We start from the raw sequence: 115343 nt of genomic DNA, 5'->3' as shown, positions 1-115343 counted from the left end.
ATGTACGCCCCATAGACGTATATACTTATCGATAAAATTGTTAAAAGTAAACTGCCTTATTAAATTGTAAAAAACCACGATTGCTGAAATGGCACATAATAGTTTTATAATTGTGTTTTTAAATGAAGAAATACCATATTGGTAGTGCCCTACTAACAAAACGAATATTACAAGCGAAACTGAAATTCCAATTTTACTCATTAGTAACTTACTTAAAAAATCGTATTTAGCTATAATAACTCCTAAAAAATAAAATACGTAAAACAACATAAAATTCCTCATAAAACTTATAACATCAAGTTTCCAAATTGCTAAAAGAGCTAAAGCTATAATTAGTAAAAAGATTAAATCATATACAATATTTTTTTTAGTGTTAAAACGGTACGAAAGAAACAACCATAAAGAATAAAGTATTGTTATAAAAAATAAATAGTATAGGAACCAAAATCCTCCGCCATTAATTAATTCTTTAAATTTTTCTACAAAGTCAAATACTAGTGTATCAGAGAAAAAAAAGGGGTCAACAATTAATGGCCATGCGAAAAATGGTAAGAGAATAGTTCTACACTTCTTTAACACAAAAGCTCCATAATTATCAAATATTTTTGGTTTTATCACTTTGCTTGCCACATAACCACACAGAAACATAAATAAAGGCATTCTAAAGGTAGATCCATAAATCAATATTTCAGAGCTCTGACCATTTATAACATTACCCGTAATTACGTGACCCATAACTACTAATAATATGTTAATACCTCTTAATCTATCTATATATTCAATTCGCTTTTTGATAGTTTTAGACATTGCTATTTTATTGATTAAACTATTTTAATTCAATGCATATTAACATGTTCACTCTTTTTTTTGAAATGAAAAAATCCTAATAATGATTGCCCACCTGTTTTTTCTGGTTTAAACGTTAATAAATAAAACAGCCATACTATTAAACTAAGACTTAGCATTTCACCACCCTCTTCAATAATTGTTAATATTTTAGATATAAAGACATAATCACTTGTAATAGTATGAATTAAATCTAAAAAAACGCCAAAAAACAAAAAGACACCTAAAAACTTAAATATTGATAATAATAATTTTTTATTATTAGCTGATGTAAATTTAAACTGTGTTATAAAGACTATGGAAAATATAATTAAAGTGATAAGTAAATATATTATTTGACCAAATACGGGGTATACTTTTCTTTTAAAAGTCATTTTTAAATTAATCCATTCGACAAAATATCTGCCCACTATTTGGTGGAGTTGTGTCACATCATCGATTAATAAAAACAAAAACAAGAGTATAAATGTAAAATATAACTGGTTTTTTTTTACTGATAAAAGATATAAAGCAAAACATATTATGCCTAAATATTTTAAATATTGAAAAAACTCTGGAGCATTTGGTGATATAGCATCTAGCCTCAAAATATCATAATTTAAGCTATAGTAAGTTATAAAAACCGAATGTAATAGAATGAAAATCAAGTCTAAAACAAAAAGGATTTTTAAAAACATATATGCACTCGCTTATTATGAGGATATTTAATTTATGAAAATCTAATACGCTTTTTCTTCTCCTTTAAAAATATTATAAACAGTTAAGTATATGATAAACATATCTAAACGTAATGACCATTTCTCCATATAAAAAATATCAAATCGTACTCTATTCACAATATCTGACATTTTTAAAATTTCTCCTCTATATCCTTTTACTTGAGCCAAACCTGTTATTCCCGGCTTCAAGAAATGCCTAACAAGGTATTTATCAACATATTCTTGATATTGCTCTGTGTGCAATTGCATGTGCGGACGAGGTCCAACAACGCTCATATCCCCCTTTAACACATTGAAAAACTGTGGCAACTCATCTATGCTAGTTTTTCTTAAAATTTTTCCTAAACGCGTAACCCGCATATCATTTTTACTAGCCATTTTAGTATCACTTTCCTTACTTTCTGTCATAGATCTAAACTTATAACATAAAAAAGAATTTTTATTTACTCCATTTCGTTTTTGTTTAAAAAATAAAGGTCCTTTAGAGTCTAGTTTCTGTAAAATATAAACCAATGGAGTAAGCCATGATAGGATAAATAAAATAACAAAACTCGAAAATACGATATCAAAACTACGCTTAACCAGATTAGCATATTCCAATTCTAATTGAGAGGCTCTCAAATTCAACACAGGAACAGCTCCATAAAGTTCTATAGACATTGCTCTGGAAAAGAACTCTTTATTGTCTGGGATAATCCTGATGCGCTTAAAGCTATTATCTGCTATCGACATTAAACTTTTTATTTCATTTTTTGAAAGTCTGGAAGCAATGCAAAACACTTCTTGTATATCATTTTCAAAAATATATTCAAAACAATTTTCTATAGCGCCTAGGTAAGTTGGACTTTTAGACTTTTTATTATCAAAGAAACCTACATATTCATAATTATGCTCACTGCTATCAAAAATCTGTCTTACTTTTTTTAAGTTTTTATCCCACCCAACAACTACAACCTTTGATTTTTTAAAAGCCTTAGATCTATACTGAGTTCTTGCCCATCTAAATACTAAACGAAAAAGGACAAATTGTACACATAAAAAAGCATACACACCCGTTAAGTAAAATGAACTATATGCCTTTTGTCCAAAAAATATAAATGAGGTAAAAAATACTAATCCGAATAAAACAAATAAACGCAGAAAGTTTGCTGTTCTTATTCTAAAATTATTACGTCTTGAATTAGAGTAAAATTTTATTGAATGCGTAATAATCAACCACACCAGATTGTAGTAAATTACACCAAAAACAGTTTCACAATATGTTACTGGTGTTAAAAAAAATAAGGTTGTATTTATCGCAACTAAATGAAATATCAACGAAAGAGGAACACCAAAATAAGACTTTTTCATTTTTACAATTTTAAGATAGCTTAATCAACCAAATTATCATTAGCTAAGCATGATGATTTTGGTAGAGATTAAATAGATAATGCTTCAAAATTTAAGTCTAAAAGACTTATTAATTATGCAGGAGATTTTATTTTTTGCACTAAACTTAATTTTGCTATTAACCAATAGTTTTGATTTTTTTGTAACAGAATAAATTTCTGACGAAGATGTATGGACCCAATATTAATTAGAATACCAACTATACAATTTATTTATCCCTTCTTCTAACTCTATTTTATGTTTCCAACCCAAATTATGTAGCTTTGTTGGGTCTGTTAGCTTTTTCATTGTACCATCTGGTTTTTCAGAATTAAAGTACAAAGTCCCTTCAAAACCAATACTATTTTTAATTATTTCTGCTAATTCTTTTACAGAAATATCAATTCCGGTTCCTATGTTGATATGAGTATTCCTAATTTCCTTATCACTAGCATCTAAACAATCTTTAAAATCTCGATTTTCCATTAGAAAAACACATGCATCTGCCATATCTTCAGACCACAGGAATTCGCGCATAGGATTACCTGTACCCCAAATCTCTATACTTACATTACCTTCTTTTTTTTGAACACCGTATTTATCAAGAATTTCTACTATCGCTTCTTGATCATTATTACCATTTACCCCTTCTATTGGTAATTTATTTACATCTTCCCTAATAACATCCCAATCGTCCTCTTCCAAAGCCTTACCTAAATGCATCTTACGGATAAGAGCTGGAAGAACATGAGATTTTTCCAAATCAAAATTATCATTAGGACCGTATAAATTAGTAGGCATTACTGAAATGAAATTGGTACCATACTGTATGTTATAGCTCTCACACATCTTTATACCTGCAATCTTTGCAATTGCATAAGGTTCATTTGTATATTCTAAAACATCTGTTAAGAGACTATTTTCATTCATCGGTTGAGGACAGTTTTTTGGATATATACAAGTACTTCCAAGAAACAATAACTTCTTAACGTTGTTTTTATAGCTATAATGAATCACATTATTCTGAATCATCAAATTCTCATAAATAAAATCTGCCCTGTACACATTGTTTGCAACAATACCTCCAACTTTAGCCGCTGCTAGAATTACATAATCTGGTTTTTGTATTTCAAAAAATTCTTTTACTGCAATAGCATTACATAAATCAAGTTCTTGACGTGTACAAGTTATGATATTATCATAGCCTTTAGTTTTTAGGTTTTTAACAATAGCACTACCCACTAATCCTCTGTGGCCAGCGACAAATATCTTATCGTTTTTTTTCATAGATTAAAATTGATAGGGGATTTTTAAATATGGTGTAGTTTTATAAAATAAGACCACTTTTATTCAGCTTGCTTTAATATCTCGTGTCCCGCTTTTAACAAATCAACATCTTTCTTCATTAGCTTTACATCAGACTCCATCATATCTTTAACTAATGCTTCTAAGTCATACTCTGGAATCCAACCAAGTTTTTCCTTTGCCTTAGTAGGATCTCCAATTAATAAATCTACTTCCGTTGGACGAAAATAAGTAGGGTCTACAGATAAGACTTCTTTACCTATTTCTAATTGAAACTCTTTGTTTTTACACGCAACAACATAAGCTTTCTCATTTACACCCTCGCCTTTAAACTCTAATTCAATTCCTACTTCGCTAAATGCCATCCTTACAAAATCTCTCACGGTTGTAGTAACACCAGTAGCTATAACCCAATCCTCTGCTTTTTCTGCCTGTAAAATCATCCACATCATTCTAACATAATCTTTGGCATGACCCCAGTCACGTTTTGCTTCTAAATTCCCTAAGTAAACTTTTTCTTGCAATCCTAACGCTATTTTTGCAACTGCCCTAGTAATTTTCCTAGTTACAAAGGTCTCTCCACGACGTGGAGATTCGTGATTAAATAAAATACCGTTGCAAGCATACAAATCATATGCTTCACGATAATTTTTAGTAATCCAAAAACCATATATCTTAGCTACACCATAAGGAGATCTAGGATAAAATGGTGTGTTTTCATCATAAAAGCCTCTCTCATTTTTATTATCTGTCATCCCACCATACAACTCTGATGTGGAAGCTTGATAAATTCTGGTTTTCTTTTCTAATCCTAGAATTCTTACTGCTTCTAAAATTCTCAAAGTACCCAAACCATCAACATTACCCACATATTCTGGACACTCGAAAGATACTTTAACGTGAGACATTGCTCCCAAGTTGTATATCTCGTCAGGTTGACACTCTTGTATGATTCTAGTAAGATTCATGGAATCTGTAAGATCTCCATAATGTAATTTTAATCTTAGGTTAGGATCATGAGGATCTTGATAAAGATGATCAATTCTATCAGTATTAAAAAGTGACGCTCTTCGTTTTATACCATGCACCATGTAACCTTTTTCTAATAATAGTTCAGCTAAATAAGAGCCGTCTTGACCTGTTATTCCAGTGATTAATGCTACTTTCATAATTTTGTTGATTTTAGTATTTAAGATGTAAAATTGTGTTTAAAAAAACTGACAAAATAATTAGCTCCTAAAAAGATTGCTAAATATTTATCATTAAAAAAACTATTTCTTACAGGGATTTTTTGTGTATTTTCTAATATTAAGTAAAATTAGAACACCGCTCCGCGACATAAATCACATTTGTGATATTTATGAATGTTTATACAGTGTAAAATTATAAATGCCATTGGCTCTTGCAAAACATAAGTAATATAATTTTAAAAAATTATGGTTTTAATTTTTATGACTAATGAATATGATACATTTCTATTTATGTACTAGATTTTTTAACATATCCGCAATTTAAAAATTAACCTAATTTAAGCCCCAAATATCGATTCTCGATTAAAGTTTTATTTATCCGATAAGTAACAAATCCACTTAATTTAACTAGGAATTGCTAATTCATTTTAATGAAAATCTCATAGCGATATAAATATCTGTATCTAGATATCTGTTAATTACAAGTTTTAAGATACTTGCTTTATCTTCATGTTTATTACTAAACCAACATCTTCCAATATAAGTCGTACTCTATTTTTACCAACTTCTTTTACTATTGCTCGCTTACCCCCTATTACTCCTAATACATTATTATTAATTGACACCCTATCTCCAGGTGTTAATTGTGATAATTTATATTCTTCTACACTATCTTTGGCTACCCATTCTTTTATTGCATCAATCTCTTCATCTCTTACAATAGCTGGTTTTCCTAGCCAAAATAAATATCTTACAATACCAGGAAAATCAAAAACTAGTTGTCTTTCTTTATCTGGTAAACAAACAAACACATAAGATTTAAATAAAGGAACCTTAACTACTTTTTTACGATCGCTCCAAATTTTTATTTCCTCTATTACTGGACAATATACCTGAATTCCATTTTTAGATAACCTATCTGCTACCTTTATTTCACTTTGAGGTTTTACATAAAGAACATACCAATTTTTAGGCATATATATAATAGATTTAGAGTTAAAACAAAAGTATAGCGTTTACTGTAAAACACAAAATAAAACTGTAGTCTTGTTGCATGCTGACATACCTATTTATATACAAATTTGATAAAACACGCACTATTGAATGATTTGCATATTAAAATCATACAACACAAGTATATTAGCTTTGCTTCTAGTAAACACGCTATTAATGAAGTGACACAACAAAATTAATTTGCTGGTCTATTTCAGGAGAGAATTTTGTCGGGGTGGCAGGATTCGAACCTGCGACCTCCGCGTCCCAAACGCGGCGCGATAACCGGGCTACGCTACACCCCGATACAGCTATCTAAGCGGGTGCAAATATACTTATTTTAGTTAGTTTTGAAATGATTTTTTAAGAAAATTTTAGTTTTTTAAACTTTTTCAATTTTCACAAAACATCTACTTTACACAAGTGAAAAAAAAACTATTCCTTTCTTTCCTTTTTATAATTGTTTTTAAGCAATTTCATTACGCTCAAGACTTAGGCCAGAATACAATAATTGATAATGAAAATGAAAACTTATTATCAGATATTAGTATTATGAATATTGAAAGCGATTCAACTTTTATAAGTAATAACGGCTACTTCAAAATAGAAACATCTGGTGTTTATAAGTTTAGTAAAGATGGTTATATATCTAAAAGAATTAAGCTTAACTTAAAAAAAACATATACAATAATACTTCAAAAAGTACCAGATTTATTGAATGAGATTGTCATAAATGCCAATCACTTACCCACCAAATTAAAATCTTCTACAACAAGTACAGCCCTTGTTACAACTAAAGCTATAGAGAGAAGCAACAATATTAATGTTAATGAAGCACTTAATAGAGTTTCTGGAATATTTATGCAAACTGGCGCACTCAACACAAACCGTATTACTATAAGAGGAGTAGGATCTAGGAATCTATTTGGAACATCTAAAATTAGAGCTTATTTCAAGGACATCCCTTTAACTAATGGTAGTGGAGAAACAAGTTTAGAAGATTTTGAGTTAGGAGCGATTTCAAGAATGGAAATTACTAAAGGTGCTACCTCAAGCATTTACGGTTCAGGCTTAGGAGGTGTTATGCAACTTATTCCTAAATCGGCAAGTCTAAATGATTTTAGTATTGTAAATGAAACCACTATTGGCTCTTTTGGATTGTTTAAAAACTTATCTCAGTTTAATTATGGAGATTCAAAGCATAATTTAAAGCTAGTGTATAGCCATACAAATAGTGATGGGTATAGAGACAATAATAACTACAAAAGAAATAGCTTAACACTAAATACTACATACAAAATTAATAAGAAAAATGAGCTTTCTATATTTGGTGCGTTTTCAGGTTTAAAAGCTTTTATCCCAAGCTCTTTAAGTGAAACCAATTTTAGAAATAACCCAAAGGCAGCTGCTTTTACTTGGGCTGCATCTAAAGGGTTTGAAGACACAAAACGTAATATATTAGGTGTATCGTTTCAACATAAGTTTAATATTAAACTTAAACAAACTACTAGTATATTTACATCTTACAGAGACTCTTATGAGCCAAGACCTTTTAATATTTTAGACGAATCTGTTTTTGGTTACGGCGTAAGACATCGCTATATTGGTAATTTCAATATCAATGATAAAGTCGTTAAATGGACTTCTGGAATTGAATTTTTCAAAGATAATTACAAATACAAAACCCTTGAGAACCTGTATCAAGATTTTCCTGAGGCAAATGGCAGTGTTCAGGGTAATACCTTATCAAATTTTAAAGAAGAAAGACAATACTACAATCTCTTTTTCGAAGGCAGATATGATATTTCTCAAAACACTGATGTCGTATTGGGCATCAATTATAATAAAACACAATATAATTTAGAAGATAAATTTCCAGTATCAACTAACAACCCAAATCAATCTGGAAGCTTTACTTTTAAGGGAATACTTTCTCCTAAACTAGGTATGTTATATCGTTTAAATACAACCTCTAATATTTATGCAAATATTAGTCATGGATTCTCGCCTCTTTCACTACAAGAAACACTTTTACCAAACGGCCAAATTAACAATAATTTAAATCCCGAAACAGGTTGGAATTTTGAGTTAGGAATGAAAGGATCAACTCTTGAAAAGTGTTTTGAATACAATATTTCTGTTTACCGTTTAGCTATTAAAAATCTTTTGGTAGCCAGACGTACTGCTGAAGATGAATTTATAGGTGTAAATGCTGGAAAAACGCACCATGATGGCTTGGAGGCTGATATAAATTACAACTTTGTTAATACTGCAAAAACACAACTTTCAATATTTAGTAGTTGTACGTTAAACCTATATAAGTTTAAAAGTTTTATAGATGATAATAATGATTTTTCTGGAAATGATTTAACAGGTGTACCATCTCACATTTTAAACTTAGGGCTAGATTTCAACACTTCATCTGGACTTTATGGCAACATTAACATTCAAAATGTTGGAGAAATGCCAATCACAGATAGTAATACAATTTACAGCGAAGCTTATACAATTTCCAACTTTAAAATAGGGTATAAAAAAATACTTATCCCACAATTAACGATACATACATATTTTGGTATCAACAACATATTTGATACTACCTATGCATCTCAACTATTAATTAACGCTAGAAGTTTTGGAGGTAATGCCCCTCGCTATTTTTACCCTGGAAATCCTGTAAACTATTACACTGCTCTAGCTTTAAATTATTCGTTTTAATGTATATTTACTCTATAAATCAATGAAAATGAAACAGTTTACCTTATTCTTAGCTATTACTTTAACATGTTTATTCTCATGCGCTCAACAAACCCCTTCTAAAGTTTTAGCAAAAACACCAATAAGGGTCAACTATATTACTAAAGTTGTTGTTCCTGAATTAAATATACCATGGGGTATGGCATTTTTGCCTGATACGAGTATACTAATCACAGAAAAAACAGGCGAATTAATTCATTTTAAAAATGGTAATAAAACAACTATAGAAGGATTACCAGAAGTATACGTTAGAGGACAAGGTGGCTTAATGGATATTAAACTTCATCCTGATTATAAAAATAATGGTTGGATTTATTTTTCCTATGCGTCTTCTGAAGGTGATGGAGATGGTGGACATACTGCCATTATCAGAGCAAAATTAAACGAAAATACACTTTCTAATATTGAACATCTATACAAAGGAGCACCTAATACTAAAAAAGGGCAGCACTGGGGGTCTCGAATAGAATTTGATAAAAATGGATATTTATACTTCTCTATTGGAGATCGAGGAAATCGTGATGTGAATCCCCAAGATATTACCAAAGATGGTGGTAAAATTTACAGATTACATGATGATGGCTCTATACCTAAAGACAACCCTTTTGTAGATAAAACTGATGCTAAAAGTGCTATTTTTAGTTACGGACACAGAAACCCTCAGGGTATGGTAATGCATCCAGAAACTGGTAAAATTTGGGTAAATGAGCATGGCCCTAAAGGCGGAGACGAAATAAATATAGTTGAAAAAGGAAATAATTATGGCTGGCCAGTAATATCTTATGGTATTAATTACAGTGGAACACAATTCACTGAAATCACTGAAAAAGAAGGGATGGAACAACCTTTATTTTATTGGACACCTTCTATAGCTCCTAGCGGAATGGCATTTGTTAGTTCAAATAAATATCCCGATTGGAAAGGTAGTGTTTTAGTTGGTTCTCTTAAGTTTGAGTATTTAGAACGTTTAGTAATAAAGAATAATAAAGTTGTTAAACGAGAAAAGTTATTTGAAGGCTTAGGCAGATTTAGAAATATAAAACAAGCACCTGATGGCTATTTATATGCTGGTGTTGAAGGTATAGGTATCGTAAAAATTATTCCCGACTCATTTTAAAACATTAACGACATGAAGCTATTTTTATTTATAGTATTAGCAGGTACAACAATATTTGGTTTTACAACAATATCACAACAAGACAAACTACAAGAAAGCATCACAAGAGGACAAGAAATATATACTGATTTTTGTATAAACTGCCACATGGCAAGTGGAGAAGGTGTAGAGAAAACATACCCACCGTTAGCAAAATCAGACTATCTAAAAAATAATAGAGAAGCTAGTATTCGAGGCATTAAATATGGACAAAAAGGAGAAATAACTGTAAATGGCGTTGTTTACAATGGCTACATGGCTCCTATGGGTTTAGATGACGAAGAAGTAGCAGATGTAATGAACTTTATAAATAATAGTTGGGAAAATTCTAATACTAAAATTGTAACCAAAGAAGAGGTTACCGCTGTAAAAAAACAATAGGAATCCCAATCTTATAATTTTACATTTACTAACTTTGTTTATTGCCTAAAATCTTAAGATTATATGTTAGTAATAGGAATTGCAGGAGGCACAGGGTGTGGTAAAACTACAGTTGTGAATCAATTACTTAAAGAACTTCCTGAAGGAGAAGTTGGTGTTATTTCTCAAGATTCTTATTACAAAGACACATCTCATTTAAGTTACGATGAACGTGTTAAAATAAATTTTGACCACCCCAGAAGTATAGATTTTGACTTATTAGTACAACATTTAAAAGCTTTAAAAAATAACGAACCTATACATCAACCTATATATTCGTTTGTTAAGCATAATAGAACTGGAGACACCATAGTAACGCATCCAAGAAAAGTGATGATTATTGAAGGTATTTTAATCCTTACTAATCCACAACTTAGAGATATGTTTGATATTAAGATATTTGTGCATGCAGATAGTGATGAGCGTTTAATACGACGTCTAAAACGGGATATTTCTGAGCGTGGCAGAGATTTAGATGAAGTTTTAACACGATACAAAACCACATTAAAACCCATGCACGATCAGTTTATAGAACCTATGAAAGAATATGCAGATATTATAATACCTAACAATCATTATAATACAGTTGCTATAGATATCGTTCGTACTATTATTAATGAAAAATTATAAATGAAAAAAATCAATACCAATAACAAATATTTAAAACCTTTCAAGAATATTTACATTCTTGTTTTAGTAGTTTTTGTGGTTTGGATGATTTTTTTTGATAGTAATTCTTGGTTTATTCATAATGAATTGAATACTGAAATTAATGATTTAGAAGCTGAAAAAGAATATTACCAAAAAGGAAAAGAAAAAGACGATAAAGAGTTTAAAAAATTAAGCTCCAAACAAGGTTTAGAAAAGTTTGCGCGTGAAGAGTACTATATGAAACGTGAAAACGAGGAAATTTTTATTATTGAATACGAAGATAGTTTAAAAACAAAGGATAATGAGTGATTCGTTATTTAATGAATTTGAACCAGTTTCCATGAAACAATGGAAACAAAAAATACAAGTTGATCTAAAAGGAGCAGATTATAATGATACTCTTGTTTGGACCAGTAACGAAGGTATTCAAGTAAAGCCATTTTACCATTCAGAAGATATTGCTATAGCTCCTAAAAACTTCACAACTTCTCCGGGTAAGTTTAAAATATGTGAAACTATAATTGTTAAAGACGCTAAGTTAGCTAATCAGTTAGCGCTCTCAGCTATTGCAAATGGTGCAGAATCAATAAAATTTGTATTGCCGCCAGAAACTATTTCTGCAAAAACGTTATTAAGCAATATAAATCTAGACGAAATCCCAGTTTACATTAAGTTACAGCTTTCATCTATAGATATTGTTAAACATTTTTCCTCAATAACTCCAAAAGCAGGTATTTTTATTCAGCATGATATTATCGGAAATTTGGCCAAAACAGGAAATTGGTTTTCAAACTTAAAAGAAGACTTTTTAAACTTTGAAAATGGATTAAAACATTCAAATACGATATCGGTCGACGGAGGTTTATATCAAAATTCTGGCGCCAATATAGTACAACAACTAGCCTACACTCTGGCCCATGTAAACGAGTATTTTAATTATATTGAAAACAACTCATCAAGTACATCAATATGCAATGTTATTTTTAATGTAGCTATAGGCTCAAATTATTTTTTTGAAATTGCAAAATTAAGAGCATTGCGTTTACTTTTTAATACGCTTCAAAAAGAATATGTGCAGGATTACAAATGCTCCATTTTTGCTACTCCATCCAAACGAAATAAAGCTATTTATGATTATAACACCAATATGCTTCGTACAACCACAGAATGTATGAGTGCCATTTTAGGAGGAGCAGATACTATTAGTAATTTACCCTATGATGTATTATTCCATAAAAACAATACATTCGGATCTAGAATAGCTAGAAATCAATTATTAATTTTAAAGCATGAAAGTTATTTTGATGTAGTAAACAATGCCTCTGATGGTAGTTATTACATTGAATCGATAACCCAGCAATTAACAGAAAAGTCACTTCAACTATTCAAAAACATTGAAGCAAATGGTGGCCTTTTAAAACAACTTAAACATGGCACTATTCAACGTAAAATAAAAGAAAGTGCTACGAAAGAGCAACAACAATTTGATGCAGGTAGTGAAATTATTCTTGGTAGTAACGCACATCCAAACCCAAATGATAAAATGAAAGATGATTTAGATATCTCTCCTTTCCCAAAAATAAAAAAAAGAAAAACTTTAATAACACCAATAATAAAAAAACGTTTAACCGAAAGTTTAGAACAAGAACGATTAAAAAAAGAGTAAGTATTATGAAATTAAAATTTATTACATGTTTAGCAATCATCACTTTGTTTAGTTGTAAAAAAGGAGAAAAACAGAAAACCTTGGATGAATATAAATTCTCAGAAAAAGGTATCGTATTAAACTGTGATCAATTCGATTTAAAACTATTAAACGAGGCACTTTTTTCTTTTGAAGATGATATCTTAAAAAAGTATGGTAAAACAGGGCAAACCGGAAACCCTAACCTTACTCGAGCTTATTCGCAGTTTATAAGAAATGCCATGTATGGTCGTATAAAATATACTGAGGTTGTATCTCCACATTCAGTTAAGGTTTTCGAAGTTTTAAAGTCACGATCAGAATTATGGGACTCAACCCATCCAGATACTAAATTAAATTACAGTAGTTCGGTTATGGAATGTATCTCTAAAAACATGACAGATAAAAGCTTAAAAACTACTTTTAATGCCTTAATTGAGACCAATAGTATGAGTCCTAAACTATACGGCCCAGCTCTACAATCTAACTATGGTGTAGCAATTCGCGATAAATATTTATCAGCCTACGTAGCTTTAGAGTTTTTCTATGGTAAATTATTTGATGTGGATTTATCTCAAATTTCTGAAACACCAGAACCTAAGGTAGATTTTAATAAAATCCCACAACCAACAACTCAAAACGATCCGCATGCAGGACATAATCATTAAGCGTTATTTTTGATGTATAAAAAATTACTATCATACCTGTTCATTCTTTTGTATTCATTAACATTGGCTTCGTGTCTTAATGGAACCAGTGGTATTGAAAACTGGATTGAAATTAAAAATTCTGAAGATATTTCTGGAAAATATCATTCACTAAGCGATGATGGTATAAAAGTATATTTACCTAATACATTTAAAAAATATAACACAAACAAATACCTACAGCTTTTAGATTCAATATCTTCTAAAAAAGATTATGAATTCGAATCTAAAGTTGTAGAAACGTTAAGAGATCTTGAAGGTAATTTTTATATCTATTTTGACGACACTTATGGCATTACCTATACCATAAACACCTTACCCTATTTCCCGTTTTCTAAAAGGGATGCCTCCCTACTATTAGGGATAATTAGGTTGAATAACGAAAAGGTATCTGAAACCCAAAACATAGACTTTACCAAACTTACTGCCAAATACAGTGGCAATAAAAAACAGCAAATTTTTAAAGCTATATACAGAGTAGATTATCCTGAAAAGGGTTCGTCATTATTTAACACTTCTTATATTATATCGTCAAATCGTAAAACCGTAATGATTAAGCTTTCTAGCATTTACGATATAGACTTTAATCCTTACATTAAAAAAATGGTGTTGTAATGTCTAGGAAATCTTTACAACATATAAAGATTCAAAGTGAATACAGAAATCAAAACTCTGATATAAAAACTCATGACACCGCAGAAGGTATCAGTATAAAATCTCTATATTCTAAAGAGGATTTAAAACATATAAGACACCTAAATTTCGCAGCTGGAATACCTCCATACTTGAGAGGTCCATATAGCACGATGTATGTAAGACGTCCTTGGACTATTCGTCAATATGCAGGTTACAGTACAGCCGAAGAAAGTAATGCGTTTTATAGAAGAAATTTGGTTGCTGGACAAAAAGGGCTATCTGTAGCTTTTGATTTGGCAACGCATAGAGGGTATGATTCAGACCATGAACGTGTGGTTGGAGATGTGGGAAAAGCTGGTGTAGCCATTGATTCGGTTGAAGACATGAAAATCCTGTTTAATCACATTCCTCTTGATAAAATGTCGGTCTCCATGACTATGAATGGTGCTGTACTTCCCGTCATGGCGTTTTACATTGTCGCAGCCGAAGAACAGGGTGTAAAACTAGAATTACTTTCGGGCACTATTCAAAACGATATTTTAAAGGAATTTATGGTGCGTAATACCTACATCTATCCGCCCAAACCTTCCATGAAAATTATCTCTGATATTTTTGAGTTTACTAGTAAACACATGCCTAAGTTCAACAGTATTAGTATTTCTGGTTACCACATGCAAGAAGCTGGTGCTACTTGTGATATAGAACTCGCTTATACATTGGCAGATGGTTTAGAATATCTAAAAACAGGCTTAGAGACTGGGATGGATATTGACACCTTTGCGCCTCGGCTTTCTTTCTTTTGGGCTATTGGTATGAATCATTTTATGGAAATTGCTAAAATGCGAGCCGCTAGAATGCTTTGGGCAAAAATTGTTAAACAATTTAATCCTAAAAATCCAAAATCTTTAGCATTACGCACACATTGCCAAACTTCAGGTTGGAGCTTAACAGAGCAAGATCCGTTTAATAATGTTGCTAGAACTACCATTGAAGCTACTGCTGCAGTTTTTGGCGGTACACAAAGTTTGCATACCAATGCTTTAGATGAAGCTATCGCATTACCAACTGATTTTTCTGCTCGTATTGCTAGAAACACACAATTATATATACAAAAAGAGACTAAAATAACTAAAACAGTAGATCCTTGGGCAGGCAGCTACTATGTTGAAAAGTTAACTCATGATATAGCAAAAAAAGCATGGAAACTCATTGAAGAAATTGAAGATCTAGGAGGCATGACCAAAGCTATTGAAGCCGGCATACCTAAAATTAGAATTGAAGAAGCGGCAGCAAGAAAACAGGCAAAGATAGATTCTGGACAAGATATTATTGTTGGCGTAAATAAATATCAACTAGAAAAAGAGGATCCTATTTCTACTCTAGAGGTGGATAATCAAACGGTAAGAGACGCTCAAATTGAACGCTTAAATCGTATTAAGGCTACTCGAAACTCTGATGAAGTTAAGTCTGTATTATCTAAATTAACAGTAGCTGCTAAATCAGGACAAGAAAATTTATTAGCTTTAGCTATTGAAGCTGCGAAAAAACGTGCTACTTTAGGTGAGATAAGTGATGCACTAGAAGCAGAATTTGGAAGACATAAAGCACAAATAAAATCATTCTCGGGCGTGTACAGTAAAGCTATAGAAAACGATGACACTTTTAAAAAAGCACAACAACTAGCTGATGTTTTTGCAGAACAAGAAGGTAGAAGACCTCGAATAATGATTGCAAAAATGGGACAAGACGGTCATGATCGTGGTGCAAAAGTTGTAGCTACAAGTTATGCTGATATTGGTTTTGATGTAGATATTGGCCCTTTATTTCAAACACCTGAAGAAGCAGCGAAACAAGCCGTTGAAAATGACGTACATATTCTTGGCGTATCTTCACAAGCTGCAGGACACAAAACACTTGTACCACAGGTAATTGAAGCATTAAAAAATTACGGACGCGATGATATTATGGTAATTGTTGGTGGCGTAATACCAAAGCAAGATTATCAATTTCTATTTGATGCTGGAGCCTTAGCCGTTTTTGGTCCTGGCACAAAAATTAGTGACGCTGCTATTCAAATTTTAAAAATTTTAATCGACTAATAGATCTTAAAACAGATTGCTTAGCTCATTTCAATAAATCTACCCCAATTACTATTATATTTTCACTTGATAAAGTTTGAGTTTTATGAATAGTTTAATCAATTATTTAGTATTTTTCAATAAATTTTTAGCTGTGAATGGATTTAGATAGTTTGATAGAAAAATTCAAAAGAAAAGACGAAAAGGCGTTTGAGACATTATACAACATGTATAGTGATAGTATGCATGGTGTTATTTACAATATTGTTAGGGATAATGCTATAGCAGAAGAAGTTATGCAAGATGTTTTTATCAAAGCATGGCATAAATCAGACAGCTATGCTCCAAAAAAAGGGCGTTTTTTTACTTGGCTTTTAAATATTGCTAGAAATGCAGCTATAGATAAAACCAGATCTAAAGCATACAAAACTTCAAAGCAAAACCTCGATGCCACTTTTTTCGTAGATATATTACAAACTAGTGAAAATTTAGATAGAAAAACTGATGCCATTGGGATAGCAAAGTTTGTAACAAAACTTGCCGAAAAATGTAAAGAAGTTATAGAACTGCTATACTTTAAAGGCTATACGCAGAGTGAGGCATCAGAAGCTCTTGATATGCCCATAGGCACAATTAAAACAAGAAATAGAAACTGTATTCAAGAACTTAGAAACATGGTTTTGAATTAAAATGGATATTAACGCATACATAGCATCAGGGATTTTAGAGCTTTATGTAGCTGGTACGCTTTCTGAAAAAGAAAATGAAGAAGTCTATACGCTTATGCAAAAACATCCTGAAATCTTACAAGAAGTTCTGGAAATTGAATCTGCTGTAGTAAAATTAACAGCATCTGTATCACAAAGTTCAAATACTCATATATTAAAAGAGGTACAAGAAAAACTCAATCTTAATACTGGAACATCTAAAGTTATCCCAATTAACAAAACTAAATACAACTGGGTAACTTATACTGGTTGGGCAGCATCCATAATTTTAGGTGTTGGCTTATTATGGACCACACAACAAAATAATCAATTAAAATCTGACATTAAAATATCAGAAACCCAACAATCAATTTTAGAACAACATATAGAAAATTCTAAAAATAGTTTAGCTGAAGCAAATACACTTATTTCTGTATTGCGTGATGATAACATTCTGCAAGTTCCTTTAGCTGGACAAGGTAATTTCTCCAATACTTTTGCAAAAGTCTATTGGGATAAAGCTTCCCAACGTATATTTTTAGATGCACAAGGTTTACCCGCACCTCCTGAAGGGAAGGTATATCAAGTTTGGTCATTAAAATTAAGTCCGCTAACACCAACTAGTTTAGGTATTATCGATGATTTTATGACAGACACCAATAAAATTTTCGAAATAGATAATGCCAATGAAAGTGAAGCTTTTGGTATTACACTTGAGCCTAAAGGTGGAAGTGACTCCCCTACAATGGAACAGTTGTACACATTGGGTGTAGTTGAAACTGGTTGATAATATCTAGAAAACCAAATAAAGAAATATCAAAAAAAACCACCCAATTCATTTCTGAAGTTGAGTGGCTTTCATCAAACAAAAAAACTAAAAATCAATCTTCTTAAGATTGTACCTAGCACAATCAATTTTCCCTCAAAAATCAATTTGTTTTAGTTTTCTCCATACAACTATATATTTTTAACTGTTTGTATTGTTAATGGACCAAGTTCAAAACTACTACTTAAAAGTTCTCCTTTTAAATGTTTAGCTTCGTTAAGTTTTCCATTAGCTTTATAAATCTCAGCCATGTGGTATAAAACTTCAGGCTCAAACGTGTAACCAGTAACATGGTTTTCTACTATATCTAATGCTTCTTTAATATTACCATTATTATAATGCGTCCAAGCCAATAAATCATAAGATTGCGCTGTTGGTCTGTTATTAATTTCTTTAGTTGCTATTTGCAGTGCTTTATCTATTTCAGCTTTATTTTTAGCAAAAATTAGCACATTGTATGCATTGTACATATCGCCATACAATGTATCAGCTGTTTTCTCTTTATACTGAGCAATCTCCTTATTTTCTAAATCTGTATTGCCTTTAAAAGCGGCTATTTCAGCTTTTAATAAATGGTAATCAGGTGTATCATAATTTTTAGTAATAGTATTCAAAATACGTAGTGCTTCATCCGCATTTTTCTCGTGCGAATATACTATCCAAGCTATTCCTTTTTTAGCATAAGCATCATTAGCATTTAGTTCTAATGCCTTTAAATAATGTTGATATGAATCTTCAATTCTACCAGCGTGACCATAGTAATCAGCTAAATTTGTATAAGCCCACTGCATCAAATTTTTATTTTTAGAAGCTTCAACTTTTTCTGTAGCTTTTTCTAAGTAAATAATAGCTTTATCTAAATCACCAATATGATCGCTCCATTTAGATAATCTAATCAGAAAGTCAAAGTCTTTAAAATTCTCAATTTTAGAAAGATAGCTTTTTGCTTCATCTGTATTTCCCAATTCCAAATACACATCAAATAGCATCTTTTGAGTTGATTTTAAACGATCTCCATTTACTTCTGCCTTTTTTAAAAGTCCTAAAGCTTCTTTAAATTTATGCTGAGAGATATAATTCATTGCCAAAGCTCTTAGATAACCAGAATTGCTATAATTTACAGCGTTATTCGCTACAACTAATTTTTTTTCTGCATTAATTAAATGTTCAATTTTACCTGTTTCATTGAATAACAGAGATTGAGATGCTGCAGCTTTTGCCAAATAAGGAAACTGATTTGGCGCTTTCTCTAGCTTTTTTTCCCAAAATACATAGTCTTGTTTTGCAGCATCCAAAATCTCATTTCTTTCAACTTGTAAATACTGATTATAATCTTTTGTGTTTGAAACAACAGAAGGCAATTCCGTTTTATTTTTACAACTATATGCAAAAAGTAAAGTGATATAAAATATTAGATATATAGGTTTCATTTTATGTAGTTTTTGTTTGAAATTAAAAACCCGAATATGCCTTAATGAGACATACTCGGAGAATAATTAAATAGTATTACCAAGGAGACGCCAAATAAGGGAATGTGCTTAAAAATGCTTTGTCATTAGCATCCACATTGTCATTGGATAGTGTTGGGTTTTCAGAAAAATCTTCTCCTCCAAAAATTAACAGAAGCTCTACGGTAATAACATCATCGGCTAAAGCGCGACCTGTTAATACATTAGTTCCATCAAAAAATGTAGTTGTTCCATCTAAAGAGACATTTAAAACATCAGTAGCAAGTAATCCTGTGAATGTTGCCGCATCTTGCCCTAAAGCATTTTGATCGCCTGGGTTTGCAAATGCAGGGCTTAAACCTGTTAAATTAGTTTCAAACATGCTTTGAAACGCTGCACTTTGTTGTGAAGGTATAGTAGTATTAAACATATCTTTACTTGAAGATGATACAAACACAGTATTTACTGCTGGTCTCCCCATTTGATCTGCTTGAGTATAAGTTCCAGAGAAATCTGGACCTGAAGGTATAGTTACATCATCATCATTATTAGAGCAATTAAATACTAAAAATGATAGTGTTAGGGTTATCGTTAATATTTTTAAAATTTTCATAATTTATATCTTAATAAGTTAATAACTTTTATTTGGTTTTGGTTTCTACCCATGTGTTTATCGTACCTGTTCCTCCAATCATTGATTTTGGAACCTCTACTACGATAGACATAACATTAGATCCTGCAAATGTGTCGGTCCCTGGGTCGTTAAAACCAGAAGCGTTACCAGCAATAATTTCAGAATACTGTGCAAAATCCATGAAGAATGGGTCGTCTCTAGGTCCTGCGAAAAAGCTCATACCAGTACTTGTACCAATTACTGGGCTTTCTCCATATTTTGTAATTGCTACTACTCCACTAGCTTGAGAGTTAGTTTGTATCACACTATTTAAACCTGTTTGCGATGGGGCTACTGGACCAAAAAAGTACATTTTTCCATCTCTTGGAATAGCCTGTATTACCAAATCTTCCACGTTATCTCCAGTGTTGTCAATGTTAATTTCTACCAAAACACCTTCATCAAAAGAAGCATTAGCAGTATTAGCAGGGCTTATCAACCCCTGTACGTTTACCACAAAGGCTAAGTTAGATGTGTTTTCGCCTTGAAAAGCGTAAAAATCGGTAATATCACTTGTACCACCTTGTACAGCAGGTGCATCAATATGATCTGCTGCAATTACGAAAAAGCTAGCTACCGCTAGAACTCCCACGCCTAGAATTGTTTTTAAATGTTTCATGATTTTCTGAGATTTTGTTATTATTAATTTTTGACTCTCAGACATACCTACGGAAAAATGATTTTAGTGGTTTTGTTAAATTTTTGTTAAAGAAAAAATTAAAATAGTTTTCAGCTAAAAGTTTATTTTTACATCATTGTGATAATAAACTATGAACCCTTCAGCATATAGAAAAAAGAACCCACAAACAACAACTAATCAATGAATAACTTATCCATTATAGGTATTATAAGTTTTATTATAGTTCTTCTATTTGTTCTGCTTTCTACCTTTCTACTAAGCGTAAAAACCTCTAAAAAACTTAGCAATCAATTACTTGCAAGCTTTTTAATTATCACTGCTATTGATATAAGCGTATTTTTTTATCATAATTTTATCTCATTTCCTCCAACTGTTGAAATGTTAAGGATACAAATTTCCAATTTTAAAGATCCTTTATTATTTCTTTATATCCTGTCAATTATCTATTCTGATTTTAAACTCAAATGGATTCATTTAATACATGCTATACCTTGGTTAATTTGTATTATCATTCTAACACCTAATTTCTTTTTGGTTTCTCAAGAAATACAAGCCTCTTTTTTATCAAATTATAATCAAACCAGGGAAGCAGAAATTATAGGTACTTTGTCTAAAATGATAGAAGTAGTGTACATAATTGCAGAATTATACTATATCATTAGGTATAGAAAATTACTTCTTGAAAATTTTACAGGGAAAGAAGCTTTTGATAATTACCGTTGGGTAAAACAACTGATTACTTTTATTCTTATTGGTCAATTATTAACCTATACAAAGGGCTACCTAAGGGATAATGGTCCTTTTGATATGGAACTCGTAAATGTTTTTAGGATTATTCTTTTGGCGTTTGGTCTTTTTTTTAGTTTGTGGCTAGTATTTAAAGCATTAGTCTCGCCTAAATTATTTAGAGGTATAAATGTAAAACTACAATTATCTAAAGAGATGTTATCTACATCTGATAATAATACAACTAAGAATCAGCAAATAGAGCATCTAAAAAGGTATATGGTAAATGAAGAACCTTTTTTAGAACCATCGTTAACTGTAAAAAAATTATCAGAGCAAATAGATATCCCGCATCGCGAATTATCCATTCTAATCAACCAACAACTAGGGCAACATTTTTTCGATTTTGTTAATAGTTATCGCATAGAAAAGGCAAAATCCATCTTAAAAGACCCTTCTAAAAAGAAGTATACTGTATTGGAAATTTTATACGAAGTTGGTTTCAATTCTAAATCTTCATTTAATACCGCTTTTAAAAAACACACAGGTTTAACACCTACAGTATTTCGTAAAAAACTGTAATACAGTTACTTGTAAAAAGTCGAACGTTTACAAAAAGAAAGTCGAACGCATTTTTTGATAATAAATACGTTCGACTTTCTGCATTCGGTCGTGTAGCTTCATATTGTGAGACATCTTTGCATCAAACAAAATGTAAATCATCAAAAAACAATTGTCATGAAGCGTATTACCCTTATTTTAATCTTAGTATTACCACTATTAACTTTCTCACAAATATCTATTACAGGTAAAATTATAGATGATTTAGGTGCTGTAGCTGGAGCTAATGTAGTACTTAAAAATAGCCAATCTAAAGTTATTGGAACCATCTCAGATTTTGATGGCAACTTTATATTGGAAGTTGATAAAGACCTATATGACCTTACCGTGAGTTATGTAGGATACATAAGTTACACAAAAGAAATTAATGCAACAGAAAATATAGATTTAGGTATTGTAAATTTAAAAGAAGACACAAATACATTAGATGAAGTAGTAATTACTGGCAAAAAAAGATTGGTCGAACAAAAAGCAGACCGTATTGTTTTTAATGTTGAAAACAGTATTGTCGCTAGAAATGGAGATGCTATAGAAGCGTTAAAAATTACTCCAGGTTTACAAGTAAGAAACGAAGGTGTTTCAATTTTTGGAAAGGGAAATACTCAAATTATGATAAATGGCAGACTTATACCAATTACAGGCGAAGAGCTTACAAATTATTTAAATAGTATTGCAGGCGAAGACATTAAAAAAATTGAAGTAATTACAGCGCCTCCTGCAAAATATGACGCTGCTGGAGATGGAGGTTTAATTAATATTATACTAAAAACTGGTACACAAAACTCATGGAAGAATACAGTATCTGTAATACACAATATTGACACTTACAACTTTACAACAATTAGAAACAGTTTTTCTTTCAGAAAAGACAAACTCAACCTATCTGCTAGTTTAGATAAAACTCGAGGGAACATTCGTGGAATAGAAGACTTTCAAGTATTTTATCCTAATAGCACTTGGGATATAGCCATTGATACGAAAGACAGTAAAACAGCATTTTCTGGACGATTATTATTAGACTATAATATTACTGATAATACAACAATTGGTGTACAATACTTTGGAAATGAAACGCAACCTGGAATTACCGATCGTAGTATAACAAGAATAGTGAATCCAGCCAATACTATAGATTCCCTATTGGTTAATAATGGTAATGAAGACCAAACAAGGTTAAGCCATTCTTTAAATTTACACGCTATAACGAAACTTGATACTTTAGGCAGAACACTATCATTAGATGCAGATTACTTTACCTATGAAGCCGATAGAAACAGAATATTTAGAACAGAAAGTTTTGATGTAAATAATAATTTTCAAAACATAAACCTTTCGGCAATAACTACTTCTTTACAATCTATAAAAAACAAAAGTTTAAAGTTAGATATGGAACACCCTTTTAAACATATAAATGTATCCTATGGTGCGAGAATAAGCAGTATAAATAGTGAAAGTGGCATAGCGTTTTTTAATACTGAAAGCGGAACACCTGTATTGGACACAAATATTTCCAATACATTTAAATATAAAGAAAACAACCAAGCAGTATATGTAAGTGCAAATAAAACAATTGGTAAAAAATGGCAATTACAAATGGGTTTGCGCTATGAAAGCACCCAAACAGAAGGGTTCTCAGAAGATTTAAATCAAACTAATAAAAATAACTACTCAAAAGTATTTCCAACGGTTTATGCCTTATACAAAAAAGATGAAAACAATACCTTTTCCTTTAGCTATAGCAAACGTATAGAAAGACCATCTTTTAACAATCTAAATCCATTTAGAGTTTTTGTAAGTAGCAATACCTTTAGTGAAGGTAACCCCTTTTTACAACCATCATTTACAGATAACTTTGAGTTAAAACATACTCATAAAAGAAACTTTACTACCAATATATTCTTCAATATTAAAACGGATTTATCAAGTGTGATATTTACGTCGGACATTGATACAAATACACAAATTGTTACTAGAAATAATTTTTTAAATCAATATGTATTTGGATTAGGAGAGAGTTATACATTTAATAAATTAAAGTGGTTAGAGAGTCAAAACAACTTTACGCTAATTCATATAAAAAGTAAATTTACTAAGCCTTTTAATGCACCACTTCAAAATGGCTTTGCTTACATAGCATCTTCAAATAATAATATTAAACTTAATAATAACCAAAACATTCAAGTTAATGCCAATTACGAATCTAATGTGCAATACGGCTTATTTTCAGTAGGCAGTACATTTAGTTTAGATTTGGGATATAGTACTACATTCTTTAATAAAAACTTACAGTTTTCCGCTCTTATAAAAGATGTATTTAACACATCGGCATTAAATAATTTAGAATCTACAATTAACAATGTTAGACAAGTATACGGACAAAACAGAAATAACAGATACCTTAGATTTTCGCTACGTTACAGTTTTGGAAACAAAAAAATAAGCACAAAAAACAGAAGATTTGGTAATGAGGAAGAAACTAATAGAGTGAATTAAAGTTTAATAAAAAAGAATATGTTCGGGTATCTTTAGCTTAAAAGTTTAATTTTACTTTTCCTAATAGAAGACTATGAACCCTTCAGCATCAGGATGGATAAAAAAACTTGAAAGCGAATTAGCTTTAAATAATCTTTTTTTAAAGTTTAGCAGAGCCACATTTTATGATGCGTTAAGAGATTGCGGGTTTATTTATGGTAGTAATCAAGATATTGCATCTCAAATCTTACCAAAACGAGACCTCCAAGAAGAAGAAATCTGTAAAGTTAACCTGTGTATAGCGTTATACTATGCACATTACAACTCTAGTTGCAAACAACCTTTTGTAGAGAGTGTCATCAATTTTTATTCGGAAATAAGCGATATAAAAACATCATTTTTTAAAGGCTTATTAGGTGGTATAAAATCTAGTGAACAACTTGAAAACATCATTCATAAACGCATTCAAATTGATGCTAATATACTTACCAAGAATTTTAATTACTTCATCATTAACGCATTACTTTATGTAGATGTGTTAGCCTATCAGCAGTATTTATCCAAAGAGGTGTTTTCCGTGGCCTATATAAAACAATTAGAAGCAGCTATTGTGACTATAGCCTTAGACGTTTTAAATGCTAAAGAAGAAAAACATAGTTATGATGAAAGTTTAGTAAAGTTATTTCAATCGTCGTTACGCTTTAATGAAAACGAGAATTTAGATTATAAAAAAGCCATTAATTACATAGTATCTGAAGAAGAACGGTACTATATTCTAGACCTAGCATGTATGGCAACTTGGAGCGACCAAATGATTGATGTGGACGAACAACACTTTCTAGAAAAACTGGGTACCGATTTACAATTACCGCTCTCTCGTACTTTACAGGCCATAAAAGTTGTAAATCGTTTTTATACCGTAAACAAGGATAACATTGCTCTATTGAGTTCTAAAAATGTGGTGCAGAGCTTTTACAATAACTCCAGTAAAATGGTAAAGAAGTTGATTACCCGCAACAGTAAACGTTTATACCAAGAACTTAAGGACAGTAAAGAACTCATGGTATTACTCACACATTCTACCGTTAGGGATTTAAATAAAGAAGAACAGCAAAAAGTACAAGAACAACTTTTAGATATTTTTAAATCCATACCTAGTCTAGCGATTTTTATGTTACCTGGTGGCGCTTTATTATTGCCTTTAGTGGTAAAATTTATACCAAAATTGTTGCCCTCTGCTTTTGATGAAAACCGGGTAGACGAGTAGCTTAACATTTGACTTTGTAAAAATTTTCTACTAAATTCGTTCGCGATAGATATGCGTGAACACGCTAGTGAAAGTTTGCAAAATGAAAGTAACTATAACAGTCTTACTAATCTTCTATAACCTTATTTTATTTGGTCAGAAAAAAGAGCTTTATGTTAATGATGATTTTGAATATATATCAAAAACTGAGTTTGACAAAATATCTAAAGAGCCTCTTGATTATAAATTAAGATTCGAATTAGACTCAGCTTACCTAAATGTAAAAGTATCTAGATACAAAAAAGGCAAAATTGAATTAAAGATACTAGACTCAATTAAAAAAATATTTTATAAAAATAAGAAGTTTAATGATAATGAAATATTCCTGATAAACTATTATCCAGGAAATGACAGATGTAGTACAGATGGATATAAATCAAGTTTTAAATCATACTATAGTCAGTATCGACGAAAATTTGATAAAATAGAAAATTTAAAACAACTATTTGTCTATAAATCAAATGACGGATTAAAAGGGTTTGGTAATAAGATCAATTGGCAATCTGATATTGATAATTTAATTGAAAAGACATTTTACCCTATCCCTTATCCTTGTGGAGGTTATGTAATAATTGATAGTAAAGGCAATTACATCTCTGAAAGAGGAGAATATGGCTATTGGAAAGGGTTGTTAAATGAAATAAAATCTTTTACTATCAATAAACCAAAGTAATTACTTATTCTCATATTCCTCAGAGGGTCTTTTAGTTTTTTAGCTTCATGCATTGCTAATATTAGTTGTTAAAATACGGACTATTCTTATTGCTAACTATTAACTTAATCCAAAATCACTTCAATTCTCCCTTAAACTGTAATCTTCCCAAAGTTGTTTTTTTTAGTTGAAAAATGCAAGCTAACACTACCGTTTACGCTTTCTTTGTTGTATGTAATCATCAATAGCCTTTTTGGTGGTGTACCAATTGCGGCCTTCTTTGTGGGCATCAATTTTGCCTTGTCTTGCTAATAAACTAATGTATTCTTGCCCATAATGTACATCGGGCTCTTCAACAATATCTGAGATTATTTTGTAATCTTCGGTGTTATCAGGCAATGCACTTAAATAAATATTAAGTGTGCGCTCCAAAGACTGACACATTAACAACATTAGTTTAGCATAGTTGCCTTTATTAGCAAGGTTTAGAGCATCGTAATATTTCTTTCTATCATTTTTTAAAATAATAGCGGGAGGAAAACCATGCGCCATTAAAATTAAGTTCATAGATAAACGCACAGTTCTACCATTACCATCAAAAAAAGGATGTATCCACACAAACTTATGATGAAATACTGTAGCCAATTCTATAACATTTAAACCCAAAGGGTTTTTAGTTACAAAATGCACAAGATCGTCTAATAATTGAGATACTTTACGAGCATTGGGAGGTATAAAATTGGCACCGGAAATTCTAACACCAGCATTTCTTAACCTTCCTGCAAAATCATCTTCTATAGAACGTAATACTAATGCATGAAGCGCTAAAATATCCTTTTCATTAAGCTTGTAACCTTTAGAAACCAACGTGTACAAATAGTTTATAGCAGTTTCGTGGTTTTTTGCCTCAAAATGTTCTCTCAAGGATTTTCCTTTAATGGTAACCCCTTCCTGAAGTACCATTTGAGTTTCTCGTAAACTTAATGTGTTACCCTCTATGCTATTGGAATTGTAAGTCCACTCTATAGATAGGGCTTCCTTAATTTTTTGTAACGCAATATTAGGCAATGGTCTTGCAGCTTCTAGCATTGCAACTTTATCAAACAAACGTTGAAACGTTTCATTTAAATCTTGCCTGTATGTAACATCTATATCCCACACAGTACAAATATACTAAATATCGTTTGTATTTAAAAATAATTCTATCCGATATTAAAATTATTCCAACCAACCTTTAAAGTCCTTAACGCGTTCTCTGGCTACAATAACGTCTTGTTCGCTATAAGAGTTTAATTTTATTTGTAAACGCGAATTGGTATAGCTTACCATATCGTTTATAGCGTTAATGTTTACAAAAAATTTACGGTTAATTCGGAAAAAGGTTTGTGGTTCTAGCTCTTCCTCTAATTGCTCTAAAGTAGTATCTATTAAATAATTTCTACCATCTGTAGTGTGTAAATAGGTGCCTTTATTTTCGCTATAAAAACACTCTATCTCGTCTATATTTATCAATTTTAAGTGTTGCCCAACTTTTACAGAAAATCGCTTTTTATATTCCCTATCTATAGGGTTTACTAATAGTTTTTTAATATCATTAAAATCTAGTGTTACGGCTTGTTTTTGTGGCGCACGGTCTTGGTATTTTTTTACTGCTATAGCTAAATCGTCTTCATCTATTGGTTTTAATAAATAATCTATGCTATTTAATTTGAAGGCTTGCAGTGCATATTCATCATAAGCTGTTGTGAATATTACGGCCGACTTTATTTCTATAGTCTCAAAAATTTCAAAGGAGAGTCCATCACTTAATTGAATATCTAAAAATATTAAATCGGGATGCGTATTGTTTTGAAACCATGCTATAGATTCTTCTACAGAATGTAGCATAACTTGTGCTTCTATATGTAATGTTTGAAGCATGCGCTGTAAACGCCTTGCTGATGGTTTTTCGTCTTCTATAATTATTACGTTCATTGTATTTTGATTGACTATTTTTAGTTGATAAACTTTATACTAGTACTCTATACTTTTTTTTTGCTAAACCCACGTTAAGGATTGCGCAGTGAAAGCCTGCCAACAGAGAGGCATTTAAATGATTATTCAAATTGACGCTCGTCTCGTTGTTCTCTTTCCATATACTCTCGTATTTTACGTTCTTCCCATTTTTTATTGAAGGCTAGACGCTTGCCAAATACACCTATGGCATGAAACCCCAAGCCTATACCCCAAAAAACTGGTGTTGACCATGTGCCGAAATGCCACATATTCCCACCATTAACGACAATCATCACAACAATAAAAATATTTACGACTACATACCAGAAGGCATGCCAGTAAAAGCCCTTAAGAGCTTTTAAGCGTTTTTCTGCACGTAAATACGCATCTTCGTTTCTATAATTTCGTTCTCCGTAAGGTTGTATATCGTACTTATCCATTGTTTTAAATTTTTATTTTTTGTTTACTTTATAAAACTGCTACAACTTCAGTTCTATTTCCATCTATTCTCTTCCTCCTCACGCATAAATTGCTCTATTTTGCGTCGTTCCCAGTTACCTCCAAAAGTTTTATCACTTACAAACACTTTAAAAGCTTGTATGGTTAAACCTATGCCCCAACCTATCATTGGAAACCAAAACCATTGAAAACCCCAAAACGTTTTATAATTGATAAATACTAAAAATGGTATCACTAAACAGTAGGATATTAAACTGTAGTAAAAGTTTTTTAATTCTTCTACATGATTTCGGGCTCTTAAATAAGTATCGTCTATTTGATTTGATGTTTGTGTTCTCATAACTGATATTTGTTTTGTAAGCATTGGTATTGCTACTGCAAACCTATTTGCTTCTTTATTAATGTCTACTTGTTTCTTTGTGAGCAGTTTGTAACGTTGCATAATATTTGTCAAACCTACACCACTACTCTTTTTTACTATTTGTTTGGGTTGTAGATTGTTTTCTACTACCAGATATCCACTATCCTCATAAATTGTGATATGCAAAGGTTTACTTGTGGTAACCATATTGTGTTTTACAGCATTTTCTAACAATAATTGTAGCGATAATGGCACCACTTTACTTTCTGGATTTTTAGCTTGTTCTGGCATAGTAAACACTATACTGTCTTCAAATCTCATTTTTAAGAGTGACATATAAGTTTTTGCAAACTGTAACTCTTCATCTACCGTTACCAATTCCTTATTTTTTTGCTCTAACACATAGCGATATACTTTGGATAATGAGGTAGTGAACTTTTGTGCTTGATGGGGATTCTCTTCAATTAAACTGGTTAATACATTTAAACTATTAAATAGGAAATGTGGATCTAACTGATTCTTTAAAGCATCAAACTTCGCACTTGCCGTACCTGCTATTACTTTTTGTTCCTTTAATTTGTTTTGCTGGTACTTATTATAAAAGTATATAATGTGGAATACAGATACTATAGCAAGGGTAATCCAAAGCCCGAAATAGTAATATTCCAATTTGTCATTTGCTATAAATTCTTCAATAGAGACCCCTCCAAAAACAAAGTAAGTAAACAATCTTAAAAAGAATAAACCTATTAATGTAATTAGTGTTGACCCTATAATTCCAGCGATAATACGCTTTAATGTGCTGTTCTTTTTCCATTTGTAGGCATTCATTTTATCAAAAAAGTACATATTAGAGTACCCTAATAGAAATGCATACAATTGATAGAATCCAAAATCGATTAAAAAATCCTGTATACTGTCATAGCTAAACCTATCGGATAGTAGCTCTCCAATAACATAAACTATACAACCAATTATAAATGTCATAAGAATTTGTCTAATCGATTTTTTCATGATACGTTTTATTGCAAAAATTTACTGTTTACACGATTTTAGTAACTCCTCAACGCGATCCTTACCCCATTTGGGATGAAATTCCGTTTCTGCTTTAAATTTAGCAAAAAGTTCTAAGGCGCGTTCTAAGTCTTTACAAAATGGTGCTGTATCTTGCCCAAAATATTTAGCGCTACCTATATTCCACTCTGCTTTGGATAATATAACTCTAGGATTATCTGGTGCAATTGCTTCAGCTTTAGCATATAATTCTATTACTTTAGGAGATAACGTCATACCATAAGTAGCTCCATCTGATGCTATCCAAGCTGTATGCAGTAGAGCTTGCATTACCATTATCTCAGGGTTATTTTTTGAAATAGCTGTAGCGTCATTCAATAAATCCTGTCCTTTTTTTAATTTAGCCGCCAGTTTATCCTTATCCTGTTCTCCAAAACTGGTAACTATATTTATTTGTGCTGCCCAATATGGAGGTAACCAATTGTCTGGCTCTGCAGATGCAATACGCTCAAACATATTAGCAGCTTCTGATGGTTTATTTTCTCCCCATAGCTCAAATGCTTTTTGCATTCCTTTTTCATAATTGGTTTGTGCTGTTGCCATTACCGAAATTAAAAGTGTGGCAATAATGAATAATTGTTTCATGATTTCAATGTTATAATGTTATATGTTGTGTTACTGATTCGTTATTGATTGTGAATTTGGCATCTTTCCATTTTGGTGGCCCCATAAATCCCTTTGCATTATTAGAACATCCATAATCTTCTTTAGGAATACCAAACATACCTGTATCCATTTTGTTATTACTGTTTTCATCATGATAAAAAGACACTGCATAGGTTCCGTTTGGTATGTTTTTAAACACCACTTCACAACTGTTGTTTTTTATTTCTGAAACAGTTGATTGATATCCTTTTGCTAAAAAGCTTCCTTCAGAATTATAAAGTGATATAAAAACTTTTCCATCATTACTTTCTAGATTAGAAATTGTTACAGTTACATTATTTTCAATAATTTCTTGTGCAAACGAAAGTGATGTACTAATTACGATGAAGCAGATAATTTTAATAAGTTGTTGCATGACTGTTCTATTTTTAATTACAGTTCAAATATCACATCAAAGCACACGTTTTTAAAATTGAACTGACCGAACTGTAAAAAATAGATACTGAATTGTAGTTTTCTTTTAAACTAGAGTAAACAGGCATAAAAAAGTTAAGGATACTTTATAATAAAGTATCCTTAACCGTCCAAACATGATAACTGGGTATTAACCCTAAAAAAGCTTGTTATGAATTTGTTTTATTGTTCTGCCATTTTAAAATTAATAGGCAAACTAAATGGTACACTTACGGGTTTTCCTCTCTGCTTTCCTGGAATCATTGTTGGCAATAAACTTACTATACGATATGCCTCTTCTTCCAATATTTTATCTGGACCTCTTGTTCTAATCTTCGTAATTCGTCCATCTGGAGCTATAACAAAGATTACAAAAACGCGTCCTGATATTTCCATATCTAATGCCATTTCAGGATAGTTAAAATTTTTTGATACGTGTGCATTCATTTTTTCTTGAAAGCACTTACGACGCTGAGATTTTTTAACTTTTTCGCATCCAGGAAATAAAGGAATATCTTCAATTAAAGCAAATGGCACCTCAACTTCCTCTTCTATTTGTCCTACATTAACATCTTCAACACGTATTACGTTATCACTAATTAAATCATCCTGACTTGTTTCTGTGCTTTCAAAAACAGTTTCTTCTATTTCTTCAGTATCTTCAACAATCTGTACTGTCTCTTGCATTACAACAGGCGGCGGAGGTGGTGGTGGTGTATTTATACTTACCAATGGAATTTCCTCATCAATTTCAGTATCCATTACTAGTACATCTAATACCACTGCTTCCTCTTCGTATGTTTTATATTCAATGGCTTGCCACGAAATAAATAACATAATATTAAGTCCGATAGCGAAATAAAGGCTGCTATTCCGGCCCACCTCTAATTCTGGGTTCTTTTTAGGTATCATGCTTACCAGTTTTAAAGTTTGTGATTTCTCTAAAAATGAAACTTCATCAATTTCATTCTTTACAATCATTTTGTTGTGGTAAAATTAAAGAGAACCCTAAATATTAATTATGACTTTTATCATATTATTAAAATATCATTAATTTTTAAACAATATGAAAATAAACTCATGATATAAATACATATTTTAATGATTTTATGTTTTTAATAAATCCGTCATAAGTTTGGTTCTGGCATAACTATCCTGTAACTTGGAGGCTAATTTTAAATACTTATTATGAATATTAACCTTGCTGTTTTAATTGATGGAGATAACATACCTGCGGGTAATGTAAAAGAGATGATGGAAGAAATTGCAAAATACGGCAACCCCACTATAAAGCGTATTTATGGAGACTGGACCAAACCAAACTTAAACAAATGGAAAAAAGTATTACTTGAAAATGCTATTACGCCTATACAACAATATAGTTATACTATTGGAAAAAACGCTACAGACTCTGCCATGATAATTGATGCTATGGATATTTTATATTCCAATAAAGTTGAAGGGTTCTGCTTGGTTTCTAGTGATAGTGATTTTACACGTTTGGCTACAAGACTTAGAGAAGCTCGTATGCAAGTGATTGGTATTGGGGAAAAGAAAACACCAAATCCATTTATAGTGGCTTGTGATAAGTTTATTTATATTGAAATTTTGAAAAGTAGGGATAATGAAAAAGATGATAGTGATACCGATGATGACCATAAAACATCTAAAAAACCATCAGTAGATACTATTACTGCAAAAGAAATTAATTTGATAAAATCATCTATTGAAGATCTCTCTGATGAAGATGGTTGGGCATTCCTTGGTGATATTGGCAGTTTAATACAGAAAAAACGCCCTAATTTTGATTCTAGAAACTATGGCTTTCAAAAACTAACACCTTTGATAAAATCTACTGGAAAGTTTGATATAGAGGAGCGTAATGCACCAAATAACAGCAGATATAAACATATCTATATTAAAAATAAGGAAAAACAAAAACATAGTGGAAGACGTACTAAACCTTAACATTTTTATATTAAAAACAAAAAATCCAGCATGTAGCTGGATTTTTTAATTTTCTATCGTCTTGTAAATATTAAGCGTTTTGCTTCTTTATAAGATTTAACGCAGAACCTTCATGATACCATGCTATTTGCGCTGCGTTGTAGGTATGGTTTAATTTAATAGTATCCTTACTACCATCTGCATGTACAACTTCCAATGTTAACTGCTTATCTGGTGCAAATTCATTTAAATCTATAAAGTTGAATGTATCATCTTCCTGAATTAAATCATAATCATTTTCGTTAGCAAACGTTAATCCTAGCATCCCTTGTTTTTTTAGGTTGGTTTCATGGATACGTGCAAACGACTTTACAATTACTGCTGCTACCCCTAAGTGACGTGGTTGCATTGCTGCATGCTCCCTAGAAGAGCCTTCTCCATAATTGTGATCTCCTACCACAATAGTTTTAATACCTGCTGCTTTATAAGCACGTTGCACGTCTGGTACACCACCATAATCCCCGGTTAATTGATTTTTAACAAAGTTTGTTTTTTTATTAAAAGCATTAACTGCTCCAATTAAGGTATTATTGGCTATGTTATCTAAATGTCCTCTAAAACGCAACCATGGTCCAGCCATAGAAATATGGTCTGTTGTACACTTACCAAAGGCTTTTATTAATAATTTTGCTCCTGTAATAGTGTCTCCTAAAGGCACAAACGGAGTTAACAATTGCAAACGTTCTGAATCTTCTTTAACTACAACATTTACGTGGCTACCATCCTCTTCAGGAGCTAAATACCCATTTTCCTCAACCTCAAAACCTTTTGGAGGTAATTCCCATCCTGTAGGTTCATCTAGCATCACTTGTTCCCCATTCTCATTAATGAGTTTATCCGTCATCGGATTAAAATCCAAGCGTCCTGCAATAGCTATTGCTGCTGTAATTTCGGGAGAGGCTACAAATGCATGTGTATTTGGATTTCCATCTGCACGCTTCGCAAAGTTTCTATTGAATGAATGTACGATACTATTTTTTGGTGCATTTTTAGGATCGGAGTATCGTGCCCATTGGCCAATACAAGGTCCACAGGCATTGGTAAATATGGTAGCATCTAATTTTTCAAAAACTTGTAAAATACCGTCACGCTCAGCAGTAAAACGCACTTGTTCAGATCCTGGATTAATACCAAATTCTGCTTTTGTTTTTAAATTCTTATCTAATGCTTGTTGTGCTATTGAGGCTGCCCTGGATAAATCTTCGTACGAGGAATTAGTACAAGACCCAATCAAGCCCCACTCTACTTTTATCGGCCATTCGTTATCACTAGCTTTTTTTGTCATTGCTGAACCCACTGTTGTAGATAAATCTGGCGTAAACGGGCCATTTAATAATGGGCCTAGTTCCGATAAATTAATCTCTATAACTTGATCAAAATACTGCTCTGGATTTTCATAAACCTCAGCATCAGCAGTTAAATAAGCTGCCACTTCGTTAGCAGCATCAGCAACACCTTCTCTATCTGTAGCACGTAAATACCTATCCATTGAATCGTCATATCCAAAAGTTGATGTGGTTGCACCTATCTCTGCTCCCATATTACAGATGGTACCTTTTCCAGTACAAGACATGGCTAATGCTCCTGGTCCAAAATATTCAACAATGGCTCCTGTTCCTCCTTTTACCGTTAGGATTTCTGCAACTTTTAAAATCACGTCTTTTGGTGCTGTCCATCCCGATAGTTTTCCTGTTAACTTAACGCCTATTAACTTTGGAAATTTTAATTCCCACGCCATACCTGCCATCACATCTACTGCATCTGCTCCACCAACACCAATGGCCACCATGCCCAAACCTCCTGCATTTACCGTATGCGAGTCTGTACCAATCATCATCCCTCCTGGGAAAGCATAATTTTCTAATACAACTTGATGGATGATTCCTGCACCTGGTTTCCAGAATCCTATACCATATTTATTAGATACAGATTCTAAAAAGTTAAAAACTTCACTACTTACTGTATTGGCATGTTTTAAATCTTTTGCTGCACCTTCTTTAGCTTGTATTAAGTGATCGCAATGCACAGTTGTTGGTACTGCTACTTTATCTTTTCCAGCTTGCATAAATTGCAACAAAGCCATTTGTGCTGTTGCATCTTGACATGCGATTCTATCTGGCGCAAAATCCACATAATCTTTTCCTCTTACAAAGGCTTTGGTTGGAGTACCATCCCATAAGTGATTATATAATATTTTTTCTGAAAGTGTTAGTGGCTTACCAACAACTTCTCGAGCAGCATCTACACGTTCTTTCATTCTTGCGTAAACGCCTTTTATCATATCAATATCGAATGTCATAGAAATTTATTTTATTTAATTTTTAGTTTCTTTTTAACGCTCTCTAAGATACGAAAATATGTAAGGTATTGAAAAAGAGATAACACATAAATTTCATAGTTAAAAACAACTTTTAGAAAAATCGATCCGTAATTTATATCTTTACAGTCTGTTATATTTTTCATTACATACTATCTGAGTCTTTTCAAGAAAGACAACTCTTAAAAAAGAGTAAAAATTGCATTATAACATCTTCTTGTTTTTTAATGCATAGATAGACACATTCATTTTTCACTAAAAACTTAAAAATAAAGATCACAAAAAAAGCTATACCAGCATTGATGCTTTGTTAAATGTGATTAAAAAACAGACAATAATGAATAAAAAACAGTTAATAAATAAGAGTATAGAACAATTTTATAATAATTCATCAGAAGAAACAAGACTAAATCAAGGTATGGGAGTTTTTGAGTTTGAAAGGAATAAAACTCTCATAGAAAAGTATATTCCAAAACAATGCTCAACAATAATAGATGTTGGAGGAGGTACAGGAAAATACGCCGAGTGGCTTGCAAAAAAAGGACATCTAATACACTTAGTTGATCCCATTAATAAACACATAAAACTAGCTCAAAATAGAGCTCATAAATTAAAGAACAAATTTACCGTAAACTATGGAGAGGCAAGAAAACTAGAGTTCCCTAACAACTTTGCCGACCTTATAATACTACATGGCCCCCTATATCATCTTCAAAAAAGAGAAGATAGGGCATTGTGTATAAAAGAAGCCAAACGCATCTTAAAAAATAATGGTATAATTTTAGGTTTTGCGATTAATTATACAGCATCAACGTTAGTTGGTTTGTTAAATGGTTATATCCATAAAAAGCCATTTCTTAATATGTGCAGAGAAGAATTAACAACAGGTTTACATCATCAACCTAATGAGTTCCCGTGGATTTTAGCTGAAGCATATTATCATAGGCCAGAACAGCTCAAAGAAGAGTTTATTAATCAACAGCTACATCATATTAACCTACATGCTGTAGAGGGAATAACATGGTTAGATAAAGATTTTTTTCTAAGTATGGCTAATAGTAATAGAAAAGAAACTTTATTGCAACTCTTAAATATAACCGAGACTGATGATGCACTTTTAGCTTTTAGTCCTCACATAATGATAGCAACAAAAAAATTACCGTATGAACTATAAAAAAAGATATTTAGATACATTTATTATAAATGATGGTTTACTTAACGAAATAGATCTTGGAGCAACTATTGGTCTTAACGAAGATGAAACAATGAAAATAATTGCAAAGTTGTTACAGGAGCATAAAATTGAATATACTATGCACAAAGCTTGTAATTATTGTTTAATGAAAAAACGAATAGCAAAATAAATCCAAAGCATAAAAAAGCCTAAGCATTACGCTTAGGCTTTTCAGTATGTGTATTCTCAAGTTAAAATTAGATAACTAATTCTTTTTGAGAGGGTTTAAACTTGGTTAATACGATACCATCTACTGCTGTTTCGTATTCTGTCATAGTTGGTGTACGACCTAAAATGGTAGATAATACTACTACTGGCGTAGACGATAGTAAAGATTCTCCTTTTTTACCGTCCTTATCTTTTACCACACGACCTTGGAATAAACGTGTAGAGGTTGCCATTACAGTATCTCCTGGTTCTGCTTTTTCTTGGTTACCCATACATAGGTTACATCCTGGACGCTCTAGGTATAGCATGTTTTCGTACTTGGTACGTGCTAAGCCTTTTGGTGCGCTATCGTCAAACTCGAAACCTGAGTACTTTTGTAGTACTTCCCAATCGCCTTCGGCTTTTAACTCGTCTACAATGTTGTATGTTGGTGGCGCTACGACTAGTGGCGCTTTAAATTCTACTTTGCCTTGTTGCGCTTCTATGTTTTTTAGCATTTGTGCTAAAATCTTCATATCGCCCTTGTGTACCATACAAGACCCTATGAAACCTAAATCGACTTGCTTTGTACCTCCGTAGTATGATAATGGACGAATAGTATCGTGCGTATAACGACGTGATGGGTCTTCGTTGTTTACATCTGGATCTGCTATCATTGGCTCTGCGATTTCATCTAAATCGATAACCACATCTGCATAATACTTAGCGTTTGCATCTGGTTTTAATGCTGGCTTAATACCTGTTTTAACTTCTGTTATTCTGGTATTTGCTTTATCTACTAAACCTTTAAGCACTTGCTTTTCGTTGTCCATACCTTTATCTATCATGATTTGGATACGGTCTCTTGCAATTTCTAAAGATTCTACTAATGTATCGTCTTCTGAGATACAGATAGACGCCTTAGCTTTCATCTCTGCTGTCCAGTCTGTAAATGTAAAGGCTTGATCTGATGTTAATGTTCCAATATGAACTTCTATAATACGTCCTTGGAATACGTTTTCACCTCCAAATTGCTTTAACATTTGTTGCTGCGTAGCGTGCACCACATCGCGGAAGTCCATAAAACTTCTCATGTTGCCTTTAAAAGTGACTTTAACAGACTCTGGAATTGGCATTGTAGCCTCTCCTGTTGCTAAAGCTAAAGCTACTGTACCAGAATCGGCACCGAAAGCTACCCCTTTAGACATACGTGTGTGCGAATCGCCACCGATAATGATATCCCAATCGTCTACCGTGATATCGTTTAATACCTTGTGTATTACATCGGTCATTGGGAAATATACACCTTTAGGGTCACGTCCTGTAATTAAACCGAAGTCGTTCATAAACTTCATTAATCTTGGGATGTTAGCCTTAGACTTATCATCCCACACAGAAGCGGTGTGACATCCAGACTGGTAACTGGCATCTACTATTGGCGATACCACTGTTGCTGCCATCATTTCAAGCTCTTGCGACGTCATTAAACCTGTAGTATCCTGAGAGCCTACAATGTTTACTTCTACACGTACGTTAGAACCTGTATGTAATGTTTTGCCTGGTGTTGTACCTACAGCATTTTTGTTGAATATTTTCTCTACTGCTGTTAAGCCTTGTCCTTCTATAGAAATTTCTTTAGATGGTGCGTATACTTGTGGCACATCGATACCTAAGGCTTTACAAGCAAATGTTTGTAATTTTTTACCAAATACTACAGCGTAAGATCCTCCAGCTTTTATAAACTCCATTTTTTGTGGGGTTAGTGCTGTAGAGATGTCTTTTAATTCTTTATCGCCGTTGTATAATTTTTTAGTTTTTGTGTTTATAGTAAGTACTGTTCCTGTTTCTACAGAGTATACTTGCTCTAATACTGGCTCTCCATCGGCATCGTAAACCGTATTACCTTCTGCGTCTTTTTTCTTTACCCAGTTTTTAAGGTCTATCCCTATACCTCCTGTTACACCTACTGTAGTTAAGAAAATTGGTGCTATACCGTTTGTTCCTGCTATTACTGGTGCAATGTTTATAAATGGTACGTATGGGCTAGATGAGATACCTGTCCATAATGCCACGTTATTTACACCAGACATTCTAGACGATCCTACGCCCATAGTCCCTTTTTCAGCAATAAGCATTACACGCTTATCGGGGTGCTGCTCTTTAAGAGCTAACACTTCTTTCTGCATGTCTTTGTTGTGCTCAAAAATACACTGTCCGTGTAATTCTCTATCCGAACGCGAGTGTGCATCGGCTCCTGGTGATAATAAATCGGTAGAAATATCGCCAACACCTGCAATGTAAGTTACTATTTCTATTTCTTCGTCTACCTCTGGTAACTTTGTAAAGAATTCTGCTTGCGCATAGCTTTCCATAATATCTTTTGCTAGGGCGTTTCCTGATTTCATAGCATTTTCTAAACGCTCTGTATCGGCTTCGTATAAAAACACTTGTGTTTTTAATACTTTAGCGGCTTCTGCTGCTAATGCTGCATCGTCTTCTAAAGCAATGTCTAATAACACCTCGATAGACGGTCCACCTTTCATGTGCGATAACTGCTCGAACGCAAATGTTGGTGTTATTTCTTTTACTACAAACTCACCAAGAATAATTTCTTTTAAAAATTTTGCTTTTACACCTGCAGCACTTGTTGTACCTGGCAATGTGTTATAAATAAAGAAATTTAGAGACGCTTCTCTGTGCGCATTACCTTCATCCTTAATTTGAGCGATAATTTCACTCAATAAATCTGCACCGTCGATTGGCTTTGGGTGTAAGCCCTGAGCTTTTCTTTCCTCGATTTCCTTGATGTAATCGTTGTAGTTCATATAAGAAATATTTCAGTTTTAGTTTTATTTAAAAAAGTGACGCAAAATACGAATTTAATGCAAAGGTTTAAAAGGAAAACTACAATAAAACTAAGTATCTATACTTAATTGTTATAGTATCATTATTAAATAAAATGATTGAATTTTTGTTAGTTGAATACAGCAATTTCTAATGAATTAATAATTTGATGTTGACTTTTAATCTATACCTTTGAGGTAAACCAAACAAGAAGATGCTTCTTATACTATTAAGTTGGATATACATTGCTCTAACCTGCCTGAATTTTGGATTTGTTTTCAGGAGAATTATCAAAATTGACAATTGCCACTTTACAATACATCATATCTTAGGGCTTTTTCTTTATACCATTACAACTAGTGTCGCAGCTTTTTTTATGAGAATTCATATTGAATACTATATAAGTATTTTAATGCTTAATTGTATACTAATTATTTGGTTTAGAGCAGAAATTAAACAGCTTTTAAACAGTGTGTGGCATGCTATCAAAAATTTAAAAACTCCTTATAAACTATTATACCTACTGCTATGTATTTTAATACTAGCGCAAAGTGCCACCAAGCCTTATTTAATTGATAACGAATCCTATTATATACAAACCATAAAATGGATAAATGAATTTGGTTATGTAAAAGGGCTTGCCAACATACATCTCTTTTTAGGACAAAATTCTTCATGGCACTCCTTACAAGCTGGTTTTAATTTTCCTTTTATCACTAATTGCTTTAATGATATTAACGGATTTGTTTTTGTGCTTTTAGGATTTCTGTTTATTGAAAAGTTGAATCATAATTCTAATGTTCAAGACTATTTTTTAGGTCTGGTACTTGTTTTTAGTTTGTTCTTTATGCAATTTGCAAATACACCTTCTCCTGATTTAATTATCTTTTTACTAACGCCTTATGTCGTCTATGAATTCGTAATGAATTATAACACCATATCTATCAATACGTTTAAACAACTTTTATCTGTAGTACTTTTTTTATGTCTTGTAAAAGTAACGATGTTGGTACTATCCATTCTCATATTGATTCTATTTTTAAAACATTATAATACATTGAAAATATATAGTATTAAGTTTACCTTACTATGTATTGGAATACTTGGACTGTTTTTATTTAAAAATTATATCATCTCTGGATACTTATTTTACCCTACATCTGCTTTAGACATCTTAAACGTAGATTGGAAATTACCGCCTGAATTATTACAGCTATACAAAACTGGCACCTATCAATCTGTTTTTAATAATATTGACACTTCATCTTTTAGCTTTCTTGAAACACTTAAATATTGGCTACAAATCCCAAAACTTCATGGGCTATTTAACAAAATGTTCTTGTTACTTTTAGTGCTTTTTCCTTTTTGTATTCTTAAAAATAAACACAAAACGCAACTGTTAATTATTTACCTATTAGGACTTGTACAACTTGTAATAGTTTGGCTTAATTCTCCTCAATACCGTTTCTTTTTTATATTTATTGTTATTTTTTCGCTTCAAATATTCGTTACTTTATTTAAATCTCAAAAATTGGGATTATATCTCACGTATAGTGCCATAATTTTAAGTGCAATTCCCATTTTTATTCCTTTAAATTTAAATGCTTTTACTTCAAATAAATTTGCTATGACGCTAAATAATTTCAAGTTTAAGAATATTATTATTCCCGAGAACAATACTAAAACTGCCACTACTTTTTCTAAAGTTACTATTAATGGGTTTGATTTTTATACCCCTGAAAAAGATGTGTTCTTCTGGGGTACTGGCAATGGCAGTTTACCTTGTGTGAATCAGCAACAGGTAGAATATATAAAGTCTTATTATCATTATATTCCTAAGTTGAGAGGGGACAGCTTAAAAGATGGGTTTATGTCCAAAAAAACCAATCCTTAATTAAAATAAACTCTTAATGATCTGATTTTCTGAAATGCCTTCTGCTTCAGCTTTGTAGTTTTTAATGATTCGGTGCCTTAGAATACTGGTGGCTACAGCCTGTACATCTTCATTATCTGGAGAAAATTTACCATTAACTGCAGCATGGGTTTTGGCTGCTAATATTAAGTTTTGAGATGCTCTTGGCCCTGCTCCCCAATCTATGTATTGTTTTACTAAATCTGATGCTGCAGTACTATTTGGTCTTGTCTTGCCAACTATAGTAACTGCATATTCAATAACATTATCAGCTACGGGAATCCTTCTAATAACGTGTTGTAATTCTAAAATTTCTTTTGCAGTAAAAAGTGGATTTACCTCAACTTTCACATCGTTTGTTGTAGCCTTTACCACTTCTACTTCTTCCTTAAATGAAGGGTATTCTAAGTTAATAGCAAACATAAAACGGTCTAATTGCGCTTCTGGTAAAGGATAAGTTCCTTCTTGCTCAATAGGATTTTGCGTTGCTAAAACAAAATAAGGTAAATCTAGTTTATAATGATGTCCAGCTACTGTTACTGCTCGTTCTTGCATTGCTTCTAATAAAGCTGCTTGGGTTTTTGGAGGTGTACGGTTTATCTCATCGGCTAATATAATATTAGCAAAAATAGGACCTTTTACAAATTTAAAATGACGATCCTCATCAAGAATTTCACTTCCTAAAATGTCGCTTGGCATTAAATCTGGCGTAAACTGTATACGCTTAAAATCCAAACCTAAAGCTTGCGCAATAGTGTTAACCATTAGTGTTTTAGCCAAACCTGGTACTCCTACAAGTAAAGAGTGCCCTCCAGAAAATACAGATATTAAAATTTGATCGATAACATCATCTTGTCCTACAATGACTTTGGCTATTTCCTGTTTTAACGCTTTATATTTTTTAACAAAATGTTCTATTGCAGCAACATCAGACATAAATTTCTATTTTTTTAACCAGTTACTAGAAAACTCACAATTTCTTGTATTACCTGTTATCTTAATGTAAGTATCATCAATCTTTTCTGCTTGCCAATTTTCTATAGCTTTAATTTTCTTTTCGTTAAGAGCAAGTCCCTTAATTTTTAAGAAGTCTCTTGCATAATCAGCTTCATGGTCTTCTACCCTATCAGAAACTGTAAGGATTTTAAATTTAAGCTTTTGAGATCTATCAGATTCTGCAACCACTTGACTAATCTCTCCATCCTTTAAGTCTTGAATTTGAGAATACAATTCAGGATCCATACGCGTTAACTCAAAATTATAGTCTTGAGTTTCTGGGTTTATTAACTGTCCTCCATCAAATCGCGTTACCTCATCATCACTTATTTCTCTTGCTGCTGCTTCAAATGTAATTTCTCCACTAACTATTTTTTGTCTTACTTCCTCAAGTTTTTCTTTTGCCTCAACTACTGAAGCATCAGAAACTTTTGGAATTAATAGCACATGACTTACATCGTACTCCTGACCTCTAATTTTTTCGCAATAGACAATGTGAAATCCAAAATCAGTTTCAAAAGGCTCAGAAACTTGTCCTTCCTGCAATGAAAATGCTGCTTCACGAAACTCTTTAACCATTCTTGGTTTCTTTCTATTAAGGGTATATTTATAACCTGATTGCTTTATACCTGGATCTTGCCCATATAGAATAACTTTAGATCTAAAACTTGCTCCATTCTCCTCTACATCAGTCTTAAACTGTTGCAATTGATTGATGATGCGTTGCTTTTCATCTTCGGATACTTTTGGCTCCACTACTATTTGAGCTACTTTTAATTCAGTACCGAAATTTGGACGTTCTTCTTTAGGAATTTTATTAAAAAACTGTCTTACTTCTTCTGGAGTTATTTCAACCTCTTCAACCACCTTAGCTTGCATACGTTGTGCCAACATCATATCCTTATTGGTTTTAAACATTTCATCCCTAAGGCTTTCTTCGCTTTCTTTATTATAAATGCGCAACAAACGATCCATATCTCCATTTACCTGAGACAAAAATTGTTGTAATTGGTACTCTACATTGTTTCTAACTTCTGCATCAGATACTAATATACTATCTTGAATAGCATGGTGAGCATATAATTTATTTTCTAAGAGTTTACCAAAAAGTTGACATCTGGTAATGTTTTTAGTATCTACACCCGAAGCTTGTAACTGTAAAAACTCTTTATCTATATCAGAGTTTAATACAATGTAGTCTCCCACAACACCAGCTACACCATCAACTTTTACAGGCTTAAATACTGAAGTAGAGTCGGTAACTATTTTCTTTTCCTCTTCTTCAACTACAGTAGGCTCATCTTCAATAATCTCTTGTGCTTTAATTACTCCAACGAACATGAGTAACGTTAATATACTAATTATATATTTCAAATTCTTTATTCTTAATGGCATCTTTAGTAATATCTTTTTCTAATTTTTTAATGAGTTCTAGCTTTCTTTTATTAGTAACAATTTGATTAATTGTTGGCCTTACGTACTCTAACGGAGCTGTATCATTCCTGATCAAAACATCATTAACTTGCATCAAATATACTCCTAATGAATCTTTGAGTTGCACAAAATTAGATTTTTTTAACAGTTGATTTTTATTTTCTGAATTCACTACGGGTATCTTAGCTATAACCTGACTCATTTTTATCCAAATAGAATCATTAAGTGAATAAGATTTAAACTGAATTGCTATGGAATCTAATGCTGTTTTATCGTCTTCTTCAAATCGTTTAAAACGTTCTTTAATTACATCAAAATCTATGATGTTTTCATCTACATGAACATACCTAAATTTTATAAGTTCTTCATTTAATTTAAATACATCTTTATGCAATTCATAATAACTATTAGCTTCTTCAGCACTAACTGTTGTATCTAAATTTTGCTTTACCAACGCTTCTAAGTACGCCTTACTAAATAAGTCATTCTTATATTGAATAACCAGTTTATTGAAATCTTCTTGCTTTTTTTCGTTTAAGTTTATCTGAGCTCCGTCAACCAAAAGTTGTGCAGTAGCCCATTCTTTTATAAAATTCTGAACAATTAAAGTACTATCCTCTCCAGTAATACCATCAGTACCTAAACCTTTTAAATCATCTTCATAAAGGTAAGTATCATTAACTCTGGCAATGGGTTTCCTATCATCTGTTTTTCTAAAAATATCACATGATGCTAGCAAAATAAAAATTAGGATTATATTGAGGGATTTGATATGCAAAATACTAATTAATGTCTGCTTTAACCTTCTTAAAAACATCTGTATTAATAACCACCTTATATTTATTTTTAAGTTCTTCTAACCAAAGGTTTTCTTTATGTGTTTGATAATCACTTATTACTAACCCTTTAACTTCTTCATAAGGTTTTTGTTTTTCTGGAAATACGTTACTAACATTAGCTACTACAAAGCCATTGTTATGCTTACACACCTTTGAAATACCTTTCGTTAAATCAAAGTTTTTTGGTAATGCTTGATGCTCAGTCCCCATCGTATCAATAGTAAAAATTACATTAACCTTACCGTTTGTATTTACTAATGCCTTAATATCTTCTGCCGACATGTTCTCGCCCATGAGTTTAGCAACTTTCTTTATGATTTTTTTATTTGTTGAGGAAGCAACTTCTGCTTCTACCCTTACAGGCCACTTATATTTTTCTTTATGCGTTTCATAGAATTCTTTAACTTCTACAGAATCTGTTTTAGCAGATTTCCAAATAGTATTCTCCATTAAATCAAATAACAATAACCCATCTCTATATTCACTAAAAATATGAGCAAAGTCTTCATTTTCATTTTCAAGATTTTCTTCCTGATATTGCTTTAAATTTGAATTTAAAAACGCTTCATAGGTACTATAAACTATACCTTGAAAACTCTGTTTACCTCTAATTCGTTTTTGCTGAGATAATAATGCATCTGCAAAATCAGCATTTGTTAATTGTTTATCTCCAATTCTTACCAGAGGCAAATTACCTTTAAATTCCTTAGGTAATTCCCAAGTGCGTTTGTAAAAATCGTCATTTAATATAGACACAAAATAGCTTAAATCTGGCGTGTTATCTCCTATATTATATTTCTGCTTTAATTTAGCTATTAAAGCCTCTTCAATCAATTGCGAACGGGAATCTTTTTTTACTTTTTGTTCAAGCTCAGGCTTTATATTTTCAAAAGCACCAATAGGTTTTGCATTTACAAGTTTTAAGATATGCCATCCAAAATCTGTTTTCATAGGTTTGGATATATCGCCTTGATTCTGTAATGCAAATGCAGCTTCTTCAAATTCTGGCACACTCAGTTGTCCGCTAGAAAAGGGTTTGAGTAAACCTCCACTAGGTGCCGAATTTTTATCATCGGAAAACTCTTTAGCTAAGGCTTCGTATTCTTCTCCTTGTTGAATTTTCTTGTAAATCTCATTAATTCTCTTTTCAGCATTAGAGGCTTCACTTTCACTTTTTGGTATAATCATTATATGCTTAACAGTTCGTTCTCCACGAGCTTTGCGTCTATCTAAAACTTTAACAATGTGATAACCAAAACGTGTTCTAAAAGGTTGAGAAATATTACCTACTGGAGTACTATAAGCAGATTTCTCAAACTTATACACCATTTTAAATGCAGAAAACCAACCTAGTTCTTCTCCAAAAAGTGTTTTACCATTATGTATTTGCTTTCTAACAGTTTCAAATCCTTCTTCTAGAGCTCGCTCTCTTAAATTACTAATTTTATTGAAAGCTACTAATGTATCTTTAGGGCTCGCATCTTCTGCCACTCGTACTAGAATATGATTTGCCTTTACATCTGTGGTAATATGATCGTATGCCTCTTTCACCAATGTCTCATTTACTTCAGCATCGGTCATATAATTTTTTGCCAGCTGCTTTTTGTAATTCCCTAACTCTCTTTGGTATGAAGGTTTTTCATGTAATCCTTGTGCCTTAGCTTCCTGTAATTTTAATTTGTAATTTACAAACAACTTTAAATACTCTTCGACATCTTTTTGGGATTCATCCTGTACCAAATCTAAGTTTTTATTATAAACTCTTAAAAATTCTGAAACATATACAGGCTCCTCTGCAATAGTAAATAATACGTCTTTATTTTGCTTTTGAGCAAACCCAATAGTTATAAAAAATAATGGAAAAACTAGGATGCAATACTTTAATTTCATAGTAGAAAATTATTAATCAACAAGTGCAAAAATACTAATATATAGCTTTAAAACAAGTTGTGTTAACAAACGTGAATAAAGCAGTTTTATTTTAAGTTTTTCCTCTTAATTTAAGATCTTTGAAATCAAACAAAAGCCTATGCGACAATTAAAACTTATTTGGGATTTTCGTGGACCTGATGCCTTAAAAATTGCTGAACATCATGAAATTCACTTGAAAGAGTATATTAAAAGCCAAAGCCTAGTATTAAGCATAACTGGTTATCAAGCCATCAACACGTTACATGCTATAGCTTTTATGATAGTAAATGAAGATGAAATGAAGCCTGTTAGAGATGCTCTAAAACCTCATAGAGGACAGGTATATCAGCCATAGAGCTTTTACTATACGAAATATCTATGGCATTATATTTTGTCGTAAAAACAAAAGCCAAATCAAAAAAAGATTTGGCTCTTAAGTTTATGGATTTTTCAACTAATCTACCTTTTTCTCACTTTTAATTTCTGGTGCTTTTTCAAAATCTCCTGCGTTTACCACCGTCCAATTATCAAATGTTTTAAAGTATTTTTTTATGACTTTATTTACATCTTCCACTGTTAAAGAAGTTACTTTGTCTTCAATACCTTTGTAGAACATCATATCTCTATCATAATACAAGTTATTATTTATAGTTCTTGATAGTTCATTATCCTTTGCTCTAGATACACTTCTACCTTGCACCCAACTGGTAATAGCTACCTTCAATTCATCTTCTGTAATACCTTCATTAATATAACGCTCTATTTCTTCACTAAATCCTTTTTGTACTTTATCAGCATTCTCTGGCGCATAAATAGCATATACAAGTATTGATGATTTTGAATCTTTAGGGTCTCCATCTACATCTACTCTACCACCAGCACCATAACTTATACCATCTTTTTGACGTAATCTTCCTGCTATTCTGGAATTTAAAAACCCTCCACCAAATATTGAACTAGCGACTTGAAGTGCTGCATAATCCTCATCCACCACACTACCTTCAAAAGCCATTACACCAATACTGATAGCATTTTTCTTGTCTGGTGTTTTTATTTTCTCATTTATAGCATTGTTTTTTCTATACGGGTCTTCAATAGGCTTATAGGGTTTATCCACCTTAAAGTTGGCAAACTCAGTTTCAAAATAATTCTTTAGAGCGTTTTCATCTATATTCCCAATGGCTACTAAAGATGCATTGTCTGAAATACCATAAAACTCATCATAATAATTTTTGAGACCTTCAACTGTTATCGCATTTATGTTCTCAATGTCATCTTCAACTGATGTAGAATAAAGTGGATGTCCTTTTTTATAATGTTGATTTAAATTACCAAGGGCTTTACTTGCTAAAAACTGAGGTTCTGTTTTATTACGCTCAATATTTGCTAAATCTGCAGTTTTTAATTTCTCTAATTCTGCTTCATTAAACGTTGGGTTTTTCAACATATCTGTCATTAATGCTAAAGTTTCCATGAGATATTCTTCAGTAGTACTAATACGTGCGCTTATTCTTCCGTTACCTCCAGAAAGACTAACTGAAGATTTCAAAGCACTTAGCTTGTCTTCAATATCTTGCCTAGAATAATTTGTAGTCCCCTTATTTAGCATTCTAGCTGTGTAATTTGCTAATCGCCCTTTATTCATGAAATCATTAACATTACCATTTCTTATAACAAATAATAAGTTAACCGTTTTTCCTCGATTATTTTTCTTTATAAAACCATACTCTATTGGGGTTTTTTGAAGTTTTCCTGAGTTTAGTCGGTTTTGTATGTTTTCATAAGACACATCAAACGCTTCTCCTGCATCCAGCCCTTCTTTTCCTTTATAATTAGTAACTAATTCTTCTAAACCTTCAGTATGCTCAATTTCAACTCTAATGGGTTTCTTTGTAGGTATAAAATTTCCAACTGTACGGTTTGTATTAATTAAATAACGTTGTACAGCTGTATTTACTTTGTCTGCTGTCATGGCTTCTACCCTATCTCTTTGAATAAAAGATAGTCGCCAATCTCCTGCTCCAATAAACTCACTCATGAAGGTTCCTAAATACGAAGAGTTTCTTATTATTTGATCATACCTCTTAAGGATGTTAGATTTTGCCCTTTTTACTTCTTCTTCAGTAATTGGATTACTTTTTAAGTCATCCAAAAGATTTACCAAAGTGCTTTCTGCTTCATTTAAAGATTTATCTGAAGGTACATCAACATTAAAATACATAAAAGAAGGCTCTTTTGTAAATGGCGAAAAAGACCAAACTGAAGAAGCTTTCTTTTCGTCTACGAGGGCTTTGTATAATCTACCTGAAGGTTGATTTGTTAGTATATTCTCAGCCACGGCTAATGCAGCATAATCTTCATGAGATCCAGCTGGAGTGTGATACAATGCTGATACTATTTGCAAATCTCCTACACGACTTAAAGCCACATGTTTTTCTCCATCTTGAGCGGGCTCAATTGTTGGAATATCTCTTATAGGTGCATCGGGATTTTTAATAGCTCCAAACTTCTTTTCAATGAGTTTTAAAATTTTATCTCTTTCAAACTTACCCGTAACCATTAATACTGCATTATCTGGGCGGTAATATTTTTTATAAAATGCTTGTAGATTTTCTATAGGTACACGCTCTATATCAGAACGATTGCCTATAGTTGAATTCCCATAATTATGCCATAAAAATGCAGCACTAATTACTTTTTGCATTAAAACTCTTGTTGGAGAATTTTCTCCACTTTCAAATTCATTTCTTACTACAGAAAATTCGGATTCCAAGTCTTTTTTAGCTATATAAGAGTTTACCATCCTGTCCGCCTCTAGATCTAAAGCCCAGTCTAAATTCTCATCTGTAGCATTAAACGTTTCAAAATAATTAGTCCTATCGTACCAAGTAGTTCCATTAGGTCTTGCACCATGTTCAGTTAATTCTTTGGGAATATCTGGATGGTTTGGAGTGCCCTTAAACACCATGTGTTCTAATAAATGTGCCATACCCTTTTCTCCATAACCTTCATGTCTTGAACCTACCATATAAGTAATATTTACAGTTATGGTCTGAGCAGAATTATCAGGAAACAACAACACTTTTAATCCGTTATCTAAAACATATTCTGTGATACCTTCAACTTCAGCTGTCTTTTTAATCTGAGCATTAATTTGAAATGAAATGGTTGTGATAAATAAAATAACCGTAGCATTTCTTAAATAAGAATAATAGCTTTTCATAATATTAATTTTTAGTTTCTCAAATTTCCAATTTCAATTATATAATTTCTCACAATAAAATGTTAAACTTTTATCAGGTTAAACCCTTAAAACTAGCGATAACAGTCATTCAAACTATGTTAACAAGTTAGGTTTTTATTACTCGTAAATAATTGTATTTTTACGCATTAAAAAACCAAATCAATCAATGGGCAAAGTCATTGCAATTGCTAATCAAAAAGGAGGCGTAGGTAAAACCACTACTTCAGTAAACTTAGCTGCTTCGTTAGGTGTTCTAGAGAAAAAAATTTTATTGATAGATGCTGACCCACAAGCCAATGCGACTTCTGGGTTGGGTATTGATGTTGAAAGTGTGGAAATTGGCACATATCAACTTTTAGAACATACAAATTCCGCTAAGGAATCTGTAATTACCACAGAAACACCAAACTTAGACATCATACCTGCACATATAGATTTGGTTGCTATTGAAATTGAATTAGTTGATAAAGATGAGCGTGAGTATATGCTAAAAAAAGCATTAACAGATATTAAAGATGATTACGATTTTATTTTAATTGATTGTGCGCCTTCTTTGGGATTATTAACATTAAACGCATTAACTGCTGCAGATTCTGTTTTGATTCCAATTCAATGTGAATATTTTGCTTTAGAAGGATTAGGTAAATTGTTGAATACTATAAAAAGTGTGCAAAAAGTTCATAATCCAAGTTTAGATTACGAAGGGTTATTGCTTACGATGTACGACTCACGTTTAAGACTATCTAATCAAGTAGTGGAAGAGGTTCAAAAACATTTTAACGATATGGTATTTAACACCATAATTCAGCGAAATGTGCGTTTAAGTGAAGCACCCAGTTATGGCGAAAGTATTATAAATTATGATGCTGGTAGTAAAGGTGCAAGTAATTACTTAAGTTTAGCCGAAGAAATTATTACTAAAAACTCCTAATTATGGCGAAGGCAACCAAGAAACAAGCTTTAGGTAGAGGTTTATCTGCACTTCTTAAAGACCCCAGTAATGATATACAATCTGTTCAAGATAAAGGAGCTGATAAGGTTATTGGTAATATAGTTGAATTAGATATAGCTTCTATTGAGGTTAATCCGTTTCAACCTCGTACCAATTTCAGCGAAGAGTCTCTACAAGAGCTGGCGTCATCTATACGAGAATTAGGAATTATACAACCCATAACGGTAAGAAAATTAGAGTTTAATAAATACCAATTGGTCTCTGGAGAACGTCGTTATCGTGCTTCTAAGTTAGTAGGTTTACAAACTATCCCTGCTTACATTAGAATTGCTAACGATCAAGAATCTTTAGAAATGGCTCTAGTTGAAAATATTCAACGACAAGATTTAGATCCTATTGAAATAGCTTTGTCTTACCAACGATTGATTGATGAAATAAATCTTACACAAGAACAAATGAGTGAACGTGTAGGAAAAAAGCGTTCCACAATTGCCAATTATTTACGTTTATTAAAACTAGATCCCATTATACAAACAGGTATGAGAGATGGGTTCATCTCAATGGGCCATGGTCGTGCATTAATTTCTGTCGAAAATCAAAGCGAACAACTAGATATTTACGAAAACATCCTTTCAAAAAAACTATCAGTTAGAGAAACCGAAGACTTAATAAGGCAACACAATAATCCAAACACGGAAACCGCTACATCTTCTCTAAAAGATAATGCTTTAGAAGAAATGCCAAAGCATGTTAAAAAAGGCATAAAAGAATTTTCAGAATACTTTGGACATAAAATTGACGTTAAAGTTTCTAAAAATGGAAAAGGTAAAATTATTATCCCTTTTCATTCTGAAGAAGATTTCAACCGAATTAAAAAATTAGTGCAGCGTGCCAAATAAGCTCTTTTTAGCAGGTTTTACCGCTTTATGTTGTTGCTTTATTTCCTTTTCTCAAAATAAGGATAAATCAATTCAAGATAGCATCCCTTCAGCTTTAGTGGTTAAAGATACTATCGTAAAATCTAAAACCATCGACCCTTTACGTCCTGCAAAGGCAGCTTTTCTATCTGCTGTGTTTCCAGGTTTAGGCCAAGCTTACAATAAAAAATATTGGAAAATCCCTATTGTTTATGGTGCATTGGGTACTGGTATGTATTTCTATCTCACTAATGATAAAGAATACAGAAGATACAGAGATGCTTTTAGAAGACGATTAGCGGGTTTTCAAGATGATGAGTTTTATTTTGACTCTTCTGGAAATCAACTTTCAACGCCTAGAGTATCTGATGATGGACTTATTAGAGCACAACAACTATTTAGAAGAAATAAAGAGGTGTCACTTTTGGTTACTATTGGGCTTTACGCGTTAAATATTATTGATGCTAATGTAGATGCACATTTATTGCAATATAATGTAGATGAAAACCTTACCTTAGCACCGCATTATGAGCTTAACGACATAGATAATGGCAGCACCGTTGGGTTAAGTTTAAATTGGAAATTTTAGTCCATATTGGACATTAAGCAAAAGATATGAATATAGCTTTACTAGGATATGGTAGAATGGGGCAAACCATTGAAAAAATAGCAATAAGTAGAGGGCATGATATTATACTAAAAGTTGATAAGGATGATACAGATTACGACATCTCGAAAGCTGATGTAGCAATCGATTTTAGTATTCCCTCTGTAGCATTTAATAACATTACTAAATGTTTAGAGAATGGAGTACCTGTAGTTTCTGGAACCACTGGCTGGTTAGCAGATTATGATAAAGCAATTGCCTTATGTAAACAGAATAATGGGGCTTTTATTTACGCTTCAAATTTTAGTCTAGGTGTCAATATCTTTTTTGAGTTAAATAAAAACTTAGCTAAGATGATGAGTAATCTTTCTCAGTACAATGTTACTATGGAAGAAATTCATCATACTAAAAAATTAGATGCTCCTAGTGGAACTGCCATTACCTTAGCAGAAGGTGTTATTGAAAATAACGCAAACTACGACACTTGGAAACTAGATGAAACTAACGAAAAATCTATTCCTATAGTTGCTAAACGCATTGAAGATGTTCCTGGCACACATACCGTTAATTATGCAAGTGAAGTAGACTCTATCACTATAGAGCATATAGCACATAACCGACAAGGTTTTGCTCTTGGTGCAGTTGTAGCTGCTGAATGGTTGGTAGGAAAAACAGGAGTATTCTCTATGAACGATGTGTTAAATATAGGTTAACACAACTAATTATTGTAACAAGATTTACGTTTTTCGCTCTAATGAACTTATTATAAAACATAAAGAAGATGACTCTTACTCAGTGGCTTGTATTTTTATTAATCATTCAAATCATACATGGATTAGGTACTTGGAAGCTATACATTAAGGCAGGACGACAAGCTTGGGAAGCTTTTGTTCCTATCTACAATGGCGTTGTTTTGATGAAGATCATTAATCGCCCTTGGTGGTGGGTTATTTTACTATTTCTACCTATTGTGAATCTCATAATGCTAATGGTAGTATGGGTAGAAACTGCTAGGAGTTTCGGAAAAAACACATATCTAGATACGTTTTTAGCCATTGTTACCTTAGGGTTTTATAATTATTATTTGAATTATGTTGCTAATGTAAGTTACGTTGAAAACAGAAGTTTAATGCCAAAATCTGGATCTGGGGAATGGACCAGCTCTATTTTGTTTGCTATAGTTGCAGCCACTATTGTGCACACTTATTTTATGCAACCTTTTACGATTCCTTCTTCATCTCTTGAAAAGTCGTTATTGGTTGGAGACTTTTTATTTGTTAGTAAATTTCATTACGGTGCTAGAGTACCTATGACTACAGTTGCTGCGCCAATGGTACATGATACTATTCCGCTAGCAGGAGTTAAATCTTATGCCTTTAATGACAACTACGAAAAACGTAACTCCTCTTGGATAAACAAGCTACAATTACCTTACGTGCGTATTCCGGGATTTCAAAAAATAAAGCGAAATGATATAGTAGTTTTTAATCAGCCTGCTGATACCTTGTTGGACATGAACGATTTTACTCCAGATAGAAATTATTACAAACCTATTGATAAAAAAACTAATTTAGTTAAGCGATGTGTTGGTTTGCCAGGAGATTCATTAGAAGTTAGAGATGGTTATGTTTTTATCAATGGTAAACAAAATGAACTTCCAGATAGAGCTAAACTGCAATTTAGCTATAACGTTAAACCTAAATCAAGGACTTTTAACTCCAATTATCTAGCTGAGCGTTATGATATAACTGATGGTGCCTTCCCTACCAACCAGCAATACTCTAATTATTATATTCCAGCAATGACAGATGAAGCGTACACAAGCTTTAAAAATCACCCAAATGTTGCTGCCGTTAAAATAAATAAACAAGCTAAAGGACAACGAGATTCTAGTACGTTTCCACACTCGCCAGATTACCCTTGGAATGTTGATTTCTTTGGTCCTATTTACATACCAAAAAAAGGAGTTACTATAGATATTAACCTAGAAGTTTTACCGCTTTATAAACGTGTGATTACAGAATACGAGGGCAACACCCTTAATATTGAGGGTAACCAAATAAAAATAAACGGTAAAACAGCAAGTACTTATACATTTAAACAAGATTACTACTGGATGATGGGAGACAATCGTCATAACTCTATTGACGCCAGACGTTGGGGATTTGTACCTTTTGACCATGTTTTTGGGAAAGCAGTTTTTATTTGGATGAGTTGGGATGGTTTTCCTAACCCTAGGCTAGAACGTTTTTTCACGACTGTACATAGTAGTGGTAAACCAACTTCATATTTTATCCCATTTTTAGTTTTACTATTTGGATGGATAGGATTTAACACTTGGAGAAAACGTAAAAAATCTAAGTCTTAAAAGTCTATAAATATTGGATAATTGTCAAATATGGAAATACTAATCCATCCTACATATTTTCCAAACATAGCGCACTTTGTAGCCATAGCAAAATCAAAAAAAATCACTTTTGAATTTGCTGATAGTTTTGTGAAACAAACCTATCGTAATCGATGTTATATTTATGGTGCAAATGGTAAATTACCCTTAACTATTCCGGTAATTTACTCTCAAAAAAACAGACAACTTTATAAAGATGTTAAAATTTTTAGTGATGATAAATGGCAATTACAGCATTGGAAATCTTTGGAATCTGCGTATCGCACCTCTCCATTTTTTGAGTTTTATGAAGACGAATTAAAACCTCTATTCTTTGAAGAAACTACATTTTTAATGGACTTTAATTTAAAATGCTTTTACACTATATGCGACTGTTTACAATTAGAAATAGAAACATCTAAAACTAAAATTTTTGAAAAACCATTGAATCATAAAAGCGATTTTAGATTCTTGGTAAACGCAAAAAATGAAATCAATTTCGGTTTTGAACACTATACTCAAGTTTTTGCAAATAAGCATGGTTTTATATCAAACTTAAGTATTCTAGATTTACTCTTTAACGAAGGCCCAAACGCACTAAATTATTTAGAATCTCAAACCTTAGCAGTATAATATGATACAGCCTTTAGCACATTACGGGTGTCACTTCTTGCTACCGCTATTAGTTGCTGTGTTATGCTTTAAATCAAACTGGAAAAAAGCCTACTTAATAATGCTTGCAGGGCTACTAATTGATCTAGATCATTTACTAGCAACACCTGTTTTTGATCCTAACAGATGTAGTATCGGGTTTCATCCGCTACACTCTTCATTCGCTATTTTATTTTACATTTTTTTATGTATTCCTAAAACATCGCGTCTGGTAGGTTTAGGGTTGGTAATTCACATTGTAGCAGATATGGTAGATTGCTCCTTTATGTAATATATTACTGTTTCAAATCTAAAGTAGTCATGATAGGGTAATGATCAGAATAATGTGTATTATAGGCCTTAAAACCATTCACATTAAAACTATCGTCTGATAATATAAAATCGATTCTAATAGGAAAAAATTTAAAATCATAAGTTCTCCCAAATCCATTACCCGCCTCTTTAAAGGTGTCGTTTAAATCGCCTTTAATCTCCCTATAAACATAAGAAAACGCAGTATTATTAAAGTCTCCGCTAATAATCATCTTGTAATTACACTGATTTTTATGTAGCAAGAATAACTCCGTTTGAAATTGTTGCATTTTAAATGTGTTCCCTACACGCTTAAAGAGCCTCTCAGAATTTTCTTTTTTTAGGCTTTCAGTATTCGTATCAATGCGCATAGATTCTAAATGTAAATTATACACACGCACTGTATCAGACTGTATTTTAACATCAATATAAATTGCATTGTTAGATGTTTCTGGAAATTCTACCGAACCAGAATTTATAATAGGAAAATTCGAAAAAATTGCTTGTCCGTATTTATTTTTTGCACCAGATAGTTTTTCGTATTTGTACTTAAAAAAAGATAAATCGATATTCTTGTGAGGATGATATTCTTGTAAACTCAAAATATCTGGTGCTTCTTCTTTTATTAAGTCTACAATTTTAGTCTCTATGCTATCTTTTGAAATCCATTTATACAAGTTAAACAAGCGCACATTATAATTCATCACTTTAAAATTAGTATTAGACGCTACTTGTTTTGAAGATGAGAACTTATAAAGTGATCCGAATGAAAAATAACCAATAGCCAAAACTACTAGTGATAGCATAAACTTCTTTTTAAGTTTAACTAACCAATAGAGAAAAAATAATACATTTATTAAAATCAACAGTGCTACACCTAAGCTTAAAACCGAAAGGATGGAAAATGTTTTGGGAGGTAAAAAAGGTAAAACAAAAGACAGTAATAAAACAACAGCCAATATTCTATTGATGAACCACAGAATTTTATCAATAAAACTTGTTTTTGCCATAGTTATAGATGATTGATGACAGTTGATTAACGACCGATGTTATTTAATATTACTTCTGAAAGCCATCAGCATATTCATTAGACGAAAGATTTGTTGTAGCTTTCCGAAAAGATCTTCATTTATCCATCATCACTTTCCCGCTCTGAAAAGATAATCTTTTTCCTCAGCAGTTAAACTATCATAACCGCTTTTACTAATTTTATCTAAGATAACATCAACTTTCTTTTGATTGTTAAACTCATTAAAATCTGCTTTAGTATATCCCCCTACTTTACTTTTATTTTTATGTACTGTTTTAAGAGAACTCTTCTTTTTAAACTTGAAGAAACCAATAAAAGTATCCATAAATTTTTCAAAGCCCTTACCTATATCTTTTCCTTTGGTAAGTTGTTTAGCATAGACAAACCCTAACAATGCACCTCCTAAATGTGCTAAATACCCTCCTCCATTATCTCCAAAAAGACGCAATACATCTAGCGCAACAACAAAAGCGCCTATATACCATAATTTAATGTTAAAGGTAAAAATACGTACGTCTTGATTGGGCATGTACGCACATAAAAAAATAAGTATAGCCATTACAGCAGCTGAAGCCCCAACAAGAGGAATACCCAGTGCACTTTTGGGTAAAAACTCAAAAAATAACAAATAAAAAATCCCTCCAGAAATTGCACCCAAAAAGTAAATATTAAGTGCCATTTTAGAAGAAAAAAGGTTTAAAAACATACGCCCAACAAAATAGAGTAAAAGCATATTAAACAGTAAATGCAAAAACTCATAATGTATAAAAGCATAAGTGATTATACTCCATGGTCGTAATATAAACTTTCTAAACTCACTAGGCAATTCTAACCAAGACAACAGTGGAGACAGCACATAACTTGAAAGAAAAACTACAATATTAACTATGATGATTTTCTCCAGTACATTAAGCCTCGATAACTTTTCTTTTATATCTTGATTTAAAGACGTCATCTATCCCAGCGATTTTTATTAAACTGCGTTTTTTTCCAATACCACATAATAAAAGCTCCGGTTATTGCTCCTCCCACATGGGCAAAATGGGCAATATTACCATATCCAAAAATAGATTGTCCGCTTAGCCCTGAGATTAAATCAAGCAATATAATACCTGGAATAAAGTATTTAGCTTTTATAGGAATTGGTAAAAAAATAAGCATTAATTCCGCATTAGGATTCATCATCCCAAAAGCGGCCATTATACCCATTAAACAACCAGATGCCCCAACCATAATACCATTAAAATTACCAACTATATCTCTTAATTGTTCTGTATCCAGAACAGACTCCCAACGTCTATCATAAGTATTAAAACTTGATTTTAAAGTTTGATAAATTTCTGTTTGATTGAAACCAGCATTCTCTAATACAGATAAGACACTATTAAACTCAAAATAATTATAGGCTATCTGTAATGCCACAGCTCCTAGACCAGCAGATATATATATAAATATGAAGCGTTTTGATCCCAAAACTTGTTCTACAGAAGAGCCAAACATCCAAAGACCAAACATATTAAAAAGCAAATGTGTAATGCTTATATTTTGTAAATCTCCACCACCATGCATAAACATGTGAGTGAAAATTTGCCAAGGTTGAAACGCTTCATTTTTAGGAAAATGCATAGCAAACCATTCATAAAAAGCACCGTTAGCCACAAATAATGTCCCTACAAACATTATCACGTTAATGATAATTAAATGCTTTACGGTATCCGTAATCCTCATCATAATCTAAATAAATTTTTTATCTAACTCATCTGTACCTAAAGTAATAAAAGTTACTCTGTTAGTTGGTGATACATTAGGTTCTTTACAGGCAAATAATTTGTTAACGATATGTTCTTGCTCATCCTTTTGTAACGATTGCCCCGCTTTAATCGCTAAACTTTTAGACATAGATTTTGCTAATAAATCAGTAGCACTAAAATTGGCATCTGGGACTTCGTTTTGCACATCACTAATTAACTGCTCTAGAATAATTGAAATTTCACTTTCTGGCACCATTACTGGTACACCTTTAATTTCTATAGATTCTTCTGTTATATTGGAAAACACAAAACCTGTGTGCTCTAAATCGTCTTGTAATTGCTTCACTATTTCCATTTCGTGTACTGAGAAATGTAATTCTAACGGAAATAGTAACTGTTGGCTTACGCCTTCCTTTACAGTTATATCTCTTAGAAAGTCTTCATATAAAATACGTTGATGCGCTCTATACTGGTCTATAACCAACATGCCTGATTTTATTGCACTTAAAATATATTTATTATGCAATTGATATGTAGAACTAGCTGTTTCAGAAGTATCTTTTTCATCAAATAATGCGCTAGTCTTTTCTTCACTTTCAAAAGTAATCTCACTAAAACCTGTGGATGAATCATTACTCTTAGATTCTAATCCCACATAGAGACTTTCCCAATGCTCTGCTGGTTCTTTTTTGAAATGTGTTGTTGACTTCCCTGAAGTAGCTTTTGATTCTTGAAATGGATTAAAACCATTATCTACTTCTATTCTTGGAGTTTTTGATGGTGTTCCTTTTAAATTGTATGGCGTATCTAAAGTCGCATCACGCTCAAAATCTAAAACTGGTGCTATATTAAACTGACCTAAACTATGTTTTACTGCAGAACGCAAAATAGCATATAGCGTATGTTCATCATCAAACTTAATTTCTGTTTTAGTTGGATGAATATTTATATCAATAGTTTGCGGGTTTACCGTTAGATTTAAAAAATAACTTGGGTGTGTACCCGTTTTTAAAAGTCCTTCAAAAGCCGATAAGATCGCATGATTTAAATATGCACTTTTAATAAAACGATTGTTTACAAAAAAGTACTGTTCCCCTCTGGTTTTTTTGGCAAACTCTGGCTTACCAACAAAACCTGAAATCTTTAAAACCTCAGTATCTTCTTCTACAGGTACTAACTTTTCATTAGTTTTATTTCCAAAGATATTTACAATACGTTGGCGGTAATTACTAACTGGTAGGTTAAAGCTTTCACTACCGTTATTGTATAATGAAAAACTAATATTTGGATGCGCTAATGACACTCGATGAAACTCATCTATAATATGTCTTAATTCTACCGTATTGGATTTTAAAAAATTACGACGCGCTGGAATGTTAAAAAATAAATTCTTTACCGAAAGCGAAGTACCTTTAGGTGTAACTACAACCTCCTGAGAAGTAACTTCACTACCCTCAATTAAAATACTTGTTCCAATATCATCTCCTTCTTGCTTTGTTTTTAACTCTACATGAGCTATAGCTGCTATACTTGCTAGCGCTTCACCTCGAAACCCTTTGGTATTTAATTGAAATAAGTCATCGGCATTTCTAATCTTAGATGTGGCGTGTCTTTCAAAGCTTAACCGTGCATCTGTAACACTCATCCCCTTACCATTATCAATAACTTGGATAAGTGTTTTTCCTGCATCTTTTACAATGAGTTTTATAACATCTGCTCCTGCATCAATAGCGTTTTCTAACAGCTCCTTAACTACAGAAGAAGGTCGTTGTACAACTTCTCCAGCAGCTATTTGATTCGCTACATGATCTGGTAAAAGTTGGATAATGTCTGCCATATAAAATTATGAGAAGAATATAGATAAATCGAAACCAATGATTAATAAAAATAGTAAAAGCAAAACTGCAGCTATAATTATTACACGACGATTAGCTTCTCTATTTTCGTTAGTTTTATAATCGGCTATAGCGTTGATAAATTTAGATTTTATACCATTATTATTACCCACGGTTGTACGGTGTTCATCAAACTTATGTTTAATCTCATAAGGATTTCCCTCTCCCTTGTAATATCTAGGTGTATAATCAAACTTCTTATTTTTTCTAACTTTTAATATTCCCATGAGTTCTCGGTTTTAAGATTACATATACTTTTTTTCTAACAAATACATGCAAATCAATAATAATACCAAAGCCAAGATTAAAAAGCGTATAGATAAACCTCCTCTAACTTTTTTACCATTTTCTTTACGCCACTTTAAAGTAAAGTCATTTTTTCCATCTTCAATTTCAGAAGCATTACTATCTTTTGAAAAACGAGGTTTATAATTAAAGGTTTTATGTTTTCGCTGCTTAAACAAACTATTACGCTTATCTTCTCAAAAGTACTTAAAAAACGATAAAAATACAGGTGTAGACTGCTAAAAATTGTTAACAAACAGCATAGGCAAATTCCAAAAATATAAAAACCAAATTCCAATAGATGTCACATCCTTATTAGGGTATCTTTTGGGATTTAGGTTTTGGAATGTATTATTTATATTCTACTACTATTACGAAGTTCGGCCATTTTTATAGCTGCTATAGCAGCTTCAGTGCCTTTATTACCATGCTTCCCTCCAGAACGTTCAATGGCTTGCTGCATATTATTATCTGTAAGTACACAAAAAATTATCGGAGTTTCGTTTAGGATGTTAAGGTCTTTTATACCTTGGGTAACGCCTTCGCAAACAAAATCGAAATGCTTAGTCTCTCCTTGAATTACACTTCCAATAGCAATCACAGCATTTACATTTTGTTCTTGCATTTTTTTGCAGCCATAGATTAGCTCAAAACTACCAGGCACATCCCAGCGTATGATATTTGATGCCAATACGCCGTTTTCAATTAGAGCATTATAAGCGCCTTTAAAAAGACCTCCTGTAATGGTATCATTCCACTCTGAAACAACAATCCCAAACCGAAAGTTCTTCGCATCTGGGATTGTTGCTTTATCGTATTCTGATAAATTTTTATTTTCAGTAGCCATATACTATGGGATTACTTACTCGCTATTACTTCAGCCTTTCCTATAAAAACATCAATAGTTGATGCTTCACTAGAATCTGGATACTCTTCTTTTATACGTTTAAAGTATTCTAGTGCTTTATCTGCTTTTCCTAACTGTAATGCTAAAGCTCCAGCTTTATATAGATACATTGGTGTTGTATAACCGTTATCTCTAAGTGCAATGGCCTTTTCGTAATATCCTAAAGCATCTTCTGGTTGATCTAGTTGTACAAAAGCATCGCCAATATTACCTTGGGCTAGAGGTGCTAAAACCTCATCATCACTTTTAAATTCACTTAAATATGATACAGCGTTTTTGTAATCTTTTAATCTTAAATAAGCTGTACCTGCATAGTAGTTTGCTAAATTGGCTGCTGGTGTTCCACTATATTCATCGATAATATCCAACATACCAAATTTACCTTCGCCCCCGTTTAAGGCTAAAGTGAACAGAGAATCTTTTGCTACACCGTTTACTGCTTCATTAAAAAACTTTTGTGCTTGAAACATATCGTTCATAGCATTAAGTTGCTTGGGTTTAGCAACATATTCTTTATAAGCTAACGATCCTAAAACAGCCGCTGCTACAACACCTACAATAATGAAAATATATTTTTGGTTTTTAGCTACAAATGCTTCGGTTTTTGATGCCGTTTCATCTAGCGTATTAAAAACCTCAGCAGTTGTTGATCCTTCTTCTATATTTTGCTCCTTCTCTGCCTTAGTTTTTGGTTTAAATCCTCTTTTCTTATAAGTTGCCATATCTTGAAAATTATCGTCGCGCAAAAATATAATTTTTCTTCATAACTAAAAGGCTATTTATTTGTTATTTTTCAATAATTTGCACTTCTTTTTGTTATATATGCAAGCTGAGTTTAATTCTTCGTAAAAGAATTTGATAAAAAACTATAATTACAGATTTGTAATATTATGGTGGCGGATATGCCCGCGTTAAGGATTGAACGGCATGTTTAAAATCCCCGACGCAGGAGGGATTGAGTAGTGAAAGCCTGACCCCTTGTGGGTAACGCCAAAAAAAGAATTTAAAATTACACACGTATTAAGCGACATAACCCAATGATTTTAAAATCACTTTCATTAGTAAACTATAAAAATTTTGAAAGTCAATCCTTTAATTTCAATGAAAAAATAAATTGTTTTGTTGGAAATAATGGTGTTGGAAAAACTAATATTTTAGATGCTATTTATCATTTATCCTTTGGCAAGAGTTACTTCAACCCCATTGCACTTCAAAACATAAAACATCATGAAGATTTTTTTGTAATTAATGGCGATTACCAAAAGAAAGAAAAGCACGAAAAAATTAGTGTTAGTTTAAAGCGTGGACAGAAGAAAGTAATAAAACGCAATGGGAAAGCATACGAAAAATTTAGTGAGCATATTGGCTTTTTACCTCTTGTGATTATTTCTCCTGCGGACAGAGATTTAATTATTGAAGGGAGTAGTACACGCCGCAAATTTGTAGATAGCGTTATTTCCCAGAGTGACAAAAATTATCTTACACAGCTTATTAATTACAATAAAGTTTTAGCACAACGCAATGCTTTATTAAAGTATTTTGCTTTAAACCATACGTTTAATGCTGATACATTAGGTGTATATAACGAACAACTTACTGAATATGGCACGGCAATTTATGAAAAAAGAGATACGTTTTTAAAAGCATTTATTCCTATTTTTAAAATGCGTTATGAAGCAATAAGTAATGGGAACGAACAAGTGGATTTGGTATATGAAAGTCATTTATCTAAAGGCGACTTAAACACATTATTAACCAATAGCTTAGCTAAAGATAAGGCTTTACAATATACTAATGTTGGTATTCATAAAGATGATTTAATATTTCATATAGAAGGGCATCCTGTAAAGAAATTTGGTAGCCAAGGGCAACAAAAATCATTTTTAATTGCACTGAAATTAGCGCAGTTTGACTTTATTAAAACGCAAAGTGGCGTTAATCCTATTTTATTACTGGATGACATTTTTGATAAATTAGACGAACAACGTGTTGCTCAAATTATTAAATTAGTAGATAATGAAAATTTTGGACAGCTATTTATAAGTGATACTCATGCCAATAGAACTGAAAATGCTGTGAAACAAGTACATCAGAGTTATGAGATTTTTAAGTTATGAATAGATTAGTAGGTAGACTTTAGTACTTAGTAATGAGAACTAAATACCATACACTGAAATACTAATTACTGAATACTAAACACTAAATATTAAAAAATGCCCAAACGTAACAACGAACACATCAGTATTAAAGACGCTCTAAAAGAGTTTGTAGAAACCAACAAGCTAGAAAAAGGCCTAAATAAAGTAAATGCTGCCGAAGCTTGGGCAAAATTGATGGGTAATGGTGTTAACAATTATACTACTTCCGTAAAACTTGATCGAGATACGCTTTATATACAATTAAGCTCTAGTGTACTTAGAGAAGAATTAAGCTATGGTAAACAAAAAATAATAACCATGATAAATGAGGAATTGGGCAAGGAGATTGTAAAAAAGTTGATATTACGTTAAAACACCTAGTACCTTCAAATAGTTTTAACATTTATACTACTGTTTACAAGCCTTTTAAGGCTTATTTGTGGGTTTGAAGAAAATAAAATGTAAATAATTGATTTACAATTATTTTAAACATTACCTTTGCGTTTTAATAATTTAATTTTTTTAACATGAGTACAGGAACAGTAAAATTCTTTAATGATTCAAAAGGATATGGATTCATTACAGAAGAAGGTTCAAACAAAGAACATTTTGTTCACATTTCTGGATTAATTGACGAAGTTCGCGAAGGTGATAACGTTGAATTTGATCTTCAGGAAGGAAAAAAAGGTTTAAACGCAGTAAACGTAAAAGTTATTTAATATATGCTTTAAGATTTACAATAAAAAGTCTATTGCTTTTTAAAATAGACTTTTTTTTGTGGCACTAATTTTGATTACACAATTACATTAATTTAATATTTAACACAATGAGTAAAGGAACAGTAAAATTCTTCAACGATTCAAAAGGATTCGGATTTATAACTGAAGAAGGTTCAAACAAAGAACATTTTGTTCACATTTCTGGATTAGTAGACGAGATTCGCGAAGGTGATGAAGTTGAATTCGATTTACAGGAAGGTAGAAAAGGTTTAAACGCAGTAAACGTAAAAGTAATCTAATATATATTATTTCACTTTTTTATTACAAAAAACCCAAGACAATTGTCTTGGGTTTTTCATTTTATAAACTTTTCTCGAATTTAGAACTGCTCTCTTCCTGAAAAGTGGAAAGCTCCTTCAATAGCAGCATTGTCATCACTATCGCTACCGTGTACTGCGTTTTCGCTAATAGAATCTGCATACATTTTTCTAATAGTACCTTCAGCAGCATCAGCAGGATTTGTAGCACCTATTAAAGTTCTAAAATCTGCAACTGCGTTATCTTTTTCTAAAATTGCAGCCACTATAGGTCCGCGTGTCATATATTCTACTAAATCAGGAAAAAATGGACGCTCTTTGTGTATCGCGTAAAATTCTTGCGCGTCTGCTTTAGTCATTTGTGTTAATTTCATCGCCACAATTCTAAATCCTGAAGCAGTAATTTTTTCTAATATTGCACCAATATGCCCTTTTTCAACTGCATCTGGTTTAAGCATTGTAAATGTTCTGTTTGTTGCCATTTCATTTTTATTTGGCGCAAAAGTAACGTATTTTCAACGAAAAGCAAGGTTAAAAAATTGTATATTCGTCCCTTATGAACACAAACGACATTAAGGCGATTAAACAACTATTAAATACGCCAAAACACATAGTAATAGTACCTCACAAAAACCCTGATGGAGATGCCATTGGTTCCACTCTGGGTTTATATCATTTTTTAAAAAAATACCATCATAATATTCAGGTTATTACCCCTAATGATTATCCTGAATTTTTAAAATGGGTTCCAGGAGAAAACACCATATTAAAGTACGATACTCAAACAGAAGATTGCAATAAAGCTATTGAAAACGCTGATATTATTTTTACTTTAGATTTTAATGCGTTTCATAGAACTGGTGCAATGGAACCAATACTTGAAAGTGCAACAGCGATTAAAATTTTAATTGACCATCATCAGGAACCTGATGATTATGCCACTTATATCTATAGTGATGTGAGTATGAGTTCTACCTGTGAAATGATATATCATTTTATAGACATGTTAGGCAGCGCAGATAATGTTGATGCGGAGATTGCTACCTGTTTATATTTGGGAATTATGACAGATACCGGTTCATTTAGATTCCCATCAACAACTAGTACAACACATCGTATTGTTGCTGAACTCATAGATAAAGGCGCAAAAAACACAGATATTCACAATAATGTTTTCGATACTAATAGCTATAACCGCCTACAATTATTAGGTTGTGCGCTTTCTAATTTAAAGGCTCTACCTGAATTAAGAACTGCTTACATTACTTTATCTCAAGAAGAATTACGAAGGTTTGATTACAAAAAAGGAGATACTGAAGGTATTGTAAATTATGCCCTTTCTTTAGAAAACATCATCTTTGCAGCTATTTTTATTGAAGACAAACAAGAAGGTATTATCAAGATCTCTTTACGCTCTAAGGGCAACTTCTCTGTAAACGAATTTTCAAGAACACATTTTAATGGAGGCGGACACAATAATGCAGCTGGTGGGCGTAGTGAAACATCACTAAAATCAACAGTTGAAAAATTTCTTAGTATATTGCCTGAGTATAAAGATGCCCTAAATCATGAATAAATTCGTCACATTAATACTAATCTGTCTTATTAGCTTTAGTTGTAAAACTCCTGAGGCTCGTAAACCCATTTCGGTAAAATCTGGTTCTTTTATCGACGAGTCCGTTGAAAGAAATAAAAAGCTTAATGCTAAAGAACAAGCTTTAATTCAAGACATAATGTCGGCTAATGATACTAATGAGTACATTGCTTCAGAAAATGGATTTTGGTATTACTACAATATAAAAACAGATGAAGAAACAGCATTAACCCCTGGTTTCGGGGATGTTGTAAACTACTCTTATCATCTTAAAAACTTAAATGGCGACTTGATTTATCCAGCAGATTATTTTAAAAATCTTAATTATACCATGGATAAACAAGAACTGTTTACTGGACTTCGTGAAGGTTTAAAATTAATGAAGCCGGGAGAAACAGTTACGTTCCTTTTCCCATCACAAAAAGCTTATGGATATTACGGCGATGAGAATAAAATTGGCACCAACATCCCTTTAATTGCCAAAGTTACCCTAAATTCTATTACTCAAAAACAAAATAACTAACATGTTTAAACAAAACACTGCCTGCATTTTATTTGCAGTTGTTTTCATTCTGGGTGTATCTGGTTGTAAATCTCAATATCCAGAGTTAGAAGATGGTATTTATGCAGAAATTAATACTACAAAAGGTAAGATGATTGCCAAGTTACACTATAAGAAGGCTCCTATTACTTCAGCTAATTTTATTTCTCTAACTGATGGTACTAATACTTTAGTCACAGATTCACTCAAAGGAAAGAAGTTTTATGATGGCCTTATTTTCCATAGAGTTATGGATAAATTTATGATTCAAGGTGGAGATCCTTTAGGTACTGGCTTAGGAAACCCTGGATATCGTTTTATGGATGAAATTCATCCTGATTTAAAACATGATAAACCAGGCGTATTAGCCATGGCTAATGCGGGCGCAAATACAAATGGAAGTCAATTTTATATTACCGAAGTCCCCAGACCAGATTTGGATAACCGATATAGTGTGTTTGGCGAATTAGTTATAGGGTTGGATGTACAGGATTCTATCTCTAATGTTAAAACTGACAATAGAGACAAACCATTAGATAGCGTTGTTATTAACCAACTAAATATTATTAGAAAAGGAAAAGAAGCCAAACAATTTGATGCTCCAGAAGTATTTAAAAATCATTTTATAGAGAGAGAAAAAAAAGAAAAAGCTCAAAAAGCTCGAAGAGAAAAAATTTTAAAAGAAACTGTTGAAAAGCATACTAAGCAAAAACAGGACGCTGTAACTTTAGAATCTGGCTTAAAATATTTTATTTCAGAAAAAGGTAATGGAGCACCTTTAAAAGTATTTTCCAAAGCAAAAACACACTACGCTTTATTTTTTGAAGATGGTACTTTACTTGATACTAGTAATTTAAATCTAGCTGAAACGTTAGAAGCAGTTAATGAGAGGAAAAAAGCTGCAAATAGGTACATTCCTATCACTGCCGATTTAAGTCCTGATGCACCAATGATTGCCGGATTTAAAGAAGGATTACAACAACTTAATGTTGGAGATAAAGCTACTTTATTTATACCTTACCATTTAGCATACGGAGAAGCAGGTATTAGAGGAATTCCACCAAAAACTAACCTTATTTTTGAAGTTGAAATTTTAAGTTTAGCCAAATAGCTAAACAAAATTTTAACAGATAAGTGTTGTTAAACCTTTATATTTACGCAGTAAAACAATTTTCATGCACGCATTAAAATTTGATTGGAACCCTGTAACCGGGATAGATATTATTGGCAATTTCAAGCTACACTTTTACAGTCTTATGTGGATTGTAGCCTTTCTTTTGGGGTTGTACATTATGAAACGTATCTACACCAAAGAAAAAGTAAAATTAGAGTATCTCGACCCTATGTTTATCTATGTAGTATTATCTACTATGCTAGGAGCACGTTTAGGGCATGTTTTGTTTTACCAATCTGAACTTATAAGTCAAGATTTCTTTAGTATTTTTCTACCTTTTAAATTTAAAGGTGGTTTTGAGTTTACAGGCTTTCAAGGGTTAGCTAGCCACGGTGCCACTATAGGTATCATTATAGGAATGTACCTTTACAGAAGAAAATACACTTATAAATCCTTATTATGGATTTTAGACCGTTTGGTAATACCTGTTGCTTCTGGTGCAGTTTTTGTTAGAATTGGTAACTTTATTAATTCTGAAATTATTGGAAAAGCCTCTGGAGATTTCCCTCTTGGTGTTAGATTTATTCAAGAGTATTATAATAAATATGAAGTACAAAGCATTACAAAAATTAGAGATGTGCAAGACGCATATAATGCCGTAGCTAATAACCCTGAATTGTTAGAAGCCGTTCCTTACAGGCACCCTGCACAATTGTATGAATCCTTTTGTTACGTTTTTGTATTTCTAATTTTATGGTATTTCTATTCTAAAACTTTAAAACGTGAGCAAAGTGGATTTCTGCTTGGTTTATTTCTAGTTTTACTTTGGACAGTTAGATTCTTCATTGAATTTGTAAAAGAAGCTCAAGTTGATGAAAGAGCCACTTGGGCATTAAATACAGGACAATGGTTAAGTATTCCATTTATACTAATTGGGCTTTACCTTATGTTTGGCTACAAGCCAAAAACATCTGCTACATAGGTATGACACGTTTTACGAGTTTATCTTTTTTACTTCTTATATCATTTAACTTGGTAGTACTATCGGCATGTAAAGAAGAAAAACAACAGGTAAAACAAACAGAAGTAATATTCTCGAAAGAGGGGAATCTTTCAATTTTTAATACTGAAAATGATTCGCTCAAAGTAGAATTAGATATTGAAATTGCTGATACTGACTTTGACATTCAAACTGGCTTAATGTACCGCAATAGCATGAAAAACACACAAGCTATGCTATTTGTTTTTAAAGATGAACGTGAACGTTTCTTCTATATGAAAAATACCAGAATTCCTTTAGATATCATATATATCAACGCCAATAAAGCAATTATAAGTTTTCAAAAAAATGCTAAACCTTTTGATGAATCGTCACTACCCTCAGAAGCTCCTGCAAAATATGTCCTTGAAATTAATGCTGGTTTAGTAGATGAATGGGGGCTTAAAGTAAAAGACTCTATTGTTTTTACTAAAGACTAAAATTTAACGCCTCTTCCCTCCTGAATATTCCATAGCTTCTCCTTTACCAAATCCGTAACTGAAGCCAATAGCTATAAATCTTCCACGCCTGCTCCAATTGTAGGCATTTGAATTATCCTGCGTTATAAAGTTTTCAAAAAATCGAGATTTAAATACATCACGTATACTCAAATTGATAACGCCTTTATCTTTTAATATTTTTTTACGCATACCAATATCTAAAAATGTATTTGCACTTCTTACACCTTGTACAGTTTTTACTTTTGATATATGGTTCCCTACAGCTTCTAGATCAATTTTAGCTGGTAACTTAAACTTTGCCATAAGTTTAGCCCCCCATTGGTCTCCATTAAAATCAAAAACAGTAGATTCAAAAGTTCCTTTTCTGTTGAATTGATTGTAATTAAAATCAACATTAAAGGTTATCCACTTAATAGGGCTATACTTTGTATTAAACTCAATACCAAGGGTACTATTTGTACCTACATTCTCTGGCATACGCGTATTAACATTATTCTCAAATACAGAAATTCGCTCTATTACATCAGTTGTGTAGCGATGAAACACTCCTAAATTTAAAGATGTTTTGCCAATATCTATAATACTGGTTAGCTCATAGGAATCTGTAAACTCTGGCATAAGTGCTGGATTGCCTTGACGGATCGTAAAATTATTACGAATATTAAAAAAAGGATTTAACTCCCACATGCCTGGTCTATTTATTCTCGCTGAATACCCTGCTTGTAATGATACTAGATCTGATATCTTATATGATGTATGAATGCTTGGAAATAAATTGGTGTAATTTTGATTATTGCTCTCATTTGTATTTACAAGAAGTGTAGTTAAATCGGTTTGTTCTAAACGTAATCCTGCTTTTATACCCCAAGCTTCGTATTCGTATCCTCCAATAACATAAGCCCCTAAAACTTTTTGATCGAACTCAAAATTATTAGTAAAACCCAAATCTGTTTGAAATTCGCCGTTAACTAAATTTTGAACTTCAAAATCATTACCAATATCATTGATTACATATTGAGCACCAGTTTCCATAGTCCAGACCTCAGAAAATGGCTTAGTATAATCTAGTTTAAATATATAGGTATTATCAGAGTAATCCGTTCTTGTATTTTGTGTATTGTCTCTATCTGTTCCCGAAATAGTAGTATCTTGAAATAATGAAGTTAAATCCTTTGCAAAAGAATTCCCTGTAGCACTTAGTAGTAAATCATGATCTTCATGATCTTCAAAATCTCGCTTGTACACTAATTCATATTGCCATTTAGGATTTGTTGCTTCTGTAGTTTCAGTACGATTCCATTCAGAAGTTAAATTATCATTCCCATCTAGTGCCTTAAAATTAAGATCTGATGGTTGGTCTTCTATTTCATAAGCAAAATTTCCTGACAGTGTAATGACACTATTGGGATTGATATAATAATCTGTTCCTAAAGTAATATTGTAGAATTTTTCGACTCTGGAATCTTTACCTTCACTTAAAATTGAAATACCACTTTCTAAATTTTCATTAATATTTTCAGAATCCCGAGGATAAACTCTTCTTCCTAATCCAACCTGTGTAAACAAATTAAATTTTTCTGAACGTTTATTTAAACTCAATCCAAAACTATTATTATCAGGTATACCTGCATTAACACTAAACGCACCATTTATACCTTTTCGTTCATCTTTTTTGATGACGATGTTAATGATACCTGATGTGCCTTCTGCATCATATTTGGCTGAAGGGTTTGTGATTACCTCTATTCTATCAATCATATCTGCGGTAATACTTCCTAAAGCACCTCCATCATCGGTTAATATTGAAGGTTTTCCATTAATTAAAACCTGTACTCCAGAGCTTCCCCGTAAACTTATAACACCTTCAATATCAACATTTACAGATGGCACATTATTTAAAACTTCTAATGCACTTGCACCAGTACTACTTAAATCTTTTCCAATATTAAATACGCGCTTATCTAGTTTAAATTGTGAGGAAGACACCTCAGCTTCAACCAACACTTCTGCTAACTGTTCGGTATCTTCTTTTAGTGTAATAATCTCTAAATTGATTTTTCGCTTTGTTTTATCAAACTCAGTTATCGTTTTTGAAACAAAACCTATAAAACTTATTTGTATATAAAATTGCTTTGAGTTTGTTTCTATTTTAAATGTACCATCTTCTTTGGTTATTACTCCTGTTATTGTTTCATTTGTTACCTCATCAAGTATAGCTACAGTAGCATAAGGGAGTGGTTGCTTAGTAGTTTCTTCAATAACTTTACCTCGAATTTCAATACTTTGTGCAGAGATAAGGCTTCCGAAGCAACACATGAAAATTGTATAAAATAACTGTTTCAAGCACATTTTAGAAAATAAACTATAGTAACTCTGTAAGAGCGTTGTGATAATTTTGAGCGAAGTTATAAAGTATTAGTAGTTAAACCCTAACACCTTTTAAAAGTTTTAACAAAGATTTTTAGCGTAATTTTTAAAAACTTCTGTTAAATAGTAATTAAATTGAAGTAATCAAAGCTTCTTAAACTCAAAAATGTGTACGCTTTAAAAAAGGATACACATTTTCAAATTCAAAAAACGAGAAATTTTATCTAGAGTAATTTGGAGATTCTTTAGTAATGGTTACATCATGTGGATGACTCTCGTTAATACCGCTAGCCGTAATTTTTACAAATTGACCATTATCTTGAAGTGCGGCAATGTCTTTTGCTCCACAATATCCCATACCAGCTCTTAATCCACCAATAAATTGATGGATGCTCTCAAACAATTCACCTTTGTAAGGTACACGTCCTACAATACCTTCTGGTACTAATTTTTTAATATCATCTTCCACATCTTGGAAATAACGGTCTTTACTACCTTTTTTCATGGCCTCTACAGAGCCCATACCTCTGTAAGACTTAAATTTTCTTCCTTCGTAGATAATTGTTTCTCCTGGCGATTCTTTAGTTCCTGCTAAAAGTGACCCTAACATTACTGTATCTGCCCCTGCTGCAATAGCTTTTGGAATATCTCCTGTATAACGAATACCTCCATCTGCAATTACTGGCACTCCTGAACCTTTAATAGCGGCAGCTACTTCTAAAACCGCTGAGAATTGAGGAAATCCAACACCTGCAACAACTCGTGTGGTACAAATAGAACCTGGACCAATACCTACTTTTACGGCATCTGCTCCTGCTTCTACTAAATACTTTGCTGCAGCTCCAGTAGCTATATTTCCTACTATTACGTCTAACTTAGGGAACTTAGATTTCACCTCTTTTAAAACACTTACCACACCTTTGGTATGCCCATGTGCCGTATCAATAACCACTGCATCAACACCTGCATTTACCAAAGCCTCTGCTCTATCAACCGCATCTCCCGTAACTCCTATAGCAGCAGCAACACGCAAACGTCCATATTTATCTTTATTGGCGTTTGGTTTTTGACTTAGCTTTGTGATGTCTCTAAATGTAATTAATCCAGACAATTTATAGTTATCGTCAACAATTAATAACTTTTCAATTTTATGTTCCTGTAGAATTATTTCTGCATCTTTTAATGAGGTACCTACTGGTGCCGTAACCAATTTTTCACTGGTCATTACCGCAGAAATTGGTTTTTTCTTTTCGTGCTCAAAACGTAAATCTCGGTTTGTTACTATACCTTTTAGCGTACCATCTTCATCAACAATAGGAATACCTCCTATACTATGCTCTGCCATAGCACGTTTTGCATCCTTAACCTTAGCATCCATAGACAGCGTAACAGGATCTATAATCATACCGCTTTCTGCACGCTTTACACGTCTTACTTTTTGAGCCTGCTGTTCTATAGTCATATTTTTATGTAGTACACCAATACCGCCTTCTTGAGCCATAGCTATGGCCATCTTACTCTCGGTAACTGTATCCATAGCAGCAGAAACTACAGGAACGTTAATTGTTATGTTACGTGTAAACTTTGTTTGGATATTTACTTCGCGGGGTAAAACTTCTGAAAAAGCTGGAACTAGAAGGACATCGTCGTAGGTTAAACCTTCTCCAAGAATCTTATTTTGATGTGCTATCATGATGCAATTACGATTATAATTGCGTGCAAATATACACAAAATAAAGGAACAAAACGTTAAATTTATATTTACAAATTAAAGCTTTATTTGCAATGTTGTGTACCAGTTTCTTGGTGCAGATGGAATAATTCCTGGTCCTGGATACCCTGTAGCTCTTCTTGTAAAATAATTATTATCCAAAAGGTTATTAATTCCAACTTCTAGTCTAAAATTTTTAGAAAAGGTATATGATGTAGATAAGTCCATTATGTTATAAGCTGGTATAGCTCCATCTACCGTGTCATCATTGTTAGGATTGTAGGGTGAGTTAGTCGCATCTGTAAACTGCTCTGACAAATAAGAGTATTGTAAAGATGCTATAAAATCTTTGCAACCAAATGAAACTCCTGTTCTAAAATTTACCTCAGGAATAAATTCTATTTTATTACCATCTAAGCTACCTTGTTGAGTGCTTGAATATTCTGATGTGGTCAATGATAGGTTAGAAAACACCTCTAATTTTAAATTATCACTTTCTTTAAAAAATGTTTCTTTTAAATTCCATTGAATTAATGACTCCAATCCTAATATGGTAGCTTTCCCAACATTTCCTCTAACCCATTGCGCCCTATATGGAGGTTCTGAACTAAATATCTGCCCTATTCTGTTATCATATAACAATGAAAATACATTCACGTCATAAGAGATAATTTTCTTTAATGTACCTCTAACACCTAAATCTATTGTATAGCCTGTCTCGTCTTGTATTTCTGGATCTACTACAAAAGAAGGATTTACTGTTCTAATATCTGAAAATGTTACCGAACGGTAATTTTGTGAGAAATTAAAATAAGATTCAAAATAAGGTTTTGGTTTATAGCTAAGTCCAACACCCAATAATAAAAAATTACGTTCTAAATTATTATTATCTGGAATAAATGTAACTGTAGGATTACCACCTTGTAAATTCGGAATGCTTAAGAAAGCACCTTGGGATTCTGTTTTTATATACTCAAAACGAAAACCAGGAGTTATAGAGAATTTATCATTTATATTAAAAATATTCTCTCCAAAAAATGCAAGGTTTAAGTTTGGGTATTCAAATTGGTTTTGATTTGGATATCTAGGAAATTCATCAGTTCTAAAACTAAAATCAGCATCTGTTCCCTTGCTTCCTGGCCCTTGCTCTGATGTGTTATTTGCTTTATAAAACTTGGTGCCTAATAATAAAACTGAAGGTTGTTCTTTAATATTATATTCTGTAATTATTCTTGCTTCAGCACCAAAATTCTTAAAATCTCCTACTATGAGATCCCGCTCAAAATCAAAATTGCCTAATTCGTCTACTTCATCACTATTTACATCAAAAATATTAGCATTTTCATCTAAAGGATTTGTTCTAAAACCAATAGCTTTTCGGGAAGCATCTAATGCAAAAACACTTAAGATACCACTTACGTTATTAGAAAATTTATGATTTAGTTTTAAATTGAATAAATTCCAATCCACTTCAAACCAGTTTCTTGTACGGTAGCTTTGTTTGGGGTTTTCTAAAAACTGAACATCAGATAAACCTCCTGCTTGTTGTGCCAAATAATGAAAATAAGTGTACTCTGCACTTATACTTGTTTTATCATTAAATTGATATGCTACAAAACCGTATGCATTATTGGAATCAAAGCTAGAATTAGGTCTGAAACCATCTCCTGTTTTTCCATTGTAAAATACCGAATACTTAAACTTATTTTTAGTACCACTTAAAGAGGTAAAATTTGTATAAGTCCCAAAAGAAGCTAAAGTGTTTCTCGTAATAAACTCTATTGGTTTTAGGCTAGGATTTCTAAATTTAAAATTTACCAATCCTCCAAACTGAGTACCGTACTGTAATGAAGCTGCTCCTCGAATTATTTGAATGCGGTCTAATGCTTCTGTAGGTGGTGTGTAGTAACTTTCTGGATAACCCAATACATCAGCACTAATATCGTAATCATTTTGGCGTGTATTAAAATTTGCTGTTCTGTTAGGGTCTAAGCCTCTCCCGCCAATATTTAGCTGTAGTCCGCCATCGTTACTATCATATATATTTAAGCCTGCAACTTTAGCATAAATTTGACGTGCATTATTCGTAGATTTATTTGCCAATTCTTGATCCAGCAAAACAACTTCAGATTTTTTACCTGCATAAATATGAATACCTTCAACTGGTTTTAACTTTGTTAACCCAAAAGCTTCTTTCTTTTTATAACTTAAAACGACTTCTGATAATTTCTCTCCTAGGGGTTCCATTGTAACAATAATGCTGTTTGTATTTTTTAAAATAACATCAATTTTATAAGTTTTGTAATTGTACTCAAAGAAAATCAAGTTATATGATACGTTAACATCTAGTTCTGATAAGTCTACATTTCCATTAGTATCTGTAAATCCAATAAATTTTCCTGATTTGGTATACACTTGAACACCTTCAATAGGTTTATTGGAATCTTTATCTAATACTCTGGCTTCAAAACTTTGTGCTGTAATCCCAAGAGTTATATAACAGCATATTATAAAACTATAAACCTTTAATTTCATCTTCAAATGGTAATATCCAATTTTTGTGTGCAAAATTATCTTTTACTTTTAATAAATCAATACCTGGGTCGATAAAAGGTTTACTTAACCTTCCGTTCAGGGAAATATACCCTTCAGCAAACACTCCTATATTTTCATTATTTAATTCTTTCTTGTAATGTGCTCCTAAAAAATGTGCATATTCCACAATAAAATCTGGTTGTGTAGTCATTTGTTTTTGTTGAAACTCATTTAAAAAATATTTATTTTCTACTGTAAAACTGTTTCCTGTATTATAATTTACAATTCTAAAAGTTGTAAAACCTGCCTTTTCAATTAACATAACGCGCCATGAGAACCGGTAACCTTCTTCAGTCCAAAATAATTCATCAGGGTAGCATAAATATCTAAACGGAAATACTAATTGAAATAACATAAATACTGCTACCACACCTAATATTAGCTCTCGATATTTTAATTTATATATAGCCCTGATTTCAGTAGACTTACCTTTGATGTTTAGTAAGTTGGAAAGAATTCTTATTATTTTTTGATGAAATTCTCCACTAAAGAAAATAAGTGTTGCACATATCATTATAAAAGGAAACATCCCTATGGGAAATAGTATGCGCGTAAAGACATGAAAAATTACAACCAATACAAACGCAAACAGTCTAGTTTTTGACATTAAAAGCAAAAAGGGTATGGAAAGATCGTATAATGCGCCCCCCCAACTCATAGCATAATGAAACCATGTATCGTTCATAAATTGTCCTATAAGCGGTAAATCTGTTTTGGACGATAACCAAATTTTTAAAGGCTGCGCTCTTAATAACCAATCTGAATTGAGTTTAGCCAGTCCTGCATAAAAATAAACAACTCCTAATAATAATTTAATACTGTCTACCGTCCATGATGGTACATAATTGTAACTTACTTTTTTAATACTGGAGTCTAACGAAAACGTAGAATTTAGAGGTAAAAAGCACAATAAAAAACTTAATATACTAACAAAGTAATAGTGATTTAAATATGTGGTTTTATCTATCAACTCTATGTAAGTAAATGATAAAAAAAACAGGATAATAGATAAGCGATATTTAAATCCCAGAATAATACCTATACAAGCTGTAATAGCAATAGCAAATAAAACATAGGTATATTCTCCCCAAGTAGTTACCCAGGAAAACCCATAATATTTAAAATGAAAATTTGGCTCTATATAAAATTTAAAAACCCAATCTTTTGATAAAAATCTAAGAAGACTAAAAAGCATAAGCATACCAAATAAAATGCGAAAAGCGGCAAGTGAAGCCGCTCTCGATGTTTTATTTAGGTATGATTGAATACTTTGATTAATCCCCATCGCTATCTACAAAATCAATAGTAAGGTTAAAAGCATTAATAGCATTTGATTTTATAGCAACTACAAAATCTTGAATAGCATCAAAAGCTGCGTCAAAATTAGGATTGTAATCTTGGGTTTGTAAATAAAAATTATCTGTGATGTTATTATTGGCAGCATCAATATTACCAAATAGTTGCACAATGTATACATCTAAAGACATATCAGCACCATCTACCATAATTGTTGTCCCTAAAGATTGAAGGTATTCTTGTAAACCAGTTGTATTAGCATTATTACTATAACTTCTACCATAATAAAAATCTTGTATAGCATCATAAGCTTCAAGATAAAGTGCCTTAGAATTTTCTGGACTGTATAGAGATTCTACAGATTCTGGACTTGAAGAAACCGATATATTAGGAAATATATCTCTATTTCTAGTACCAGATGGTGTTGCTATTTTAGCTTCTCTAAAAGATTTCTCAGTATACTGTACAAAATCGTTTACCTGAATACTAAAATATGATGTTTTGGTGTCATCAATACTATTAAGATTATCAGCTTTAGTAACTTCAAAATCTGTAATAGCTTGATCAGTTAGTGTAACTATTCTACTTGTTAATCTTTTGATATACGCCACGTATTTAGCATCCTGATATTTAGCAATTATTTCATTATCTGAAACTTCTACACCATTTAGCAAATAATCCAATGCTGGTAGGCCTTGAGATTTATTAAGTACTGTTCTATCTAAGTTTACTTCAATATCACTGTTGATATTATCAGTTATTTTATCGATCTCTGTTGGGTAACTGTACATATCTAAAGCGTAACTACCACCGTAGAAAAACATTTCTACATGCTGCCATACTTTAGCTGCTTCAAACAAATCTGCCCTAGCTTGGGATAATGTATTAGCATCTGGTGCATCAGCAAATGCGATTACAGACGCATTTAAGCTTTCTACTTTACTTTTTAAATCGTTCACAGCTGGTAATAATAAATTATCTACCCAACCAGAAGTTAAACTTACTCTATTAAAGTTGTCTCCATTATCTCCACCATCATTGCCATCATCAGAAGAGCTGGAACACGCAAAAACAAATACCCCAATAATAACTGGTATTAAATATTTTATCTTTTTCATAGGTTTTTATTTTTCGTTGCAAATGTAACCACAAAAAGAGGTTTAAAAAAACCTCTTTTTGAATTAATATATTTTTAAAATATCATTTTATAGTATCTTAGTTTACTACATCTTCAAAGGTCCAAGACAATCCACCAACACCTTTAGCTGCTATATCGTCTGCCATATTTCTTAATTCAGTAGAAGTTACATCCCATAACCCACTACCTGCATTTAATGTAGCAATAAAAGCATCTACTTCAGCGTCAGTAAAATATTTACTACCGTTAGCATTCACTACATAACGTAAACTGTTAACAAATCCATAGCCTTCACAAAGATCATGGAATGCATCTTCAGTATTCTTAGTTTGATCGTCTAAAATCTTAGCTCCACCTCCTAAGTAATGTACTGCTCTAACAGCAATAACTAAACCTAATTTTTCTCTTAATATCGCTATTTGAGCATCTCTAGTTGTGTAATCTTTGTCAACAATAGCAATACGTCCTTTTACAAACGCTTCAAAAATATCTTTTTCTGTACCAGAAAATTTGGCTAATCCATCAACATTATCAAGGTATTTGTAAAGTAAGTTTTCTTTAGTGATATTACCATACACATAACCAAAAGCCTCATCCCAATGATGCTCCATGGTAGTATAATCTTTGCCTTCAGCTATTTTACCTTCATCATTAAACTTACGATAGTCTTTTGTTCCATTAGCATCATCGCCATTCTCATTGTCTAAACGATTTAAATAATGATTTACAGCTTGATCGTAAGCTAAAGCCCCCATTAAAGATTTGGTAAATAATTGATCTAACTCAAACCCCTTAGCATCAACATAACGTGTAGAACCATCTGCATCAAGAAATGTACCTGCTTGTCCTGCCGCAGCAGGAGTAGACCAATCTGCAACAACTGCATCATGCCCCACAATAAAAGCATCAACAGCTTCAACATTCATTTTTCCTTGTCCAGACTCATTTTTATTTGAGCCAAATAAGCCTATAGAAGCAGATGTTTTTGATCTTAAAATTTTTGTAGTTTCATTTAATGAAGCATCGTCAAAACCTGTACTTGTACCATCTATTCCTTCAAATTTAACTTGAATATCATTTGAGCTTACACTACTACTTTTTAGGTTTCCACCTATTTCAACAGCCTGTTTTAGTCGTGTAGTTTGTCCACCAAAGCTTACTGTAGAACTATTATCTCTTACAAATAAAGTAGAATAGTTATTAATGTAAGTTCCTGTATTATCTCTACTAAAGTTAGTAACATCAATAAAATCTGAAACTTCTAATCCTGAAGTTAGATCTGGATTCACTGCATCATCATCGTTAGAACACGACTGGAAAAAAGATGAAGCTACAAATAAGCTTAATACAATTTTTTTCATAGTTTAAATTTAGCGTCTTTTTATTTAGACTTATTATAAATAGATTTTCGACTGCAAATATAAAAGGGAAAATTACTTCAGCAAAGTTTATTTAGATTAAATTTAAATAAAGATTTAATAAAAAACACAATCTATTGTTTTTCAAACATTTAAATTGTGTTAAATTTTGAAATTTAACATTTAGATAGAATGATGGCCTTAATGAAAATGATTAAAAATTTTGGAAGCTTCATTATGGGCACTCTCAAAGCTTAGAGCATCTAGGTTATTTTTTTGTTTAGATGTGAAGTATGATAATAATTTCTCTGTTGGCATATTACCCGTAAGTTCATCCTTTGCCATAGGGCATCCGCCAAACCCCTGAATAGCTCCATCAAATCTATTACATCCCGCTTTGTAAGCTGCATCTACTTTTTCAAACCAAGACGTTGGTGTGGTGTGTAAATGAGCCCCAAATTCAATATCAGGATATCTTGGAATTAAATTAGAAAACAAATAATCTATACTTTCTGGGTTTGAAGTCCCAACAGTATCACTAAGTGATAATATCTTAACTCCCATATTTGCCAATTTTTCAGTCCACTCTCCTACAATATCTACATTCCAAGGATCTCCATAAGGGTTTCCAAAACCCATCGAGATATAAACTACAACTTCCTTTTTAGCTTTATCGGCTATTTCTAAAATCTCAGAAAGTATATCTACAGACTGCTCAATTGTTCTGTGCGTATTACGCATTTGGAAATTCTCAGAAATAGAAAAAGGATAACCTAAATAATGTATTTCATTATGTTGGCTCGCATCGTTTGCTCCTCTTGTATTTGCAATAATAGTTAGAAGTTTACTTGTGGTTTTACTTAAATTTAATTGTGATAAAACTTCAGCAGTATCTACCATTTGTGGAATGGCTTTAGGAGATACGAAACTTCCAAAATCAATGGTATCAAAGCCCACACGCAACAAGGATTGGATGTATTGCACTTTTTGTTTTGTTGGAATAAATTGTTTTATGCCTTGCATCGCATCTCTAGGGCACTCAATTATTTTAATAGTTTGCGACATGAAGTTTTAAAAATTTAGAGAGCTAAAAATACTATTAATTTTAAAAATGTAAGTATCTATAATTTATAACGACTTAATATCTTAATTTCATTCCATTCTAAATATTACCACTATGAAAAAAATTACTTTCTTTATAATGCTTTTAGTGTATTCCTTTTCTTTTTCGCAAAGTACTGCTAATTATGATATTTCTGTTACCACAATCTGGAATACAACAGACCACACATCTGTTCCTGGGAATGCACACTGGTCTCCTTTAGCTGGGGCTACTCATAAAACCGCAAATACAGTCTTAGAATTTGGTGTTATTGCACCAGTGACAGATGGTATAAAAAATATAGCAGAAACAGGGAACACAAGTGCTTTTAGTAGTGAAGTAAATACTCTTATTGCATCTAATGAGGCTGATCAGTACCTACAACAAGGGTTTTCCCCTTTTGCAGGAAATAATAGTAACTCAACATTAACTAGTGTATCTGTTAGTGAAGATTTTCCTTTAATTACTTTAGTATCAATGGTTGCTCCAAGCCCCGATTGGTTTATAGCCATTAATAGTCTAGACTTAAGATCTGGAAACCCTTCTATAAATAATGGTTGGAGAGATACATTTACTATGGATGTTTTTGCTTATGATGCAGGAACAGACTCAGGAACTGATTACGGTTCTGGAGATGTAATTACCACACCTAGAGCAGAAATTAGCATGGTTTCTGGGTTTCCTATTAATGGAAATAGAATGGCAACTATAACGTTTACATTTAATTCCTCTACATTAAGTGATGATTCTTTAGATAAAAATATAAGTAGTATAAAAGTTTATCCAAACCCTACATCAGGTAAAATTACTATTTCTAATATCCAGAATACTAATTTAAAAAGTGTTGAGATTTTTTCAATCCTTGGTAAACTAAAGCAACACCTTTTCGTTGAAAACACAGCTAAAAACCTAGATCTAGATATATCAAATTTAACTTCAGGTATCTATCTATTAAAGCTTAATAATGAAGACGGTAACAACAAAACTCAAAAATTAATAGTGAAATAATCACACATCGTCGATAAAAGATTTACACTTAACGTTTTTTTTACAGAAAATTAAAACCTTAGGGTACTTTTGGTGCAAACTATTCGCCCCATGAAGTTTTACCCAAATTTAAATACCCTCACACTTGCAATATTATTATTGCTAGTAACAGGTGTATTTGCCCAAAATTCTTCTAACTTCTGTGGTACAGAAATAACTCAGGAATCCTTATCGTACTTTCAAAGTTTTCAAGATGAAATAAAGCTTCATGAAAATGAGTTTATAGCTATTTCAGAGAAAGCTAGAAAATCTGGAACCAATAAAAACACTACACCTACTCCGTTAAACTCTATACCAGTAAAAGCCTACATTATGAGATCTTCTTCTGGACATGGAGGTTTAAGTCAAGACGAATTATACAAGGCTATTAATGATTTAAATGAAATTTATGCTGATGCTTTCATGGAATTTTTTCTTTGTGATGGTGTAAATTATATAGATAATGACGAATTTTTTTATAAATTTAATAGAACCGAAGAAGCTGATTTAACTGAAAATTACTATACTCCTGGAGTTATTAATATCTATTTCACAGAATATGTAGAAGTAAGAGCAGGTATAGGTCTATGTGGCTATTCAAATACCTTTGGTGGTGCAGATATTATTGTAATGAATAATAATTGTGGTACTAATGGTACATCTCTAGCTCATGAAATTGGGCATTTCTTTTCTTTAATGCATACTCATGGTCCAGATAATCATAAGCTAACTACAGAATTAGTTGACGGTTCTAATTGTGATACTGATGGAGATATGATATGTGATACTCCAGCAGATCCTAAATTAGGAACAGGTAATGTTAATAGCGATTGCGAATATACTGGTGGCCTCAAAGATGCCAATGGCGAATTATACAAGCCAGATACTGAAAATATAATGTCTTACTCCAGATCTAGTTGTAAATCCCATTTTTCTGAGCAACAGTTGGCTAGAATGTACGCATTCTACAAGTCTGCCAGACAGTATCTATCATGTCCATCAACAAATGTGGATTTTACTGCTGATAGTTTTCAAGCTTGTGAAGACGAGCTAACTGTTAGTTTTACAGATTTAAGTGTTGGTGCTACTTCATGGCAATGGGATATTGATGGAGATAATATAATAGACTATACAGAACAACACCCTACACATACTTATTCAGAAGGTATTTATGATGTAACACTAACCATTACAACTGGTAATTCTTTATATAAAACTGAAGGAGATAACGACAGTAACCTAGCAAAAACGATTAGCAAAACGTTTTCTCAAATTATTAAAGTTGGCACTCACGAAGATACTTCTATGACTGTAAACTTTGATACATTCGATTTTGCTAGTTCTAACGGTTGGTCTGCTATAGATGTTTCTGGTAATGGATTTAATTGGTTAATTAATTCAGGAGAAACCGTATCGACAAATACAGGACCAATTCTTGATAAGACCAGTGGAAATAGTTCTGGGAATTACATTTATACAGAGGCGTCAGGATCTAAAGAAGGGGATATTGCAGACTTTGTTTCTCCATGTATTAGTATTAATGAAAAAAATGCTACCCTAGAGTTTTATTATCACATGTTTGGAGACAATATAGGAGAACTTCATATTGATATTGAAACAAGCGATGACTACATCTTTGATGCAATTCCTACAATTAAAGGAGCTCAACAAATCAATCAAGCTGAAGACTTTATCATGGCGTCTGTTAATTTATCTCGTTTTTATGGACAAACTATAAATATTCACTTTAGAGCCATTCGTGGTATGGGATGGGCTGGAGATATTGCTATTGATGATATTAAAATAAAAGGAAATTCTATAACGCAAAAAAGCGAAAATAAATCCAATATAAAGTTGTTTCCAAACCCTGTTACCAATAATGTATTAAATATTGTATCTACGTCAGAAAAACTGAATTCTGAGCACTACTTTACTGTATCTAATCTTGTAGGTCAAGTGTTTTTACAAGGTAGTTTACATAGCAGTAAACAAATTGATGTTTCTGAGTTACCCAAAGGTTCATATCTAGTTACTGTAGTAAACGGTAGAAATGTAGAAGTAAAACAGTTTATTAAGTAATTTAATTTATTGCTTTTTAAGTATAGCTTTGTTGATACGTTTTATCAAACTCGGACCTTCATAAATAAATCCTGTATAAATTTGTAATAAATCTGCTCCCGCATTTAACTTATCTAGTGCATCTTCAGCAGAATGAATACCACCAACTCCTATAATTGGAAATGCCTTTTTACTTTTATCTGCAAGGTATTTTATAACCCTAGTACTCTTTTCTTTAATAGGTTGCCCGCTAAGCCCACCATTTCCAATAGTTACAAGCCTATCTTTTGAGGCTTTCAAATCACTTCTATCAGTAGATGTGTTACTTGCTATAACGCCATCAAGATTTGTATCTTTTACTAGATCAATTATTTCATCTAATTGTCCATCATTTAAATCTGGAGCAATCTTTAATAAAATTGGTTTTTGGATTTCAAAAGCATTATTCTCCACTTTAACAGCCTCAATAAGTTCTTCTAAATAATCCTTGTCATTAAGTTTTGCATGACTTCCTACATTTGGACAACTCACATTTAATACAAAATAATCTACATAAGGATGTAACGCCTTAAAACATTCTAAATAATCCTTAGTGTAATCTTCTGGTTTAGTTGCTGTATTTTTACCAATATTTCCACCTATAACTAACTTCCTTTTATTCTTTTTTAATTGTGAGATAGCCGCCTCTAATCCCTCATTATTAAACCCCATTCTATTAATGATACCTTTATCATCTTTTAAACGGAATAACCGTTTTTTAGGATTTCCTGCTTGCCCTTTTGGAGTTACTGTTCCTATTTCAATAAAACCAAATCCAAAATTTGCCAGTTCGTTGTACAAAACGGCATTTTTATCAAATCCTGCTGCAAGTCCTACGGGATTTTTAAACTTCAATCCAAAAAGGTCTCGTTCCAAACGTTTATCTTCTATGATATACAAACTTCTAAATAAAGCAGATACCCCAGGTATTTTTGAAGTGGTTTTTACAAGACTAAAAGTAAAATGATGAATTTTTTCTGGATCGAACGCAAAAAATATTGGTCTGAGAAGTGTTTTGTACATCGGTAATATTTATGCAAAAATAGGTTGAAATGCTGTAAATAAAAAATTGATATTAAATGCGTGTAATTCACTTCAAATTTTAATAAATATTGTAAATTGTGTAAAGGTTATCTGTTAACTCAACCACAAATTAAACTACATTTCTATATGATTTCAAAAGAAGATATCATTAAACGCTTTATAGGGTATGCTACTATTGATACTGAGTCTGACCCAAATTCGAATACAACACCAAGTACCAAAAAGCAATGGGATTTAGCTAATAAACTTGCAGAAGAACTTAAAACTATTGGTATGCAAGATGTATCTATTGATGATAATGCTTACATCATGGCCACTTTACCAAGTAATGTAGATTATAAAGTTCCAACTATAGGTTTCATTTCTCATTTTGATACCTCTCCAGATTTTACAGGAGCCAATGTAAATCCACAGATTGTAGAAAATTATCATGGCGGTGACATTGTTTTAAATAAAGAACAAAACATCGTATTATCTCCTGATTATTTTGAAGATTTAAAGCTTTACATTGGGCAGACGTTAATTACTACCGATGGCACTACACTTTTAGGAGCAGATGACAAAGCAGGAATATGCGAAATAGTTTCTGCTATGGAATATCTTATTAATCATCCTGAAATAAAACATGGTACCATACGCATTGGGTTTACTCCTGACGAAGAAATTGGCAGAGGTGCTCATAAATTTGATGTGGAAAAATTTGGTGCAGATTGGGCCTATACCATGGACGGCAGTCAGATAGGGGAACTAGAGTATGAAAACTTTAATGCTGCTAGTGCAGTTGTAAAAGTAAAAGGTAAAATAGTACATCCAGGGTATGCAAAAGGCAAAATGATTAACTCTATGCATATTGCTACAGAATTTATTAATTCTCTGCCAAGAATTGAAACACCAGAACATACTGAAGGATATCAAGGTTTTTTTCATTTACATGATATAGTAGGTAATGTGGAAGAGACTATACTACAATACATTATTCGCGACCATGATAAAGATCATTTTGAGGCACGCAAAGAAGTCATGCAAAAATTAACTAATGAACTGAACACACAATATGGCAGGGAAGTTATCATTACCGAAATAAAAGACCAATACTACAATATGCGTGAAAAAATTGAACCCGTAATTCATATTGTAGATATAGCTGAAGAGGCTATGAAACAAGTAGGTATTACACCTCTAATTAAAGCCATACGTGGTGGTACTGATGGCTCTCAGTTAAGCTATATGGGGTTGCCTTGTCCTAATATTTTTGCAGGAGGTCATAACTTTCATGGACGTTACGAATATGTTCCTGTAGAGAGCATGATTAAGGCTACGGAAGTAATTTGTAAGATTACGGAGTTAACAGCTACAAGCGCAAAAGTTGAATAGATAATACCAAATCCTTATAAGAGGATTCTTGTTTTATGAAAAAAGTCCACTCCGTAGAAGAATACATCGAAGACAATACTAATTACAGTGAAGCCTTAGCGCTCTTACGTTCTATATTTCTTTCTACCGAATTAGAAGAAACCATAAAATGGAGCTTTCCTGTGTATACGCTTAAAAATAAAAATGTGGTAAGCTTAGGTGCATTCAAAAATCATTTTGGCATTTGGTTTTTTAATGGCGTATTTCTGGAAGATGAATTAAATATTTTACAAAACGCCCAAGATGGAAAAACTAAAGCGATGCGACAAATGCGCTTTACCTCTATTGATGATATCGACAAAAACGTTGTTTTAGCTTATGTTAAAGAGGCCATTGAAAATCAAAAATTAGGTAAGGAAATAAAACCTGACAGACGTAAAAAAGAAGTTATTATCCCAAAAGAACTTAATAATGCGTTTAAAAGCCATTCGGATTTAAAATCAGCCTTCAAAAAACTATCAAATTACAAACAACGTGAATATTGCGAATACATTTCAATGGCAAAACGTGAGGCAACAAAACAAACACGTTTAGAAAAAATTATGCCGATGATTTTAAATGGAGTTGGTTTACACGATAAGTATAAAAACTGTTAAAAAATCAAAAAAGCTTTCCAAATATGAAAAGCTTTTTTAGTAGTTAGTTTTTATTTAATCTTTATTTTTTTGAAGCAACAGGAGCATTTAATTTATTACTCATCTCCATTGAAATTGCGGAACGATCAAACTTTAATTTACCTGCCAAAGTTTCAATAACACAAGAGTTATCTTTATCGTTTAACTCAGCTACTTTGCCATGTAAACCACTTTTGGTAATAACTCTATCTCCTTTTTTTAATTCTGCTGCAAACTTCTTTTCTTTTTTTGCACGTTTCATCTGTGGTGCAATCATAAAAAAATAAATTACCACAAACATTAATACAAATGGCAATAAACTGCCGAATCCTCCTTCTCCCATTGGTTTTATAATTTAGCTTTTAGCTGGTTTTGCTTTATTTGGGTCTGGTTTTACAAATGCCGTTATTTTAACACTCTCCCTACCACTTTCAGTATTTGCAGTAATATTAATAGTTTTTGAAACCTTGTTAGTACCACTACCATTAAACTTTACTGTAAATTTACCTTCTTCTCCTGGTGCTAAAGGTTCTCTACTCCAGTCTTTTGGCACTGTACAACCACAAGTACTTTTTATATCAGTAATTACTAAAGGTGCTTCTCCTGTATTTTTATAAGTAAAAACAGTTTCTACCTGAGTTTTAGCCTCAATCTCTCCAAAATCGTGCTCTTTTTCATTAAATGTTAATACCGGAAATTTTGACGCCACAGCATCTCTTTCGGCAGCTTTAACAACATTTGCTTCACTTATTTTTTTAGTAGCATCCTCTTTACAAGATGTAAAAGCTACCAAGCATAATGCGCTTAATCCTAATAGTATTTTTTTCATAATTTCTCGTTTTATGATTTGGTGCGTAAAAATAGTAATAATTTAACTGTTTAAAAACTTTTATAAGCTTCTTAACAGGGGTAAAGCTATATTAAACCACGCCCCACCTTATTTAGTTTATCGGTACTTTTATATTCTTTTACTAATTTATCTAAAATACCATTAATAAATATACTACTCTTTGGCGTTGAATACTCCTTGGCTATTTCTAAATATTCATTAATAGTAACCTTTACAGGTATTGATGGGAAATGTTGTAATTCACATATCCCCATTTGCAGCAAAACATAATCCAAGCTCGCTATCCTATCTGCATCCCAATTTTTAGTTTTCAAAGCTATTTCATTATTAATAACCTTGGTATTTAATATGGTTTTTTGAAATAAATCAATTGCAAATTGTTTATCATCTACATCTTTATAAAGCTTGGGAGTAAAGTACTCTTCAGAGCTTATTACTTTTAACTTTCGTAGTAATTTTAAAATAGTAGTATTTACAGTTGGTAAATCATCTAACCATGTTAAATTCTTATCTTCAATGTAATCGTAAAGCTTTTCGTTTGGAGCTATAATCTCTTTAAAAATATCAATAAAGAAATCTTTATCTTCTTTGAAGTCTGATGTTCTAGTTTGCATATAATCTTGGTATATATCACTTTTAACAATTGCTTTAAAAATGATATCCACATACTCACTATCCAATTCCCAATTAAAGGATTTATTATCTTGAATTTTCTTTACAAGTGTTTCATTTTGTTCGATAAATTGAAATACTTGATTATTAACAAATTTCCTATTGGGATTTTTATCTTCAGAAGTTGCTAAATGCTTTTTTTGTTTATTTTCAAGGTTTTGTGCTGCTCGCTTTTTAACTTCTAACAATAAAGCTATCATGAGCAAATACAAATTGTACATATTCTCTATACTAAACAGTAAAAACTTTTCATCTTTTTTCAAATCATCACTTTCGCTACCATTAAAAGCATAAATGGTTTGCATTACTTTAACGCGAATATGTCTTCTGTTTAGTATCATTACAAAGAACTTAAGTTAAAACGTATACTATTGTTTCTTACCTTTTATGTGGGCAAAAATAAAACTATTTTAATAAAATTAGCTCTGATTTTTTGTTTTGTTTTGGTTATTTCTTTTAGCTATTATTTAACAGTTATCAAATTCCTTAGCACAACAATTGTACATATAATGGCGTATATTTGCTACTTATTTTTTTATTTCAGTGAAAGAACTCAAGCATCTTAATAAGTACTTTTTAAAATACAAAACCCATCTTCTCATTGGGGTTGTAATTACTATCATTGCTCGAATTTTTCTGCTATTCACACCTCGGTATATAAGACGTATTATTGAAATCATTGAAAATAAAGCGGGACTTAGCGATACCGAAATTAAAGGCGAATTGTTAGAAGCTATATTATATATTATTGGAGCTGCTATAATTGCTGGATTGTTTACGTTTTTAATGCGACAAACTATTATTAATGTGTCTCGTTACATAGAATACGATTTAAAAAATGAAGTGTATACACAATACCAAAAATTATCTCTCAATTTTTATAAGAAGAATAGAACTGGAGATTTAATGAATCGTATAAGTGAGGATGTAGGGAGAGTTAGGATGTATGCAGGTCCTGCTATTATGTACAGTATTAATACAATAACGCTGTTTGTTATTGCATTAATTTACATGTATAATCAAGCACCAACACTTACATTATATACGGTAATACCACTACCAATTCTTTCTGTTATTATTTACAAGCTAAGCAAAGAGATACACAAGCGCAGTACCGTTGTACAAGAATACTTATCAAAGTTATCCACATTTACACAGGAATCTTTCAGCGGTATTTCTGTAATTAAAGCGTATGGTATTGAACCTAAAACCTCAGCAGATTTTAATGCACTTTCTACAACAAGTAAAGACAAACAATTACATCTTGTAAAAGTACAGGCCTTGTTTTTCCCGATAATGATCTTATTAATTGGTACTAGTAACCTTTTAGTTATTTACATAGGTGGTATGCAATATATTAATGACCAAATAGAAAGCTTAGGTACAATTGCAGAATTTATTATTTATGTAAATATGCTAACATGGCCAGTGGCAACTGTAGGTTGGGTAACCTCCATAGTACAACAAGCCGAAGCATCACAAAAGCGTATCAATGAATTTTTAAAGATTGAACCTGAGATTAAAAATGAAGTTGTTAGCCCTACTAACATAACAGGAGACCTCTTATTTAAAAATGTGTCTTTTACTTATGACGACACTAATATCCAAGCATTAAAAGATGTTTCTTTTGAAATTAAAGCAGGTGAGACCCTAGCTATTTTAGGAAAAACAGGTTCAGGAAAATCTACAATTTTAGATTTGGTTGGTAGGCTGTATGACATAGATAAAGGACAAATTCTTTTAAACACGATAGAAATTAATCAGCATAATTTATCCAGCTTAAGAGAAAGTATTGGCTATGTGCCTCAAGATGCTTTTTTATTTTCAGACTCCATTAAAAACAATATTAAATTTGGAAAAGAAAATGCTACTGATGCCGAGGTAATTAACGCTGCAAAAAATGCTCAAGTTCATAAAAACATTGTAAAGTTTAGTAAAGGTTATGATACTGTTCTTGGCGAACGTGGTATAACACTTTCAGGAGGGCAAAAACAAAGAGTCTCTATTGCCAGAGCAATAATTAAGGCACCACAAATTTTATTATTTGATGATTGTTTATCTGCTGTTGATACTGAAACTGAAGAGAAAATACTAAAAAACCTCTTTAAGGTTTCTAAAGGAAAAACAACTATTATTGTAAGCCATCGTGTATCATCTGCCAAAAATGCTGATAAAATTATTGTTCTAGACGATGGAAAAATTATTCAAGAAGGCACTCATGAAACTCTTATAAACTTAGAAGGTTATTACAAAGAACTATATTTAAAACAATTGAGCGAATCTTCTGAAAAGAAAAACAAATAACTTTCAGTTTAAAATAAATTATTAGATTTAATTTAATAAAAATCAGCATTTTGAAAAGAAACTTTAAAAAATGTTGGTAAGTTTCGGTTTTTTTTAGATTTTTGATGTAACCAACATTTAATAACATATAATGAATAACAACAGCATGATGGAGAAAGAGGAAATTTTTTCTAAAGTTTTACGAGCTGGGAGACGCACTTACTTTTTTGATGTTAGAGCTACTAAAGCTGAGGATTATTACTTAACAATTACTGAAAGTAAAAAATTCACAAATGATGATGGTTCTTACCATTACAAGAAACACAAAATTTATATTTATAAAGAAGACTTCTCTGAGTTTAAAGAAATTCTGGCTGAAATGACTGACTTTATTATTCAAGAAAAAGGTAATGAAGTAATTAGCGAGCGTCATCAAAGAGACTTTAAAAAAGATTATGAACAGCCAGCTGTTGAAAGTAGTACTACTGAAGAAATAAAATCTACTGATAATTTTACAGATATAGATTTTGATGATATTTAATAGCATTAAAATTTCTAGATATTAAAAACCTTTGTTTCTTCTTCTTCTTCGCAAAGGTTTTTTTATATCACAAATTAACTCACAGCCGTTCCATTTTTTACAGTTTCTTCTGGATTTAATAAAAGTACATCTTTACCATTTACAGCCCCTAACACTAAACATTCACTCATAAATTTTGCAATTTGTTTTTTAGGGAAATTTACCACTGCAACAATTTGTTTGTTTAATAAATCCTTTTTTGTGTAAAGAGTTGTTATTTGTGCAGATGATTTCTTAATTCCTAAATCTCCAAAATCAATGGTAAGTTGGTAAGCAGGATGTCTTGCCTCAGGAAAATCGTTAACTTCTATAATAGTACCTATGCGTAAATCTACTTTGGTAAAATCTTCAAAAGATATTGTTTCACTCATTTCTCAAAAATATAAATAATTCCGACATTTGGAGAAATAAAAACATTATGGCAAGAACTCCATCAAATATGCTTCCTTTAGGAACCAAAGCTCCAGATTTTTCACTTTTAGATACTGTATCAGACGCTGTTTTAAATTTAAACAAACTTAAAGGTAAAAAAGGTACTGTAATTCTATTTATATGTAACCACTGCCCTTTTGTGATTCATGTAAATCCAAAATTGGTTGCCATTGCTAATACATACAAGTCTCAAGGGATTAATTTTATTGCTATTTCTAGTAATGATGTTGAAAATTACCCTCAAGACAGCCCTGAGAAAATGAAAATTCATGCTGTGACAGAAGGGTATCCATTTCCGTATTTATATGATGAAACACAAAGCGTAGCAAAAGCTTATAATGCTGCTTGTACACCTGATTTATATCTTTTTAATGAAGATTTAGAATTAGCCTATCGTGGACAATTAGATGATTCTAGACCTGGAAATGGCATTCCTGTTTCAGGAAAAGATTTACAATACGCTATAGATTGTTTAATTTCTGGTAAAGAAAACAATGAAACTCAAAAGCCTAGTATTGGCTGTAATATTAAGTGGAAAGTCTAAGTTGGTACATCGCTACATCGTGCCATTTACCAAATTTTAAACCCACTTCTTTTAAAAGCGCCACTTCTCTAAATCCAAATTTTTCATGAAGTCTAACACTAGCATCATTAGGTATTGTTAAAGCACCAATTACCGTATGCGTTTCAGTTTGCTTTAATTTTTTAATAAGTGCTTCATACAATTTTGAACCAATGTGCTTACCATGCGCATTGTGTTTCACATATACAGTGGATTCCACTGTAAAATTATAGGCTGGTTTTGGTCTAAACCTACTTGCATAGGCAAATCCTAAAATTTCTTGATGCTCTTCAAAAACCAAAAAGGGATACTCAGAATTTATGCGGTTAACTTTTGCCTCAAAAACTTCAAATGATAGAGGCTCTATATCAAACGTAGCAACTGTATTGGATACATAATAATTATAAATATCCAACAGAGCTGAAATATCATCTTTTGTAAAATGTCTTACCATTTTACATCCAGCCTTTTTGCTTCATTACATGTTCTATGTGCGCATAATGATGCTTACTATGCCACGCATAATTACCAATATTGTAATCTAAAAACACTTCATTGTTAGTTTCGGGATGCAAAAAGCTTTTTTTAAAATCATCTTCAGATAAATCTCTTAACAGATATACCAATTTATAATGAATCGCCTTTAAATGCTCTAAAGACATTTGTATTGGTGCTGTTTTACTATCAAACAACTCTGCCCAATTCTTTTCTTCATAAGCTTTTATTAAAGGTTTATCTTCTGTTAATGCCCACTTAAATCTTGTATAACTATGGTGATGACTATCTGATACGTGATGTACCGTTTGTCTTATAGTCCAGCCTCCAGGCCTATATGGTGTATCTAGTTGTTCCTTATTAAGGTGTTTCACTAAAGCTTCAAACCGAATTGGAAATGTTTCTAAAACATCAATCCACTCTTTTACATGCTGTTTAGTAATGACTTCAGGACACTCAAACTGTCCTATTGGGTATTTTAATCTTTCTAATGTTGCTGTATCCACAAGTATGTATTTATAAATGTGGTTCTAAAATAAGTATTAATTGTGATTATTCAATTTCTGAAACTACAAAACCATTAAAAATGAAGGCATCTTCAAAAGTATACTTGAGTTCTTTTAGATCTTCTGGATAAAGATGAGTTTGTTTTACACGTACCATGGCGTAAAATTACACAGACAGTACAAGTAGCTTTAAAAAATCGATAAGTTTATTAATTCAACACGTCTTACTAGCGTTCATAAAAAAAGCACTCTTTTCAGAGTGCTTTACAAAATATTTGGATTTTTTATTTCTAAGATTATTTAAAATTTATAAACATAGGTAAATGCATTAAATTTTAGAAACAAAATAATACTTTGCTTATTTTATATCCATCAGCTCAACATCAAAAATTAAATTAGCATCTGGTGGAATAACACCACCAGCACCACGACTACCGTAAGCTAAATGGCTTGGGATTACCAAACGTGCTTTATCGCCTACATTTAATAAACCAATACCTTCATCCCAACCTGGAATTACTTGCCCCACACCTAATGGAAAATCTATAGGCTGATTTCTATTATAAGAAGAATCGAAAACTGTACCATCCATTAACTGTCCTTTATAATGTACAGATACTGTTTTACCTTTTTCTGCTTTTACACCATCTCCCTTTTGGATAATTTGGTATCGCAAACCACTTTCGGTTTTTTCAAAACCAGCAGCAACTTTTTCTAATTCTGCTTCTTGTTTGACTTTTTCTTCAGCTAGTCTTTTTTCTCTAGATCCTTCAAACGTTCTAAAAGATTCTACAGCATTAAAACCCTCTGCCTCTGCGCCTACTCTTACTATTTCTAAACTTTCAATTTCATCGCCTTGCGCTATAGCATCAACAACTTCTTGTCCTTGTGTTACTTTTCCAAACACTGTATGGTTATTATCTAACCATGGTGTTTCTACATGGGTAATAAAAAACTGGCTACCATTAGTACCTGGCCCTGCATTTGCCATAGATAATACTCCTGGACCATCATGCTTTAAATCTGGATGAAACTCATCATCAAATTGATAACCTGGGTTTCCAGCACCTGAACCTTGAGGACACCCTCCTTGAATCATAAAATCTGGAATAACCCTATGAAATTTTAACCCATTGTAATATGGTGTGCCTTGCGGTTTTACTTTATTTTCTAAGTTACCCTCTGCCAAAGCCACAAAGTTGCCTACGGTTCCTGGAGTTTTTTTGTATTCTAAAGCAACTAGTATTTCGCCTTTTGATGTATTGAATTTTGCGTATAATCCGTCTTGCATGGTCTTGATTTTTAATGAGGTGCAAATATAGTACGAATTTTAATTTTAAGATGAATGAATACTAGTTTTTAAATGAAAGATGCAAAAATCTTTTTTGATAATGTACAAGGGTTTAGCTACCTTGCTGAATATAAGAATTTTCATCTTTTTAAGTATGGAAGCTAAAACACATAAAAACAACCAAAAGTTCCGTATAGCCACCCAATTTGGCGGTATATAAAGAAGAACGTTCCGCATATAAACAAGTTCTACGCAATTAACACTAACAATGAAAAAAGAATTAAAATACGCACTTCTGTTCTTTGGAGTTTTTATTATTATGGTTTGCGGATTTATTGGATTTGGACTTTACTCAATGGAAATTGAAGACCACTATGGAGACCTTAAAGAATTATATTATAAATCAGAAAATGGAGATGTAATTATAAACAAAACAACATCTGAATTTGGAATAATTGAAAAAAATTGGAAACGAATTAATATAAGAACTCAGAAGAAAGATTCAACTGATTTATATAATTGGGTTTACCAAAACCGAACAGAAACTAAGACTGAAATTTATAGACCAAAAAGTAAAGAAACTGAACTCAATGGAATCACATTCTCGGATTTGAAAAAATTAATTAACAAATCGGAATTAAAATTAATTATAGAAAATTAAAAAATGGCTAGTTTAATTTGCCCAAATTGTGGAGAAGATTCATTCACTTGGAGTCTTGATGAAGAAATATCTGAATTGACAATTTGGAATTGCTATAAATGTGAATATCAAGCATACGAAAATGAAAAAGATGAACGGAATTGTCAAAACTGTGAACGAAGAACAGAAACAAAATTAAAAGACAATCGAAAAGAATATTGGTGGTGTTCAGATTGTAATTCCAAATCGGAAATAAAAACTGCGTAGAACAATGGCTATAATTAATACGGGGTTTGGTGTTTAATCCAAAGTTTAGTGTATTTTTATAAGGTCGTCAAATCATTTTGATTTGACTTTTGAAAAGAAAAAATAAAAGCAAACAAAATGCTTCGTCTTAGTGCTAAAATCGGAAAGCCTCCGCTTCCCTATTCCCGCACTAATCATAGCCGAAGCCGTTACCTGTTATTATGACCAACCAATATGAGTAAAACAGTTTACATACTTGGAGCTGGATTTAGTATTCCAGCAGGAGCACCAACTCAAGCAGGATTAACAAAGGCTATTTTTGATTTAAAGGAGAAACCAATATACCAAAACAATAAAATTCTACGGCAGTATTTCGAAAAATTTGAGGAGTTTCTTGAGAGACAATTATTAGTTGAAAAAGAGGACTTAAAAAATGTTGCATTAGAGGATATATTTACACCAATTGATAGGTGCATTATAGAAAATTCTTCTTATCGTTCAATCGAACCAAAAAAGTTGATTGAGATTAGAGAGGTGGTTTACAATTTGATTATCGTGGCACTACGTGAAACTCTGAAAACAGCCGAAACAGGATATATTGACGAATTCGCTGATTTTCTTATTAAAAAAACCTATCCAAAAATAGAAAATCCGAAATTAGACGAAGTAGCTGTTTTAACAACTAACTGGGATATTTTATTAGATAACGCCTTGAAGAGAAAATTGCGGAACTTAAAAAAGCCGAATGAAGACTTTGAAGGTGTTGTCGACTACTGTTGTTATGTTAGTTCATTAGACAGAAATGACCATTCTATTAAACCTGGTTTATATGCTTTAGGCAAAGGAAAGTTTAATGTCAAGCTTTTAAAATTACACGGTTCAATGAATTGGCTACATTGCCCAAAATGCCAGAGAGTTTATGTCAAATTTTATGAGAAAATTGCTGGCGATATCGTTTTTCACAATCAACATTGTAGGCATTGTAAAAGAAATTACACCGAGAATAATAACAACTCTCTGAAGTTGAGAAGTAATTTAATAATGCCAACTTTTTTAAAGGATTTAAATAATTTTCAAATTAAATTGATTTGGCAAAATGCAGGCGTGGAATTATCAGAAGCAGACAAAATTGTTTTTATTGGATACTCGCTACCACAAGCGGATTTTGAATTGAGGCAACTCTTATCACGAATGATTAAAGACCACGTTGAAATTGATGTTGTATTATCGGAATATGATAAGCCAGTAAAAGACTTTGAATGGGCATTTGCAGAAAAAAGATATGAGTCATTTTTTGGAATTAGAAAACCGAATTTCTATTATGACGGAGTAAAAGAATACTTGAAAAATAACAACAGGTAACAATGGCTATAAACAATTGCTATTACAGGCTTATCCTGAAAATTTCTGCAGAATTTTCAGCTTGTCGTGTAATTGCAAAAGTCCGTATTAACCCACACAGCTGTTCATAGCCGAGACCGTTAGCAGCAAGCAAAAAAAACACCTCTAACAAAGAATGAACAATCAGAAAACCGAATTTTTACAAAGTATTTTAAATAACAAGAAAATTCTGATTGAATTAATAGCAGCTGCAATTGTTATTGGACTAGGTGTAAGTTTTATCGCATCTGGGATTTTCGATTATTTCAACTTTCAAAATAAAAACCTGATTTTCCTATCAATTGGAATATTCTTAACTATTATTGGATTTGTTTACTATCTCAACAAACTTTTTGGACGGAAAAAATTCTCGAAAAAAGTAGAGGGATTTTTTATTTTGGATAGAAAGAATAAAAAAGTCATAGATATAGACAACTATGATTATTCAAATAGTTTAGCAAGTAATTTAAAATATGCCTTTAAAGAGGACAAAGCACTTAAAAAAACTTGGAAGAAAATAGACTTTGAAAACATATTTAAAAAGAATAGAAAATTCTTAGAAATAATTGATGAAGCTTCAGAATATTACCTACTTGAAAAACTATCTACTCACCTATCCGTTTATTTTAATAACACAAAATTTGATAAAGAAGAACTGACTGAATATGAAAGGAATGATATTCCGGATGTGCTTTTAAATAATAGGTTTTTAGAATTATTTTCTAAACCAATGGACCAAAGGGAATCATTCATTTCTGACGAAGAAATTGACGGCGTGTTCGAAATAAAAAGAAATGGAGAAAAAGAATCAGTTGGTAAAGTTGTTTCAAGTTTCAGGAATGGAGTAATGTTCAGTCATTTCGACTTGAAACTACCTAAAAACAGTAAACTAAAAAGAAACTCTGACCATTCTATTTCACTTGTTACTGAAAGATTCACCCTAAATCTTAAGACAATTATTAGTGGAATAAATACTTACATTCCTCACGAATATGAAAAGCATTATCTTGGGTTAAATTACTCAAGTGATTTACCTGCTTTTATAGCAACCTACGAAATAGAAGTTAATTTTCATATTCTTTCTTTATTCAAAACAAACAGTTGGCAATATTATCAATGGGTTGACTCATTTATAAATAGAATTGAGAATGACGTTTCCCAAGATTATTACTTCAATAAGAAAATAGAATGGGATAAAACATATCCAATAATTAAAATGCTTAAACAGAAACAAGGAGCAACCAAGAAATAAAATAGGAAAATGCCAGCTGCTAACAATGTATATAAAAAATAGCGCAAATCGTTGCTAACACGAAGGCTTGGGCATTTTTGGAAAGTCGCCAAATTTTTAAATTTGACTATTTCCCAAAAATAAAATAAATAGTAAAATTTAAAAATTTGGCTTGTGTATCATCCGAAATTTATCGCTTATTTTCAGCGCTACTTTTCATATACGGAGCCGTTGTAACACATTATGAAAAAGCTATTAGTCGGAATTGTAATTTTGTTCTCAATGTTTGGATTTTCACAGACCAAAAGAGCTACTGACTCATTGAAATTAAGAGTTTTTAATAACGGCAAGTATCTTATAAAAGAACTAAAAATAAATATCGAGGGAAAAGAATATGTATTCAAGGACATTTTGAAAAACAAATATTCTGAATCTATAAAATTACCCTATATCTGGAATTATGGAAATTCATTGACTACAACTGTAATAATAAAGAAAATGTTTGCTTATGACTGGTGGGTAACTTCTGAGGAAATGCCCATTGACCATATTGGGGACAAGAAAATAGAAAATGGAGAATATACTTTAAGCGTGAAAACTCGAATGAAAAAAAAGCAACTTGATGTAGAACGGGAGTTAATAAAATGGGTAAAAAAATCTTCACATTAAAAAATATAGCATTAGGAATTGGTTTCGTACTTGTGGACTTAGCTATTTATGTGGTATTGGGACTATTGCTCATGGATTACGATGATTTTTATGATGAAAGTAAAGGAGCTTATTGGAGTTTAGAAAGTATGACAACTTCACAGAAAACAACATACATTGGATTGAATATTTGGCATGTTATAAATGTAATTATTATTGGGTACGTGATTTATAGAATAGTCCGGTCGTGGAAAAATAACGTGTTACAACAAAACCTATAAACAATACGGGTTTCTGGCTTAATTGAAAGGTTTGTGTATTTTTATGATGTCCGCAAAATCTTTTGGATTTTGCTTTAGACAGGAAAAAAGAAAAAACAAAACCAAAAGATTTCGCTATGTGCGTGGCGGAAAGCAAACACCAGTTTGCACCCGTACTGTTCATAGCTAAACCGTTGTGCTTAATTTACCAAAATGCGAATAATCGAGATAAACGGAAATAAATTTTCAAATATGAAAGGATTTTATCGAGAGATAGAATCGAAAATGACTTTCGGACTGAATTGGAAAATTGGACGAAATCTAGATGCGTTTGATGACGTTTTATGTGGTGGATTTGGAGTTCACGAAGTGGACGAAAAATATATTTTAAAATGGCACAGAAGTGAAAAAAGTAAATCGGAACTGAAATATTTTGACCGAATAATAGAGATAATAAAAGAAAACGAAAATATTGAATTACAATTGACATAAGTGCTATTCTGGAAAACTGAAAATAGAATTGAACCCAAAAGGGAATTTTACTCGAAAATTAAAGAGTATTATATTGGAATTGTTGACAATCAAATCCCAATGGAATTGCTTAATGAAATAATTTCAAAAGTTACGGACAGAATTTATAGTGATTACAAACGATTTTGGAAACAGTATCCTAAATCACGAAAAAGATATTCAACTCTGAAAATGGATGATATTGAGAATCCATTTATTCATTATTTGATAACTGACTTTCTTGAAAACAGAAAACTAGTGGAATCTCGGAATTTTTTAAAGATTCTATTTAAAATGAATGACGAGGAATTTGACAAGTATTTAGACCAAAAAGATTGGTACGAAACGAAATAAAAACTAAGCACAACAATGTGTATAATTCATTGCTAGTACTCGCCTACTTACGAAAATCCTCGCGGATTTTCTATTCGGTTTGTATTTGCTAATTTAGTTGCTTAAACACGCAACGAAATCATACACTAGACCGTTACCCAACATTTTGACCCGTCCTGAATAAAGGCTACATAATTTTAAACATTATGTATAAAAATGACAAAGTCATCAGACGGTATTCAGAACCATTTAAACTGAAAATTTTAGACGAACTTACAACCGGAAAATTAAACAAGTATCAATTAGGTAAAGCTTATGGTATTGCTCCAACCACTATTAATGAATGGATCAGAAAGTACAATCGTAAGGACCTTATGAACACCAGAGTAACTGTGAAAACTAAAGATGAAATAACGAGAATCAAGGAACTTCAAAAAGAGATTGAACAACTAAAAAAATTGTTGTTAAAGAAAGACTTAGATGCTATGATTCAAGATTCATACCTAGAAGTTGCTGCTGAAGACCTTGGTTATAAATCTGTTGCAGAGCTAAAAAAAAAGCTAAATATAGAGCGTTAGTCAAGTCTAAAGCCAACGCTAAAGGATTTGCGTCTTTGACCACTATTACTGGCTGTTTTGGACTTAAACGTGATGCATATTACAAATATAAATATAGAGCTGATAAACGTTTAAAACTAGAGCAACAGATTATTCAAATTGTTAAGCAAAAACGCAGATCCTTGCCTAGAGAAGGCGTGCGTAAACTTAAAATATCCTTGAAAAACGATTTTGATAAAGCCAATCTTAAAGTAGGAAGAGACACGCTATTCAACGTCCTTAGAAAACACAATATGCTTATAACCAGAAAGAAACCTAGTTATAGAACTACAAATTCATTTCATAGATTCTATAAACACAAAAACATCATCAAAGATGTACTTGTTAATAGACCTAACCAGGTTTGGGTATCCGATATTACATACATCAGAACTGTAAAAGGATTTTGCTACTTAGCACTTATTACAGATATGTATTCTAGAAAAATAATTGGCTATGACCTTAGTGATAGCTTAGAACTTAGCGGTTGTACCAGAGCTCTTAAAAAGGCCTTATATCAAACTAAAAACACAGATGGACTCATACATCATTCGGATAGAGGAATACAATATTGCAGTAATGTATACACCCAAATTTTAAAAAGAAACCACATTGAAATCAGTATGACAGAAGAAAATCATTGCTATGAAAATGCCATTGCTGAACGTGTAAACGGCATCCTAAAAGATGAGTTCTATCTTGACCAGACCTTTGATAACGTACAACACGCTAAAAAAGCAACAAAAAGCGCAATCAACCTATACAACCAAATAAGATTACATGTATCTTTAGACTATAAAACACCGAATATGGTATACAAATTAACAGCGTAAATCAATTTTTAACCTGTAGCCATATTTCAGGACTAGACATTGCCCAAACAAACTTAATAAATGGAAATAACCCAAAATCAGAATAAAGCAACAGGAGAAATAGTTGACCTAATTGCAAGTGCGATTGGAAAAAATAGAGAAGTTCATTCTGCAACTGCAATTGCAACTTCCGCAAGATTATCAGGTTCATTTTTATTTAAATCATTCGGACTGAATATCGATGACGCTAAACCTGGAACAGCGGTACTTTCTCAACAGGCGAATGAACAAGGACCTGAACTGATTAATGTAATTGGAGCTGTCTTATCGAATATGGGAGTAACTGTTGACAATGATAAAATGGAATCGGCTGAAATACAAAAAACTGAACTTGACTTTTTGCAATCATTAAACTCGACTCAAGCAAAAGCAACCGAAATAATGAAAAAGCACAAGTTGACCGAAAAAGAAATGGCTGTGGCTTGTGCAATGTCAACAGCATTTATAATCCAACAATGCCAAAACGACGTAGATGTAGAATCTGGATTTAATACAGCAGTTTACGGACTGATTGAGGGTTCGAAAACTGTTCCACCAGAAATGACTGAATTACCGACTGAACAAAAAAAGTGGTATAAATTCTGGTAATCGGAATTTAAAACGAAATGAAAAAACAACTGTTTACAACAATGTATAACCGCAATTACGGCGGATTCGACTACGTCCGAATCCACTCGGAATTGCTAACGTCAGTGCTTAACCGAAAATTAACGCATATTAACCCGTAACTGACGGTTATACGAGCCGAGACCGTTGTAAGTAATTTGGGAAAAACGAACCTAATTGATATTTAAAGCTCTGAATAAAGAAAAATTTGCAGCAAAATTTACTGTTAAATGAACTAATATGAAAACAAGATTAATCATAATAGCATTACTATCCTCTCAAATATTTTATTCTCAAATTGAGATTCAAGAGGACAACCTTACTATTGAATATGTAAAAACAAAAAAGGCGAGCCAATTAATAGGTGCTGTAACTAACGTTAGGACAAAATCAAAGGAAATAGTTCAATACAACGTAAAAGTCAGAATTGAGATGATTGATAATAAGATAAGACCCTTTGATGTTAATAAATTCTCACTTATAGACCACCAAGCCAAAATAAGATTAAGACCACTTAGTGTGACTTATACAAATTTTACGGACAAATGGTACTTTATTCAATTAATTAAAAATAAACCCAAGTATAAATCTTTAGAAGATAGATACAAGCCAGATATTAAAGATACATTTTTAGATTATGAATTTGAGGGAGTTAATAATCTAATAGCACCAATATGTTATGAAGCTTATGATGAATACAAAATAAGTTTTAAAAACCCTGATAAAGAATGTCATCTATCATATTTTGAACCTAAAGATTTAAGAAAAAGAAATATAAACTTATATTTTCCAATGCAAAAAAGTGTAAAAAACGCTACGCTGTATTATGGATACATGAAAATTGTAGATATAAAATTAAAATAAACATTAATGAATACAAACTTAGGATGAGTATAAGTAATTGCTCGTTCTCGGATATTTCTGAAAATCCTTGCGGATTTTGAGTTTGATTTGTATTTGCAAAGTTTAGTGTTACCCCATGTAACCATTCATAGCTTAAATGTTACCGACAATTTGAAAAACAACATACTTAATGACAAAAATTATTGATTTAAGTCAAATAATCTATGAAGGAATGCCTGTATATAAAGACCTTCCAGAAGTTAAAATGACAATCCACAATTCTCACGAAGAATGGAATGGAATAAAAAACCCAAAAACTAAAACACCTGCGGTTCATAAATTAGAATTAGGAGAACATACAGGAACCCATGTTGACGCAACAAACCATATGGAAATTCAACATAAAGGCAAATCAATTGACAAAATGCCTCTATCTATGTTCTATACAGAAGGGATATGTTTAGATTTTTCTCATAAAACATTAAAAGAATTAATAGAGCCTCACGAAATAGAATTAGCTTGTAAAAAAGAAGGTTTAGTAATTAAAAAAGGGGACACTGTATTATTCTATACTGACCATTACAGAAAACATTTTAATGGAGAAAATTGGAGTAATGGCCCTGGAATTACAGCTGACTCAGCTAGATTTCTTGGGGAAAAGAAAATATCAGCTTTTGGTGTTGAAACTATGTCCCCAGGTGTTCCTGGGATTTCAAATAAAGAAGTTCATCATATTTGTGGAGAATTGAATTTTACACATTATGAAAATATGATAAACCTTAATCAATTAATTGGTAAAGGTAGATTTAGATTTATAGGTTTTCCCTTAAAAATTAAAGGTGGTACAGGCTCACCTGTTAGAGCTGTGGCCATATTAGAAAATGAATGACAAAAAACTGTTGCCTACTTAAGCCGTGTATAAAACTAGCTAACAAATATTAAATAAAAAGGTATTTGCTTATTTAATTAGTATCTTTTTAAATCCTATCTTTCATACACAAATTTGTAACAGTATTTACAAAAGTAAAATTGAAAAATTTTCTATCACAAATATTTAAAGTTGATGACGATATTCTGGACGAATATGCTTCAAACTGGTTGGAATATTCTATTCCCAAAAAAACAATATTCTCTGAGCCTGAAAAGATTGAACCATATCTTTATTTTGTAAAAACAGGTGTACAAAAAGCATATTTTTTTAATGAAGGTAAAGAGCATATTTTGTTTTTCTCTTATGCCCCATCCTTTAGTGGAGCTATGGATTCTTTTTTAACCCAAACCCCATCGAGGTTTTACGTTGAAACAATTACGGACAGCCAATTATTGCGTTTACCAAAAAGAAAGCATGAGCAATTAATTCAAAAATATCGTCCTCTTGAAACATTGTTTAGAAAAGCAACAGAAAACATCTTAATAGGGATGATAGAAAGACATAATGAGCTAATGGCTTATAATGTAGAAACACGATTTAAAAAATTCATGGGAAGAAGTTCCCACTTAATTAATTCTATTCCTCAAAAAGACATTGCTGCATATCTTCGAATTGATCAAACTAACTTTAGTAAGTTAATGAACAGAATTGTCATTTAATAATCTTGGTTTTTACCAAGATTTAGTTTCATCTAAATCTTGAAATTTGTCTCATAATAAATTAAAAAAATGAGATTAATAAAACACGTATTTGTAATTGGAATCTTTATACTTTCAATTATCACACATGCACAAGAGAAACAAACTATTATGGCTAATGAGAATATTATTACTACGTTTTTAAATGGGTTTGACGACACTTCTAAAATTACAGAATCACTTAGTTTATTAGCAGATGATTACCAGTTTACTAGTCCTACAGATGCGCTTTATTCTAAAATAGAATTTATTGAAGAAGCTAAAAATGTGGCAAAGGTTCTTACCGGACTAAAAATTAACAAAATAGCGGTAAGTGGTAATTGGGTAGCTGCTAATTATACGTTCATGTCTGCCATTAAAGGTTTAGAAAATACAACTGCAAATGAATGGTTTAGAGTAGAGAATGGAAAAATTAAAGAATCACATTTAATATACGATGCTTCTGAATGGAGAAAAGTATTTGAAAGCGTAAAACAGTAAGCTAACAATCAGTCATTAGAATAATTCCGTTTCTTTTTTGGCGAGTAACTGCAGACATAAAACGTCCGGAGACGAAGCATTTTAAAGAAGAAAAAATACTTTTTCATCACAAAAAGCAAAAGAGAGATGAAAGTAAAACTATTGATATTATTAGGATTACTAATAGTACACCTTAAAGGTATGGCACAAGAGAAAAAGAATAAAATAGTTAAAGAAACTTTGACTAGTGAAGTTATTAATGTGTCTGCAGATTCACTCTGGGCAATTTGCAGAGAATTTGATAAAACAGCAGAATGGACATCTACTTTAAAACGCTCTTATGGCACTGGTAAACCACAAATTGAAGGAGCAACGTGTTCTTCCCGAACTTGTGAAACAAATATTGGCAAAGGCGGCAAAGTAGTAGAAAAACTTATTATGTTTAGTGATAAGAACAAGGAGTTAGCATATAACTTGACTGATGGTGCTCCTAGTTTTATTACATTTTCAAGTAATCATTGGAAAATCATTGAAGTGAGTACGCGCCAATCAAAAATTGAAATGAACGTAACCATGCATATGAAAAGGTTTGCAGGATTCTTCTTGAGAAGATTAATTACCAAACAAATGAAAAAACAAGTAAACATTGTATTGGAAGAATTAAAGATTTATGCTGAAACTGGGCAAGTGTCAGAAGCTAAACGAAAACAAATTGAGAAACAGCAAAAAGGGATCAGATAACATTAATAACCAGAACTCATACAAAAATATTAAAGGTAATTAAACAAATACCTCCTGATGAAAATTATTTATCTAGAATAAAATAGTTTATTTAAACTAATTAGCCACCTCACTAATAAATTTGATACGATATAAGCGCAGTTCCTCATCATCATAATCGCCATCAAATTCCTCCATAGCATCCTCTATACTATCGGTATCTGATTCCATGAAGTAATCGTGAATTTCTTCTTGCTGATCTTCATCTAAAATTTCATCTATCCAATAATCTATATTTAGCTTGGTACCAGAGTATACGATAGCTTCCATCTCCCTTATAAAATCAGGCATTTCCATACCTTTAGATGAGGCTATATCATCAAGCGGTAACTTTCTATCTACATTTTGAATGATGTATAATTTATTGGCAGAATTGCTGCCTGTGGATTTTACTACTAAGTCTTCAGGCCTAGTAATATCATTCTCGTTAACGTAATTGGCTATTAACGCTACAAAATCTTTACCATATTTTTTGGCTTTACCATCTCCTACACCGTGTACGTTACTTAATTCTGTTAGGTTTATAGGATATTTTAAAGCCATATCCTCTAAAGAAGGATCTTGAAAAATTACAAAAGGTGGTACACCCAACTTTTTAGCATTCTTTTTACGCAAATCTTTTAACATTGCCATTAAGGTTTCGTCTGTAGCGCCTCCACTGCCTTTGGCATTAGTTATGATTCCTGAATCGTCTTGATTTTCATCAAAAACATGATCTTCAGTCATCATAAAAGAAGCTGGTTTGTTTATGAAATCCTCTCCTTTTTGACTCAACTCAATTACACCGTAACTTTCAATATTCTTCTTTAAATATCCTGCCACAAGAAGCTGCCTTAACAAGGCCATCCAATATTTAGAGTTTTCATGCTTTCCGCTTCCAAAAAATGGTTGTTCATTTGTTTTATGGGAATTTATCAGCGCATTTTCTTTACCCACGATAACATTTACAAGGTCTTTAGATTTGTATTTAGAGTTAGTGCCTTTTACTATATCTAGAAGAATTTTAGCATTATCCTTTGCCTCTGTTTGTTTTTTGGGGTTACGCACATTATCGTCCATATCTCCACCTTCTCCAGTAGCATTATCAAACGCTTCCCCGAAATAGTGTAAAATAAATTTACGTCTAGAAATTGATGTTTCAGCAAAAGCTACTACTTCTTGTAATAAGGCATGCCCTATTTCTTGTTCAGCCACAGGTTTTCCAGACATAAATTTTTCCAACTTTTCTATGTCTTTATAAGCATAATATGCCAAACAGTGGCCTTCTCCTCCATCTCTTCCAGCACGACCAGTTTCTTGATAATAACTTTCTATACTTTTAGGAATATCATGATGTATTACAAAACGCACATCAGGTTTATCAATACCCATCCCAAAAGCTATAGTAGCCACCACAACATCTACATCTTCCATAAGAAACATATCTTGATGACTCGATCTTGTTTTGGCATCTAAACCTGCATGATAAGGCACCGCTTTAATACCATTTACTTGTAAAACTTGTGCTAATTCCTCAACACGCTTTCTACTTAAACAATATACAATGCCTGATTTTCCTTCATTCTGTTTTATAAATCGAATAATGTCTACATCAACATTTTTGGTCTTGGGACGTACCTCATAAAATAAATTGGGTCTATTAAATGATGCTTTAAAGGTTGTAGCCCCAGAAATACCTAGGTTTTTAATAATATCTTCTTGAACTTTTGGAGTTGCCGTAGCTGTTAGACCTATAATTGGAATATTATCGCCAATTCTCCCTATAATATGCCTTAGGTTACGATATTCGGGCCTAAAGTCATGCCCCCATTCACTAATACAGTGTGCTTCATCAATGGCCATAAAAGAGATTTTTACCGAGCGTAAAAAATCTACATTCTCTTCTTTAGTTAATGATTCTGGTGCTACATAAAGTAATTTTGTTACACCATTTATAATATCTTCTTTTACACGCTTTACCTCAGTTTTATTAAGAGATGAATTTAAAACATGAGCAATCCCGTCTTCATTAGAGACACCTCTTATGGCATCTACTTGATTTTTCATAAGTGCAATAAGAGGAGAAACTACAATTGCAGTACCCTCTTCCATTAAAGCAGGTAATTGATAGCACAATGACTTCCCACCTCCAGTTGGCATAATCACAAATGTATGATTACCACCTAAAATACTCTTTATGACGTCCTCTTGAAGTCCTTTAAATTTATTGAATCCGAAATACTTCTTTAATGCACCGTGCAAATCAGCTTTTGCAATAGACATAAAATTTTTAAAATTTATTAACTAATTAATATAATACGTTGTAGCTATAGACCATTAATTTAGCAATTGATATGGAGAGCCCTCATTCTTTTTTTCGTTAATTTTGCAAACGAAATTTGAATTTACAATAAAATTTTAAATTGGCTATTGATAAAGATAATAAAATCTTTAATTGAGTCCAATTACTATAAAACTTAAATATTTTGAATAGTAAAAAAGGTAGTATCTATATAGCAAAACAGACTATTGAAATGGAAGCCAAGGCCATTTTAAATTTATCTACTTTAATAGATGATAATTTTGCTGATGCAGTAGACCTCATTTTTAACTCTAAAGGACGTGTTGTTATTACTGGTATTGGTAAAAGTGCTATAATAGCCAGTAAAATTGTGGCTACCTTAAATTCCACAGGTACACCAGCAATTTTTATGCATGCTGCAGATGCTATTCATGGCGATTTAGGATTAATTTTAAAAGATGATGTAGTAATTTGCATCTCAAAAAGTGGAAATACACCAGAAATTAAAGTTTTAGTACCTCTTATAAAAAGTGCTAATAATAAAATGATAGCTATTACTGGCAACAAAGCATCTTTTCTAGGACAACAAGCTGATTTTGTTTTAAATACTTATGTTGAAAAAGAGGCTTGTCCTAACAATCTAGCTCCAACAACAAGTACAACAGCCCAACTTGTTACAGGAGATGCACTTGCAGTATGTTTACTCGAAAAACGCGGATTTTCAAGTAATGATTTTGCTAAATACCACCCCGGAGGAGCATTAGGTAAAAAACTATACTTAAGGGTTAATGATATTTCATCAGTAAATCAAAAACCAAAAGTAAATACTGATGCTAGTATTAAGGATGTGATTGTAGAAATTTCAGAGAAACTGCTAGGTGTTACTGCTGTAGTTGAAAACAATACTATTGTAGGTGTAATTACTGATGGTGATTTGCGTAGAATGCTAAGTAAAACTGATAATTTTGCTACCCTAACCGCTAAAGATATTATGAGTAAAAATCCTAAACGTATTTCTTCTGATGCTATGGCTATTGACGCCAAAGAAATTATGGAAGACTTTGGTATTACACAATTACTAGTTGAAGACAACGGGAAATATGAGGGCGTTATTCATTTACATGATCTCGTAAAAGAAGGAATTATATAATGGCAAAGAAAGATGTAAATGAGATGTCTTTTTTAGATCATCTTGAAGAGTTACGATGGCACTTAATACGATGTGTAATAGCTGTAATGATAGCAGCTACAGTTGCCTTTCTTTTAAAAAGTTTCATTTTTGATACTTTAATTTTTGGACCATCTAAGTCAGACTTTCTTACCTACGATTTGCTTTGTAAAACATCTCAACTCTTAGGTTTTGATAGCTTTTGTAATACTAATTTCAATTTTGAAGTACAAAGTAGAACCATGGCTGGTCAGTTTTCTGCCCATATCTGGACCTCTATAACATTTGGTTTCATTATCGCTTTTCCATATGTTATTTATGAGCTTTGGAAGTTTATAAGTCCTGCCATGCATGATAACGAACGTAAGCACTCCAAAGGTTTTATCATCATTTCATCATTATTATTCTTTATAGGTGTACTGTTTGGTTACTATATTATTTGTCCACTATCCATAAACTTTTTAGGCACATACTCCGTTACAGATAAAGTACATAACGATTTTGATTTAAATAGCTACATAGGTCTCATTCGTGCCTCCGTATTAGCATCAGGATTAATATTCGAACTACCAATTATCATATATTTCCTAACAAAAGTTGGCATTGTAACCCCTGAAATTTTAAAGACCTATAGAAAATATGCTTTAGTAGTAGTACTAATTTTAGCAGCAATTATAACACCTCCAGATATCGCAAGTCAAGTTATTGTTGCCATTCCTATTCTAATTCTTTATCAAATAAGTATCTATATTTCTAAAGTTGTTGTAAAAAATCAACGTAAAAAAGCAAAAGCAAATGGGTAATATCATTGTGGCGTTACACGTAAAGGGTCGGGCTTTCACTTCTCAATCCCTCCTACGTCGGGGATTTCAAACATGCCGCTCAATCCCTAACGCACCTATCCGCAAACAAAAAGCTTAAATAAAAGTTATATACAAATTAACAAAAGTCTAGTTCTTATAAAAAGCAACAAAACAGTTAACAAAACGTTATACCCCCACAACAATTTCCACAATTAATTAAAATTTCCGTAATTGCACCTATGATTCTACGAGCCGAAAATTTAATGAAGTCCTATAGCGGACGAAAAGTAGTAAAAGATGTTTCTTTAGAAGTAAACCAAGGCGAAATTGTAGGGCTCCTAGGTCCCAATGGAGCAGGAAAAACAACATCTTTTTATATGATTGTAGGCTTAATAAAACCAAATGGCGGTCATATATACTTAGATAATACAGAAATAACTAAATTTCCTATGTATAAACGTGCGCAAAACGGTATTGGATATTTAGCGCAAGAAGCTTCCGTATTTAGAAAATTAAGTATAGAAGACAACATTTTAAGCGTTCTACAACTTACAAAGTTGAGTAAGAAAGAGCAACGTATGAAAATGGAATCTTTAATCGAAGAATTTGGTTTAGGACATATTCGTAAAAACCGAGGCGATTTATTATCAGGTGGCGAGCGTCGTCGTACAGAAATAGCTCGTGCTTTGGCAACAGATCCCAATTTTATTCTGCTAGATGAGCCTTTCGCTGGAGTAGACCCAGTTGCCGTTGAAGATATTCAACGTATTGTAGCCCAACTTACCAAGAAAAACATAGGCATCTTAATTACAGACCATAATGTACAGGAAACACTAGCTATAACCGATAGAACTTATTTAATGTTTGAAGGTAGCATCCTTAAAGCTGGAGAGCCAGAAGAATTAGCTAATGATGAAATGGTACGTAAAGTATACTTGGGACAGAATTTTGAGTTACGTAAAAAGAAAATTAGAGACTAGTCATTTATTATAATAACTAATCTCTAAAAATAAAAGTTCTCTTATTCTATTATAAGGTTTAATTCTTATTAGCTGCTGCATCAGCTAGAGTTGGAAAATCCCAAACAAAATTTCTTCTATCTAATAAACCAAAGTCACCACCGTCATCCCAAACTACAGGTACAATACCTTTTTCTATACATGCATTAACAAAATATTCCGCATGCTTTAAGCGTTCTGAAGCTTCTGCTAACAAACCAATACTTCCCCACTCTCCCATAACAACAGGAAATCCTTTAGACATAAAATTATTATCTATTCTATTCATTAAAGCATCAATATCAGCTTTATCCGTATCGCTTCCCCAATCTGGATCACTTGCATCAAGTGCAAATCTAAAAGGAACATAAGCGTGTATAGAAATAATTACATCAGGGTCGTTATTAGGAATTACCAAATCATCCCATGTTTTTTGTACTACTGAAGCTGCATAAGGTGCTATCATTAATTTTCGTTTAGCATTATTGCCACCAGTTCTTCTAATAGCATCTACAATAGTTTTATAAAAATCATTCAACACTTCTCTACCCTCTTCTGTACCTCCAGTCCATTGCTCAGGCGTATCTTTATGCCTTGGCTCATTCAAAAGTTCAAAAATTAAATAATCGCTGTAATTCTTAAAGCTATTTGCTATTTGCGTCCAAACTCTATCTAGTTGTGTATTTGTTGCTGAAGCATTATCAAATGTAGGTATAATCCATTTATCGTCATGGTGTACATTAATAATAACATACATGCCTTTATTTAAAGCGTAATCTACAATAGTAGTTACCCTACTAAAATAATTTTCCTCAATTTCATAAGTAGGAGCATCTGCCATATTGTAACCCCAAGTTACAGGAACTCTTATAGTTCTAAACCCTCTGTTAAAAACAGCATCAACAACAGTTGTAGTTGGTAAAGGATTCCCCCAAGCTGTTTTATCATTATCTCGGACGTCAAAAGAATTTCCAAAATTCCAACCAGGTCCCATATCAGCTACCAATGCAGATGGAGAAATATCTCTAATTACACCAACAACCTCTTCTTCTTTAGGTTCAGGGTCTATTTTTGTAACCTCTCCATTATCATTAGAGGTTGAGCAGTTTAATATCAAACCTCCAAAAAATAAAATAAACCATATTCTTCTCATAATTACTTTCTTTTTTTTACAAAGATAATAGTGATTCAAAAAAAATACTGTGACAAATCGAGCATTTGATGTAAATAATCAGTACCTAGTGTTAAATTTTAATATTTGGCTTTAACAATTCGTAGAAAAACTGTTAAATAACACTAAAATGTATGTTTAGAAACACTGAACTATTAGTGCTATTATTTCTTCTCTTGTGAAGATTTTTTAAATAGAAATTTGAAGATTTTTACCAATATAACCACTGCTGTACCTGCTAAGAACCCAACAATAAACTCCTTTACAATATCTGGCATATTAATGCTATCAGTAAAGTGATGTATTACCTCTATATTGTGTACAAAAATGCCTCCTGCTACCAAAATAAGTGCTATAGTACCAATTACAGCTAAGCTTTTAATAACTAATGGTAATGCTCTTACTAAAAAATTGCCTACAGCTACTAAAACACCTTTTTCATCAGAACTCATTTTTATTAACTTATAACCAAAATCATCCATTCTCACAATTAAAGCTACTATACCATAAACGCCTACAGTGGCAATCACACATACTATGGATACAACTAATATTTGAAATAGAATAGGCTTACCCAGTACTGTACCCAAAGCAATTATTACTATTTCTACAGAGAGTATAAAGTCTGTAAATATCGCTGATTTTATTTTCTTTTTTTCAGCTTCCTTTTTCTCTTCCTCTGTTAAAGGTTTATTAGTATAAACTCTATGTTCAGCATGATGATTTCTATGAAAAAAGAACTCATATATTTTTTCTACACCTTCGTATGCCAAATACATACCACCCAAAACCAAAGCTACAATAATAGCTAAAGGAGCAAATGCACTTAAAAGAAAAGCAATAGGTAATATAATTAGTTTATTTAGTGCAGACCCTTTTGTAATAGCCCAAAGCACAGGCAATTCTCTAGAAGACACAAAACCAGTAGCTTTTTCAGCATTTACTGCTAAATCATCACCTAAAATACCTGCAGTTTTCTTCGTGGAAATTTTACTCATTGCCACTACATCATCCATTAAAACTGCTATATCATCTAACAACGCAAAAAAACCTGATGCCATTTTCTATTTAAAATTATTTTGAAGTTAAACCGTCTAGAACCGACATTGCAATGTATAGCAAAATAATTATCGGCAATGCGGCAAATTGAAGTACAATAAGCAACACCATACATAAAATGATAAAGATATATCGCGTAGCATTATCTTTAAAACTAAAATTCTTAAATTTTAAGGCAAATAGTTTAATCTTAGAATTCAAAATCCAACAGCTAAAAACTGTTATACCCATTAAAAACCATTTGTTTAAAATAATATCATTTATAGTATCGTTATCTTGAAATTCTAAGATTAATGGTAATGATATAATCAAAAGCGCATTTGCTGGCGTAGGTAAGCCCTTAAAATAGTTTTGTTGTTCTGTATCAATGTTAAATTTAGCAAGTCGGTAAGCTGATGCCAGTGTAATCGCTAAACCTAAAAGTGGAAAAAAGTCAATTTTCCCTCCTACCCAGTACATCGTTTCAGTCCACTCTTGAGAACTTTTAATTGACTGAAGTATTGTACCATCTGACAATTCTAATAACTTATACATTACAACACCCGGCACCAAACCACTTGTTACAACATCTGCCAATGAATCAAGCTGTAAACCCAACTCACTTTGTACATTAAATTTTCTTGCAGCAAAGCCATCAAAAAAATCAAAAAATATACCAAGGAATACAAATAATGCACCGGCAACAAAATTATCATTCACAACAAAAAGAACAGCAATACTACCGCACAATAAATTTAAAAGTGTGAGTGCATTAGGAATGTATTGCTTCATAAAAAGAAATATTTCGGTAAAAATAACAAACTAATATTGTTCCTCGAAAAGATTACACAATATCTACTAACATTTACATAAATTACACAACAAATAACAGACTCAAACGTTATAAGAAAGCATCTAAATATACCTTTTCACAAGCATATTTTATGATAAAACTGGTATAATGTGCATCTTTGTAAAAAAATTGCGATTGAGAAAATACATTACTGTAATATTTAGCTTAATAACCGTAACTATTTCTAGTCAAACTGTTAGAAAGTACTCTAATGAGTTTATGAATATTGGTGTTGATGCTGCTGCTTTAGGTATGAGTAGCGCTGTTACAGCACATTCTTCTGACGTAAACTCTGGCTATTGGAATCCGGCAGGTTTGGTAAATATTGAAGATAATCAGTTAGCGTTAATGCATTCAAGTTATTTTGCAAATATTGCTAACTATGATTATGCTGGTTTCGCTATGCCTTTAGATAATAGAAGTGCTATTGGTATTTCATTAATTCGCTTTGCAGTAGATGATATTTTAAACACAACACAGCTTATTGATGAACAAGGTAATATTAACTATGATAGGATTAGCCTATTCTCTACTGC

114 protein-coding genes and 1 tRNA gene (2 of these 115 cut by a window edge) are annotated in these 115343 nt (G+C 32.1%); 63 read left to right on the top strand and 52 right to left on the bottom strand.

Translation table 11 applies throughout. The features are described from left to right. From EYD46_RS00815 to EYD46_RS00785, 7 genes are all read right to left on the bottom strand, one after another. A protein-coding gene (locus EYD46_RS00815) for an acyltransferase family protein (protein ID WP_130935157.1) crosses the window boundary here: on the bottom strand, positions 1–807 show its 5' portion. The gene continues 216 nt to the left of window position 1, outside the view; the window shows 807 of its 1023 coding nt (coding positions 1–807); its start codon is at positions 805–807; the stop codon falls past the left edge of the window. Positions 808–836: 29 nt separating this feature from the next. After that, complete coding sequence (locus tag EYD46_RS00810; RefSeq protein ID WP_130935156.1) at positions 837–1433, bottom strand: hypothetical protein; 597 nt, start codon at positions 1431–1433, stop codon at positions 837–839. 132 nt (positions 1434–1565) lie between these two features. Beyond that, positions 1566–2915 (bottom strand): undecaprenyl-phosphate glucose phosphotransferase, encoded by a 1350-nt coding sequence (locus EYD46_RS00805; RefSeq protein ID WP_130935155.1) that lies wholly within the window; start codon positions 2913–2915, stop codon positions 1566–1568. Positions 2916–3137: 222 nt separating this feature from the next. Next, complete coding sequence (locus EYD46_RS00800) at positions 3138–4220, bottom strand: GDP-L-fucose synthase family protein (RefSeq protein WP_130935154.1); 1083 nt, start codon at positions 4218–4220, stop codon at positions 3138–3140. A gap of 59 nt (positions 4221–4279) precedes the next feature. After that, positions 4280–5407: a GDP-mannose 4,6-dehydratase gene (gmd, locus tag EYD46_RS00795; protein ID WP_130935153.1), complete on the bottom strand. Its 1128-nt coding sequence runs from the start codon at positions 5405–5407 to the stop codon at positions 4280–4282. 509 nt (positions 5408–5916) lie between these two features. Continuing rightward, on the bottom strand, positions 5917–6405 hold the full coding sequence (locus EYD46_RS00790) for a UpxY family transcription antiterminator (protein ID WP_130935152.1): 489 nt from the start codon (positions 6403–6405) through the stop codon (positions 5917–5919). A gap of 246 nt (positions 6406–6651) precedes the next feature. After that, a tRNA-Pro gene (locus tag EYD46_RS00785) sits at positions 6652–6726 on the bottom strand. A 118-nt stretch (positions 6727–6844) separates the two neighbouring features. On the opposite strand from EYD46_RS00785, the gene EYD46_RS00780 reads away from it, so the two are divergent. From EYD46_RS00780 to EYD46_RS00730, 11 genes are all read left to right on the top strand, one after another. Then, complete coding sequence (locus tag EYD46_RS00780) at positions 6845–9139, top strand: TonB-dependent receptor family protein (protein WP_229731246.1); 2295 nt, start codon at positions 6845–6847, stop codon at positions 9137–9139. Between the two features lie 28 nt (positions 9140–9167). Next, positions 9168–10295, top strand: a complete 1128-nt coding sequence (locus tag EYD46_RS00775; protein ID WP_130935151.1) for a PQQ-dependent sugar dehydrogenase — start codon at positions 9168–9170, stop codon at positions 10293–10295. A 12-nt stretch (positions 10296–10307) separates the two neighbouring features. Further along, on the top strand, positions 10308–10715 hold the full coding sequence (locus EYD46_RS00770) for a c-type cytochrome (protein WP_130935150.1): 408 nt from the start codon (positions 10308–10310) through the stop codon (positions 10713–10715). Positions 10716–10778: 63 nt separating this feature from the next. Then, positions 10779–11384: a uridine kinase gene (gene udk / locus EYD46_RS00765; protein ID WP_130935149.1), complete on the top strand. Its 606-nt coding sequence runs from the start codon at positions 10779–10781 to the stop codon at positions 11382–11384. Then, positions 11385–11714, top strand: coding sequence for an FtsB family cell division protein (locus EYD46_RS00760; protein ID WP_130935148.1), 330 nt, complete (start codon positions 11385–11387; stop codon positions 11712–11714). After that, positions 11707–13071 carry a methylmalonyl-CoA mutase subunit beta gene (locus tag EYD46_RS00755; RefSeq protein WP_130935147.1) on the top strand — a complete coding sequence of 455 codons (1365 nt, stop codon included), beginning with the start codon at positions 11707–11709 and terminating at the stop codon, positions 13069–13071. The genes EYD46_RS00760 and EYD46_RS00755 overlap by 8 nt, the downstream gene beginning before the upstream one ends. 5 nt (positions 13072–13076) lie before the next feature. Continuing rightward, positions 13077–13757 (top strand): hypothetical protein, encoded by a 681-nt coding sequence (locus tag EYD46_RS00750; RefSeq protein WP_130935146.1) that lies wholly within the window; start codon positions 13077–13079, stop codon positions 13755–13757. A 63-nt stretch (positions 13758–13820) separates the two neighbouring features. Continuing rightward, positions 13821–14411 carry a hypothetical protein gene (locus EYD46_RS00745; RefSeq protein WP_165454306.1) on the top strand — a complete coding sequence of 197 codons (591 nt, stop codon included), beginning with the start codon at positions 13821–13823 and terminating at the stop codon, positions 14409–14411. After that, positions 14411–16531, top strand: a complete 2121-nt coding sequence (gene scpA, locus EYD46_RS00740) for a methylmalonyl-CoA mutase (RefSeq protein WP_130935144.1) — start codon at positions 14411–14413, stop codon at positions 16529–16531. Before EYD46_RS00745 ends, scpA begins: the two co-directional genes overlap by 1 nt. Before the next feature lie 137 nt (positions 16532–16668). Next, positions 16669–17199, top strand: coding sequence for an RNA polymerase sigma factor (locus EYD46_RS00735; protein ID WP_130935143.1), 531 nt, complete (start codon positions 16669–16671; stop codon positions 17197–17199). A 1-nt stretch (position 17200) separates the two neighbouring features. After that, complete coding sequence (locus EYD46_RS00730) at positions 17201–18004, top strand: anti-sigma factor (RefSeq protein ID WP_130935142.1); 804 nt, start codon at positions 17201–17203, stop codon at positions 18002–18004. A 170-nt stretch (positions 18005–18174) separates the two neighbouring features. Here the strand turns inward: EYD46_RS00730 and EYD46_RS00725 are convergent, their stop codons facing one another. From EYD46_RS00725 to EYD46_RS18045, 3 genes are all read right to left on the bottom strand, one after another. Next, the gene (locus EYD46_RS00725) at positions 18175–19473 is read right to left on the bottom strand and encodes a tetratricopeptide repeat protein (RefSeq protein ID WP_130935141.1); all 1299 of its coding nucleotides are present in this window, start codon (positions 19471–19473) and stop codon (positions 18175–18177) included. 76 nt (positions 19474–19549) lie between these two features. Beyond that, the gene (locus EYD46_RS18050) at positions 19550–20104 is read right to left on the bottom strand and encodes a DUF4331 family protein (RefSeq protein ID WP_130935140.1); all 555 of its coding nucleotides are present in this window, start codon (positions 20102–20104) and stop codon (positions 19550–19552) included. A 28-nt stretch (positions 20105–20132) separates the two neighbouring features. After that, entirely contained in the window at positions 20133–20783 is a 651-nt protein-coding gene (locus EYD46_RS18045; protein WP_130935139.1) for a DUF4331 family protein, read from the bottom strand. Positions 20784–20984: 201 nt separating this feature from the next. On the opposite strand from EYD46_RS18045, the gene EYD46_RS00710 reads away from it, so the two are divergent. The 4 genes from EYD46_RS00710 to EYD46_RS00695 all read left to right on the top strand — a co-directional run bounded on the left by EYD46_RS00710 (position 20985) and on the right by EYD46_RS00695 (position 26602). Then, positions 20985–22112, top strand: coding sequence for a helix-turn-helix domain-containing protein (locus tag EYD46_RS00710; RefSeq protein ID WP_130935138.1), 1128 nt, complete (start codon positions 20985–20987; stop codon positions 22110–22112). 156 nt (positions 22113–22268) lie between these two features. Next, positions 22269–24644 carry a TonB-dependent receptor domain-containing protein gene (locus EYD46_RS00705; protein ID WP_130935137.1) on the top strand — a complete coding sequence of 792 codons (2376 nt, stop codon included), beginning with the start codon at positions 22269–22271 and terminating at the stop codon, positions 24642–24644. A gap of 73 nt (positions 24645–24717) precedes the next feature. Then, the gene (locus EYD46_RS00700) at positions 24718–25890 is read left to right on the top strand and encodes an LETM1-related biofilm-associated protein (RefSeq protein ID WP_130935136.1); all 1173 of its coding nucleotides are present in this window, start codon (positions 24718–24720) and stop codon (positions 25888–25890) included. An 82-nt stretch (positions 25891–25972) separates the two neighbouring features. Then, entirely contained in the window at positions 25973–26602 is a 630-nt protein-coding gene (locus tag EYD46_RS00695; RefSeq protein WP_130935135.1) for a hypothetical protein, read from the top strand. Positions 26603–26788: 186 nt separating this feature from the next. Here EYD46_RS00695 and EYD46_RS00690 read toward each other — a convergent pair whose 3' ends face one another. The 7 genes from EYD46_RS00690 to EYD46_RS00660 all read right to left on the bottom strand — a co-directional run bounded on the left by EYD46_RS00690 (position 26789) and on the right by EYD46_RS00660 (position 32510). After that, a complete protein-coding gene (locus tag EYD46_RS00690; protein WP_130935134.1) occupies positions 26789–27742 on the bottom strand; it encodes a Fic family protein in 954 nt (317 codons plus the stop codon). A gap of 57 nt (positions 27743–27799) precedes the next feature. Next, positions 27800–28555, bottom strand: coding sequence for a LytR/AlgR family response regulator transcription factor (locus EYD46_RS00685; RefSeq protein WP_130935133.1), 756 nt, complete (start codon positions 28553–28555; stop codon positions 27800–27802). Positions 28556–28677: 122 nt separating this feature from the next. Beyond that, on the bottom strand, positions 28678–29016 hold the full coding sequence (locus tag EYD46_RS00680) for a 2TM domain-containing protein (RefSeq protein ID WP_130935132.1): 339 nt from the start codon (positions 29014–29016) through the stop codon (positions 28678–28680). A 53-nt stretch (positions 29017–29069) separates the two neighbouring features. Next, positions 29070–30410 (bottom strand): histidine kinase, encoded by a 1341-nt coding sequence (locus EYD46_RS00675; protein WP_130935131.1) that lies wholly within the window; start codon positions 30408–30410, stop codon positions 29070–29072. Positions 30411–30431: 21 nt separating this feature from the next. Beyond that, the gene (locus tag EYD46_RS00670) at positions 30432–31055 is read right to left on the bottom strand and encodes a hypothetical protein (RefSeq protein WP_130935130.1); all 624 of its coding nucleotides are present in this window, start codon (positions 31053–31055) and stop codon (positions 30432–30434) included. A gap of 10 nt (positions 31056–31065) precedes the next feature. Beyond that, entirely contained in the window at positions 31066–31491 is a 426-nt protein-coding gene (locus tag EYD46_RS00665) for a DUF2141 domain-containing protein (protein WP_130935129.1), read from the bottom strand. Positions 31492–31712: 221 nt separating this feature from the next. Then, on the bottom strand, positions 31713–32510 hold the full coding sequence (locus EYD46_RS00660; RefSeq protein WP_308807855.1) for an energy transducer TonB: 798 nt from the start codon (positions 32508–32510) through the stop codon (positions 31713–31715). Positions 32511–32717: 207 nt separating this feature from the next. Here EYD46_RS00660 and EYD46_RS00655 point away from each other — a divergent pair, with 207 nt between their 5' ends. After that, positions 32718–33497 (top strand): NYN domain-containing protein, encoded by a 780-nt coding sequence (locus tag EYD46_RS00655; RefSeq protein ID WP_130935128.1) that lies wholly within the window; start codon positions 32718–32720, stop codon positions 33495–33497. Between the two features lie 70 nt (positions 33498–33567). Here EYD46_RS00655 and EYD46_RS00650 read toward each other — a convergent pair whose 3' ends face one another. Continuing rightward, positions 33568–35835, bottom strand: a complete 2268-nt coding sequence (locus EYD46_RS00650; RefSeq protein WP_130935127.1) for an aconitate hydratase — start codon at positions 35833–35835, stop codon at positions 33568–33570. A 355-nt stretch (positions 35836–36190) separates the two neighbouring features. Between EYD46_RS00650 and EYD46_RS00645 the strand changes: the two genes are divergently transcribed. Beyond that, positions 36191–37027, top strand: a complete 837-nt coding sequence (locus tag EYD46_RS00645) for a class I SAM-dependent methyltransferase (RefSeq protein ID WP_165454305.1) — start codon at positions 36191–36193, stop codon at positions 37025–37027. Next, on the top strand, positions 37017–37217 hold the full coding sequence (locus EYD46_RS00640; protein WP_130935125.1) for a hypothetical protein: 201 nt from the start codon (positions 37017–37019) through the stop codon (positions 37215–37217). Before EYD46_RS00645 ends, EYD46_RS00640 begins: the two co-directional genes overlap by 11 nt. A 67-nt stretch (positions 37218–37284) precedes the next feature. Here the strand turns inward: EYD46_RS00640 and EYD46_RS00635 are convergent, their stop codons facing one another. Further along, positions 37285–40059, bottom strand: coding sequence for a bifunctional aconitate hydratase 2/2-methylisocitrate dehydratase (locus EYD46_RS00635; protein ID WP_130935124.1), 2775 nt, complete (start codon positions 40057–40059; stop codon positions 37285–37287). A 233-nt stretch (positions 40060–40292) separates the two neighbouring features. On the opposite strand from EYD46_RS00635, the gene EYD46_RS00630 reads away from it, so the two are divergent. Beyond that, positions 40293–41972 carry an LIC_10190 family membrane protein gene (locus tag EYD46_RS00630; RefSeq protein WP_394365771.1) on the top strand — a complete coding sequence of 560 codons (1680 nt, stop codon included), beginning with the start codon at positions 40293–40295 and terminating at the stop codon, positions 41970–41972. On the opposite strand, the gene EYD46_RS00625 is transcribed toward EYD46_RS00630, so the two are convergent. The 4 genes from EYD46_RS00625 to EYD46_RS00610 are packed head-to-tail and all read right to left on the bottom strand — an operon-like array spanning position 41973 to position 47149. Then, positions 41973–42926, bottom strand: a complete 954-nt coding sequence (locus EYD46_RS00625; protein ID WP_130935122.1) for an AAA family ATPase — start codon at positions 42924–42926, stop codon at positions 41973–41975. A 6-nt stretch (positions 42927–42932) separates the two neighbouring features. After that, the gene (locus tag EYD46_RS00620) at positions 42933–44327 is read right to left on the bottom strand and encodes a peptidylprolyl isomerase (protein WP_229731245.1); all 1395 of its coding nucleotides are present in this window, start codon (positions 44325–44327) and stop codon (positions 42933–42935) included. Positions 44328–44343: 16 nt separating this feature from the next. Next, the gene (locus EYD46_RS00615; protein ID WP_308807854.1) at positions 44344–45159 is read right to left on the bottom strand and encodes a peptidyl-prolyl cis-trans isomerase; all 816 of its coding nucleotides are present in this window, start codon (positions 45157–45159) and stop codon (positions 44344–44346) included. Positions 45160–45202: 43 nt separating this feature from the next. Continuing rightward, positions 45203–47149, bottom strand: coding sequence for a peptidylprolyl isomerase (locus EYD46_RS00610; protein ID WP_130935119.1), 1947 nt, complete (start codon positions 47147–47149; stop codon positions 45203–45205). Positions 47150–47288: 139 nt separating this feature from the next. Between EYD46_RS00610 and EYD46_RS00605 the strand changes: the two genes are divergently transcribed. Continuing rightward, a complete protein-coding gene (locus EYD46_RS00605) occupies positions 47289–47525 on the top strand; it encodes a hypothetical protein (RefSeq protein WP_130935118.1) in 237 nt (78 codons plus the stop codon). 99 nt (positions 47526–47624) lie between these two features. Here EYD46_RS00605 and EYD46_RS00600 read toward each other — a convergent pair whose 3' ends face one another. After that, positions 47625–50393, bottom strand: a complete 2769-nt coding sequence (locus tag EYD46_RS00600) for a M16 family metallopeptidase (protein ID WP_130935117.1) — start codon at positions 50391–50393, stop codon at positions 47625–47627. 187 nt (positions 50394–50580) lie between these two features. Here EYD46_RS00600 and EYD46_RS00595 point away from each other — a divergent pair, with 187 nt between their 5' ends. The 7 genes from EYD46_RS00595 to EYD46_RS00565 all read left to right on the top strand — a co-directional run bounded on the left by EYD46_RS00595 (position 50581) and on the right by EYD46_RS00565 (position 56219). Further along, positions 50581–51345 carry a ParA family protein gene (locus tag EYD46_RS00595; protein ID WP_130935116.1) on the top strand — a complete coding sequence of 255 codons (765 nt, stop codon included), beginning with the start codon at positions 50581–50583 and terminating at the stop codon, positions 51343–51345. Positions 51346–51347: 2 nt separating this feature from the next. Continuing rightward, positions 51348–52265 (top strand): ParB/RepB/Spo0J family partition protein, encoded by a 918-nt coding sequence (locus EYD46_RS00590; RefSeq protein WP_130935115.1) that lies wholly within the window; start codon positions 51348–51350, stop codon positions 52263–52265. Then, positions 52255–52872, top strand: coding sequence for a DUF5683 domain-containing protein (locus EYD46_RS00585; RefSeq protein WP_130935114.1), 618 nt, complete (start codon positions 52255–52257; stop codon positions 52870–52872). The genes EYD46_RS00590 and EYD46_RS00585 overlap by 11 nt, the downstream gene beginning before the upstream one ends. A gap of 26 nt (positions 52873–52898) precedes the next feature. Beyond that, positions 52899–53603, top strand: coding sequence for a 4-hydroxy-tetrahydrodipicolinate reductase (dapB, locus tag EYD46_RS00580; protein ID WP_130935113.1), 705 nt, complete (start codon positions 52899–52901; stop codon positions 53601–53603). Positions 53604–53671: 68 nt separating this feature from the next. After that, positions 53672–55258, top strand: coding sequence for a signal peptidase I (gene lepB, locus EYD46_RS00575; protein WP_130935112.1), 1587 nt, complete (start codon positions 53672–53674; stop codon positions 55256–55258). A gap of 30 nt (positions 55259–55288) precedes the next feature. Further along, the gene (locus tag EYD46_RS00570; RefSeq protein ID WP_130935111.1) at positions 55289–55909 is read left to right on the top strand and encodes a WbqC family protein; all 621 of its coding nucleotides are present in this window, start codon (positions 55289–55291) and stop codon (positions 55907–55909) included. Between the two features lies 1 nt (position 55910). After that, positions 55911–56219 (top strand): DUF6122 family protein, encoded by a 309-nt coding sequence (locus tag EYD46_RS00565; protein ID WP_130935110.1) that lies wholly within the window; start codon positions 55911–55913, stop codon positions 56217–56219. Between the two features lie 4 nt (positions 56220–56223). Here the strand turns inward: EYD46_RS00565 and EYD46_RS00560 are convergent, their stop codons facing one another. The 8 genes from EYD46_RS00560 to EYD46_RS00525 all read right to left on the bottom strand — a co-directional run bounded on the left by EYD46_RS00560 (position 56224) and on the right by EYD46_RS00525 (position 62829). Beyond that, positions 56224–57249 (bottom strand): endonuclease/exonuclease/phosphatase family protein, encoded by a 1026-nt coding sequence (locus tag EYD46_RS00560; protein ID WP_130935109.1) that lies wholly within the window; start codon positions 57247–57249, stop codon positions 56224–56226. 129 nt (positions 57250–57378) lie between these two features. Continuing rightward, the gene (locus EYD46_RS00555) at positions 57379–58224 is read right to left on the bottom strand and encodes a rhomboid family intramembrane serine protease (RefSeq protein ID WP_130935108.1); all 846 of its coding nucleotides are present in this window, start codon (positions 58222–58224) and stop codon (positions 57379–57381) included. After that, positions 58221–59000 carry a rhomboid family intramembrane serine protease gene (locus tag EYD46_RS00550; protein ID WP_130935107.1) on the bottom strand — a complete coding sequence of 260 codons (780 nt, stop codon included), beginning with the start codon at positions 58998–59000 and terminating at the stop codon, positions 58221–58223. The genes EYD46_RS00555 and EYD46_RS00550 overlap by 4 nt, the downstream gene beginning before the upstream one ends. 3 nt (positions 59001–59003) lie before the next feature. After that, positions 59004–60857 carry a DNA mismatch repair endonuclease MutL gene (gene mutL / locus EYD46_RS00545; protein WP_130935106.1) on the bottom strand — a complete coding sequence of 618 codons (1854 nt, stop codon included), beginning with the start codon at positions 60855–60857 and terminating at the stop codon, positions 59004–59006. Between the two features lie 6 nt (positions 60858–60863). Further along, positions 60864–61142: a riboflavin synthase subunit beta gene (locus EYD46_RS00540; RefSeq protein ID WP_130935105.1), complete on the bottom strand. Its 279-nt coding sequence runs from the start codon at positions 61140–61142 to the stop codon at positions 60864–60866. 18 nt (positions 61143–61160) lie between these two features. Further along, on the bottom strand, positions 61161–61379 hold the full coding sequence (locus EYD46_RS00535; protein ID WP_130935104.1) for a hypothetical protein: 219 nt from the start codon (positions 61377–61379) through the stop codon (positions 61161–61163). 176 nt (positions 61380–61555) lie between these two features. Then, complete coding sequence (gene ribH / locus EYD46_RS00530; protein WP_130935103.1) at positions 61556–62047, bottom strand: 6,7-dimethyl-8-ribityllumazine synthase; 492 nt, start codon at positions 62045–62047, stop codon at positions 61556–61558. A gap of 11 nt (positions 62048–62058) precedes the next feature. Next, the gene (locus tag EYD46_RS00525) at positions 62059–62829 is read right to left on the bottom strand and encodes a tetratricopeptide repeat protein (RefSeq protein ID WP_130935645.1); all 771 of its coding nucleotides are present in this window, start codon (positions 62827–62829) and stop codon (positions 62059–62061) included. A gap of 315 nt (positions 62830–63144) precedes the next feature. On the opposite strand from EYD46_RS00525, the gene recF reads away from it, so the two are divergent. From recF to EYD46_RS00505, 4 genes are all read left to right on the top strand, one after another. Beyond that, positions 63145–64224: a DNA replication/repair protein RecF gene (gene recF, locus EYD46_RS00520; protein ID WP_130935102.1), complete on the top strand. Its 1080-nt coding sequence runs from the start codon at positions 63145–63147 to the stop codon at positions 64222–64224. A gap of 96 nt (positions 64225–64320) precedes the next feature. Next, positions 64321–64617 carry a DUF721 domain-containing protein gene (locus EYD46_RS00515; protein WP_130935101.1) on the top strand — a complete coding sequence of 99 codons (297 nt, stop codon included), beginning with the start codon at positions 64321–64323 and terminating at the stop codon, positions 64615–64617. A 155-nt stretch (positions 64618–64772) separates the two neighbouring features. After that, entirely contained in the window at positions 64773–64964 is a 192-nt protein-coding gene (locus EYD46_RS00510; RefSeq protein ID WP_130935100.1) for a cold-shock protein, read from the top strand. A 107-nt stretch (positions 64965–65071) separates the two neighbouring features. Continuing rightward, positions 65072–65263 carry a cold-shock protein gene (locus EYD46_RS00505; protein ID WP_130935099.1) on the top strand — a complete coding sequence of 64 codons (192 nt, stop codon included), beginning with the start codon at positions 65072–65074 and terminating at the stop codon, positions 65261–65263. An 80-nt stretch (positions 65264–65343) separates the two neighbouring features. Here the strand turns inward: EYD46_RS00505 and EYD46_RS00500 are convergent, their stop codons facing one another. Continuing rightward, entirely contained in the window at positions 65344–65763 is a 420-nt protein-coding gene (locus EYD46_RS00500) for a nucleoside-diphosphate kinase (protein WP_130935098.1), read from the bottom strand. A 74-nt stretch (positions 65764–65837) separates the two neighbouring features. Here EYD46_RS00500 and EYD46_RS00495 point away from each other — a divergent pair, with 74 nt between their 5' ends. The 5 genes from EYD46_RS00495 to EYD46_RS00475 all read left to right on the top strand — a co-directional run bounded on the left by EYD46_RS00495 (position 65838) and on the right by EYD46_RS00475 (position 70009). Beyond that, a complete protein-coding gene (locus EYD46_RS00495) occupies positions 65838–66857 on the top strand; it encodes a DHH family phosphoesterase (RefSeq protein WP_130935097.1) in 1020 nt (339 codons plus the stop codon). Continuing rightward, entirely contained in the window at positions 66850–67398 is a 549-nt protein-coding gene (gene gldI, locus EYD46_RS00490; RefSeq protein ID WP_130935096.1) for a gliding motility-associated peptidyl-prolyl isomerase GldI, read from the top strand. The genes EYD46_RS00495 and gldI overlap by 8 nt, the downstream gene beginning before the upstream one ends. A 1-nt stretch (position 67399) precedes the next feature. Then, positions 67400–68527, top strand: a complete 1128-nt coding sequence (locus EYD46_RS00485; protein ID WP_130935095.1) for a peptidylprolyl isomerase — start codon at positions 67400–67402, stop codon at positions 68525–68527. 64 nt (positions 68528–68591) lie between these two features. Next, positions 68592–69512 (top strand): prolipoprotein diacylglyceryl transferase, encoded by a 921-nt coding sequence (gene lgt, locus EYD46_RS00480; RefSeq protein WP_130935094.1) that lies wholly within the window; start codon positions 68592–68594, stop codon positions 69510–69512. Further along, the gene (locus EYD46_RS00475; RefSeq protein WP_308807853.1) at positions 69437–70009 is read left to right on the top strand and encodes a DUF192 domain-containing protein; all 573 of its coding nucleotides are present in this window, start codon (positions 69437–69439) and stop codon (positions 70007–70009) included. Before lgt ends, EYD46_RS00475 begins: the two co-directional genes overlap by 76 nt. A gap of 3 nt (positions 70010–70012) precedes the next feature. Here EYD46_RS00475 and EYD46_RS00470 read toward each other — a convergent pair whose 3' ends face one another. From EYD46_RS00470 to EYD46_RS00440, 7 genes are all read right to left on the bottom strand, one after another. After that, positions 70013–72379 carry an outer membrane beta-barrel family protein gene (locus EYD46_RS00470; protein ID WP_130935093.1) on the bottom strand — a complete coding sequence of 789 codons (2367 nt, stop codon included), beginning with the start codon at positions 72377–72379 and terminating at the stop codon, positions 70013–70015. 238 nt (positions 72380–72617) lie between these two features. After that, positions 72618–74090, bottom strand: a complete 1473-nt coding sequence (gene guaB, locus EYD46_RS00465) for an IMP dehydrogenase (RefSeq protein ID WP_130935092.1) — start codon at positions 74088–74090, stop codon at positions 72618–72620. A 75-nt stretch (positions 74091–74165) separates the two neighbouring features. Then, positions 74166–76643, bottom strand: coding sequence for a TonB-dependent receptor domain-containing protein (locus tag EYD46_RS00460; protein WP_130935091.1), 2478 nt, complete (start codon positions 76641–76643; stop codon positions 74166–74168). Beyond that, positions 76624–77988: an HTTM domain-containing protein gene (locus EYD46_RS00455; protein ID WP_371870102.1), complete on the bottom strand. Its 1365-nt coding sequence runs from the start codon at positions 77986–77988 to the stop codon at positions 76624–76626. Before EYD46_RS00455 ends, EYD46_RS00460 begins: the two co-directional genes overlap by 20 nt. After that, positions 77978–79117, bottom strand: a complete 1140-nt coding sequence (locus EYD46_RS00450) for an imelysin family protein (protein WP_130935090.1) — start codon at positions 79115–79117, stop codon at positions 77978–77980. Before EYD46_RS00450 ends, EYD46_RS00455 begins: the two co-directional genes overlap by 11 nt. Positions 79118–79214: 97 nt before the next feature. After that, positions 79215–80498 (bottom strand): DUF4856 domain-containing protein, encoded by a 1284-nt coding sequence (locus EYD46_RS00445; RefSeq protein ID WP_130935089.1) that lies wholly within the window; start codon positions 80496–80498, stop codon positions 79215–79217. Between the two features lie 198 nt (positions 80499–80696). Continuing rightward, entirely contained in the window at positions 80697–81560 is an 864-nt protein-coding gene (locus EYD46_RS00440) for a hydroxymethylglutaryl-CoA lyase (RefSeq protein ID WP_130935088.1), read from the bottom strand. Positions 81561–81672: 112 nt separating this feature from the next. Between EYD46_RS00440 and EYD46_RS00435 the strand changes: the two genes are divergently transcribed. Together EYD46_RS00435 and EYD46_RS00430 are read left to right on the top strand one after the other, a co-directional pair. After that, on the top strand, positions 81673–82605 hold the full coding sequence (locus tag EYD46_RS00435; protein WP_130935087.1) for a T9SS type A sorting domain-containing protein: 933 nt from the start codon (positions 81673–81675) through the stop codon (positions 82603–82605). 90 nt (positions 82606–82695) lie between these two features. Beyond that, positions 82696–84702: a T9SS type A sorting domain-containing protein gene (locus EYD46_RS00430; RefSeq protein ID WP_130935086.1), complete on the top strand. Its 2007-nt coding sequence runs from the start codon at positions 82696–82698 to the stop codon at positions 84700–84702. A 6-nt stretch (positions 84703–84708) separates the two neighbouring features. Here the strand turns inward: EYD46_RS00430 and EYD46_RS00425 are convergent, their stop codons facing one another. After that, the gene (locus EYD46_RS00425) at positions 84709–85743 is read right to left on the bottom strand and encodes a quinone-dependent dihydroorotate dehydrogenase (RefSeq protein WP_130935085.1); all 1035 of its coding nucleotides are present in this window, start codon (positions 85741–85743) and stop codon (positions 84709–84711) included. 147 nt (positions 85744–85890) lie between these two features. Here EYD46_RS00425 and pepT point away from each other — a divergent pair, with 147 nt between their 5' ends. After that, on the top strand, positions 85891–87138 hold the full coding sequence (gene pepT, locus EYD46_RS00420) for a peptidase T (protein ID WP_130935084.1): 1248 nt from the start codon (positions 85891–85893) through the stop codon (positions 87136–87138). A gap of 35 nt (positions 87139–87173) precedes the next feature. After that, complete coding sequence (locus tag EYD46_RS00415; protein ID WP_130935083.1) at positions 87174–87773, top strand: YdeI/OmpD-associated family protein; 600 nt, start codon at positions 87174–87176, stop codon at positions 87771–87773. A gap of 61 nt (positions 87774–87834) precedes the next feature. On the opposite strand, the gene yajC is transcribed toward EYD46_RS00415, so the two are convergent. From yajC to nusB, 3 genes are all read right to left on the bottom strand, one after another. After that, complete coding sequence (gene yajC / locus EYD46_RS00410; RefSeq protein WP_130935082.1) at positions 87835–88134, bottom strand: preprotein translocase subunit YajC; 300 nt, start codon at positions 88132–88134, stop codon at positions 87835–87837. Positions 88135–88146: 12 nt separating this feature from the next. Next, entirely contained in the window at positions 88147–88620 is a 474-nt protein-coding gene (locus tag EYD46_RS00405) for a DUF1573 domain-containing protein (protein WP_130935081.1), read from the bottom strand. 86 nt (positions 88621–88706) lie between these two features. Then, on the bottom strand, positions 88707–89654 hold the full coding sequence (gene nusB / locus EYD46_RS00400) for a transcription antitermination factor NusB (RefSeq protein WP_229731243.1): 948 nt from the start codon (positions 89652–89654) through the stop codon (positions 88707–88709). Positions 89655–89856: 202 nt separating this feature from the next. Between nusB and EYD46_RS00395 the strand changes: the two genes are divergently transcribed. Further along, entirely contained in the window at positions 89857–91617 is a 1761-nt protein-coding gene (locus EYD46_RS00395; protein WP_130935080.1) for an ABC transporter ATP-binding protein, read from the top strand. Positions 91618–91747: 130 nt separating this feature from the next. Then, the gene (locus EYD46_RS00390; protein ID WP_130935079.1) at positions 91748–92137 is read left to right on the top strand and encodes a PUR family DNA/RNA-binding protein; all 390 of its coding nucleotides are present in this window, start codon (positions 91748–91750) and stop codon (positions 92135–92137) included. A gap of 74 nt (positions 92138–92211) precedes the next feature. Here EYD46_RS00390 and EYD46_RS00385 read toward each other — a convergent pair whose 3' ends face one another. Then, a complete protein-coding gene (locus tag EYD46_RS00385) occupies positions 92212–92547 on the bottom strand; it encodes a tRNA-binding protein (protein WP_130935078.1) in 336 nt (111 codons plus the stop codon). 47 nt (positions 92548–92594) lie between these two features. On the opposite strand from EYD46_RS00385, the gene EYD46_RS00380 reads away from it, so the two are divergent. Beyond that, positions 92595–93152, top strand: coding sequence for a thioredoxin family protein (locus EYD46_RS00380; protein ID WP_130935077.1), 558 nt, complete (start codon positions 92595–92597; stop codon positions 93150–93152). On the opposite strand, the gene EYD46_RS00375 is transcribed toward EYD46_RS00380, so the two are convergent. The 3 genes from EYD46_RS00375 to EYD46_RS00365 all read right to left on the bottom strand — a co-directional run bounded on the left by EYD46_RS00375 (position 93136) and on the right by EYD46_RS00365 (position 95462). After that, the gene (locus EYD46_RS00375) at positions 93136–93624 is read right to left on the bottom strand and encodes a GNAT family N-acetyltransferase (RefSeq protein ID WP_130935076.1); all 489 of its coding nucleotides are present in this window, start codon (positions 93622–93624) and stop codon (positions 93136–93138) included. The genes EYD46_RS00380 and EYD46_RS00375 overlap by 17 nt on opposite strands. A 1-nt stretch (position 93625) precedes the next feature. Further along, positions 93626–94171 carry a YfiT family bacillithiol transferase gene (locus EYD46_RS00370; RefSeq protein ID WP_130935075.1) on the bottom strand — a complete coding sequence of 182 codons (546 nt, stop codon included), beginning with the start codon at positions 94169–94171 and terminating at the stop codon, positions 93626–93628. A 358-nt stretch (positions 94172–94529) separates the two neighbouring features. Further along, a complete protein-coding gene (locus EYD46_RS00365) occupies positions 94530–95462 on the bottom strand; it encodes a peptidylprolyl isomerase (RefSeq protein ID WP_130935074.1) in 933 nt (310 codons plus the stop codon). A gap of 268 nt (positions 95463–95730) precedes the next feature. Between EYD46_RS00365 and EYD46_RS00360 the strand changes: the two genes are divergently transcribed. The 16 genes from EYD46_RS00360 (at position 95731) to EYD46_RS00285 (ending at position 106456) form a co-directional block, all read left to right on the top strand. Further along, complete coding sequence (locus EYD46_RS00360; protein ID WP_130935073.1) at positions 95731–96123, top strand: hypothetical protein; 393 nt, start codon at positions 95731–95733, stop codon at positions 96121–96123. Between the two features lie 3 nt (positions 96124–96126). Further along, positions 96127–96369: a hypothetical protein gene (locus EYD46_RS00355; RefSeq protein WP_130935072.1), complete on the top strand. Its 243-nt coding sequence runs from the start codon at positions 96127–96129 to the stop codon at positions 96367–96369. A gap of 213 nt (positions 96370–96582) precedes the next feature. Next, positions 96583–97710: an SIR2 family protein gene (locus tag EYD46_RS00350; RefSeq protein WP_130935071.1), complete on the top strand. Its 1128-nt coding sequence runs from the start codon at positions 96583–96585 to the stop codon at positions 97708–97710. 154 nt (positions 97711–97864) lie between these two features. Then, a complete protein-coding gene (locus tag EYD46_RS00345) occupies positions 97865–98980 on the top strand; it encodes a hypothetical protein (protein ID WP_130935070.1) in 1116 nt (371 codons plus the stop codon). Between the two features lie 222 nt (positions 98981–99202). Next, positions 99203–99628, top strand: a complete 426-nt coding sequence (locus tag EYD46_RS00340; protein ID WP_130935069.1) for a hypothetical protein — start codon at positions 99203–99205, stop codon at positions 99626–99628. Beyond that, entirely contained in the window at positions 99604–99888 is a 285-nt protein-coding gene (locus EYD46_RS00335; protein ID WP_130935068.1) for a hypothetical protein, read from the top strand. The genes EYD46_RS00340 and EYD46_RS00335 overlap by 25 nt, the downstream gene beginning before the upstream one ends. Before the next feature lie 192 nt (positions 99889–100080). Further along, on the top strand, positions 100081–100359 hold the full coding sequence (locus EYD46_RS00330) for a barstar family protein (RefSeq protein WP_130935067.1): 279 nt from the start codon (positions 100081–100083) through the stop codon (positions 100357–100359). Next, positions 100360–100731 (top strand): hypothetical protein, encoded by a 372-nt coding sequence (locus EYD46_RS00325; RefSeq protein ID WP_130935066.1) that lies wholly within the window; start codon positions 100360–100362, stop codon positions 100729–100731. A 185-nt stretch (positions 100732–100916) separates the two neighbouring features. Next, complete coding sequence (locus EYD46_RS00320; protein ID WP_130935065.1) at positions 100917–101288, top strand: transposase; 372 nt, start codon at positions 100917–100919, stop codon at positions 101286–101288. 35 nt (positions 101289–101323) lie between these two features. After that, positions 101324–102139, top strand: a complete 816-nt coding sequence (locus EYD46_RS00315; RefSeq protein ID WP_229731242.1) for an IS3 family transposase — start codon at positions 101324–101326, stop codon at positions 102137–102139. A gap of 60 nt (positions 102140–102199) precedes the next feature. Continuing rightward, entirely contained in the window at positions 102200–102766 is a 567-nt protein-coding gene (locus EYD46_RS00310) for a hypothetical protein (RefSeq protein ID WP_130935063.1), read from the top strand. Between the two features lie 258 nt (positions 102767–103024). Next, the gene (locus tag EYD46_RS00305) at positions 103025–103648 is read left to right on the top strand and encodes a hypothetical protein (protein WP_130935062.1); all 624 of its coding nucleotides are present in this window, start codon (positions 103025–103027) and stop codon (positions 103646–103648) included. A 169-nt stretch (positions 103649–103817) separates the two neighbouring features. Continuing rightward, positions 103818–104516 carry a cyclase family protein gene (locus EYD46_RS00300; RefSeq protein WP_130935061.1) on the top strand — a complete coding sequence of 233 codons (699 nt, stop codon included), beginning with the start codon at positions 103818–103820 and terminating at the stop codon, positions 104514–104516. 140 nt (positions 104517–104656) lie between these two features. Next, entirely contained in the window at positions 104657–105217 is a 561-nt protein-coding gene (locus tag EYD46_RS00295; protein WP_130935060.1) for a Crp/Fnr family transcriptional regulator, read from the top strand. 69 nt (positions 105218–105286) lie between these two features. After that, positions 105287–105736 carry a nuclear transport factor 2 family protein gene (locus tag EYD46_RS00290; protein ID WP_130935059.1) on the top strand — a complete coding sequence of 150 codons (450 nt, stop codon included), beginning with the start codon at positions 105287–105289 and terminating at the stop codon, positions 105734–105736. A 126-nt stretch (positions 105737–105862) separates the two neighbouring features. Further along, positions 105863–106456 (top strand): SRPBCC family protein, encoded by a 594-nt coding sequence (locus EYD46_RS00285; protein WP_130935058.1) that lies wholly within the window; start codon positions 105863–105865, stop codon positions 106454–106456. A gap of 96 nt (positions 106457–106552) precedes the next feature. Here EYD46_RS00285 and EYD46_RS00280 read toward each other — a convergent pair whose 3' ends face one another. Beyond that, positions 106553–108757 (bottom strand): ATP-dependent DNA helicase RecQ, encoded by a 2205-nt coding sequence (locus EYD46_RS00280; RefSeq protein ID WP_130935057.1) that lies wholly within the window; start codon positions 108755–108757, stop codon positions 106553–106555. 251 nt (positions 108758–109008) lie between these two features. Here EYD46_RS00280 and EYD46_RS00275 point away from each other — a divergent pair, with 251 nt between their 5' ends. The 3 genes from EYD46_RS00275 to lptB all read left to right on the top strand — a co-directional run bounded on the left by EYD46_RS00275 (position 109009) and on the right by lptB (position 111727). After that, positions 109009–109926 (top strand): KpsF/GutQ family sugar-phosphate isomerase, encoded by a 918-nt coding sequence (locus tag EYD46_RS00275; protein ID WP_130935641.1) that lies wholly within the window; start codon positions 109009–109011, stop codon positions 109924–109926. Beyond that, positions 109926–110747: a twin-arginine translocase subunit TatC gene (tatC, locus tag EYD46_RS00270; protein ID WP_130935056.1), complete on the top strand. Its 822-nt coding sequence runs from the start codon at positions 109926–109928 to the stop codon at positions 110745–110747. Before EYD46_RS00275 ends, tatC begins: the two co-directional genes overlap by 1 nt. Before the next feature lie 239 nt (positions 110748–110986). Then, positions 110987–111727, top strand: a complete 741-nt coding sequence (gene lptB, locus EYD46_RS00265) for an LPS export ABC transporter ATP-binding protein (RefSeq protein WP_130935055.1) — start codon at positions 110987–110989, stop codon at positions 111725–111727. 58 nt (positions 111728–111785) lie between these two features. Here the strand turns inward: lptB and EYD46_RS00260 are convergent, their stop codons facing one another. The 3 genes from EYD46_RS00260 to EYD46_RS00250 form a co-directional block, all read right to left on the bottom strand. Beyond that, a complete protein-coding gene (locus tag EYD46_RS00260; RefSeq protein ID WP_130935054.1) occupies positions 111786–112898 on the bottom strand; it encodes a glycoside hydrolase family 5 protein in 1113 nt (370 codons plus the stop codon). Positions 112899–113080: 182 nt separating this feature from the next. Further along, positions 113081–113977, bottom strand: a complete 897-nt coding sequence (locus tag EYD46_RS00255; protein WP_130935053.1) for a DUF808 domain-containing protein — start codon at positions 113975–113977, stop codon at positions 113081–113083. Positions 113978–113990: 13 nt separating this feature from the next. Next, complete coding sequence (locus EYD46_RS00250) at positions 113991–114746, bottom strand: CDP-alcohol phosphatidyltransferase family protein (protein ID WP_130935052.1); 756 nt, start codon at positions 114744–114746, stop codon at positions 113991–113993. Positions 114747–114942: 196 nt separating this feature from the next. Here EYD46_RS00250 and EYD46_RS00245 point away from each other — a divergent pair, with 196 nt between their 5' ends. Next, on the top strand, positions 114943–115343 hold the beginning of the coding sequence (locus tag EYD46_RS00245) for a putative type IX sorting system protein PorV2 (RefSeq protein ID WP_455429235.1). It continues 670 nt past the right edge of the window; the window shows 401 of its 1071 coding nt (coding positions 1–401); the start codon lies at positions 114943–114945; its stop codon lies beyond the right edge, outside the window.

This window comes from Hyunsoonleella pacifica (assembly GCF_004310335.1).
Classification (GTDB): Bacteria; Bacteroidota; Bacteroidia; order Flavobacteriales; family Flavobacteriaceae; genus Jejuia; species Jejuia pacifica.
The sequence above is the reverse complement of the archived record's forward strand: the minus strand, read 5'-3'. Positions and strand labels throughout refer to the sequence as shown.

Bases quoted from the DNA above. Each gene is read 5' to 3' on its own strand.
- EYD46_RS00805 (WP_130935155.1), bottom strand. From the start codon at position 2,915: ATGAAAAAGTCTTATTTTGGTGTTCCTCTTTCGTTGATATTTCATTTA.
- EYD46_RS00800 (WP_130935154.1), bottom strand. From the start codon at position 4,220: ATGAAAAAAAACGATAAGATATTTGTCGCTGGCCACAGAGGATTAGTG.
- gmd (WP_130935153.1), bottom strand. From the start codon at position 5,407: ATGAAAGTAGCATTAATCACTGGAATAACAGGTCAAGACGGCTCTTAT.
- EYD46_RS00790 (WP_130935152.1), bottom strand. From the start codon at position 6,405: ATGCCTAAAAATTGGTATGTTCTTTATGTAAAACCTCAAAGTGAAATA.
- EYD46_RS00775 (WP_130935151.1), top strand. From the start codon at position 9,168: ATGAAACAGTTTACCTTATTCTTAGCTATTACTTTAACATGTTTATTC.
- EYD46_RS00770 (WP_130935150.1), top strand. From the start codon at position 10,308: ATGAAGCTATTTTTATTTATAGTATTAGCAGGTACAACAATATTTGGT.
- udk (WP_130935149.1), top strand. From the start codon at position 10,779: ATGTTAGTAATAGGAATTGCAGGAGGCACAGGGTGTGGTAAAACTACA.
- EYD46_RS00760 (WP_130935148.1), top strand. From the start codon at position 11,385: ATGAAAAAAATCAATACCAATAACAAATATTTAAAACCTTTCAAGAAT.
- EYD46_RS00755 (WP_130935147.1), top strand. From the start codon at position 11,707: ATGAGTGATTCGTTATTTAATGAATTTGAACCAGTTTCCATGAAACAA.
- EYD46_RS00750 (WP_130935146.1), top strand. From the start codon at position 13,077: ATGAAATTAAAATTTATTACATGTTTAGCAATCATCACTTTGTTTAGT.
- scpA (WP_130935144.1), top strand. From the start codon at position 14,411: ATGTCTAGGAAATCTTTACAACATATAAAGATTCAAAGTGAATACAGA.
- EYD46_RS00735 (WP_130935143.1), top strand. From the start codon at position 16,669: ATGGATTTAGATAGTTTGATAGAAAAATTCAAAAGAAAAGACGAAAAG.
- EYD46_RS00730 (WP_130935142.1), top strand. From the start codon at position 17,201: ATGGATATTAACGCATACATAGCATCAGGGATTTTAGAGCTTTATGTA.
- EYD46_RS00725 (WP_130935141.1), bottom strand. From the start codon at position 19,473: ATGAAACCTATATATCTAATATTTTATATCACTTTACTTTTTGCATAT.
- EYD46_RS18050 (WP_130935140.1), bottom strand. From the start codon at position 20,104: ATGAAAATTTTAAAAATATTAACGATAACCCTAACACTATCATTTTTA.
- EYD46_RS18045 (WP_130935139.1), bottom strand. From the start codon at position 20,783: ATGAAACATTTAAAAACAATTCTAGGCGTGGGAGTTCTAGCGGTAGCT.
- EYD46_RS00710 (WP_130935138.1), top strand. From the start codon at position 20,985: ATGAATAACTTATCCATTATAGGTATTATAAGTTTTATTATAGTTCTT.
- EYD46_RS00705 (WP_130935137.1), top strand. From the start codon at position 22,269: ATGAAGCGTATTACCCTTATTTTAATCTTAGTATTACCACTATTAACT.
- EYD46_RS00700 (WP_130935136.1), top strand. From the start codon at position 24,718: ATGAACCCTTCAGCATCAGGATGGATAAAAAAACTTGAAAGCGAATTA.
- EYD46_RS00695 (WP_130935135.1), top strand. From the start codon at position 25,973: ATGAAAGTAACTATAACAGTCTTACTAATCTTCTATAACCTTATTTTA.
- EYD46_RS00685 (WP_130935133.1), bottom strand. From the start codon at position 28,555: ATGAACGTAATAATTATAGAAGACGAAAAACCATCAGCAAGGCGTTTA.
- EYD46_RS00680 (WP_130935132.1), bottom strand. From the start codon at position 29,016: ATGGATAAGTACGATATACAACCTTACGGAGAACGAAATTATAGAAAC.
- EYD46_RS00675 (WP_130935131.1), bottom strand. From the start codon at position 30,410: ATGAAAAAATCGATTAGACAAATTCTTATGACATTTATAATTGGTTGT.
- EYD46_RS00670 (WP_130935130.1), bottom strand. From the start codon at position 31,055: ATGAAACAATTATTCATTATTGCCACACTTTTAATTTCGGTAATGGCA.
- EYD46_RS00665 (WP_130935129.1), bottom strand. From the start codon at position 31,491: ATGCAACAACTTATTAAAATTATCTGCTTCATCGTAATTAGTACATCA.
- EYD46_RS00660 (WP_308807855.1), bottom strand. From the start codon at position 32,510: ATGATTGTAAAGAATGAAATTGATGAAGTTTCATTTTTAGAGAAATCA.
- EYD46_RS00655 (WP_130935128.1), top strand. From the start codon at position 32,718: ATGAATATTAACCTTGCTGTTTTAATTGATGGAGATAACATACCTGCG.
- EYD46_RS00650 (WP_130935127.1), bottom strand. From the start codon at position 35,835: ATGACATTCGATATTGATATGATAAAAGGCGTTTACGCAAGAATGAAA.
- EYD46_RS00645 (WP_165454305.1), top strand. From the start codon at position 36,191: ATGAATAAAAAACAGTTAATAAATAAGAGTATAGAACAATTTTATAAT.
- EYD46_RS00640 (WP_130935125.1), top strand. From the start codon at position 37,017: ATGAACTATAAAAAAAGATATTTAGATACATTTATTATAAATGATGGT.
- EYD46_RS00635 (WP_130935124.1), bottom strand. From the start codon at position 40,059: ATGAACTACAACGATTACATCAAGGAAATCGAGGAAAGAAAAGCTCAG.
- EYD46_RS00630 (WP_394365771.1), top strand. From the start codon at position 40,293: ATGCTTCTTATACTATTAAGTTGGATATACATTGCTCTAACCTGCCTG.
- EYD46_RS00625 (WP_130935122.1), bottom strand. From the start codon at position 42,926: ATGTCTGATGTTGCTGCAATAGAACATTTTGTTAAAAAATATAAAGCG.
- EYD46_RS00620 (WP_229731245.1), bottom strand. From the start codon at position 44,327: ATGTTCGTTGGAGTAATTAAAGCACAAGAGATTATTGAAGATGAGCCT.
- EYD46_RS00610 (WP_130935119.1), bottom strand. From the start codon at position 47,149: ATGAAATTAAAGTATTGCATCCTAGTTTTTCCATTATTTTTTATAACT.
- EYD46_RS00605 (WP_130935118.1), top strand. From the start codon at position 47,289: ATGCGACAATTAAAACTTATTTGGGATTTTCGTGGACCTGATGCCTTA.
- EYD46_RS00600 (WP_130935117.1), bottom strand. From the start codon at position 50,393: ATGAAAAGCTATTATTCTTATTTAAGAAATGCTACGGTTATTTTATTT.
- EYD46_RS00595 (WP_130935116.1), top strand. From the start codon at position 50,581: ATGGGCAAAGTCATTGCAATTGCTAATCAAAAAGGAGGCGTAGGTAAA.
- EYD46_RS00590 (WP_130935115.1), top strand. From the start codon at position 51,348: ATGGCGAAGGCAACCAAGAAACAAGCTTTAGGTAGAGGTTTATCTGCA.
- dapB (WP_130935113.1), top strand. From the start codon at position 52,899: ATGAATATAGCTTTACTAGGATATGGTAGAATGGGGCAAACCATTGAA.
- lepB (WP_130935112.1), top strand. From the start codon at position 53,672: ATGACTCTTACTCAGTGGCTTGTATTTTTATTAATCATTCAAATCATA.
- EYD46_RS00570 (WP_130935111.1), top strand. From the start codon at position 55,289: ATGGAAATACTAATCCATCCTACATATTTTCCAAACATAGCGCACTTT.
- EYD46_RS00565 (WP_130935110.1), top strand. From the start codon at position 55,911: ATGATACAGCCTTTAGCACATTACGGGTGTCACTTCTTGCTACCGCTA.
- EYD46_RS00560 (WP_130935109.1), bottom strand. From the start codon at position 57,249: ATGGCAAAAACAAGTTTTATTGATAAAATTCTGTGGTTCATCAATAGA.
- EYD46_RS00555 (WP_130935108.1), bottom strand. From the start codon at position 58,224: ATGACGTCTTTAAATCAAGATATAAAAGAAAAGTTATCGAGGCTTAAT.
- EYD46_RS00550 (WP_130935107.1), bottom strand. From the start codon at position 59,000: ATGATGAGGATTACGGATACCGTAAAGCATTTAATTATCATTAACGTG.
- mutL (WP_130935106.1), bottom strand. From the start codon at position 60,857: ATGGCAGACATTATCCAACTTTTACCAGATCATGTAGCGAATCAAATA.
- EYD46_RS00540 (WP_130935105.1), bottom strand. From the start codon at position 61,142: ATGGGAATATTAAAAGTTAGAAAAAATAAGAAGTTTGATTATACACCT.
- ribH (WP_130935103.1), bottom strand. From the start codon at position 62,047: ATGGCTACTGAAAATAAAAATTTATCAGAATACGATAAAGCAACAATC.
- EYD46_RS00525 (WP_130935645.1), bottom strand. From the start codon at position 62,829: ATGGCAACTTATAAGAAAAGAGGATTTAAACCAAAAACTAAGGCAGAG.
- recF (WP_130935102.1), top strand. From the start codon at position 63,145: ATGATTTTAAAATCACTTTCATTAGTAAACTATAAAAATTTTGAAAGT.
- EYD46_RS00515 (WP_130935101.1), top strand. From the start codon at position 64,321: ATGCCCAAACGTAACAACGAACACATCAGTATTAAAGACGCTCTAAAA.
- EYD46_RS00510 (WP_130935100.1), top strand. From the start codon at position 64,773: ATGAGTACAGGAACAGTAAAATTCTTTAATGATTCAAAAGGATATGGA.
- EYD46_RS00505 (WP_130935099.1), top strand. From the start codon at position 65,072: ATGAGTAAAGGAACAGTAAAATTCTTCAACGATTCAAAAGGATTCGGA.
- EYD46_RS00500 (WP_130935098.1), bottom strand. From the start codon at position 65,763: ATGGCAACAAACAGAACATTTACAATGCTTAAACCAGATGCAGTTGAA.
- EYD46_RS00495 (WP_130935097.1), top strand. From the start codon at position 65,838: ATGAACACAAACGACATTAAGGCGATTAAACAACTATTAAATACGCCA.
- gldI (WP_130935096.1), top strand. From the start codon at position 66,850: ATGAATAAATTCGTCACATTAATACTAATCTGTCTTATTAGCTTTAGT.
- EYD46_RS00485 (WP_130935095.1), top strand. From the start codon at position 67,400: ATGTTTAAACAAAACACTGCCTGCATTTTATTTGCAGTTGTTTTCATT.
- lgt (WP_130935094.1), top strand. From the start codon at position 68,592: ATGCACGCATTAAAATTTGATTGGAACCCTGTAACCGGGATAGATATT.
- EYD46_RS00475 (WP_308807853.1), top strand. From the start codon at position 69,437: ATGGTTAAGTATTCCATTTATACTAATTGGGCTTTACCTTATGTTTGG.
- EYD46_RS00470 (WP_130935093.1), bottom strand. From the start codon at position 72,379: ATGTGCTTGAAACAGTTATTTTATACAATTTTCATGTGTTGCTTCGGA.
- guaB (WP_130935092.1), bottom strand. From the start codon at position 74,090: ATGATAGCACATCAAAATAAGATTCTTGGAGAAGGTTTAACCTACGAC.
- EYD46_RS00460 (WP_130935091.1), bottom strand. From the start codon at position 76,643: ATGAAATTAAAGGTTTATAGTTTTATAATATGCTGTTATATAACTCTT.
- EYD46_RS00455 (WP_371870102.1), bottom strand. From the start codon at position 77,988: ATGGGGATTAATCAAAGTATTCAATCATACCTAAATAAAACATCGAGA.
- EYD46_RS00450 (WP_130935090.1), bottom strand. From the start codon at position 79,117: ATGAAAAAGATAAAATATTTAATACCAGTTATTATTGGGGTATTTGTT.
- EYD46_RS00445 (WP_130935089.1), bottom strand. From the start codon at position 80,498: ATGAAAAAAATTGTATTAAGCTTATTTGTAGCTTCATCTTTTTTCCAG.
- EYD46_RS00440 (WP_130935088.1), bottom strand. From the start codon at position 81,560: ATGTCGCAAACTATTAAAATAATTGAGTGCCCTAGAGATGCGATGCAA.
- EYD46_RS00435 (WP_130935087.1), top strand. From the start codon at position 81,673: ATGAAAAAAATTACTTTCTTTATAATGCTTTTAGTGTATTCCTTTTCT.
- EYD46_RS00430 (WP_130935086.1), top strand. From the start codon at position 82,696: ATGAAGTTTTACCCAAATTTAAATACCCTCACACTTGCAATATTATTA.
- EYD46_RS00425 (WP_130935085.1), bottom strand. From the start codon at position 85,743: ATGTACAAAACACTTCTCAGACCAATATTTTTTGCGTTCGATCCAGAA.
- pepT (WP_130935084.1), top strand. From the start codon at position 85,891: ATGATTTCAAAAGAAGATATCATTAAACGCTTTATAGGGTATGCTACT.
- EYD46_RS00415 (WP_130935083.1), top strand. From the start codon at position 87,174: ATGAAAAAAGTCCACTCCGTAGAAGAATACATCGAAGACAATACTAAT.
- yajC (WP_130935082.1), bottom strand. From the start codon at position 88,134: ATGGGAGAAGGAGGATTCGGCAGTTTATTGCCATTTGTATTAATGTTT.
- EYD46_RS00405 (WP_130935081.1), bottom strand. From the start codon at position 88,620: ATGAAAAAAATACTATTAGGATTAAGCGCATTATGCTTGGTAGCTTTT.
- nusB (WP_229731243.1), bottom strand. From the start codon at position 89,654: ATGATACTAAACAGAAGACATATTCGCGTTAAAGTAATGCAAACCATT.
- EYD46_RS00390 (WP_130935079.1), top strand. From the start codon at position 91,748: ATGAATAACAACAGCATGATGGAGAAAGAGGAAATTTTTTCTAAAGTT.
- EYD46_RS00385 (WP_130935078.1), bottom strand. From the start codon at position 92,547: ATGAGTGAAACAATATCTTTTGAAGATTTTACCAAAGTAGATTTACGC.
- EYD46_RS00380 (WP_130935077.1), top strand. From the start codon at position 92,595: ATGGCAAGAACTCCATCAAATATGCTTCCTTTAGGAACCAAAGCTCCA.
- EYD46_RS00375 (WP_130935076.1), bottom strand. From the start codon at position 93,624: ATGGTAAGACATTTTACAAAAGATGATATTTCAGCTCTGTTGGATATT.
- EYD46_RS00365 (WP_130935074.1), bottom strand. From the start codon at position 95,462: ATGCAAGACGGATTATACGCAAAATTCAATACATCAAAAGGCGAAATA.
- EYD46_RS00360 (WP_130935073.1), top strand. From the start codon at position 95,731: ATGAAAAAAGAATTAAAATACGCACTTCTGTTCTTTGGAGTTTTTATT.
- EYD46_RS00355 (WP_130935072.1), top strand. From the start codon at position 96,127: ATGGCTAGTTTAATTTGCCCAAATTGTGGAGAAGATTCATTCACTTGG.
- EYD46_RS00350 (WP_130935071.1), top strand. From the start codon at position 96,583: ATGAGTAAAACAGTTTACATACTTGGAGCTGGATTTAGTATTCCAGCA.
- EYD46_RS00345 (WP_130935070.1), top strand. From the start codon at position 97,865: ATGAACAATCAGAAAACCGAATTTTTACAAAGTATTTTAAATAACAAG.
- EYD46_RS00340 (WP_130935069.1), top strand. From the start codon at position 99,203: ATGAAAAAGCTATTAGTCGGAATTGTAATTTTGTTCTCAATGTTTGGA.
- EYD46_RS00335 (WP_130935068.1), top strand. From the start codon at position 99,604: ATGGGTAAAAAAATCTTCACATTAAAAAATATAGCATTAGGAATTGGT.
- EYD46_RS00330 (WP_130935067.1), top strand. From the start codon at position 100,081: ATGCGAATAATCGAGATAAACGGAAATAAATTTTCAAATATGAAAGGA.
- EYD46_RS00320 (WP_130935065.1), top strand. From the start codon at position 100,917: ATGTATAAAAATGACAAAGTCATCAGACGGTATTCAGAACCATTTAAA.
- EYD46_RS00310 (WP_130935063.1), top strand. From the start codon at position 102,200: ATGGAAATAACCCAAAATCAGAATAAAGCAACAGGAGAAATAGTTGAC.
- EYD46_RS00305 (WP_130935062.1), top strand. From the start codon at position 103,025: ATGAAAACAAGATTAATCATAATAGCATTACTATCCTCTCAAATATTT.
- EYD46_RS00300 (WP_130935061.1), top strand. From the start codon at position 103,818: ATGACAAAAATTATTGATTTAAGTCAAATAATCTATGAAGGAATGCCT.
- EYD46_RS00290 (WP_130935059.1), top strand. From the start codon at position 105,287: ATGAGATTAATAAAACACGTATTTGTAATTGGAATCTTTATACTTTCA.
- EYD46_RS00285 (WP_130935058.1), top strand. From the start codon at position 105,863: ATGAAAGTAAAACTATTGATATTATTAGGATTACTAATAGTACACCTT.
- EYD46_RS00280 (WP_130935057.1), bottom strand. From the start codon at position 108,757: ATGTCTATTGCAAAAGCTGATTTGCACGGTGCATTAAAGAAGTATTTC.
- EYD46_RS00275 (WP_130935641.1), top strand. From the start codon at position 109,009: ATGGAAGCCAAGGCCATTTTAAATTTATCTACTTTAATAGATGATAAT.
- tatC (WP_130935056.1), top strand. From the start codon at position 109,926: ATGGCAAAGAAAGATGTAAATGAGATGTCTTTTTTAGATCATCTTGAA.
- lptB (WP_130935055.1), top strand. From the start codon at position 110,987: ATGATTCTACGAGCCGAAAATTTAATGAAGTCCTATAGCGGACGAAAA.
- EYD46_RS00260 (WP_130935054.1), bottom strand. From the start codon at position 112,898: ATGAGAAGAATATGGTTTATTTTATTTTTTGGAGGTTTGATATTAAAC.
- EYD46_RS00255 (WP_130935053.1), bottom strand. From the start codon at position 113,977: ATGGCATCAGGTTTTTTTGCGTTGTTAGATGATATAGCAGTTTTAATG.
- EYD46_RS00250 (WP_130935052.1), bottom strand. From the start codon at position 114,746: ATGAAGCAATACATTCCTAATGCACTCACACTTTTAAATTTATTGTGC.